The following is a 115,074-nucleotide window of genomic DNA, read 5'->3' on the forward strand; positions in this document are numbered from 1 at the left end:
TGAACTCGATGTGCCGATGGATAAAGTTCAGGCGGCTGAGGAAGAATACGAGCGGCTGTGCGCGGAAGCAAAAGAAGCTGGTGCGCGCCGTAAACCGCAGCGCCCGGACGCCCCGACTGCCGCTGAGATTACAGAAGTAGACGACGACGTTCCTGTAGTAGAGGTAGTGGAAAAGCTTAAGGAGCTTTTGTCCAGCGGGGAAGACGTTATTCGCCTGGTGCAGGGAAACCCCTTGTCATGTGACCGAACCCTGGAAGAAATTTCTGCGGTCAAGCAGGCCGGACTGGAGTTCCACGTGGTTCCCGGCATGTCCTTGCCGGCGACCGTTCCTGCTTTTGCGGGTATCGCTCTGGGCTCTTCTTATACAGAAACCGATGTAACTGGGGAAGACGTAGATTGGGAACAGCTTGCTGCAGCACCTCAGCCGCTGGTTTTGCAGGCAACTAAAGAGGATCTGCCTACAATAGCCGCAGAGTTAAAATCTCGTGGGATAGAGGCATCGACCCCGGTGACGGTGACAGCTCGCGGGACAACACGCTTGCAAAGAAGTTTTGATATTAGTTTGGGCGCCCTGCACAAGTTGGACGGGGACCTCGCCGGAACCCTCGTGGTTACTTTAGGCAAAGCAGCGGATGAACGTACCAAGTATTCTTGGTGGGAGAACCGTTCGCTCTTTGGTTGGAGAGTGCTGGTCCCCCGTGCAAAAGAACAAGCCGGATCAATGAGTGCATTGTTGGCTGCTCAGGGGGCAATCCCGCAAGAAGTTCCCACAATCTCTGTGGAGCCGCCACGTAATCCTGCGCAAATGGAGAAGGCCGTTAAAGGGATCGTGGAAGGCCGCTACCAATGGGTGATTTTTACCAGCGTCAACGCAGTGAAATCCGTGAGAGAGAAAATCGGTTCCTTCGGACTCGATGCTCGTGCCTTTGCTGGCGTGCGCATTGGAGCGGTAGGAACAAAAACTGCTAAGGCCATCCGTGAGCTTGGAATCACGCCGGAGTTGCTCCCTCCGAGAAATCGGCAAAACGCTGCAGGTTTAGTGTCAGTGTTCCCGGAGTATGTGGAAGACCTTGATCCAGTCGGACGGGTCCTCTTGCCCCGGGCGGATATTGCAACGGACGTCCTGGTGGAAGGCTTAGAAGGCCTTGGCTGGGAGGTCGACGATGTGGTGGCGTATCGCACGGTACGGGCCGCCCCGCCGAGTGCAGAAGTGCGCGACATGATTAAAAGTGGCGGTTTTGACGCTGTGTGCTTTACCTCTGCATCCACGGTAAAAAATCTGGTGGGCATTGCTGGGAAACCACATCAGCGCACAATCATTGCATGCATTGGTCCGATGGCGGCGGCAGCGGCAAAAGAATTAGGCCTGCGGGTGGACGTGATCCCCGAGGTAGCGGATGTTCCTCACTTGATTAATGGTCTTGCTACCCACGTGGCACAACTGCGCGCAGCTGGCCAGCTGCCGCCTCCTAGGAAGAAGCGGCGCGCCCGAAAAAATCGCGAGTAACGTTGTTACGGCGTTAGCCCCAACAATCTGGAAGAAGGCATTATTTATGAGCAACGCAGATCTCCACCTTATTCGTCGCCCACGCAGGCTCCGAAGTACGCCAGTTATGCGCGAATTAGTGGCAGAGACGACGCTTCGTCCCGCCGACCTGATTCTTCCTATGTTTGTCGCAGACGGGATAGCTGAGCCACGCGAAATTTCTTCTATGCCCGGCGTATACCAGCACACTATTCCCTCCTTAATCGAGGCCGTTAGAGAAGCTATTTCCGTAGGGATTAAGTGCATTGACCTCTTCGGAGTGCCTCTCGACGCCGACAAGGACGCACAGGGTTCTCAATCTTGGGCACCAGACGGAATCCTCAACCGTGGCATTAGAGCGTTACGCCAAGAGTTTGGCAATGATGTGATCATCATGGCAGACACGTGTCTTGATGAGTTCACAGATCATGGGCACTGCGGCGTACTCGACACTGATCGCTTCGGCGAGGCAGTTGTGGATAACGATGCCACTATCCCGTTGTATCAAAAGATGGCGGTGGCGCAAGCGGAGGCAGGCGCGCACATGGTAAGCCCCTCCGGCATGATGGATGGGCAGATTTTGGCAATCCGCGACGCCCTCGATGCTCATGGCTTCCAAGACGTAGCCATTATGGCGTATTCCGCTAAGTATGCTTCGGCCTTCTACGGCCCATTCCGTGACGCAGTGGGTTCTTCTTTGGACGGCGACCGTAGAACATACCAGCAGGATCCGGCTAATTGTAGGGAATCACTGATGGAAGTCGACCTAGATATTGAGGAGGGCGCGGACTTTGTTATGGTCAAACCAGCCATGCCTTACCTCGATGTCCTAGCAGAGGTAGCCTCAACATCGTCCGTGCCTGTCGCCGCGTATCAGGTATCAGGCGAATATGCCATGTTGCATGCGGCTGCCCGTAATAACTGGCTCGATCTGGAACGTGTGATGATGGAATCGTTGATTTCTATCAAACGCGCTGGGGCAGACCAGATTCTTACTTACTTTGCCGTCGACGCGGCGAAAAAACTACAGCACTAGGGAAACAATGACCAACCACCAACAGCGACTCGAGCGATCACCATCTCAACAGACCACTCCCAACGCTAAGCGGGAGCGTCCCGACGCGATTCGCTGGGCGGTGCGCGCGTGGATTTTTGCCATCTGTGTGGAGGTAGTCCACCAGATCATCAATATCATTGTTGGTTTTGCCAACAAGCCAGAGTTGATCTCTAGGCTCAAAGACTCGATGAAGGATGAGAATCTTTCTCCAGAGATCATGAACGTGGCAGCAAGCTTGAGTATTGTTCTGGCAGGACTTTTCGCCTTTATCATGCTGGGAATTATTGCGTGGTTGGCTGCGCTTCTTTATAAAAGCAACAAATCCGCGACCCTAGCGCGCCGCATTCTTACATATTTTTCTATTTATTTTGGCGTGCGGTTGGTGACAGTCTTTCTGCTGACGCCAAGCTCGCCGTCTGTCCCCGTCGCAGTGTATGCCGTTGACGGTTGCATCCAGATCGGTATGGGCGTTGCTGCCATCGTCGCGCTCATTTTTAAGATGCGGCCCGAAAGCCTGATTTGGACTGGCGAGTGGGAGACATCGAGGGGGAAGAATGGGCGCGCCTAGCGGTAGTCGAGACTCTCAAGAGGGCGGTGTTCCTGCACGTCCTCTGGGAACTCAGGAAGGGCTTGCCGACGCCATTGAAAAGGCGAAGCGGGCTGCTGCACAGGCTGGCATTAACACAGGAGCTTTCCACGCAATCGATCCGGAAGAAGTCGCTGCTGCTGCTATCCACGCAGGGAAGACCTCTTTTGCGTTTGAGTTAAAGGGACTGACCAGCGCTTCCTCAGTCGCGGAAGTGGAGGAGGCCCTAGGAGAGTTGGAAGGGGTGGAAGCAAAAATTGTTTACCCTTCCTCGATGGCCTGGGTGAGCGCAAGTCGCACTATTGACCCGATGATGTTTGTGGATGTATTCCAGAGATTCGGTATTAGCGCAACACTTACTGACTCGTCGTTGCGGCGTCGGCTTGCCTGGTCCGACGTTGAGGAAGGGCGGTATAAGCGTTCGCGACGCCGCGATCGTAGGGTCAGCCGCTTTGGCTCGCGCGTGGATGAGGAGGAACGTCGCTTTGAGCTAGCTCGCAGGGCAGGCTTCTTGGAACGCCGCGAGGATGTCTCGCGTAAAGAGCCCAGCACTGCTGTTCTCTTCACCGCCCGCTCGCTGATGACCAAAACGCGTCTATTTACCAGCGCGCTTTTTACAATTCCTGTCGTAGCCATCAGCTACTCCAGAGACCTCCAGTTTGATGGCTGGCAGTGGGTTTTGGCTGTGCTTTCTATCCCCGTCGTGTTTTATGGCGCGTGGCCTTTTCACAGGGCGACGCTGGGCGGAGCTCGCCGTGGTATGTCGGCGTTGGATAGTGCCTCGTCGGTAGCAATCCTGTTGGCCTGGCTGTGGTCGTTGAGCATGGTGTTATTTACCGCTGTGGGCGACCCAGGGTATCGGGCGCGGCCAAAGTGGGTAGCGATCGACCCTACGATTTTTGAGTCTGGCGCGCTCTTTTTCGACGTAGCCTGCGGAATGACTCTGATCCTTCTTGCAGGAAAACTCGCTGCCCGAAGAGCTCGCAGCAGTCTCCAAGATGATCTTCTTAAATACAAGCCCAATCCCGCTTCTACGGTCACGGTGGTGTCTAAAAAACGGAAGTCGGGAGCTGTAGGAAAAGAAGATAAGGCGATCCAAAAACTGAACGTGGGGGATGACGTCATCGTTCCTGCTGGGGAGCTTGTTCCTGTCGACGGCATAGTGGTCGGCGGCGGAGGAACCCTGGACGGTACGGCTTTGGGCATCGGCTCATTTGACGTAAAAGTAAACGATCGGGTCTACGCAGGGTGTATCAACGGCAGTAAAAACCTGAAGGTGCGTGTATTGCAGACTGGGCATAGGACCTGGTTGGCTGCCATAAATCGGTGGGTGGTAGACGCTAATGTGCACCAGAATCGTTCGGATGCCATAGCCACCAAAGCAGCCTCGATGCTTGTTCCAGTGTCCTTTGTTATTGCGGCTACGGATTTTGCACTGTGGGCCTTGATCACCAATAACCTGAACCAGGCGTTTGCTACGGGTCTTGCAGTGCTAGGGTGCGTGGCCCCGGCAGCGCTGGCAACCTCTGCATCGCTGGCTATGCGGCAGGGCATCGAAGGCGCTGCCCGCCGTGGAACGCTCATTAAATCGGGCGAAACTCTGCGCAACGTTGACGAGGTAGATACGGTTATTTTCAATCGCGTGGGCGCTATTTCACGCCCTGAGATGTCTGTAGAAACAGTTACTGCGGACCGTGGGGAAAATCCTGATCTGGTGCTTCGGGTTGCTGGCGCATTAGCCATGGAAAGTGGGCATCCGGTATCCCGCGCTCTGGTGCGCGCGGCACGGGAAGCTCGAGATGCTTCTACCGATGATTCAATTCCTGGTTGGATTGAAGTCAGCCACTCGGAGGTGGACGAGGAAGGAAGCTTCCGCGGACACGTGGAGTTGCCCGTAGTCAATAGCGATGGCGAGGAAGAATTGCGGAGCGTGGAAGCCGTATTATGGCGTCCGCGTAACCTTTCTGACCTGCATGGTCGTTTGGCCGCCGCCGCGGTTTCTGGCAGTAGTCCGTTGGTTGTGCGTTGGAAAAACAAAGATCGTGGTGTGATCACGCTGTACAACGGCGCCAAAGACGATGCCGTGGATGCCGTGGATGCGCTTGAGGCGATGGGGTTGGAAACGATGATGCTTAGCCGGGATACGTACCCGGTGGCGCGTCGATACGGCGATATGGTCGGAGTATCCCATGTGTTGGCTGGCGTGCAGCCTGGGCGGAAACCTCAGACAGTTCGATCTGTGCGCTCTCATGGGGCGAATATCGCTATGGTCGGCGATGAATCGGTGGAGGAATGTTATCGGGTTGCCAACGTTGGCATTATGATTAGCGCGATGTCGGGGCCCCAGGGGGCGCTTGCGCTTGAGCACCCCGCAGCAGACGTGGTCATGCTCAAACCAGATGTGGCGCCTATCCCTCGCTTGTTCCATTTTGCACGTCGCCTGAATCGTAGGATTCGGGGAAACCTGATCTTTGCGTGGACGTATAATCTGCTGGCTATTGTGGCGGCGGTAGCGGGAGTACTGCATCCTATGATCGCTCCTCTTCTGATGTTAGGGTCGAGCGTGATCATCGAGGTTCGCTCTCATTGGCTGCGTAGCATGTAGGTAGCCGAAGGCTACTGCCGACGCTGGATAATGGAACGATAGAACCCCATCAATCAAATGGTTGATGGGGTTCTCGCCTAAAATAGGGTCGGCTTGCTTTCTTTTGGCCGTTTTGTTGTGCATTATTAGTGGCATGTCACAACCTTTCAACGCGCCAATTCTTGACGCTATTCAGGGAAAAACTCCCACGCGTCGTCCCGTATGGTTTATGCGCCAAGCCGGCCGCTCGCTACCTGAATATCGCAAGGTGCGGGAGGGTATTGGCATGCTGGACAGCTGTTTTATGCCAGAACTTCTTGCGGAAATTACTCTGCAGCCGGTGCGGCGACATGACGTAGACGCTGCGATCCTATTCTCAGACATTGTGGTGCCGCTTAAAGCCGCCGGGGTAAAAGTGGAAATCATTCCTGGCCGTGGTCCTGTTATGGACCGTGCGATCCAAAGTCGTGCTGACGTGGATGCCTTGCCGATCCTTGAAGAGGACGTCCTTCAGGTAGCCCGAGGCATCGAGATTATCCGAGATGAGCTGACGGAACAGCAAACCCTGATTGGTTTTGCAGGCGCACCCTTTACACTGGCGAGCTACCTTGTCGAGGGCGGCCCCAGTAAGAACCATGAAAAGACTAAGTCCATGATGCATGGGGACCCAGAAACCTGGCATGCCCTTATGCAGCGTCTGGTTCCTACCATCGTGCGTTTCCTACGCACCCAGATCGATGCAGGCGTTCAGGCCATGCAGTTTTTCGACTCCTGGGCGGGATTCCTCACGGAGCGCGATTACCGTAATCACGTGCTTCCGTATTCCACTCAGATTTTGGAAGAGGTAGCGGATGTGCCGCGCATCCACTTCGGGGTAAGCACTGGTGAACTGCTCGCTACGATGAGCGAAGCTGGCTCTGAGGTAATGGGTGTGGATTGGCGTGTTCCCCTGGACGCTGCTGCCGAGCGCATTCACGCGCGTTCCGGGGCCAAGGTGCTGCAAGGAAACCTCGATCCGGCGTTGCTTTTTGCGGGAGACGACGTACTAAAAGCTGAGATTGAGCGTATCTGCATGGAAGCCGATCGCGCCATCGCCGCAGGGCATGCCACAGGGCATATATTTAATCTCGGACACGGAGTATTGCCGCACACGGATCCTGAAGCAATCACTCGTGCGGTGGAACTCATTCATCGTTTTTAAAAAGACTCGCTCGGTGTCTCTTTCACTCAATCCCTAACGAATGTAAGTTTCAAGGAAGGTTCTCCACGTGCGCATTGCCATCATCGGTGCCGGTTTAGCGGGGCTAACGGCTGCTTATGAGATTCATAAACTCGCCCCTCACGCGGACGTAGAGGTGTTCGAGGCGACAGATCGAATTGGCGGCAAACTGTTCACGGTTCCGTTTGCCTCCGGTCCTACTGATATGGGCGCAGAAGCATATTTAGTTTTTCGGGAAGATACCACTGAATTTTTCAAAGAGCTAGGACTCGAGGAGAGTTTGCGTTCTCCCTCGGGGTTGCCTTCTTTGCTATACCAGGGAGGCAGCCTTCATAGCATGCCTTCCAACACGATCATGGGTATCCCCGGCACAAGTGAGGACCTAGGTAACCTGGTCAGCGAGGAAACTCGCAAACGCATTGACTCGGAAATAAACGCGGAGTCTATTGAGTGGCCTCAAGAAATAAGCCTGGGTGCACTCCTGCGGGAACGCTTGGGTGATGATGTTGTAGATCATGTGGTGTCGACGCTGCAAGGTGGCGTTTATTCTTCTACCTCGGATGATCTCAGCGTGCGCGCTACGGTACCGCAGCTAGCGCGGGCCTTAGACAAGCTCAAAGAAGAGGGAAAGCCCGTAACCATCACGGGTGCTGTTCAACGGCTTTTGTCTGAGCGAGAGGAACGTAACAAAAAACGGGGATATACCCCGAGCGTTTTTGCGTCTTTCGCAGGCGGTTATGCGGAGATGTATGAGGCTCTTGCTGAGCGTAGCGAGGCAAAGATCCACATCGATGCCTTTATTACCGCAGTGGATAAAAAGCCTGAGGGTTTTGTGCTCAAGGGTGCTGAAGGGGTCTTTGATAAAGTCCTGTTGACGGTGCCGGCGCCCACGGCGGCTCTGCTGCTTAAGAACCTTGTTCCGGAGGCTGCACAACAGCTTAAAACTATCAAGCTAGCGAGCTCTGCCGTGGTAGGAATGAAGTTTGATAATTCCGCGGGACTCCCCGATAACTCTGGGATTCTTGTTGCCACTAATGCCCAAGATGTGAGGGCAAAAGCATTCACCTTCTCCTCTAAGAAGTGGCCTCACCTGGGGGAACGTGGCGGTGCTTTAGTGCGGGCCTCTTTCGGTAGGTTTGGTGAGGACGCTATCGCGCGCGCAGACGAAGACGAGCTTGTCGACGCAGCCCTCGACGACCTACAGACCATTACGGGATTCGACGGACGTGCTGCTGGATTATCGGAGATCTTTGTCCAGCGATGGTTCGGCGGGTTGCCAGTGTATGGTCCTGGGCACTTGGACACGGTTGCAGCAATCAAGAAAGCACTGGCTCAGGTCGAGGGCATCGATGCTACTGGTGCGTGGGCCGATGGCGTCGGCGTTCCCGCAGTGATCGATGCTGCGAAAGCAGCGGCCAAACGAGCACTTGCCTAAAATGGTTTAGCTGTCTCGGCGTGTCAGCATCACGGAGAAATCCTCATCGCCATGCCCGGCCTGCTGTTGTTCTTCCAATGACTTTAGTGCTGAGGCGACTGCGGGAAGCGGTTGGTCCGCGGTGTTCAGCATCAGGCGAGCATCCTTTGCTATCGCATCTGCTGTGAAGTCTCCAGGTGCGGTGGGACGCTCGCCCACAACAAAGGGATGCTTCATCCCGGCGATAAAGGCCAGGCCGGTGGACCTAAGCATGGTGAGGGTTTCCTCCGGGGACAAACCGCTGGAGTCTCCGAGGAGCAGCGCCTCCTTAAGCCCCTGGGCGCTTACTGCAAGGGCGAGATTAGCCAGCAATTTTCCTACGGCAGCTTTAGGGGCGGCGTCGACAAGCACAAGTCTTTCAGGATCTGCCCATGGGGCGACGAGCGCAGCAGCGGTATTGCGGTACTGCTCATCGGTGCCGCCCACATAAACTCCCAAAGAGCCGGCGCGAGCTGGGCCGAGGGTACCCACCACGGGGGCTGCGACATAGCTAGGCACTGCATGAGCAAACTCAATGCAGTCTTCCGGGCTGACGGTAGTCGTATCAATCCACAGCACCCCATCCGGGATAAGGCGAGGGGTAATAACTACGTCTCGCACTGTATCGGGGCCAAAAAGCGATGTCACAACGATATCGGCAGCAGCGACCGCTTCCTCGGGGGAAGAAGCGAGCGTGGCACCTGCTGCCACCAAGCGCTCTGCTTTGCTTGGGGTGCGATTCCAGACCACGAGTTCGTGTTCTTTGAGCAGATGGAGTGCTAACTCTGTGCCCATTCGACCGGTTCCAAGAAATGCAATAGTCATGGCGCCATGATAGAGAAGGCGTGAAGGCTTTGCAGTGTGTAGAGAAAAGAGTGGCTCTAAAGTTTGTGAGCTAGTTACGTAATAGGATGGTACGCATGACTGTTATCCCGACTTCCTCTAACGTTCAGCGTTCCCGTGAGCTTTTCGATCAAGCATGCAAAGTAACCCCAGGTGGTGTGAACTCACCGGTGCGCGCTTTTGGATCCGTGGGCGGTCAGGCGCGTTTTATCGCGTCGGCGCAGGGCTCCAAGCTTTATGACGTAGACGGCAATGAATACGTGGACCTAGTGTGCTCTTGGGGGCCGATGCTTTTGGGGCACGCCCACCCTGAAATCGTTGAAGCAGTGCAGAAGGCAGCGGAGAAGGGGCTATCTTTTGGCGCTCCTACTGAGGCTGAAGTGCGCATAGCTAACATGATCGTTGAGCGTACCTCTGTGGAGGAGGTTCGCATGGTCAACTCGGGCACAGAGGCGACCATGTCTGCAGTTCGGCTGGCTCGGGGGTTCACTGGCCGCCCCAAGATTATTAAATTCGACGGGTGCTATCACGGACACGTTGATGCGCTGCTGGCATCCGCAGGATCCGGGGTAGCTACGTTCGCATTGCCGGATTCTCCAGGCGTGACGGGTGCTTCCGCCGCGGATACCATCGTGGTGCCGTATAACGACATCGAGGCGGTCGCGCAGGCTTTTGCAGAGAATGATGGGCAAATCGCCTGCATCATTGCAGAGGCCGCGGCAGGAAACATGGGCACGGTTGCCCCACGCAATGATTTTAATGCCAAGCTCAAAGAGTTGGCACATGCTCATGGCGCATTGCTCATCTTGGATGAGGTGATGACGGGCTTCCGTACCTCCTACAACGGTTGGTTTGGCGTAGACCATGTGGCCGGAGACCTGACCACCTTTGGCAAGGTCATCTCGGGTGGTCTCCCAGCCGCGGCTTTTGGTGGACGTGCGGACATTATGAAGTACCTGGCCCCTGAGGGGCCGGTCTATCAGGCGGGGACTCTCTCAGGTAATCCGGTGGCTGTGGCCGCCGGCATGAAATCTCTTGAGCTTGCTACCCCTGAGGTCTATGACATAGTGCGTGCTAATGCTGATCGCCTGGCCGAGTTGCTGAGCAGCGCGCTAGAGCGTGAAGGGGTAGCTCACCATATTCAGAGGGCCGCTACGATGCTATCCATCCGCTTTGCAGAGGGCGAAGGCCACAACTTTGATCAGATGAAGTCGGCTGAGACATTCCGATTTTCTCCTTTCTTCCACGCTCTCATGGATAATGGCATCTATGCGCCGGCGAGTGTGTTTGAGACCTGGTTTGTGTCTGCGGCGCTTAGCGACGAAGATTTCGAGAAGATCGAGAACGCCCTACGCCCAGCGGCTCAGGCTGCAGCTGCCGCAAACAAGTACTGAGAGGCCACATGAGTACCACCATCGTTCACCTCATCCGGCACGGAGAAGTCTTTAATCCAGAGCGCATTCTGTATGGGCGCATCCCTGATTACCACCTCTCCTCACGCGGGCACAGCATGGCTGCTCGGACAGCTAGCTCCTTTGCCGGACACGACGTATCCGTTCTGATGTCCTCTCCTTTGGAGCGCGCGCAGGAGACAGCAGCGCCTTTTGCGGAGAAGCTAGGACTTGAAGTGCGTCTCGACGACCGTCTTCTGGAGTCCGGCAACCGTTTTGAAGGCCTGCGCGTCAAAGGCTTGAGGTCTCAATTGTGGAACCCCGTGAGGTGGCCGCTCATGGCCAACCCGCTGCTGCCCAGTTGGGGGGAGCACTATGTGGATCAACGCGATCGCATGATGGCAGTAGTAGAAGATGCTCGGCGCGCCGCTGAGGGACACGAGGCGATCTTGGTGAGTCATCAATTGCCTATTGTGTGCGTGCAACGGCATGTTCAAGGAAAACCTCTGGCGCATAATCCGGCGGCTCGACAGTGTAACTTGGCTAGCGTCAGCTCGCTGGTGTTTGAAGGCGACCAGCTCGTTGACTATATTTACACGGAACCAGCACAGGAGATCTAAGAGTGAAGAGAACTCTCGCTGCGACGATGATATCGAGCCTGCTTGTGCTTAGTGCGTGCAGCTCTGAGGACACTGCAGGAACGGACGCAGTGGCTATCGGTGGGACGTTCCAATTCCATTCACCAGGTGGGCAAACGGAGATTTTCTATGAGGAAGCAGACCGAGCTCCTGTTAAGAACATCTCTGGCGAGTCTTTGTCCTCGGACGCAAAGATCAGCCTTGATGATTACAAAGATCAGGTTGTTGTTTTGAACGCATGGGGTCAGTGGTGCGCGCCTTGCCGCAGCGAGTCCGATGACTTGCAAACCGTGCAGGAGTACCTGGAAAAGGAGCAGCGCGGTACAGTGCTGGGGATCAACGTGCGTGATTATTCCAAGCAGATTGCCCAAGATTTTGTCAAAGATAACGGGTTAACCTATCCCAGTCTGTATGATCCACCATTTAAATCTGCTGCACAGCTCGGAGGGGTCCCCGCTGCCGTGGTTCCTACGACTATTATCCTGGACAAGCAGCACCGTCCAGCAGCGGTTTTCCTAAGAGAAATTACCGCTAAGGACGTTATTGACGTGGTTGAAAGAATTGTATGACTGACGTTTTAGCTAGTGGTATTGGCGAGCAGATCGCAGACGTTGCGGCCACAGGGCCACTACTGCTTGGCCTAGCGGCCGCAGCGCTTGCCGGTTTAGCCTCTTTTGCCAGCCCTTGTGTGATTCCATTGGTTCCGGGGTATATGTCTTACCTGGCGGGAGTAGTAGGCGCAGAGATGGAGCTCGGTGAACAAGGCCCGCAAGTAGCAAAGAAGGGGCGTTGGCGGGTAACCGGGGCGGCCCTACTGTTTGTTCTTGGGTTTACCGTGATTTTTACCCTGGCCACGGCAACCGTTTTTGGTGCCATTAGCGCCCTCACTCTCAACGCGGAAACCTTGATGCGTATCGGCGGGGTGGTCACGCTGCTCATGGGCGTGGTGTTTTTAGGCTGGGTGCCCTTCTTGCAAGAAGATAAACGAATGGCCCCTAAACGCTGGTCTACCTGGTTGGGTGCGCCGCTGCTCGGAGGAGTTTTTGCCCTGGGGTGGACTCCCTGCTTAGGGCCTACCCTAGCAGCTATTATTTCTATTTCTGCTGGTACAGAAGGAACAACCGCAGCTAGGGGAGTGGCCCTCATCCTGGCGTACTGCGTGGGATTGGGATTTCCCTTTGTGGCGGTTGCACTGGGTTCTGCGCGGGCAATGCATGGCATAGGGGTGCTGCGGCGGCACTCTCGTACTATCCAGATCGTGGGTGGTGTGGCATTGATCGCAGTCGGCACGGCGTTAGTCTCTGGAACGTGGGGGATATTTATTAACTGGGTGCGTCAGTGGACCGTCGAGTATGGTGCAACTTTTATTTAGAAAGAGCATGTGAATGAGTAAGCGGACGAGGAAGCTGCTGAGCTACCCATTAAAGGCATGGCACTGGCTCACGAGCATGCGCACGGCGTTGGCCCTGCTATTTCTTCTAGCATTAGCCTCCATCCCAGGCGCATTGTTGCCGCAGCGTTCCCTTAACCAGTCAAAGGTTACGGAGTACATCGCTAATAATGGCCGGACTGCTGAAATTTATGACAAACTGCAGCTTTTCGACGTCTTTAGCTCTACCTGGTTCACTGCGATCTTTGCCCTGCTGTTCCTTTCACTCATCGGATGTATCATCCCGCGCTCGTGGGATCACTACAAGGCCATGAAGACACCCCCGGTTCGGGCTCCAAAAAATCTGAGCCGGTTGCCGCTGCACGGCGAGGGCAGTGTGGAAAAACCGCTGAGCCAGGTAGAAGAAGACATACGAGCGCAACTCAAAGGGTGGAAGCTGGCAGAGTACACCCCAGAGGAAGACCGAGCCGGGATGCGGTCGTTTTCCGCTGAGCGGGGGTATCTGCGAGAATTTTTCAACTTAACATTCCACCTTGGTCTGGTGGGTATGTTGGTTGCGATTGCAATGGGCAAGCTGTTCTTCTACGAGGGACAGGTGATCATCGTTGCCAGCGACGATAAGACAAAAAGCACGGAGTTCTGCAACACTGCGACGGCAAACTACGATTCCTTCCGGGCCGGCTCGCTTTTCGACGGCACTGGCTTAAACCCTTTTTGTTTTATCGCACACAACTTTTCTGCTGATTATCTTCCCAATGGGCAGGCGAAGATGTTTAGCTCTTTGGTCTCCTACGCAGCGGGAGAAAAGATCTTTAATGATACCGAGACGTGGCAGCAATACACCCTTAAAGTCAATCATCCCCTGCGCATTGCCGGCGACCGCGTTTATCTGCAAGGACACGGCTACGCACCGACCTTTAGCGTCACGTGGCCCAACGGGGAAAAGAGAACCCAGACCGTTCAGTGGCAGCCGACTGACCTTATGAACTTCCTCTCGGACGGTGTGGTTCGTTTTGACCCGCCGGCCGGAATGTACAAAGACGCCTTTGAGAAGCGTCAAAACCAGCTGGCCATTCAAGGCTTGTTTGCGCCGACTGCCTCCTGGGAAGGCGAAAACAAAGCCTTGCTGACTTCCCGGTATCCAGCTATGACCAACCCCGCGGTAGCCATTGACATCTATCGGGGAGACAACGGCTTGGATTCCGGCAGAGGACAAAACCTCTTTAGCTTGGACAGTGCCCTGACCCACTCTGGTCAGCTGCAGAAGCTGGAACGCGTTAACCTGAGCGTTGGGCAGTCCGTGACCCTGGATAACGGAACAGTGGTCTCGTTTGACGGTGCCGAACAATTTGCTAACTATCAGATCAGCCATGATCCCGCACAGCTCTGGGTGCTCTTTTTCACCGTCATAGCGCTGTGCTCTCTCGCCGGTTCATTATTGATCCGACGCCGACGGATCTGGGTGCGCGTGCGCCCTGTTTCCAGCACCGTTACCTGTGTAGAGACCGCAGGACTCGCCCGAACTGACCGCGCCGGGTGGGGAAGGGAATACGAGCGGATTCATCGACGCATCCTTGGGCTTCCCGATCCCGACGAGGACTAGAAATCATGAGGCTGTGGGCCAGATTCCGTAGATGAGATAGTCATCGAGCCACTGATATAGGTGGCCCGTTTCTGAGCATCCCGCGGAACGCAGTGCCGCGAGGTGGTAGGTGCTATCTACTTTTACCGTGGCAGACTTGTTGGCCCAGCGCTGATGCCATAGATCTGCTTCTTTCTCCCAGCCTGGCATTTGGAAGGCTGCATCCCACCAGGCCTCCCACGTAAAAACTCCCGAGGAAACTGTGCGGGCGCGGAAGTCCTCCCGGATTGTTTCAGAAAGAGAGGCTAAGACTGGATTGTGGTGGGCGTCGTAAAGCAAATGGTCGGCATTCATAAAGATCGCACCGGGTTTAACCACCCGAGTGAGGTCCTGATAGAGCTGAGATAACTGGTCGGGTGCGAACCAGTGCAAAGCGGTGGCACTGATAACGGCATCAAAGTTTGTAGCGGGGAGTTGTTCTACCCAAGCGGAGTCGGTGAGGTTGGCGTCGACAAAGCGGAGACGCTCACCGAATTGGTTTGTTTCTGCCCCTAGCCGTAGCAATACCGGGTCCCGGTCCACACCAACGACCGTGGCGTTAGGTAACTCCTGAAGGATCTCTGTGCCGAGGCTGCCTGGGCCACATGCAAGATCGAGCACAGAGATGGGAGCATCCCCATACCGTGCTTTAAGGACCTCGATGAGCGTGCGGGTCCTGAGCGCTCGATGTTCTATGAAAGCCGTCTGCTGTTCATGCCAAGCCATAAGCAGTTCTTGGGGTGTCATTGCGTCTGTCCTTTCGGCGCTAGGAAGCACGAGAAGATAGTGGTGAAAAAAGAAATTGGGGAGATCCTCTGTGCTGAAGGATCTGCGCGTGGAGTCCGAAGACCTCAGCAAACATCTCTGCGTTAAAAACGTGATCAGGCTTGCCTTGAGCTACGACCATGCCATGGTTAAGAACGATGACCTCGGTGCAAAAACGTGCTGCGAGGTTGAGATCATGGAGTACAACCACAGACGTTGATCTGAGGGTGGTGACAAGTTCCATGATGGCAAATTGATGCGCGAGGTCGAGATGATTGGTGGGTTCGTCGAGAAGCACATGGTCAGCTTGTTGCGCGATGGCGCGAGCTATGAGCACACGCTGTCTCTCGCCGCCGGAAAGCTCTGAGATCAACCGGCTACCAAATCCAGAGAGCCCTACTTGTTCCAACGCCGACGCCACAATCATGTGATTGTGTGCGTTGGAGTAGGACAATAACGTGCTTTGCGCCAACCGCCCCAAGCCCACGCAATCGGAAACGCGTAGAGGTAGGGAAGAATCGCGTTCCTGCGCTACCACCGCAACCTTTTGCGCGATCCGGCGCGGGGTGAGTGAAGACAAATCTTCAGTATCTATTTCTATTCGCCCGCTCTGAGGCGATAAGGACTTGTAAAGGGCGCGCAACAGGGTGGTTTTTCCACTCCCGTTTGGTCCCACGATGCCGATCGTGTGCCCACCCTGTGCACTCAGATTTACCCCCTGAAGTATGGGGGTGCCTTGGAAAGTGATGTTGAGGTCGGTAGCCGTAATCATACAATGCTATTTGATTAGATTGTGCAGGTAGGACGCGCCTTCTACAGACAGCGTGGTGGGAGGATCTGTCAGGATGAAAGGCATGTGTGCAACGTGATTATTCTGGACAGCCTTGAGATCTTTCGCTCCCGGGAAATTTAAGAAAGTCTTCATGGCAGCGTCGGAGTCTGAGGATTCAGAGAGCAGGACAATCCGATCAGGGTTCTTAGCCAGTATCTCTTCCATAGAGGAATCAAAGACTCGCTCTGGGTTGTCTGCGTAGACGTTCTTGAGTCCATTGGCCTCCAAAATAGGTTGCACCATCGAAGTGTTGCCATAGGCATAAAACTCATCCGAACCGGGGGTGATATAGAGCATGACGGCAGACGTATCCCCTTGGGTGCTGCCTTGCTGCTTGAGCTTGTCTTGGACGGACTTCTTAAGCTCTTCCCCTTTGCCTTTCACATCAAAGATCGTGGCAAGCTTGTCTATCTCATTGTTCACTAAGCCCCAATCGGCTTTTTTAGCGGAGGCATTGGGACAGAACGCGTCTGGAGAATATAAGGGGATTCCAGCGTCCTTTAATGCTTGTCGGTCTGCCCCTGTGTCAAAGCCGATAACAAGGTCAGGCTTGAGCTCAAGAATGGCTTCCGTGGAAACCTTTGCGCCGCCGGTGTCTAATTCGCCGGCTGCGATAGTGGGAATGTTTGCTATTGCCTTCTCTAGACTCGGACTAATGCCTTCTACCCGCTTGGCGCCAGCTTTTGCCACGACTTTGTCTATCACGTCAAGGTCGTGGAGGATCGAAATGTCTGTTTCTGACATGACCAGGACTTTCTCGGGGGCCTTGTTAAAGCTCAGTGTTTCATCACAACTAGCCACTTGTATTTTGGCTTCCGATGCAGCGGTCTTATCGTGAGCGGCCTGTTTATCCGCCGCGCTTTCGCCGCAGGCAGTGAGTGCTAAGGCCGCAACGGACACTAGGGCTAAATATTGAGCAGTTGTCTTCTTCATAAGGTCTCCTCGTAGGAATTGAATAGGAATTGGATCAGGACAGGGAAGCTATACGTTTGTAGTTCGTCGAATAAGGATTGCTAGAACCGGTGCGCCAATCAGGCCGGTGAGCACTCCGATAGGAAGCTCTTGCGGGCTAATCAGCACCCGCGCCAAGGCATCTGCAAGTACAAGAAATAACGCAGAGGCCAAAGCGGTATTGATTACCAACATGCGGTGACTATAACCAGAGACTATGCGCATTATGTGGGGGACAATAAGACCAACAAAACCGATACCGCCGGAGCTACTCACGGCTATTGCCACGGCGGCAGATACCACGATGAGAACGAGTAACCGAGTAATTTCAGGGGGCACGCCTACAGCCCGTGCGGTCTCATCGCCACTGGCCAGAGCATCCAAGAGCGGTCCGATTATGGCCATAAGCAGAGTCAAAAAGATGGCGACAATAATTGTTGCAACCACCGCTTGCCAGCGCGCTCGGCCTAGGGAACCCAACATCCAGAACATCACTGCTTGGTTTGTCTCCGGAGAGCCGTTGGTAAAGATGATGAAGTTGGTAAAAGCCTGTGCGCCAAATCCGATTGCTAATCCAGAAAGTATGAGCTTGAGTGGGGATGAGCTGCGACCTGCAATGATTAGAACAGCACATGTAGCAATGACAGAACCGGCAAAGGCAAAGAATCCCATGGCCCACGCGGAGCTTAAACCGAGGATAATCAAGGAAAACGCCGCGCCGGTGGAAGCCCCAGAGCTTACTCCCAGGACGTAGGGCTCCGCTAAAGAATTCCGGATTACGGCCTGGAAGACTACTCCAGAGACGCCCAATATTGCGCCGACTGCAAGTCCCAGTAGCACTCGCGGAAAACGGTTGTGCCAGATAATCGCATCGGTGGCTCTATCCCAGCTGATATCGACGGGTACATGCGGGATGTGGCTTAAAATGACGCCAAACACATGGGAAGGCGCGACTCCCGCAGCTCCGATGCATACGCTTAATGCCGGGATAAAAAGCACCATGATACTGAGCACCAGCGTGGTTATCGTGGTGCGCTGCCCTGTGTATTGCACTGTGAGTTGGTGCCCCTGACTGATAAACAAATTGAAAATGATTTCCAATATTAGATTAGTGGGCCTGAGCGTTCATTGAAAAATAACTGGTGCAGGCATGAGTCGGCACAAGTATGTACTAAGGAAAACTGGTGTAGAAGAAGAGTGCAAAGGTTAACGTCTTTTGGGGTTAAAACTCCTAAGACAAAAGGAACATGTGCTGGTGTGGTAGACATCAAATTTTTTGCGGGTATTCTGTTCCGAGATCACTAACTCTGATTAGAGGTACCATGAACGTCAACCCGAATCTTGCGTCGCTATCCGATATGGCATTTGCGTCGAGCTTCGTCATCTATTTTATTGCTCTTGTACTCTCGATTGTCTTTTATATGAAAACGAGAACGTTCATTGACCTGGAACGGGAAAGAGTCAATGAACGGGCGCTCGTGACCGTGGGGAGCGAATCCGATAGTACCGAGGGGATGGGCACCGAGCTGGATTCTGCGGATGATCAAATCTCTAAGGTGGGAGCATCTGCAGAAAAGTTTGCTGGTATGACCCAGATGATCGTGTGGTTGGGCGTTGTTGTTCACGCCGCCTCTGTGATCTTGCGCGGTCTATCCGCTTCGCGGTTCCCCTTTGGCAATCTTTATGAATATGTCTTGGTGATCAGCTGTTTCGCGGTAGCGATTGCGGCGTTCTTCTTGCAACGGCGAGAAATGCGCGTGTTGTGGCCATGGGTTCTCACCCCTATCTTGGCTCTGCTCTTTTTTGGTGGGACCAAGCTCTATGCTGATTCCGCTCCGGTAGTACCTGCTTTGCAGTCGTTCTGGTTCCCGATCCATGTATCTACAGTGTCTATAGGCGCTTCTATCGGCATGATCTCTGGCGTTGCTTCCGTGCTTTATCTGCTGCGTTTATACCAGGAGCAAGGCAAGGAAAAGGGCGTGCTAGGGGCACTGGCCAAGCCGTTGCCCTCTGCAAAGCTTCTCGACGCCATCGCGTATCGCACAGCGATTATCACTGTGCCGGTCTTTGGTCTAGGCATTATTTTAGGAGCAATTTGGGCAGAAAGTGCGTGGGGGCGCTTCTGGGGATGGGATCCTAAAGAGACCGTGGCTTTTGCTACTTGGATCCTTTATGCGGCTTATCTGCACGCACGTGCTACCTCAGGATGGCGGGACTCCCGGGCTGCGTGGATCAATATTGTAGCGCTTTGCACCATGGTATTTAATCTCTTTTTTATTAATATGGTGGTCTCCGGTTTGCACTCATATGCGGGTCTGAACTAATCAAACATGAGCCCGAGAGTTCCTTTTCCTATATTGATCGGGGCATGAAAAAGACGCTGTGCTTTTATTCCAAGGGGAATCTAAGCACAGCGTTGTCATAACAACTGCGTATTACGCTAAAGCGCGATGTTAGGCGCTTGGGGTCCCATCGTCTTGCGACTTCTCCCGATCACCATGGGAAGTATCTTCTGTGGCTTCGCGCTTCTTTTGCTCAGCTGCTTTGCGCTTGGCTTCCTCCGCGGCGCGACGCTTTTTAAATTGATCTCTTTCCAAACGCCACAAGAATTCTTCATCGTCATCTGGGCCTTTGATACGAGGAGGCTCGGGGATGGCGCTCTTCTGCCAAGTTTTAGGGCCAAACGCCTTCCACACCAACACGATGGCTGCGATAAGCAGGAGAAGAAGAATAAGACGGCCCACGGAAGATCCTTTCAAAAAGATGAATTTATGGGATTATGTGACTGTGAGCCTAGATTACCCCGAAAGAAGAACTGTTGAGTAGGGTGCTGAATGTGAGCGAAACTGCAATGTCAGAGAATTCTCGTCCGATCGTCGATCCGCAGGTAAGAACTGCTGCCCGGAAAGCCGTCATCGTGTACGGTATCGCACGATGCGCACTTTTTATCGTGCTGACCGCCATCATTCAGGGGATTGCGGTAGCCATCGGCGCCCCAGTGCCAATCCTTATTTCAGCCACGCTGGCATTAATCCTGGCCATGCCTCTATCCATGTTTGTGTTTAAAGGGATCAGGGTTCAAGCTACTCAGGCCGTAGCGTTATGGAGTGCACAACGCAAGGCCGAGAAGGATTGGGTTAAAAGCGAATTATCCAGCCGCTAATGCTATGGCAGTTGCTACGGCCCATACCGCCATGGACTTTCCAGTAGCGCCGAGTACCGGGATAAGATCCTGAGCGTGGCGTCCTTTCACCACAGGTTGTGCTGCTTTTATCACAAGCGGAAGGGCGATAATGCCGATGCCAGCCCAGGGTGAAACTGCAAAGAACGCAAGGGAAACCGCAAACGGTATGGCTACGAGGACGCAATACAAGCGGCGGGTTGCGGTATCGCCAAGAATAACCGCAAGGGTAGTTTTCCCTGCGGCAGAATCGGTGGGAATATCGCGGAGGTTATTTACAAGGTTTACCCCGGCGGACATTGCTCCTACCGCTACGGCACAACCGAAACCAACCCACGTGACTCTGCCGAGCTGAGTGAACTGAGTTCCTAGTACTGCAACAAGGCCAAAGAATACAAAGACTGAGACTTCGCCGAGTCCACGGTACCCATAGGGATTTTTCCCGCCGGTATAAAACCAGGCCCCGAGGATGCAAAGAGCGCCCACGGCAATAAGCCACCATGCGCTTGCTAAACACAAGGCGATGCCGGCGATCGCTGCTACTCCGAAAGCTAGAAAAGCAGCTCGTTTAACGTCCTCCGGTTGCGCCAATCCAGATCCCGTTAGCCGTAGTGGGCCAGTGCGGTCATCATCTGTACCGCGGATTCCATCTGAATAATCGTTTGCGTAGTTCACTCCTACGATGAGTGCCCATGCGACAACGAGCGCCAACAGGGCCCGCCACCAGCTAAAACCATGGGCTTGGGCTGCGGCGCCAGAACCGATGATGACGGGGGCAAAGGCATTGGCCCACGTGTGAGGACGGGCGCCTTCTTTCCAATCGGCAAAAGTAGCTTTTGACATGCTGTCTATTGTCTCACTGTTGTGTGAAAAGGGCGGTGACACCCCTACGATCAATTTTTCCGGGGCCGATAAGTGGCAGAGATTCCACTCGACGGATGTCCTTGGGCAACTGCCAACGAGGGAGATCATCAAGCGCGGAAATGATAGTTGTAGGATGTGCATTGCCCTCATAAGCTGCGACAATAATGTGGCCGAATCGCCTGTCGGGTAGCCCCACTACGCAAGCCGCCGTGACTCCAGGGACATCGCAAAGTTTGCGCTCCAAAACTTCGGGGTGAATCTTTAAGCCACCAGAGTCGATAACGTTATCGAGCCTGCCTACAACTTCAAGTATTCCGTCATTGAGGATGCCCGCGTCGGAGGTAATAAACCAGCCGGGTTGAGAAAACGCATGGTGATCGGGGATATTACGGTATCCCTGCGCTATCATAGGGCCGCCAAGGTGAATGCGCTCGTTGATAACGCGTATCGTCGCGCCAGGCACCGGGCGGCCGTTATATACGCAGCCTCCGGATGTCTCTGAGGCGCCGTAAGTGGTCACCACGTTGATGCCGAGTTCTTTGGCCGCGCGGCGGTCGTCGGCACGCAAAGGAGCGCCGCCCACCAGGATCGCCGTGAAGACTCGAAGAGCCTCGATGCCCACCAAAGTATCCATTGCTTTAAGCAATTGCAGGGGCGTCAATGATGTGTAAACCCGTTCGCCTTCGACGCTTGCTGCGGCAGCGGCAAAAGCAGCCACGTTAAAGCCGCGTGAAACATCGACAACAATGGGATCATAACCAGCAATGATCGAGCGAACCAGTATCTGCATTCCCGCGATGTGATGAGCCGGCATAGCCAGCAGCCACTGGGCCTCGCCACCGAGAAACTGGTGCGTAGCGTCTGCAGAAGACACAAGGTTGCCCGCGGTGAGCATAGCGCCTTTGGGGATCCCGGTGGAGCCGGAAGTACTCATGACCAGAGCAATATCTGGATCGATGGGGTGACCCACGCGTTGGGTTCTGCGCAGTAGTTCGGCCCGATCTTTATCGTCGGACGGAAGGGGGAGGAAGCTACGCTGCCCCACGATGGCCTGTTCCAAGCGGTCGAGGATGCTGGCAGGATTATGCGTGGGGACAACGAGGGGCTCAAGTACATGCACAATTAAAGTTTAGTGCTAATAGTCATGAGGTCTGGAGTCCCTGTCTCGGATTGAGACGTTGCTTAGTAGTAATAAGGAAAGTCATTCCAATCAGGAGCGCGTTTTTGCAGGAAGGCTTCTTTGCCTTCCACCGCTTCATCCGTCATATATGCCAGGCGAGTGGCTTCACCGGCAAAAACTTGCTGCCCCATGAGGCCGTCGTCGGTGAGGTTAAAAGCAAACTTGAGCATGCGTTGGGCGGTAGGGGACTTGCCGTTGATTTCGCGGGCCATCTGAATGGCCTCGTCCTCTAGATTCTTGTGATCTGCAACGATATTTACAGCACCCATGCGTTGCATCGTCTCGGCGTCGTATGTACGCCCAAGGAAAAAGATTTCACGAGCAAATTTCTGCCCTACCATTTTTGCTAGATATGCGGAACCATAGCCGGCATCAAAGGATCCCACATCGGCATCGGTCTGCTTGAATCGAGCCTCCTGGCGGGAAGCGATTGTCATGTCACACACAACGTGTAAAGAGTGCCCGCCACCTGCGGCCCAGCCGTTGACTACCGCTATAACCACTTTGGGCATGGTGCGGATGAGTCGTTGTACCTCAAGAATGTGCAGCCTGCCACCTTCGACCTTTTCCCTGGCAGTGTCCACTGTTGATTCGTCTGCGGTGGCGTCGTCGTGAGCGTGCTCAGTGGCGTACCTATATCCGGAACGTCCGCGGATACGTTGATCGCCGCCGGAACAGAAGGCCCAGCCACCATCTTTTTCGCTCGGCCCATTTCCGGTAAGCAGTACGGTGCCCACATCGGGTGTGCGGCGAGCGTGGTCGAGTGCGCGATAGAGCTCGTCGACAGTGTGGGGTCGGAAAGCATTACGGACTTCAGGGCGGTCAAAAGCTATGCGCACAATTCCGTTTTCTCGTCCTTCACCTACGTGACGGTGGTACGTGATATCAGTAAGATCCTGGAACCCCGCGACGGTCTCCCACTGGGAAGCATCAAAAGGATTATCGGTACTGTATGTTTTCTGCTCATCCATAATTAAAGAATCTAGTCTTTCAACCTGAGCCCCTTCCAAGAACTGCCTTTCTGAGGCGTATGCTGCCAGCTTCTTTGCTGGCTGCGACTTGGTAGTGCGATGCGATTGGACAGGGGCGAGGTCAAGGTAGGTTAACCGATAAATAAGAACGCAAACAGTGTGTTGAGAACTGTTGCAACAACCATGGGAACAAGGGTGCGTTTGACCAGTCGAATCGGGTTGACTTTGATGGCGCCGGCGACGATAAGCACTGCCGCGTTGACCGGAGAGATCTGGCGCATCAGATTAGACGTGCCCCAGATTGCAGTGAGCATTTGCGGTGCGTGGATGGAAGACTGTGTCGCTAAAGAGGGGACTACCTCGGAGAACGCAAAATAGGGGGCAGTTCCGGAGCCGGTGAGAGTGGCCATGGCGGCGGTAGCGACCACAAAAATGAGAACGATGAGTATGGCTGCGCCGGAAGAACCTTCGGCTGCTTGGATGAGCATGTCGATCACGCCCATCTGGGTAATACCTTCGACTAAAACGGCAGCGGCTACGAGTAGGGAGACTACGCCTGCTGCGCCTTCACCCATGCCTTTGAAAAAACTTGCTACCGAGTCGATGGCGCCCGTGATTGTGCGTTTACGCAAGGATTCGATGATGAGCGCAACAAAAAGAGATACCACGGTAACAGGTAGGATTCCGGCTTCAAAGGGGAGCACACTAAGGCGCTTTAAAAGGGCTGAAACGACGATCAAAAGAAGGGGCATGAGCGGGAGGACCGCGTAAATAGCCGGGTAGCCCAGACGCGCGCTCAAGGGCGTCTCTGGTAGCTGCATCGGAGTCGCTTATTTCTCGGTTTTCTGCGTTGTGCTGCGTTCCCTCGTGGGCATGGCGCGTATCGACGATATCGCAATGGCGTTGCCACCACATGTGTACAAAAGCGGTGATTATCAACGCCGGCACGGTTGCCCATGCGACATGGCCGTAGACAAATTCTGTGACGGTCATGCCGGTAAGGTCAGCACCTTGAATGAGCCCCGCCTCTAGCGGGGTAGGGATGATCGTGGAAGACGTGACCACGATGGCTCCTACTGTCAAAGGGGTGAGTCCGGCGGCTATGAGCGCGGGTAGGAGCGTTGCCACGAGGAGTAGTGAGAGCGCGGAAGCTGAGGGAATAACCAGTGACAAAAGGTTTCCTATTAAAAATCCCACTGGGACGAGCCAATATGATCCCTTAAAACGGCGTAATGGTGTGGAAAGTATCACCACGGTTTTGGCATCGGCACCAATATGGCGCATATAGGAAACAAAACCAAAAAGCACCATAATGGCCATGCCGATTCCAGAGAAACGACTCTTAAAAAGAGCTTCTACCACGAGTAGTTGGTCATAGAGCGCGTTCCCGGAAGAAGTGATGTCCGTGGAACGGAATTCTGCCCGGCCTGTGAGGGCGGCAATCATGAGGAGCAGAACGCCTACAAAGAAAATGGCTGCGGCAGCGTGGACCTTTTTGACTATGAGATAAACCACTGCGGCGACAGCCAGAAGGGCGATGAGGATGTAAAGCATACGAGAGTCCTTTTAAAGGGATATCTGGTTATAACCAATCCCCATTTACGTTAGCAGGATTGGTCACATTTCAGATTAAAAGTGACTTTTTTCATTGATTAGACTGTGGTTAATGGTCCGATGGCCTAATATCGATCGACTTGGGTGTCCGTTGTCTTTTGCTGTGTCCCGCTGTGTTCTGTTCGCCTGTTGGGGTGGCGTGCGAGCTCAATGCGTCCGTATGGTGCAATCTTGAATATTCAACAAAGCAAACATTTTTATTCTTAATGATGAAGACTGGCGATAGGGCGGTAACCTAGCTGTATGACACAAGCGAAACCCCTATCAGCGTGGGGCGCCACAATAGATGAGGTACTTGAGCGCGCCCACGTGGTTGCACTTCCTATGAGGGTGCCTTTCCGTGGCGTGACCACGCGTGAAGCCCTTCTGTTCCGAGGTCCGGTCGGCTGGGGAGAGTTTGCACCCTTTTCGGACTATAGCCCTGAAGAATCCGCCTATTGGCTTTCTTCGGGTCTGGAAATGGCTTATCAGGGCCCACCGAAGGCTATGCGTGACTGCGTAGAGGTCAACGGCACCATCCCGGCAGTGATTCCAGAGCAGGTGCCTGAAGTGATGGCGCATTTTGATGGATGCCGGACTTTCAAAGTAAAAGTTGCGGAGAAAGGTCATTCACTTTCGGATGATGTTGCTCGTGTGAATGCTGTTCGGGAGGCCATGCCCTCGGCAATAATACGCGTTGACGCGAACCGTGGTTGGTCTGTCGAACAAGCCTTTTGCGCCGCCAAGCAGTTGAGCCCTCTGGACTATATGGAGCAGCCTTGCGCAACGGTTGCGGAACTTATTGAGCTGCGCCAGCGTCTTATACGGGCCGGTTTGTTTGTTCGAGTTGCCGCGGATGAGGCGATACGCAGAGCAGAAGATCCTTATGAGGTGGCGCGTGCACAAGCGGCAGACGTCGCAGTGGTAAAAGCGGCCCCCCTAGGAGGACCACGAAAATTGTTGCAGATCGCCGAGTTTATGCGTGCGCGTGGTCTAGACATAACAGTGGCCAGTGCTCTAGACACAGGCGTGGGGATGAATGCCGGGCTGGCAGCAGTCGCGGCTTTGCCTAAACACACTGATGATGAAGACTTTGACGTGCCCCCGGCAGCGGCAGGGCTGGCTACACAGCGGCTTTTTGTGGAGGACATCACTGCACCACGTCAGATCGTCGACGGGCAGCTGGCTGTGGAAATGCTCTCCCCGGACCCCGATCGGCTCTCGGAATTTAGTGTTAAAGATAGTCGCCGCGATGCGTGGTTGCAGCGGCTACAGGAGGCGTGGGAATTCCTAGAGCGTTAAGCGAAAGGCCCCGGTGCCTGCCCCACTGCCCTCAGCGGAGCGGAAACGCTTAAAATATGGGACATGATTTCATCGCCCCAGCTTGCCCGCGCCGTCGCTGCTAAACTCGCCCACTATCTCACTGATGTGGTGATCTGCCCTGGCTCGCGTAATTCTCCGCTCTCCTTGGAGCTGCTTGCTCGGGATGATATTCGAGTGCATACGCGTATCGACGAGCGCAGCGCAGCATTTTTAGCGTTAGGCATGGGGCGGGCATCTGGAAGACACGTGGGAGTTGTTACGACCTCTGGAACAGCGGTGGCTAGCTGCCTGCCCGCGATGGTGGAGGCCTATCACTCTCACGCACCATTAGCCATGATTTCGGCGGATCGTCCAGCGCACTTGCACGGGACGGGGGCAAATCAGACGATCAACCAGACGGGAATCTTTGGAGTGGTTCCTACCACTTCTGTGGCTGCGCTTGCAGACGTAGAGCTGATCGATGCGGCCTTTAAGAGGGGACAGGTTCACATCAATGTGGAGCTGGATACGCCTTTGGTAGAAGATTGTCTACCGGCACCAACTACTAAGGGAGCGAAAAAAGCACCGATAAAAGGTGATTTCACAGATCATGGGGAGGTTGAAATAGATCTCAGCCGTCCTACCCTTGTGATCACCGGTGATGAGGCATGGGATGTTCCTGGGCTGGAAGACGTTCCTACGATTGCAGAGCCGAGTGCCCCAGCCCCGTACCATCCCGTGCACCCCTTGGCGACCAGCATATTCGCGCATGAACAGGTCTCAGCCGAAGGCTATGTGGTAAATACCAAACCAGAGCAGGTAATTGTGGTGGGGCATCCAACGCTGCATCGTAGCGTTTTTGACCTGATCGCCGATCCAGCAATCGAGGTAACCGTATTAACGCGCACCGATACAATTACCGACCCCACCCACAGCGCGCAAAAAGTTGCAACCCGGATAAAAACTACAGGGCGCCCCTCAGAACAATGGCTCAAAATCTGTGAAGCCGCCTCCGAACTGGCTGCAGAGGCCGTTCGCGACGTACTCGCTCAGGACTTTCGATTCAGCGGTCTGCATGTTGCCGCAGCAGTGGCGGACACGCTTGCTACCGGTGACACCTTAGTACTTGGTGCATCTAATCCGGTTCGGGATGCCTCCTTTGTAGGTCTGCCTTTTTCCGCAGTGGATACCTACACACCTCGTGGCACAGCGGGCATCGACGGTACCGTGTCCCAAGCCATCGGCGTGGCTTTGACCGTTCAAGCTCGAAACCCTGAAGAAATTCGCGCTGCTCGCACCGTGGCGCTCATGGGAGACGTCACATTCCTTCATGACGTAGGCGGGCTCTTTACCGGCCCAGATTCACCGCAACCGGAAAACCTAACAATCGTAGTGGCCAATGACTCCGGCGGCGGAATATTTGAGACTCTGGAAGTGGGAAGCCCTCAGTTGCGGGGCAGTTTTGAACGCGCCTTTGGCACTCCCCATGAGATAGATATTGAAAGTATTGCCGCCGCGTATGGTGTGGAATACCAGCTTGCAACTGACATGCAAGGACTAATTGAAAAGCTTATCGACGCCACCGACACCGCAGGATTTACCCTCATTGAGGCTCGGACTACGCGCGCTGACCGCCGAGCCATGCACGAGGCGCTGGTTAAGAAGGTGAACATGTGAGTCGGCTGCCACACTATCCGCCGGCGAGCATCAGGAGGCGCTTGCACCAAGCCATACTGGCACTTTTTGTCGCGGCCACGGTCGGTTGCATCAGCATGGTGATAGGTCCTGCTCTTAATGACCGCGAGATATCAAAGGCGCCGGGTCGCACGCTGGCTAAAGTCATTGATGTGGGTACCTTCCGCTCCACAGTGGAATATCAGGATGAGGAAGGGGTCTATCATTCTCCACGCGGAGGCTTGCTTTATCCCACAGGGCTGGGCAAAGGACAGCGCGTCTGGGTCACCTATGCCAAAAGCAATCCAGACCTGGTAAAGGTGCAGGGGAGGGGATGGACGCTCGCACTTATCCCGGCGCTGAGCACCTGGGTGGTGTCCTTTATGATAACGATGACCCTGTGGTGGGTTGTCACCCTGTGGTACAGAAAACATGCGAATAGCGATAATCGCTGAATCCTTTCTCCCCGCTGTCAATGGGGTAACCAACTCAGTGCTGCGCGTACTCGAGCACACGCAGCGATGTGGGCATGAAGCCATGGTGATCGCGCCGGGTGCACGAGATGGCGAAGAAGAAATCCGTTCCTATTGTGGAGCGAGTATTTATCGAGTGCCGACTGTGATGGTGCCGCTCATCAATTCCCTCCCCATCGGAATTCCTTTAGGTCTTCGGGAACTGTTGCAAGCTTTTAGGCCCGATGTAGTGCATCTCGCATCACCTTATGCATTGGCTGCCCGCGGCGCCTTTGTTGCGAGAAATCTAGGACTGCCCTGTGTAGCGGTCTTTCAGACAGACATTGCGGGCTTTAGCCACAGGTACCACCTGCGGTGCTTGGAACGCACTAGTTGGGCTTGGACACGGGCTTTTCACAATGCAGCTACCCTTACCCTTACCCTCGCCCCTTCTCGGTCGGCGGCGGCAGCCTTGAATGTGCATGGCATAGAACGGGTTAAGCCCTGGGGGCGTGGAGTAGATCTGGAGTTGTTTCATCCAGATCGTAGGGACGAAAAGCTTGCGCGCAACTGGGGCGCGGATAATCGCATTGTGGTGGGATATGTGGGCAGACTAGCTGCGGAAAAAGGTGTGCATAGACTCGTCGATCTAGCGTGCGACAACAACATTCAACTGGTGATCGTAGGCGATGGGCCAGAGCGTAAGAACTTAGAAAAACAGCTTCCATGCGCGATTTTTACTGGAGGGCTCACGGGCCTTGACTTGGCTAGGGCCTATGCCAGCTTCGACGTGTTTGTGCATCCTGGCGAGTTTGAGACTTTTTGCCAGACAATTCAGGAGGCCAAAGCCTCTGGTATCCCGGTTATTTCTGTGGCGGAAGGCGGGCCGAGAGATTTGATAGATAACAGATCGGGTGTGTTGTTACCGCTTATCCATGACTCACTGGTGGGACTATCACAATCCGTCTATGAGGTCTTTGAAAATCGCGAAGATTTGAGCAAAACTGCACGCCAGAGCGTGGAAGATAAGTCGTGGGCCCGAGTTTGTGATCAACTTTTCCGCTATTACCAAGAAGCGATGATTACACTGGATAACCGTGGCTAAGGCATCTTTGGAAAAGAACCCCTTCGACGTGGCAAAAATGTTCGATGGTGTGGGAAAGAATTATGACATCACGAACACCGTGCTGAGCTTTGGGCAAGATCGCAAGTGGCGTGAGAAGACCCGCGAACGCTTAAATCTTCAGCCCGGTGAAAGGGTTCTGGATCTAGCAGCCGGTACCGCAGTATCTACGGTAGAACTAGGAAAATCCGGGGCATGGGTTGTGGCCTGCGATTTTTCTCAGGGAATGCTCGCCGCGGGGAAAGAACGAGACGTTCCCAAGGTAGTGGGGGACGGGATGCAGCTGCCTTTTGCTGATAATTCCTTTGACGCGGTCACTATCTCCTATGGCCTGCGTAACGTCCATGATTTCCAGGCGGCTCTCCGCGAGATGGCGCGGGTGACCAAACCTGGTGGCCGGCTTACTATAGCGGAGTTCTCCACTCCTAACGTCCCCGGCTTTAAAACTATCTACAAAGAGTATTTGACCAGGCTCTTGCCGCTGATAGCTAAAGCGGTGGGGACAAACCCAGAGGCTTATGAATACCTCGCTGAGTCGATCCGCGCTTGGCCAGAACGAGAAGAGCTGGCTCGTGCTATTAATAACAACGGCTGGTCTGATGCCGGTTGGCAGAATCTCTCTCTTGGGATTGTTGCGCTGCATTCTGCTGTGAAGCCTGAACATAACGGCTAAAAGTAAAAGTCAAGGCCTCCCTGCTTAGGCATAAATGCAGCGGGGAGGCCCTGACAATGCGCATCTAGGCTATGCCTGATTATGAGCTAGCTCGGCTTACTGTCTCACGGATAAACTCGGCGGATTTGTGTATTTGCTCTAGCTCCCAGTCGTTGAGCGTTGGGGGCATCTTGCGGAGCGCTCCAGCATTACCAATGAGGGTAGGCACGGACATGGATACGTCGTGAAGCCCATATTCGCCGTCGAGTGGGGTACAGATGGGATGGACGGCGTGCTCGTTAAGCAGCACGCATTTAGCCAACTCATTAGCCGATCGAGCCACTCCCGCATTGGTCCAGCCCTTAGCCAAGAGAACATCATAGGCTGCCTTGATCACGCGTTCTTGGATCTCCGGCGCAGTGGGAAGAGGACTGCCTCGCCATGCAGAAAGCTCATCCCAGCTGAGTCCTTGAACGTTGACCCGAGAGAGGATCGGCACAGATGTGGAGCCATGCTCGCCCATCATGTAGCCAGTGACCGATTTGGGGTCAATGCCAAGTTCAGTGCCTATGATCCAACGCATGCGTGCAGAATCTAGCATCGTTCCAGTCCCAAAGATTTTTTCAGTGGGATAATCAAATTCTGTGGAGGCGATGTGCACCATAGCATCGAGCGGGTTGGTGATAAAGATAACCACGGCATTCTTAGTATGTGCTGCGATATTCCCCATGACATCGCGAATTACCGCGCCGCTGATCTCCGCGAGTTCTGCCCGGTCGGGCATGCGCTCCGGATCGTCTGGGTCCGGAAGGATCGAGCCGCCTGCGGCGACAATAATCACGTCAGCATCGGCGCAATCGGAATAGTCGCCTGGGTGACAGTATGTGTATGCAGTGCCGGGGACACCTGTGGACTGAGCTTGATCTATGGCCTCACCCTTGGACACACCCGGTTTGATATCAATCGTGGCTATCTCTGAGTAGAGCCCTGAATCCATTGCGTAGCTAAGAACGTAGGAGCCAACATGCCCCACGCCAACAACAACTAATTTCGAGGTATGCATACTTTCTCAGTTTAGAAGGCCTCAGGGCGGACCTCCACCGGAAAAAGCATGGTTAACGCCACATTGCAGTAAAGCTACGCATGTGCAGAGAGTGATCTTATGACCACAAGGGGCTATCGCGGCGCCAGCGGCTCACGCCGGTTCCTGCAAAGCGCCAGAGCCGCGCAACAAGATCTCGATCGGAGTCCGAGACAAGGTTGCCCATGAGCCGTGCGGCCGCTGGCATAATGACGGTGCCTAGCGGCTTGCGCAGAGCAAGCGGACCTGCGATGGGCAGCAGCCGTGGGTAGGTGAGTAATCTTGCGGCAGTACGGGCGAGCAAGAATGCCTCCCCATATGTGGAGCGCAACAGCTCAGGCCATGCATGAGAGAGATCCGCATCAGTGCCCATAAGGCTAACTGCCAGCGCCGCAGTCTCCATGCCATAATCAATCCCCTCGCCGTTGAGAGGGTTCACGCAGGCTGCTGCGTCTCCAATAAGCATCCAGTTGGGGCCAGCAACATTGCTTACGGCGCCTCCCATGGGCAACAAAGCGGAGGTGACGCGCTGCGGAACCCCAAAACCCCATTCGTCGCTTTGCTGTTGGGCGTAGCTTTGAAGAAGTTTTTTGGTGTTAACCTTTGCTGGTCGCGCGTCCGTGGATAGGGCGCCGCATCCGACATTCGCGGTGCCGTTTCCTAATGGAAATATCCACCCGTATCCGGGTTGTGCGGTGCCGGTATCGTCGCGAAGTTCCAAGTGGGAATGCATCCATGGGTCATCACCCCTGGGGGTCTCGCAATAAGATCGTGCCGCAATCCCGTACACCTCGCCGCGGTGCCACTGTCTGCCCAAGAGTTTTCCAAAGGTGGAACGCACACCGTCTGCAACGATGACAAAAGCGGGAGCAACTACGCGCCCGTCGTCCAAAGTGACAGTGCGGATGCGTCCGGCCTTGGGAAACTCGCTCGTGGGCTGGGAGCTAGCGGGGGAGGCTTCTACAGAAACCGCAGTGACTCCTTGCCATACCTGCACGTTACTGTGCTGCTGAGCCGTGTTTAAAAGCAGCTCATCAAACTCTGAGCGCGGCATGGCAGAACTGATTGTCCCAAAGGGAGACTGCGGCCACGGGGCAGTGACTGATCCCCCGAAGCCATGCAATTTAAGGCCTTTGGAGGCATAGCGAGAGGTGACATCAATCCCAATTTTTTCTAATTGGTGCACTGCTCGGGGCGTGAGACCATCGCCGCAGGTTTTGTCGCGGGGGAAAGTGGCGGCGTCGATAAGCAAAACCGTTGAACCGCGCTGTGCGGCATTAATGGCTGCCGTGGAGCCGGCAGGGCCAGCACCTACCACGAGCACGTCTACAGAAAAAACGGAATTATTCACGCGCACTATTGTGACAGCTATGCGCCTTCCTTCACACCCCGGGGTGTGTAAGCCTGGCAGTTTCGACTACGGTTAGGGGGTTAGTTGTAGAAAGCTAAGTGCGGTTGTCCATCCCGATGTGGGGTGGCTGCTGCCATGACCTTGTAAAGGCAGTTTTGGAATGAGCAACGGTGCCGAAGGATTAAGCACGTCCACCGGTACGCGAGTTGACCTCGGTAACCCCGCCCTCAACGAGGATATTTCCGCCGGCATGACTCGTGTCGAGGAACTACTCCAAAAGGAGCTCTGCGTCGGCGAAGACTTTATCGTGGAGAAGGTCAAGCACCTCGCGAACGCCGGTGGAAAACGTTTCCGGCCCATGTTCGCCCTTTTGGCATCTCAATACGGGGATCATCCCGTGTCTGAGGACGTGATCAAAGCTGCCGTAGTCGTTGAAATGACGCACTTGGCCACCCTCTACCACGATGACGTGATGGATGAAGCTGCTAAACGACGCGGCGTGGAAAGCGCCAACGCGCGTTGGAACAATTCCGTAGCCATTCTGGCCGGCGATATTCTACTGGCCCACGTCTCTCGACTCATGGCTGATTTGGGCACTGATACGGTACGTCACTTCTCCGAAACCTTCGGCGATTTGGTTACTGGCCAAATGCGAGAAACCATCGGTGTGGGGGAAGGCGACCCGATCGAGCATTATATGGCTGTGATCCGGGAAAAGACGGGGGTGCTGATCGCTTCCGCTGGCTACCTAGGCGCGCTGCATTCCGGGGCGACTGCCGATCATATTGAGGCACTCCGGGCATACGGTGCAGCAATCGGTATGGTCTTCCAAATAGTCGACGACATCATAGATATTTTCTCGGATTCTGAAGACTCGGGTAAGACCCCGGGGACCGATCTGCGTGAGGGCGTGTTCACGCTTCCGGTTCTTTATGCACTGCGTGAGCAGACACCAATAGGCGAGGAGCTTCGTGCAACGCTTACAGGGCCAGTGACGGATGACACGACCGTTGCTCGGGTGCTTGACTTGCTGACCCAGTCCACGGGGCGAGACCGGGCGCTTGCAGATGTTCACCACTACCTCAACGAGGCAGAGGCTCAGCTGGAGCTTTTGCCCCAGAATGCAACAACAGAAGCACTGCGCAACCTTGCTCGTTTTACCGTGCAGCGCGTGGGGTAAAGGGCAGGTCAGGGTAGTGATTTGCCTTTGCCTACTAGATTCGTAGTACAGTATGTAGCGCACCATGAACATGGAGCACGCCAGGTTGCCCGAGCGGCCAAAGGGAGCGGACTGTAAATCCGTCGGCATTGCCTACAGAAGTTCGAATCTTCTACCTGGCACCAACTAAGCCCCAGCAGTAAAATGCTGGGGCTTTTTGGCGTCTTTAGCCTTACTTGGGGTGGGGCGTTGTGGCGTGCAAGGGTGCCATGGGGGGCTGGGTGATTTGGCAGCGAAGGGGGGTGCGGTCGAAGGTCCTTCTTGGAGGATTTCTTTAAAAGGAAGACTGTACGTGTTTTAGATGTGTGTTTTCGGCTCTTAAAAGTGTCATGAACTGGTGATTTGTATTAATGGCTATGATCGGGTTAATCTTTGTGAGGCTTCAACGGAGCGGCCCAGAGAAATCTGGTTCACAACAAGAGGCTGCGCCCCCTTAGCTCAGTCGGCAGAGCGTTTCCATGGTAAGGAAAAGGTCGACAGTTCGATTCTGTCAGGGGGCTCTGTTCTTTTATCTGGCATTGTTCAGGTGGGAGATTGGGGCGGTGTAGCTCAGTGGTAGAGCAAGCGACTCATAATCGCTGTGTCGCGAGTTCAATTCTCGCCATCGCTACTAGGGAATATGCTGAATGGCTATGCACTGGGATGCTTTCCGGTGCTTTTTCCATAGGAATTCCCTTTTGTTGGGTGGTCTAGTAAGGTTGCCCATGTTGCTTTCGAGTGATCGAAAACAACCGCCTAGGGGCGTAGTTCAATTGGTAGAGCAACGGTCTCCAAAACCGTAGGTTGCAGGTTCGAGTCCTGTCGCCCCTGCAAAAGAAACCGGCAGATGCTAAACATCTGCCGGTTTTGCTGTTAAAGTGTGTGATTTCTTCGATGTTGAAAGATGTTATTGAGCTTAATTCCTAGCCTTAAAGAAGTCTGATATAGTCGTCACGATAACCGGGGACAGGTAGTATGCCTATCCTCAAAACGGAGTTCTTTGACCTGAGCTTGTGTTGTGGCTGTGTGGCTTGCTTGCTGCGCTGTTAGCTTTGCAGGCGGGTACCAAGGTACGGTAACGGTAAAAGATGCTCTGGAAGCGACGGTGTGTAAGAGCGTCGTACAATCGGCATCGTAGACAACAACGAGGAGAGCTGTGACTGAACAACAGCCTGAGAAGGTGGGCGCTGCATCGCGTCCTACCGGTAAACGCCAGCTCGCTGGTGTGAACACCACCTCCACTTCTTCTTATGAGGCTAAGAAGGTCGCACCTGCGGGAGACAGTGAGGGCAAGAAGAACAACAAGGTTGTTGCCTTTGTGCCTGAAGTTGCCTCGGAGATGAAGAAGGTCATTTGGCCTACTGCTAAGCAGATGATCAACTACACACTTATCGTCTTCGCATTCCTTATTCTCATGACTGCACTTGTTGCAGGCGTAGATTTTGTTGCGGGGCTGGGAGTTGAGAAGGTCCTTACCCGCTAGGTAGGATGAGCGTAAAGCTAAAAACATCCCGTCGGATCCCCTGGATCGGCGGGATAATTTATTGCACGTCTCGGGGTACCATGAATTCCGAACGTCAACACTTCAGGAGAAAAGACACATGAGCGACGAGAACAATAGCGGTTCATTTGCCGAGGCTTTTGATGACGCCGTAGAGGCGACCATCGCCGCGGAGACGGAAGCAGCAGAGGCTGGGGTCGAGTTGGATGAGGCAGTCGAGCAGCCTGTCCAGGAAGTAGACGCGGAGGCAGCACTTGCCGGAGCTGTTGAAGATGGCGATGCCGAATATAAGGCGCGTCTGCGTAAGTACACGCGTGAGCTGAAGAAGTTGCCGGGTTCTTGGTATATCATCCAGTGCTATTCCGGCTATGAGAACAAAGTGAAGACCAACCTGGACATGCGTGCGCAGACTCTTGAGGTTGAGGATTCTATCTTTGACGTTGTGGTCCCGATCGAGCAGGCTGTTGAGCTTCGCGACGGCAAACGTAAGCTGGTTAAGCGCAAGCTTCTTCCTGGCTATGTCCTTGTTCGTATGGATATTAATGACCGCTCTTGGTCGGTTGTTCGCGATACCCCTGGTGTGACCAGCTTTGTGGGTAACGAGGGCAACGCAACCCCGGTGAAGCATCGCGATGTGGCTAAGTTCCTCATGCCGCAGGAATCTGTGGCTGGTGACGGCGGCGAGAGCAATGCTGTTAACGCTGAGGGCGAGAAGGTCGTGGCTATGCCGGGCGCATCCAGCAAGCCTAAGGTTGAGGTTGATTTCCAGGTTGGCGAGGCCGTTACGATTCTTTCCGGCGCGCTTGCTTCAGTTTCCGCCACGATCTCTGCTATTGACACCGAGAACAATAAGCTGCAGGCACTGGTGTCTATCTTTGGCCGTGAAACTCCGGTTGAGCTCAACTTTGATCAGGTGGAAAAAGTTAGCTAATGAGTTTGGCTCTTGTCAGATAGGATGAGGGCCAACGCGCCCAGGTGGCGCTCGAACTTTTCTCCCTTTCCCCGCTATTTTGCCGTTATGTTTTGGCAGGTAGCGGGGTTTGCTGTAGCATGGTAAAACGCGTGTTTTTGCGCAAAGAAACGTACATTCCCGGTGGCCGGGTTACGGGCTGAGCAGCAACTATAGTGTTGTTGCGGAGGCTTGGGGCTCGGCATCCGGACGGCAGTAGTGGTTCCTATAACCATCGAATTGCCACTACTACTGTTAACAAGGAAGCAGGTAAACGATGGCTCCGAAGAAGAAGGTCACCGGCCTTATTAAGCTGCAGATCCAGGCTGGCCAGGCTAACCCGGCTCCGCCAGTTGGTCCGGCTCTTGGTGCTCATGGCGTGAACATCATGGAGTTCTGCAAGGCTTACAATGCTGCAACGGAGAACCAGCGCGGCAGCGTTGTTCCTGTTGAGATCACCGTTTATGAAGATCGCTCTTTCGAGTTCAAGCTGAAGACCCCGCCAGCAGCTAAGTTGCTGCTCAAGGCTGCTGGTCTGCAGAAGGGCTCCGGCGTCCCGCACACCCAGAAGGTGGGCAAGGTCACCATGGAGCAGGTCCGCGAGATCGCTCAGACCAAGCTGGAAGACCTCAACGCTAACGACATCGATAACGCTGCTCGCATCATCGCTGGTACTGCCCGTTCCATGGGCATCGTTGTTGAGGACTAATTCCTCAGTTATTCCGTGGTAGGGCCGGCTCCGGCCCGCATACCACACATCCTCATCTAGAAATTCAAAGGATTTACAATGGGCAACAAAAAATCTAAGGCATACCGCGCCGCCGCTGAGAAGATCGACAAGGGTCGTCTCTACACCCCGCTGAAGGCTGCTGAGCTGGTCAAGGAGACTTCCTCCAAGAACTACGACGCAACCATCGACGTTGCTATCCGTCTCGGCGTTGATCCTCGCAAGGCTGATCAGCTGGTTCGCGGCACCGTTTCCCTTCCTAACGGAACCGGTAAGACTGTTCGTGTTGCTGTTTTCGCTGAGGGCGAGAAGGCTACCGAGGCTGAGGCAGCAGGCGCAGACATCGTGGGTACCACCGAGCTGATCGAGCAGATCACCGCTGGCACCATCAACTTCGATGTTGCGATCGCAACCCCAGACCAGATGGCTAAAGTAGGACGCGTTGCTCGCGTTCTCGGCCCCCGTGGTCTGATGCCTAACCCTAAGACCGGTACCGTTACCACTGACGTTGCCAAGGCAATCGCCGATGTCAAGGGCGGAAAGATCTCCTTCCGTGTGGATAAGGCTGCTAACCTGCACGCTGTTATTGGTAAGGCTTCCTTTGACGCTAAAGCTCTCGCTGAGAACTATGGCGCACTGCTCGATGAGATCAACCGCATCAAGCCTTCCTCTTCTAAGGGCATTTACGTTAAGAAGGTCACCCTTGCATCGACCTCCGGCCCTGGTGTTCCTGTTGACACCTCCATCCAGAAGAACTACACCGCTGAGTAAAATCTCGTAGTGTAGGTGCTTTAAGCACGGAATACCTCCTACCCCCACACAACGGGTAGGAGGTATTTTTTGTGGTTTCTATAGGCGGTTAGGTGTATAACCGTCACCATGAATTCCTTTGTCCCGCTTAACCAAGAAACCCTTGCGCATTTGCGCTCGCAGCTGCTTGATGATCTCGCTGCTACCCGAGCTCGCAATGCGGTTACCTCCGTGGGGATTGATGACGCCGCACTTAATAGAGAGGCTGTGGTCAAGCTCGATCACACTGTAGAACACAAGCTTGACTCACTGGCGGTGACCGACCAAAAGCGCTCGGGACGGTGCTGGTTATTTGCTGCATTGAATGTGCATCGCCATGCAATAGCAAAAAAGCTTAATCTGGAAAATTTTAATTTTTCGTACTCGTATGTGCAGTACTTTGACAAGTTGGAACGCTCTCGGTTCTTTTTAACGGAAATACGAGCACGAAGAGACCAGGATATTGATCACAGGGTGATTGCACAGCTGCTACGTTTCGCGGCTGAGGATGGGGGATGGTACGGCTATGTTGGAAATCTGGTGCATAAATATGGTGTGGTTCCGGATTATGCCATGCCAGAAGTCGAGTCTGCGGGAAATACCAGGGAACTGAATCGGGCATTGTCACATGTCTTGCGTCGCGGGGCATGCCGAATACGGGATGCCGAGAGTGACACGGAAGCTGACGCCATCGTGGATGCCACGCTTAGGGATGCTCAGCGTGTGATCACTGTGCATTTGGGGGCGCCGCCGACTGAGTTTATGTGGCAATACCGCACTAAAGACGACACTTTTGTCAGGGAAGGTATGTTTACGCCACGTGAGTTTGCAGAAAAGTATTTGCCAGATTTTAACAACACGGTAGTGCTTGCTGAGGACCCGCGGAGTGACAAGCCAAAGAACACCCGTTTCCTGGTGGAATTGTGCACCAACGTTGTTGGCGCACAAGAGCATAACTACGTCAATATGGATATGAGCGTGCTTAAAGATGCCGTGGCCGCAAGCATTGAAGCGGGGGAGCCTGTGTGGTTTGCATGTGACGTGAATCGGCAGTTTAACCGCAAACTAGGAGTATGGGATCCCTCGATCCTTGACCTGGCCGGAGTGTATGGCGTGGCGCTCGATTCTACAAAAGAGGAGCGTTTCATTTCTGGAGAATCTCAGCCGACTCATGCGATGGTACTCAGTGGCTTTGACCGTAATAGTGACGGTTCCATACGTGCTTGGCGGGTGGAAAATTCCTGGGGTTCCCAACTGAATGACCAAAAAACAGAGCTCGTGGGCGCAGGCTACGCCACCATGTCGGACGAGTGGTTTGAGGATAACGTTTTCTATGTTGCTATAAAACGTGATTTTGTTCCGGAGAAACTACATAAAGTTTTGGACACGGAGCCTGTCCGACTTCCGGCTTATGACCTGATGTTTTAGACACCGATACCGCATAAGGCTTAAGGAACTTAAAGACTCATGACTGAACTAACTATGAACTCGGTGTCTGCGATAAACACCGAATTGCTCAAAGACCCGACTCTGCGATTAGCCCGCAATGCCGTTGCAGTGAGCTCAGCTACTAAGGTTGCGCTTAACCGTGAGGCGGTGCGCTCTCTAGACACTTCTGTGTCCACCAAAGTGGATTCCTGGACCGTAGCTAATCAAAAGAAATCCGGTCGCTGCTGGATCTTCGCGGGGTTGAATTCTTTGCGTGGTGCGATCATGAAGGAAACCGCCATCAAAGACTTTGAGTTATCCCAGACATATATCCATTTTTGGGACAAAGTAGAAAAAGCAAACTACTTTCTCTGCGCGATGGATGAGCTGCGGGACCGGGATCTGACGGATAGGACCGTAGAAAAGCTATTGCACGACCCGATTGATGATGGTGGTCAGTGGAATATGTTTGTTGCCTTGGTTCAAAAATATGGTGTGGTTCCGCAATACGCTATGCCCGAGACGTTCTCCAGCAGTAATACCTACGCCATGAACCGAGATTTAGCTTCTGTTTTGCGTCGAGGAGCCCTCCGCATAAGAGACGGCGTTCCGGGTGCCCGCGAAGAAGCATTAGAAAGCGCTTTTAAGGTAATTACTACGCATCTTGGTGTCCCCCCTGAGACATTCCAATGGCAGTACCGCACCAAAGACGATGATTTTGTACGTGAGGGGACATTGACTCCCCTGGACTTTGCACAACGTTATCTTCCTGATGATCTCGGCGATTATGTTTGTGTGGTCAACGACCCACGTAACGCGTTCGGCGAACTCTATACGGTGGAGTACCTAGGTAATGTTGTCGGGGCACCTCCGGTGACGTACGTCAATGCCCCAATAGAGGTATTGCGAGATGCTGTCCGAGATTCGCTTATCGACGCCACCCCGGTGTGGTTTGGCTGCGATACCGAGGTGCAAGCATATTCAGATGCTGGGCTGTGGGACGCCCACCTGTTTGATTATGAGGGTCTATATGGCGTGAATTTTGATATGTCGAAGACCCAAAGACTCTTGACCGGTGATTCTTTGATGACTCACGCGATGGTGTTTACTGGTATGGACCTTGCAGAAGACGGCACAACCGTGAATCGTTGGCGAGTAGAGAACTCTTGGGGAACAGAAAAGGCCGATAAAGGTTTCTGGACAATGAGTGACTCCTGGTTTGAAGAGTATGTTTTTGAAGTCGCGGTGCCGGCCTCGCGGCTTCCAGAGGAATACCGCCAGGCATTAACTAAGACCCCTCACGTGCTCCCGGCGTGGGATCCGATGGGCGCCCTGGCATAAACAACGAGCTGGTATAAAAATAGCGCTCTGAACAGGGAGAGAGTGATAACGCGGAATGATGTGGGTCTTGAGGCTGTTGAATGGCTTCAAGACCTTATTTATTAATCGCAGAAAGGTGCTTCGCCATGACTTCACTTTTTACTTCTGCTCAAGCGGGAGCTTTAAACCTCCGCAACCGGATCACGATGGCGGCATTAACGAGGCTCCGCGCGGGTGAAGACGGTGTCCCTGGCGCGCTGCACGCTGAATACTATGCGCAGAGGGCGTCGGCAGGCTTGATTGTTACGGAGGGAACGTATCCGACACTTCGTGGCCGTGGTTTTAGCGGACAACCGGGCATTGCCAATAGTGCGCAGCAGGAGGGATGGCGCAAGGTCGCTGAGGCGGTTCATACGGCAGGCGGGAGCGTAGTTATGCAAGTGATGCATGCTGGGCGTATGAGCCATGAGTCGATGAATGGCGGCGTGTTGCCCGAGGCCCCCAGCGCAGTTGCCTCGGGAACGCAGATGCGTACTCCTGCTGGAAAAATTGATCTTCCCGTTCCTCATGCCCTTGAGGCAGAGGAACTTGAACGAGTGAAGCAGGAGTTCGTGGCAGCTAGCCGTCGTGCCGTCGATGCTGGTCTTGATGGCGTGGAACTGCATGGCGCAAACGGTTATCTGTTGCACGAATTTTTAAGTCCTTCCTCTAATGTGCGTACGGACGAGTTTGGCGGCACGCCCGAAAACCGGGCCAGGTTTGTGATTCAGGTTGTTCAAGCAGTAGCTGAGGAAATCGGTGCACACCGGGTAGGCCTGCGTATTTCACCGGAGCACAATATTCAAGGTGTGTTGGAGACTGATCGTGAGGAGACCTTGGCCAAGTATCGGGTGCTTCTCAATGAAATCCGCAGCTTAGAACTCGCGTATCTCTCCATACTCCACGCGGATTACCGCAGCGACTTTGTTCATCAGCTTGCGGAGGCCTTTGGTGGATTTGTGATACTTAATTCCGGATTCAGTACTTATACCGAGTACGCAGAAGCCGTGGGCATCGTTGAGTCGGGATACGCCGACGCAGTGGCCGTGGGGCGTGAGCTCATTGCTAATCCTGACCTAGTGCGCAGGTGGCAAGAAGGCATAGAGCTTAATGTCCCTGATCCCGATACCTTTTATGTGGGAGGACCTAAAGGCTATACGGATTACTCTTTTGCAGAGTAAAAGCTGAGCTAAAGACCAGGATGCACGAGGCGGAAAGTCGCGTGAGGCATTTCGATTTGCTAAAAGTCACGTTGTGCATTAGCGTTATCGCTCGAAGTTTGAATGAGTCGAATTCGGCTCGTACTCAAGTTTCACCGAAGACCGTCGGTCAGCCTTAGGCTCGAAGGATTCCAAGAGATTGGAACGGCCCACGCAGGAGACACTTAGAGTTCACACTCCTTTCGGAGTATGTGCGCCCCTGTGCTCTTGCACGGGGCTTTTTTATTGGCTAGCGCTGGTGAAAGCCTCGGCGGATCAGATACCCAAGAGATACAAGAGGAAGGAGGCGAAGTAATGGCAAACCCGAAGAACGTATCGTCGCTTGCAGAGCTCAAAGAGCGCTTTGCAGATACCGACTCCATCGTTATCACCGAATACCGCGGACTGACCGTTGCTCAGATTACTGAGCTGCGTCGTTCGCTCGGTGCGGATGTCCAGTACTCCGTCGCCAAGAACACCCTGCTGAAGCTGGCTGCTAAAGAAGCTGGCGTCGAGGGCCTTGATGATCTCCTCTCCGGCCCAACCGCTATCGCCTTTATTAAGGGCGAGGCTGTTGATGCCGCTAAGGCGATGAAGAAGTTCGCTTCTAACAACAAGGCATTCGTAGTCAAGGGTGGCTACATGGATGGCGATGCTCTGAACGCTGATCAGGTCAACGCTATCGCCGAGCTGGACAACCGCGAGACCACTCTTGCGAAGCTGGCAGGCGCCATGAAGGGCAACTTGGCAAAGGCCGCTGGCCTGTTCAACGCTCCTGCTTCTCAGGTCGCACGCCTCGGCGCTGCGCTTCAGGAGAAGAAGGAAGCTTAGGTCGCCGAATCCGGTACTTAAGCAAAAACCACATACTTTTGGGCTGGTGCACAGCCCGCAATCGAAAGGACTACCACTATGGCTAAGCTCACCAAGGACGAGCTCATTGAGGCTTTCAAAGAGATGACCCTGATCGAGCTCTCTGAGTTCGTCAAGGAATTCGAAGAGGTCTTCGAAGTTACCGCTGCTGCTCCTGTTGCAGTTGCTGCTCCGGTCGCTGCTGGCGCTGAGGCTGCTGCTGAAGAGAAGACCGAGTTCGACGTTGTTCTCGAGGACGCTGGCGCTAAGAAGATCGGCGTGATCAAGGCTGTTCGCGAGATCGTTTCCGGCCTGGGCCTGAAGGAAGCTAAGGAGCTCGTTGAGTCTGCTCCTAAGGCAATCATCGAGGCTGCATCCAAGGATGACGCTGAGGCTGCTAAGGCTAAGCTCGAAGAGGCTGGCGCAAAGGTTACCCTCAAGTAATCTTTCGATTACTACAAACATCACTCCCACGGGAATAAGCAGGATGCTTTCCCGGTGGGAGTTTTGTCTTTATATGTTCTTTTTTGATTTTTAAGCGGTTCTGTCCTGCCAAAATACGGTAGGGATCCTGTAAGCGTATGTGGCAACACCGGAGATGCGATGTAAAGCTGGCACCGGGTGGATCTGGTTCCTCGCGGAAATTAAAAGGAGGGGAGAAAAAGGGGGCGTTTGCTTATTGCAAATGAACGCAATTCCCATTATGATTAGGTCGTTCGGCTGAACCTTATAGCTGAGATACAGAACTAAAAAATGCCATATAAGTAAAGGAATTCCGTGTTCACTCGCCCTCTTCGCTCCTCACGTACTTCACGGATCGCGGCTGCTAGTGCGGTTGTTCTTGTTGGGTTGTCTGCCAGCTTTGTGCCGACGGCGTGGGCGGAGGATCTAGAGCTGGATTCCGGGCATATAGACGTTTTTAACGTAACAGCCGATGGGGGAAACCTTAAACTTGATCTTAAGGAAGACGTAACAGGTTCTCATGTGTTGCGTGATCCTGATTCTGTAACGCTGCGGGTAAAAGAAGAAGCATGGACGGATAAGACGGCACAGGTCCCTGAGGTCGGAACTTCAGGCTATTATCTTCCGCAGACTCAGGATCCAAATCTTATCTGGCCGGGCTGGGATACCAATGGTGTCCGCTCGGGTGGTTTCGGCGAGGTAGACATCAATTTTGTTAAAGTCTCTGGCCCCGGGCAGATCTATGCTTTTCAAACAGGTTCTTTTGGCGGCAATACTCCGATCTTGGCTAATAACGGCTTTGAAGTTAGAAGCGGTGAGATGATCACCCAGCAGGAACCCGCGCATGTGCATACCAACTGGGTTTTTACCGCACCCGGTACCTATACCATGTGCGTACAAGCAACTGCAGATGGTGCATCGAGTAATGTGGCGCGTTATGTGTGGAGCGTGGGCAACGGAGGTCCCAACACGGTAGCAAGCTGCGATGGTGAAGGAGAAGCTGTAGCGGTGGCTGCCCGTAGCGGTAACGATGATAGGAAGAACCGATCATCCAGCACCTCTTCGAGCCGTTCCACCTCTAGAGCCACCACATCCTCAAAGCCTACTTCTTCTAAACCTGCGCCGGCGGCTGCTCCAGCAAAGCGTAATTCTTTGCCGGAGACAGGTCCTTCCTATATGACTGCTGCTTTCTTAGTCTTGGGCGTTGGTTTGGCGGTATTCGGCGCCGGAACAGTTCGTTTGGTTAAGGCGATAACCCGCAATAAATAGCTCTGATCATGTATTCAAAGACAATACTCAGCGCCTATCAAAGGTCGGTGGGTGCTGGAGCATTGGTTGCTTGTGCTTTCCTCGTCGCTGCATGCGGAACAGACACCAGGGATCTTCCTAGCCGTGTCGACGGCATTACGGACGTCGTTGCATCTACGCAGATCGTTGCAGATATTGCGCGCAATGTGGCAGGAGACCGCGCTCGTGTAACAGCCCTCATGCCACGAGGTGCAGACCCTCACACCTATGAGCCTTCTCTGAGAGACGTCCGCAACGTAGCTAACGCGGATGTTATCTTTACCAACGGGCTGCTTCTTGAGCAACAATCTGTACTACGAGCCATCGACAATGCCGTGGTGGCACCTGCTAAGGTGGTTGCGCTTGGAGAACAGTCCACCAAACATGGTGCACATTTACTGCAGTTAGTAGAAGACGTCACCTTGGATTCTGTATGGCTGGGCATGCGCGTAGAGGGCACCGGAGCACAGCTAGGAGCAAACTCTCATAGTGAGATAAATATTCATGTTACGGGCGTGCGCGGGATAGACGGCTCGGAGGCCCCGGGGGACGCTGCTGCGTATCTGACCACGGCTTTTGGCAAGCCGGAAGTGTACTTTAATTCGCGCGATGGCTTCCACCCTGAGCGTGGATATGACGGCGATACCATTACGTTGCCCGCTGCTGCGCATACCCATGTGAGTTGGGCCTTTAGTAAACCCGGTGTGTATGTCATTGATATTGAGGCGGAATTAGTTACTGAACGTGGCGCTCGACCTATTCCGGTAGGCGCAAGCTCAATCACCATGGCAGTAGGAGTACGCGGTGAAAGTGCGCTCCCTGGTACCTCGGCCACAGTGATCAACCAAGGCCATCAGGATGTCTCGATTAACCTAAATAGCAAAAAAATCGAGATTCAGGGAGATTCTGCCAACGGCAAGGACATAGCAACCGTCTACGATTCGGCTTCGACAGTTATAGAAGTCCCCAATAATACGCTGCAGAAAATCCCCGCAGGATCTCAGTTCCGTTTCCTAGGAACGCCGGGGGACGAGGTATATGTACTGCCTCAAGCTGTGCTGGGCAAACACGTGCATGGGGAAGTTGACCCACACTTGTGGCATGATGTGGATAACGTCATCGCGTTTGTAAAAACGATAAGGGACGAGCTTATTTCAGCGGATCCGCAAGGTGCCCGGGAATACACAACAAATGCAGATGCGTATATTGACCAGCTAGGTAAGGTGCACCAGGAAGTAAGAGATGCGATTGCCGCCATCCCGGAGGAGCATCGCCACTTGGTGACCACCCATGATGGATACTCCTACTTAGCGCATGCCTATGGGATAGACGTAGCGGGATTTGTTACTCCCAATCCGGGAGTGGAGCCTTCTGCCCGCGACCTCATAGCCTTGACCAATACCCTGAAAAATCTTCATGTGCCAGCGGTCTTCTTAGAGCCGCAGTTGGCTGTTGCTTCCACGGATTTATTGGAAACTGCTAAGCGCCTCAATATCCGAGTCTGTCCCATCCGAGGAGATTCTTTTGATGAAGACGTGACTACCTATGTGGATCTCATGCGGGCAAATGCGGCGAGTCTGCAGCAATGCCTGGGGGATCGTCGAGATACGTCTTAAACATTAAGCACCAGAAAAACTCATCACATCCTTTATTAAAGCGAGCGCCTTATGTTTTCTGAGGCATCGATCATCAATCGGAGCAAAACCAGTGTCTACCAATCTTAAATTTAGGATCCCAGTTGCCTGCCTTAGCAAGGCACGCGTCGGAGTGCTTGCAACAAGTATGGTGATTGCATCGAGCATTGCGGTGCCGGCTGCTCATATTGCATTCCCGGCCGCTGCTTTGGCTCAGACGCAGGATGACCCATCCTTAGAACAGACAGTGACGGATTCCGAGGATGTAGTGCCGCTTGGCACCCAAAAAGTGTTCGATCATGGGCACGCCGATCTAGGACCTGTAGTGGATTCAGACTCCGGAGAAACTCGGTTTCTGGTGCGAGATGACTCAGAGTTTCCACCAAAGTGGCGTCATTTATCAGACACCATTTTTCTTGTGGATGACAGCGCCAAGCAGACTTTGCCCGAGGAAGCGCAATCCTTTGACTTTACTGGTGCACAACCTGGCTCTCAGGTGTGGGTAATTCCACAGAGCGAGGTACATGGGGTCCCTTGGCTGGGATGGAATACCCAAAATCCCACGCTGACCAAGTCCGCTGACCGTGGTATCACGTTGGAATTTGCCGGACACGAGGGGGATGGACAATTCTCTTTGTTCCTGCAAAATGGTGGTTTTGCAGAGCCTCAGGTGCTGTGGACCTCAGCAAAAAAGGAGTCTCAGCCGATGTGGGTGGATTTGAATACCCACACGCACGCTAACTGGGTGTTTACGCAACCAGGCGTGCACAAGGTGGCAGTACGAGCGCTCATTCCGCTTCTCGACGGCACCACCAAAGAGTTCACCGAGGTGCTCACCTTTGCAGTAGGCAAGGACGCCTTGGAAGAAGCGAAGTCTGCACAGTGGGAAGGTGAGTACCTCCCGAGCTCAACAAAGGGCGAGGAGAAGGGGGCGTCGGCAAGCTCTACGGCGAAGGGCGCGCCCGCCTCGGAAAAATCAAGTTCCGTGGCCGTATGGATCTTTGTTGCGATGATTCTTATAGCTCTGGGATTCGTGGTCGCTGGGCTCCGTATGCGGGCGTCAGCAAAGAAGCGTAAAGAAACAGCTGCACAGAATGGGCAACGATGAGTAAAGCCGCATCCGTCATTGAAGTGCGTGGTCTAGGCGTGAGCCTGGGAGGCCGCACAGTAATGAAGGACATAAATTTTGATGTGCGAGCCGGCGAGTTTATAGGGCTGATTGGCCCTAACGGTGCCGGAAAGACCACCATGATGCGTGCGATCTTGGGGCTTATCCCCACAGATTCTGGACGCGTAACCATATCGGGTGTCCAGGGGCGCGGCGTGCGTAACCATGCGGGTTATGTTCCGCAGCGTCATGAGTTTGCTTGGGATTATCCCATTGATGTGCACGGTCTGGTAATGAATGGTCGTACTGGATTGATCGGTTGGTTTAAACGTGCTGGTCAAAAGGACTTTGATGCTGTGCACCGTGCGTTGGACATGGTGGGAATGGCGCATTTGTCAGACAGGCCGATAGGAGAGCTCTCTGGGGGCCAGAAACAACGGGTTCTTATCGCTCGCGCGCTTTCTATCGCCCCCAAGGTTCTTTTCCTTGACGAGCCCTTTACTGGTTTGGACATGCCCTCTGCAGAGTCTCTATTAGAGCTATTCCATCGTCTGGCCCAGGAAGGCACCGCCATTGTGATGAGCACTCACAACTTGGTTGAAGCGATAAGTTCCTGTGATCGCATTCTCCTTTTCAACGGCCAGATCGTGGCGGACGCAGCCCCAGAGGATTTGGAACGGCCGCAACCCTGGATTGAGACGTTTAGCGTGAGCGAACACTCGCCTTTGCTCGTATCTGTTGGCGCTTTACGTCGCGAGGATGCGCGTAGCGCCCAGAAAGGAATGCCCGCACCATGATTTCGCTCGTGGAGTTCTTTTCTGACTTAAGCAATCCCGCCCTGGCCTTCTTGCCTAAGGCCTTGTTGATCTCAGTGATCAGTTCCATCGTGTGCGGAGTAGTGGGCACTCATGTGGTTTTACGGGGCATGGCCTTTGTAGGAGACGCCGTGGCTCATGCGGTCTTTCCGGGCATCGCAATCGCCTTTGTTTTGCAGGGCTCGGTGCTGCTGGGCGGCGCAGTCGCCGGAGCCGTAGTAGCCCTACTCATCGCGATGTTCTCCCAGCGGCGACGCGTAAAAGAAGACACGGTTATTGGTATCTTCTTTGCCGCGGCTTTTGCCTCGGGTGTGGTTTTTATTTCTCAAGTTGATGGCTACACGGCATCACTAACCAGTTTTCTCTTCGGTTCTATAACTGGCGTGTCCACGGAGGACATTATTCTTACCGCAGTCGTTGGGCTGGTTGTAATAGTGCTGTTAGCCCTTCTTGCACCGCAGTTTACCGCAGTCACTTTGGACCGAGAGACCGCACGCGCAATGAATCTGCCCACGATGCTTCTCGACGTTCTCTTGTACGTGGCGGTCACCGCTGCTGTGGTTATTTCGGTCCAGACTATTGGAAATATCTTGGTGCTTGCATTGCTGGTCACTCCCGCAGCGACAGCTCGAATGCTGACAGATAAATTTAGCGTCATGTCTGCGATTGCAGCAGGGGTGGGCACGTGTTCGTCCCTGGTTGGCGTCTATCTTTCCTGGGCCTTAGACCTTCCTACAGGGGCAACCATCGTGCTTGTGGCCACAGCCTTTTTCCTTCTCTCGTGGTGTCTTTCACCCCGCCGCGGATTATTCAAACGCCGCATCTCGGCAGACAACTCACAAGGAGCCGTTTTCTCATGAGGAAACAACGTATCACTACTCGTATTGGACGTCCATTGGTTGGTGTCGGCCTAGCTGCGGCTCTGTGTGGCCTGCAAAATCCTTTGGGCTTGGCGCAAGAAGCAGCAGATCCGGAACCTACCGCGGCGTTGGAAAGCAACTCAGAGACAGATAAAAACATTGCTCATGACTTTGAATCCATAAGGAAAAAAATCAATAGCTTTACGCTACCCATTGGTAGCGTTGCGCCTTCTGATAAAGAGCCCACGCTAAAGCCATCTGAAAGCACTGAAGATCTACCCGAAGAACCTGAAACTTTAGAGGGCGGTTCGGAGGAAGAATCTGAGCTTCTTCCTGAGACGTTGGAGAAAAAGCTTATAAAAGAGGGGAAAAAGCTTGAGGCGTCAGACAGAGATAACAGCAAGCTGAATGATCAAGAGGTTCGTTCCCTGTGGGAAAAACTTATCCAGAAGACCAAAGCTCCGCAGAAGGTTCTTCGTAAAGGCGACATGAGCATTACGATTCCGGGGCAAAAGACTGGAGAGAAACACGACGCTCAAAACGTGGCTTCCTTGGTAGTGGCAAAGGAAGAGAAGGACGTTTTAACTACAAATACTGAGGTCCCTCAAACATATGCCTCGGGTGAAGCTTTGCTCGCCATTGGTGATGCAGCGCGAGTTCCAGGTGCTTTGCTGGGGTTGAAGGAAAAGAAAGACTTAGCCCCTGTTTGGTATCTACCACAGGAAAAAGACGCTAATCCAGATGCGCCTTCCGTGGGATTTAACTTTGAACAAGTTTCGGCTACTAAGAAAATCACGGTATCTCTCACGGATTATCATGGGCCAGGGCGCATGGTGACTGCAGAAATGGGCGAGGAGAAAGCGGAGACCGCTTTTGACTCTCAAGATCTTGAACAAGCATGGGAATATGAAGGCGGGGCTTCTTACCGTCAAGCATTCGCCTTTACAGAACCAGGTGCGTACACAGCAACGTTTAAATTCTTGGTGGAAGACCAGGAATCTCAAGGTAAAACTGCATCCCAGGAGTATAGTTTTAACACCACATTCTTGGTAGGTTCCGTGAAAGAAGAAAAAGTAACTCCGCTCAAGGAGATCGTAGAAAAGTCTGTTAATAAAAAGCCTTTGAAAGAAAAAACTAAGGAAACAGACGCTACAGAAACTGAGCGGAAAACTAACAAAGACAATAAAAAGGAACAGTCTAAGGCGCCGGGTTCTCAAGAACCACAGACTTCTGTTCCAAAAACGCCGGAGACGGATGTTCCCCAGAAAACTCCGGAGAAAGACCCAGAGAACGTAGAACCGGAAACCAAGCACCCCGAGTCCAAAGAGCCACGCGCGGAAGAGCATGCGCCGTCTGTACCTTCCCCGATCGTTCCGGTTGACCTAAAGGGTTTGGCCAAAGAAATCCGTGAGCTCGATCGAGAACTAAATGCTATGTCTCGACAGACTGACTCGCTCTTCAAAGCGATTAACGCTAATGAGCCAGAGCGGAAACAAGAGCAGCGCAGACCGGCCTCCAACGCCTCAGGGCGCACTGAAACCGGAGGCAGTGAGCAGGGATCAGGAAACCAGAATGCTCCTGCGCCAGTCCGTTCTTCTAGCGGCGGGAGCTCCGGTCGCGGTAGTAATGCAGCAAAGCCAAATAAACCGCGTAACAGTGCAGCTTCGGGCAGCTCTTCTGCTAAATCCTCGGATAAAAACAAAGAATCTTCTAAAGATAAGAAGAAATCTGCTAAAAAATCCACGGAAAAGAAAGCATCAGCAAAGTCTGCAAAGAAAACAACAGAGGGCAAAACGGATGAGGCTCAAGGGGCCAGCAATGAGAAGATTGCTGCAACAGGGGAGTCTATGAGAAAACGTGGTTGGTGGACTGGTTTTCTCTTTGGCCTAGGTGCTATGGCTATGCTCGGTGGAGTGGTGTTCTTTACTCAAGCCAGGAACATAGCAAAGCGGAAATAGCTTGGCATTAGCCTCGAGAGCGCCCATAGATTTATAGGACTGGTAAACACTGCGTGGAGACCCCGCTCAGACTGAGATTGAAGAAAGAAGGTAACATCACCGTCATGCTTCCTCGGTCACGGATCCTCGCAGTGTTGGGCCTAGGGCTTGGGCTTGCCTTTATCATGTGGGGGGTGCTGGCTCCTCGCTTCTTAATAAGCGACGCCCGATTGCCTCTTAATCTCTCTCACACCACGCTTACTTTGCGGGATGAAAAAGCTACTACTCGCGTTGTCGGCAAGGATCTTGTGGTGCAAGCTCCGGTAACACGTCAATTTCACATGGAGATATTGCCTCCGAGCGATAATGTGAACGCCACGGTTCGAATCGGTGTGACCGATATGCGGGAAAGTTTACAAAAAGATCTTGACCGTCTTATTAACGCCACCATATGGTCTTATTCAATTGATCGGCTCAGTGGCGCCGCAACATCTCAGGCCACAGTGGCGGACCAGCTAGCTAGCCCTACGCGCAGCGTAGACATTGACGGGCAGTGGCTAAAATTTCCCACCAACGCAGAAAAAACCACCTATGAGGTTTTTGATGTCACCCTGCGTAAGACCCTCCCCGCGGTTTTTGCAGAGGAAGCTACTAAAGAAGGGCGTACGCTATACCGTTACCGCCAGGAGATTCAGCCTACCAATGTTGCACAGCTCTATCAGTCGGTGTTTAACACTACAACCTTAGGCAATGGGGAAGATGCCGCTCCCGGTTATCTCTTTCACTCTGGCACTAGAGACTGGTGGGTGGATCAAAAAACCGGCCTGATAGTTGACGTGGAAGAAAAAATCGATGATTATTTCGGTGACGCAGAAGGCGCGAAGCACGAGGATGTTCTTACCTTTAATGGAAAAATAAGTGAAGAACAGGTGTCTGAACTTTTGCACCAGGCATCTAGCGTGTCGGACGGCAAGATTGTTCGAGTTATTAATTATGTTGTGCTTGCGGTCGGAGTGATTCTGACTATTGTTGGAGCCGTTGGCGCTTTTGGGCCTCGTAAGCGATGAGGCACTAATATGGCACCCCCTTTACAATGGGGAAAGTATGGTATAGGCTGTTTCGTTGCGCTGGAGTATGTATCTGGCTAGTTCGACGACCTTGATCAGTCCGGTTGAAAAAACCGATTTGACAAGGTCATTCCGTGCTATCTAGGTGCATTATCTCCTCAGCAGACCGATTGCTCAATTACCAGCGGTTATGGTGGTCAATATTGCGGGGCCACCGCCGCGTGAGGTGCTGGAAGGACCCATCTTGGCAGTCTCCCGCCAGACCAAGTCAGTGGCCGACATCCCCGGGGCTCCCGAACGTTTTTCGTTCGCCAAAATTACGGAACCTATTGAGGTCCCGGGACTTCTTGATATTCAGCTAGATTCCTTCGCATGGCTCATTGGTACGCCCGAGTGGCGTGCTCGTCAGCAGGAGGAGCTAGGTGAAAGCGTCCGCATAACCAGCGGACTGGAAGAAATCTTGGAGGAGCTATCTCCGATTCAGGATTATTCCGGAAACATGTCATTGTCTCTCTCGGAGCCCCGCTTCGAGGACATGAAGAACACTATCGATGAGTGTAAAGACAAAGACATTAACTATTCTGCGCCGCTTTATGTGACTGCAGAATTTATCAATAATGAAACTCAGGAGATCAAGTCCCAGACTGTCTTCATCGGCGATTTCCCGATGATGACCGACAAGGGAACCTTCATCGTTAACGGCACTGAGCGTGTCGTGGTCTCCCAGCTTGTTCGTTCGCCTGGCGTTTACTTTGACCAGACGATTGATAAGTCCACCGAGCGTCCGCTGCACTCTGTGAAGGTGATCCCTTCTCGCGGTGCGTGGTTGGAATTTGACGTGGATAAGCGCGACACCGTTGGTGTCCGTATTGACCGCAAACGTCGCCAGCCGGTGACCGTTCTGCTCAAGGCTCTTGGTTGGACCACTGAGCAGATCACGGAGCGCTTTGGTTTCTCCGAAATTATGATGTCCACGCTTGAGTCGGACGGTGTAGCTAACACCGATGAGGCTCTGCTGGAGATCTACCGCAAACAGCGTCCGGGTGAGCAGCCGACTCGTGACCTCGCGCAGTCGCTGCTGGATAACGCCTTCTTCCGCGCGAAGCGTTACGACCTTGCCAAGGTTGGACGCTACAAAGTGAACCGCAAACTCGGTCTCGGTGGGGACAACGAGGGTCTGATGACTCTCACTGAGCAGGACATCGCAACCACTCTCGAGTACCTCGTGCGTCTCCACGCTGGTGAGAGCACTATGGTTGCACCCAATGGTGATGTTATCCCTGTGGATACGGATGACATTGACCACTTTGGTAACCGTCGTCTCCGTACAGTCGGAGAACTGATTCAGAACCAAGTCCGCGTGGGCCTGTCCCGCATGGAGCGCGTGGTTCGTGAGCGCATGACTACCCAGGACGCAGAGTCTATTACTCCTACCTCCTTGATCAACGTGCGCCCGGTTTCTGCTGCCATCCGCGAGTTCTTTGGTACCTCCCAGCTCTCGCAGTTCATGGATCAGAACAACTCCTTGTCTGGCCTCACACACAAGCGCCGTCTCTCTGCTCTGGGCCCAGGCGGCCTGTCGCGTGAGCGCGCTGGCATTGAGGTTCGAGACGTTCACGCTTCTCACTATGGTCGTATGTGCCCGATTGAGACTCCCGAAGGTCCGAACATTGGTTTGATCGGTTCCTTGGCTTCCTATGCTCGGGTAAACTCTTTCGGCTTCATCGAGACCCCCTACCGCAAGGTGGAAAACGGTGTTCTCACCGATCAGATCGATTACCTCACCGCAGATGAGGAAGATCGTTTTGTGGTTGGTCAGGCTCACGTCGAGGTAGACGCACAGGGCAAGATCACCGCAGATAGCGTTACTGTTCGTGTGAAAAATGGTGACATCCAGGTCGTGGCACCGGAAAGCGTTGATTACCTAGACGTTTCCCCACGCCAGATGGTCTCTGTGGCTACCGCCATGATTCCGTTCCTTGAGCACGACGACGCTAACCGTGCCCTCATGGGCGCGAACATGCAGCGTCAGGCTGTGCCGCTGGTTCGTTCAGAAGCCCCGTTTGTGGGAACCGGCATGGAGCGTCGTGCTGCTTATGACGCCGGCGACCTCATTATCAACAAAAAGGCTGGCGCTGTAGAGAACGTCTCCGCTGATTTCATCACCGTGATGGCTGATGACGGCACCCGTGAGACCTACATGCTGCGCAAGTTTGAGCGCACCAACCAGGGCACCTGCTACAACCAGATCCCATTGGTGAACTTGGGCGACCGCGTTGAGGCCGGACAGGTTCTCGCAGATGGCCCCGGTACTCACAACGGTGAGATGTCGCTCGGCCGCAACCTTCTTGTTGCGTTCATGCCATGGGAAGGCCACAACTACGAGGACGCTATCATCCTCAACCAGCGTGTTGTGGAAGAGGACATTCTTACTTCGATCCACATCGAGGAACACGAGATTGATGCCCGAGACACCAAACTTGGTGCGGAGGAGATCACTCGTGAGATTCCCAATGTGTCCGAGGATGTGCTCAAGGATCTCGATGAGCGCGGCATCGTTCGCATCGGTGCTGATGTCCGCGACGGCGATATCTTGGTGGGTAAGGTCACTCCTAAGGGTGAGACCGAGCTGACCCCTGAAGAGCGCCTGCTGCGTGCAATCTTTGGTGAGAAGGCACGTGAGGTTCGCGATACCTCTATGAAGGTGCCTCACGGTGAGACCGGTAAGGTCATCGGCGTTCGTCGTTTCTCCCGTGAAGACGATGATGATCTCGCGCCTGGTGTTAATGAGATGATTCGTGTCTATGTTGCCCAGAAGCGCAAGATCCAGGACGGCGATAAGCTTGCTGGTCGCCACGGTAACAAGGGTGTTGTTGGCAAGATCCTTCCGCAGGAAGACATGCCATTCATGCCCGACGGTACCCCGGTTGACATCATCCTGAACACGCACGGTGTGCCTCGTCGTATGAACATCGGCCAGGTGCTGGAAGTCCACCTTGGTTGGTTGGCTGCTGCCGGTTGGAAGATCGACCCCGAAGACCCCGCTAACGCCGAGCTGCTTAAGACGCTTCCTGAGGATCTGTACGACGTTCCTGCTGGTTCGCTTACCGCAACACCAGTGTTCGACGGTGCTACCAACGAGGAAGTTGCAGGCCTCCTAACCAATTCTCGTCCAAACCGCGACGGCGATGTCATGGTGGACGCAAACGGCAAGGCACAGCTTTTCGACGGTCGTTCCGGCGAGCCTTTCCCATACCCAGTGTCTGTCGGCTACATGTACATGCTGAAGCTGCACCACTTGGTTGATGAGAAGATCCACGCACGTTCTACCGGCCCTTACTCCATGATCACTCAGCAGCCGTTGGGTGGTAAGGCTCAGTTCGGTGGACAGCGCTTCGGCGAAATGGAGGTGTGGGCAATGCAGGCTTATGGCGCTGCCTACACGCTTCAGGAGCTTCTGACCATCAAGTCTGATGACGTAGTCGGACGTGTGAAGGTCTACGAGGCAATCGTTAAGGGCGAGAACATTCCAGATCCGGGTATCCCTGAGTCCTTCAAGGTACTCCTCAAGGAGCTTCAATCGCTGTGCTTGAACGTGGAAGTTCTTTCTGCAGACGGCACTCCGATGGAGCTGTCCGGTTCGGATGACGACGAGTTCGACCAGGCCGGTGCCTCACTGGGCATCAACCTGTCTCGCGACGAGCGTTCCGACGCCGACATCGCCTAATACATCAGGTCTGCATGGCAGCTAAAGCTGCTAAGCAGGCGGAATTTAAAGCATCATCATTTTTTGAAACGATCCCCTGGGAGAACCGGGGGGAAAGGGAGTTACGTGATCGACGTCAACTTCTTCGACGAGCTCCGCATCGGCCTGGCTACTGCCGACGACATTCGTCGTTGGTCCAAAGGCGAGGTCAAAAAGCCGGAGACCATCAACTACCGCACCCTGAAGCCGGAGAAGGACGGCCTCTTCTGCGAGCGAATTTTCGGCCCAACCCGCGACTGGGAGTGCGCTTGCGGTAAGTACAAGCGTGTCCGTTACAAGGGCATCATCTGTGAGCGCTGTGGCGTTGAGGTGACCAAGTCCAAGGTTCGCCGTGAACGCATGGGCCACATCGAACTGGCTGCGCCCGTCACCCACATTTGGTACTTCAAGGGTGTCCCGTCTCGTCTCGGTTACCTTTTGGACCTGGCTCCAAAGGATCTCGAGCGCATCATTTACTTCGCAGCCAACATCATCACTGGTGTTGACGAGGAAGCTCGCCACAGCGACCAGACCACTCTTGAGGCAGAAATGCTTTTGGAGAAGAAAGACGTTGAGGCTGACGCAGAGTCTGAGATCGCAGAGCGCGCTCAGAAGCTGGAAGAGGACCTTGCCGAGCTGGAAGCCGCAGGCGCTAAGGCCGATGCCCGCAACAAGGTGCAAAAGGCTGCAGATAAAGAGATGCAGCACATCCGCGAGCGGGCTGAGCGCGAGATCGATCGTCTTGAGGAGATCTGGCAGACCTTTATCAAGCTTGCTCCTAAGCAGATGATCATTGATGAGACCATCTATGAAGAGCTCGTGGATCGTTACGAGGATTACTTCACCGGTGGTATGGGCGCGGAGGCCATCCAAACCCTTATCCGCAACTTTGACCTCGATGCTGAGGCAGAGGAACTGCGCGAGATCATCAACAATGGCAAAGGCCAGAAGAAGATGCGTGCCCTCAAGCGACTCAAGGTTGTTGCTGCATTCCAGCGCTCGGGCAATGACCCAGCTGGTATGGTGCTCGACTGCATCCCGGTGATCCCACCGGAGCTGCGTCCGATGGTTCAGCTCGATGGTGGCCGTTTTGCTACCTCCGACCTGAACGATCTCTACCGTCGCGTGATTAACCGCAACAACCGCCTCAAGCGCATGATCGACCTCGGTGCTCCCGAGATCATCGTGAACAACGAGAAGCGTATGTTGCAGGAGTCCGTCGACGCGCTCTTTGATAATGGTCGCCGTGGTCGTCCGGTCACCGGTCCTGGCAACCGTCCGCTGAAGTCCTTGAGCGATTTGCTTAAGGGCAAGCAGGGTCGTTTCCGTCAGAACTTGCTGGGTAAGCGTGTCGACTACTCTGGTCGTTCCGTTATTATCGTCGGTCCACAGCTGAAGCTGCATGAGTGCGGTCTTCCAAAGCTCATGGCTCTTGAGCTCTTCAAGCCGTTTGTTATGAAGCGCCTTGTGGAAAACGATTACGCGCAGAACATCAAGTCGGCTAAGCGCATGGTTGAGCGTCAGCGCCCTGAGGTGTGGGACGTTCTAGAAGAGGCAATTTCTGAGCATCCTGTGATGCTTAACCGTGCACCTACCCTGCACCGCCTAGGCATCCAGGCCTTCGAGCCTAAGCTCGTTGAGGGTAAAGCTATCCAGCTGCACCCACTCGCGTGTGAGGCCTTCAACGCTGACTTCGACGGTGACCAGATGGCTGTGCACTTGCCGCTATCTGCTGAAGCACAGGCCGAGGCGCGCATCCTCATGCTTGCCTCCAACAACATTCTCTCCCCGGCATCCGGTAAGCCACTTGCCATGCCGCGTCTGGACATGGTGACTGGTCTTTATTACCTCACCATGGACAAGACTGAGGGTGAAATTGGTGGTCAGGGTGCATACCAGCCTGCTACTGAGGATGGTCCAGCAACGGGTGTGTACTCCTCCTACGCTGAGGCACTTATGGCTCGCGACCGTGGCGTTCTTGGCCTGCAGGCCAAGATCCGGGTACGCATTAGCCATCTGCGTCCGCCGGTAGAGGTTGAGGCAGAGCAGTTCCCAGAGGGTTGGGAGCAGGGACAAACCTGGTTGGCTGATACCACTCTTGGCCGCATCATGTTCAACGAGCTCTTGCCGTGGAACTACCCGTACCTTGAGGGCGTTATGGTCCGTAAGGGTGGAGGATCGAACAAGATTCTCTTGGGCGACGTGATTAATGATCTCGCTGCGACCTATCCAATGATTACTGTTGCTCAGACGATGGACAAGATGAAGGACGCCGGTTTCTACTGGGCAACCCGAAGCGGCGTGACCATCACTATGTCTGACGTGCTCGTTCTTCCTAATAAGGAAGAAATTCTTGACCGCTATGAGGCCGAGGCTGCAAAGATCGAGCGGAAGTACTGGGAGCAGGGTGCTCTGACAGAGCGCGAGCGCTACGACCGTCTGGTCGAGCTTTGGAAGGAGGCTACCGACGAGGTCGGTAATGCCGTCGAGAAGCTCTATCCGGATGACAACCCGATTCCTATGATCGTGAAGTCCGGTGCTGCCGGTAACATGCGTCAGATCTGGACGCTGGCTGGCATGAAGGGCATGGTTGTGAACTCAAAGGGTGATTACATCACCCGACCGATTAAGACCTCCTTCCGTGAAGGCCTGTCGGTTCTTGAGTACTTCAACAACTCTCACGGTTCGCGTAAGGGCCTCGCCGATACCGCTCTGCGTACCGCCGACTCGGGTTACCTCACTCGTCGTCTGGTGGACGTTGCGCAGGATGTTATCGTCCGCGAGGATGACTGCGGCACCAAGCAGGGCATTCGTGTCCCAGTGGCCGTTGAGGTTAAGGATGCTCAGGGCAACGTCACCGGTTACACCGGACACAGCCTCATCGAGACCTCTGTTGCTGGCCGCGTGGCTTCCGTTGACATCAAGGATTCCGAGGGCAACGTTCTGGTACCAGCTGGTGAAAACCTCACCGATCAGCTCATCGAGAAGCTCATCGCCGCAGGCGTTGCCGAGGTCAAGGTTCGCTCCGTGCTTACCTGCCAGACCCCGACCGGTGTGTGCGCTAAGTGCTATGGCAAGTCCATGGCTACCGGCAAGCTCGTTGATATCGGAGAGGCAGTGGGCATCGTCGCTGCTCAGTCCATTGGTGAGCCCGGTACCCAGCTGACAATGCGTACGTTCCACCAGGGTGGCGTCGGTGGTGACATCACCGGTGGTCTTCCTCGTGTCCAGGAGCTCTTCGAGGCTCGTGTTCCTAAGAATCGCGCTCCGATTGCTTCTGTGGCAGGTACCGTACACCTTGAGGATGAAGGTAACTTCTACACCCTCACCATCAACCCAGACGATGGGTCAGATGTTGTGGTCTACGAGAAGCTCTCCAAGCGTCAGGGTCTTGCTACCGTGCGGGTTCCTATGGAATCCAACCCGGGCGCCATGATCGAGCGCACCTTGTCAGAAGGCGACCACGTGAACGTGGGCGACCGTCTGCTACGCGGACCTGCTGATCCGCACGACGTGCTTGAGGTTCTTGGCCGCCGTGGTGTTGAGCAGCACCTCGTGGACGAGGTTCAGGACGTGTACCGCGCACAGGGTGTGGCTATCCACGATAAGCACATCGAGATCATCATTCGTCAGATGCTGCGCCGCGGCACCGTCATCGAGTCCGGCGCGACAGAGTTCCTTCCGGGTACTCTCGTTGACCTTTCGGAGGCCAAGGCCGCTAACGCTGAGGCTATTGCTGCTGGTGGACATCCCGCTGAGCTCCGTTCGGAGATCATGGGTATCACCAAGGCGTCGTTGGCTACCGAGTCGTGGCTGTCCGCTGCGTCCTTCCAGGAGACCACACGCGTGCTTACCGACGCCGCCATTAACAAGCGGTCCGATAAGCTGATCGGCCTCAAGGAGAACGTGATCATCGGTAAGCTGATCCCGGCGGGTACCGGTATTTCCCGTTACCGCAACATCTCCGTCAAACCGACTGAGGCAGCTCGCAATGCGGCTTACTCAATCCCAACGTATGGAGATTCCATCTATGGCGATGACAGCTACGGTGAATTCACCGGCGCTTCCGTGCCACTGGATGAGGCCTACGATCTCTAAACGGTCCTAGCCTGATAAAAGCTCCCCAGAAGTTGGTCTAAGAAATTAGATCTGACTACTGGGGAGCTTTTGCTATGCGGGGGGGCTCTGGATAAGTTGGGATACTCATACTGTGGACGGATGCATACAACTACTCAGTTGTTATAGCTTTTGTTTATCATGAAATATTTTTCTGCACTCACACGGCGCATAGGTGCGCACGGATGGATCTGGGATCATGGATTCTGGCTGCAGCTCATAACTCAGATTCTTGTAGGAGGGTTCCTCTTCCTCATGGCTGTGCAGAACATGATGAGACCAGAGGGCCCTCATAGCGCGCTGGTCTATCACTCAGTAGTTTTTATTTTATTGTGGATTGGCGGGGGTGCGCTTTTCATAGGACTGCTTGTTCAGCGAGCTCGCAAGATCCTGGGCCTGGGGATTGTGATAGCTGCATTGCTACTTCTTGCCTTGGGTCCTCCGTTGGTGGCCCCTTTGGGCTATGTGGTCGTCTGCTATCAGTCTTGGTTTATTTCTGCCTATATTCAGCGGCATAGATGGGCGTGGGGAATAGCGCTTGTCTTTGGCAGCGCTATAGGCCTGACTTTGATTCCTCTGAGCAACGCGCTGCGGGGGAAAGCATTTCTTACCAGTCACGCGGTGAAAGAACCGAATTTTTGGGTTGGGGGAGCCGGGGTTCTAATTATTATCATCATCTCTATTTCTCTGTGGTGGCAGATAGGACTTAACACCAAGCGCAAGAATCAGGCGCTGGAGGAGCTGCGCGCTAAAGCTGAGCTGGCGGCGTTAGCAGAAAGAAATCGCATTGCGCGCGAGATGCACGACATTGTGGCACATTCTTTGACCGTAGTAATCGCGCAGGCAGACGGTGGGCGATACGCGGGGAAGAAAGACCCCATGATTGCTATTGAGGCACTAGAAACTATTTCCTCGGTAGGGCGCGACGCGCTATCACAAATGCGGGGTTTGCTTACTGTGTTGAGAGAGGCCACGGGTGAGAAAGACGAAAGAGAAATCAATGCGACGCCTGGTTTTGCTGAAATAGGCAGGCTTATAGATGAGGCCTGCTCCGCCGGTTTGCAAGTAAATTTTTCAGTGTATGGCGAGCCAGTAGCAGTAGATGAGTCACGTGGGCTGACGGTTTTCCGCGTTATCCAAGAGTCTCTGACCAATGTGCTCAAACACGCAGGAAAAACGGTGGTTGATGTTACTTTGGATTGGGGAGTACCCAAAGACAAAACTTTGCATATTTCAGTGGATAATGCGCACGGCGAGGCCTTGGTGAACTACAAGTCCGATTCTGTTGGACGCGGTTTATCAGGTATCAAAGAGCGTGCTTTGTTGCATGGTGGGAAGGCAACGTGGGGTGCGTCGTTAAGCAATGCCGGCGGCTGGCGCGTGAATGTTGAAATTCCGTTGTAGAGGTTAAGGGAAAATGATTAACGTAGGGCTTGTCGACGACCAGCAGCTGGTGCGAGCCGGATTTAATATGGTGCTTAGCTCGCAAGATGATATTCAGATTGCATGGGAAGCAAACAACGGGGCAGAAGCGTTGGAACGCATAGAAGTAGAACCTGTTGACGTTGTGTTAATGGATGTGCAGATGCCTATCATGGACGGCATATCTGCCACTAAAGAGCTGGTAACACGAGGCCTCATGGGGCCTAACGACGAGCCGCTTCGAGTGATTATCCTGACCACCTTTGATAGCGAAAATTACGTGATGGAAGCTGTGGAAAATGGAGCGTCAGGCTTCTTGCTTAAAGATACCGCACCGGAAGAGCTCATTGAGGCGGTCAGATCGGTGGGCGAACAAAGCGCGGTGATTAGCCCGGCGGCTACCGCCAAATTATTTCGGCGAATACGATCTGGGCAGACGGATAAGAAGCCCGATGGTCTTAAACATATAAATGAGGACCTCATTGAGCCGCTGACACCGCGTGAGTTAGAAATTCTTGAGTTGATTGCGATGGGTAAATCCAATGCAGAGATTGCCGCGGAACTCTTTATCTCTTTGCCAACAGTAAAGACGCACGTGGGAAGGGTTCTTACCAAAACTGGTTCGCGTGATCGAGTCCACGCGGTGTTGTTTGCTTTTAAACGCGGAGTGGTTACCCAAGATGCGCTTTTAGATAATTGATCTATGGTGAAGCATAGTAAGTAATTCTTCCTCCAATGATTCCGAATTCTCGCTATAAATTAGTGTTCGAACTTCACCGTAAATGAAGTGTCTTTCGAGGTGAGAAAGATATTGTACTCTATGAACTCATTGAATTATATTGCACACAATTTTTTCATTGTGCACAATATGTTTTGATCTCCTAAAGAAGTTGAATAAAAGAGTTTCTGTGATTCCGTATGCGTTTTATCCCTATCTGGGGAGATTTCTTTCTAAGCGGATAGGGCTAGAAATTGAGAAATTTTGGCAACGCATTTACATAGTGTGGCTCGTCCTTATTTCCCGCATCATGATGTTAGGAAAAGCTGTGCTATTAGGGGAGGAAGAACAATATTGTGCGCAATAGAATCGTGAGTAATAAGGGGGATTGCGCTTGTGTGTAGTCATACCTAGGGGTGACATAAAAGATCGGCCCCTGGCAGGATTACACAAGTGAATAATTAAAGAATCATGGAAAGCATGATTACAGTTCGACACCTGAGTAAGAAATACGGGTCCAAGACGGCTATTGCTGATTTGAGTTTCACGGTTCCTGATGGGACCGTGACTGGATTCTTAGGACCGAATGGCTCCGGTAAATCAACAACGATGCGGTGCATACTTGGCTTGGATAGGCCTACGCACGGCGATGTTGAGTTTTCCACTGATACGTATACGGGAACGTTTGCCAACGTAAATGATAAGCCAAAAATGGCTGGTGCAATTCTTGATTCTAGTTGGTTTAATCCAGCTAGATCAGGCCGTAATCACCTCCGGGTGCTCGCGCGAGGCGCGGGTATCTCCGATAACAGAGTGGAAGAATGCCTGGACATCGTGGGGTTGCAAGAAGCAGCTAAAGGGAAAATCGGTGGTTATTCCCTAGGGATGAAACAGCGTATTGGTGTTGCCGCTGCCCTGTTGGGGGGACCCACAGCACCTTATCCTCGATGAGCCTGTCAACGGTCTTGACCCGGAGGGCGTGAGCTGGATGCGGAATACTATCCGCAGTCTGGCGCGTGAGGGGAGAAGCGTCTTGGTTTTTTCCCACTTACTTTCGGAGATGCAGCTGACGGCGGATCGATTGGTTGTGATCGGTCGAGGACACATGATCGGTGAGTATTCTCTGGAAGAATTTCTGGCGGATGGCACCCGGGTGCAGGTAGAAACGCCGCATGCTGTTGAGCTTGCCGCGAAACTGCAGAGCCAGGGGTTTGAGATTGTAGATCTACAAGAAGCCGCGGGATTTAGCGTCAACGTAGATAAAGACGCAGACGAGCAGGCGGTGCGCACGACGGTAGCCATGACTGCTTTGGCAGCTCAGCTTCCGGTTCTTGGTCTAAGCACCATTCAGGACAACCTAGAGCAAAGGTTCCTCGCAGCTACCGCAGAGGTACAGGAATATCGCACCAAACAGGCCGTGGATAGTGCTGTGGGAGACACAGCTTTGAGCGCTACCCAGTAACAGTTTTTACTCATAGAAATGAAGGGATCAATAACCACATGATAAATGCTTTGCGCTCAGAAATAACCAAATTATTAACGTTACGCAGCACCTGGGTATGGGCGATTCTCCTTACCGGCTCACTCTACGGCCCCGTCGTGCTCATAGGCCTGTTTAGCGGCGAGGTTTCAGACTATGACTGGGGATTTGCCCTTCCCGGCGCGATGATCTTTGTAATGCTGGCTGTATCTTTTAGCGCTTCAGCCATGGCGGGGGAGTTCAATGATCGGATGCACGCCCAAGCCTTCTTAACTCAACCACGGCGCAGCCTGTGGTTTAATGCACGAACACTCGTGATATCAGGCTTTCTTCTGATCAACTACCTAGTGGGAGTGGGGCTTATCTACCTGGTTTTTCTTGTCTTTCCTAAGATCACATTGGTAAATGAAAAAACCGTGTTGATCCTGGTGGATGGCGTGTTATTCCTGGTATTTAGCTTTATCGCGATAGGCGTAGCTGCTCTGACTCGTAACCGAGTTGCTGCCATGGCAGTACCACTTGCCTGGTTCTTAGCCATCGAGCGCCTGATCACCGTAGCTGCATCACAGATCGCTGCATTTATGCCATTATGGCTAGTAACTCCTGGAGAGCGCGTCAGTCAGCTAGCCAAGTATGGAAAAGACAACGCTGAGTTTTCCTCCATTGGGTGGGACTTTATGGATGTACAACCGTTGGGCTACAACATAGGCATTATCGTGGCCTGGACCGTTGTGTCACTACTCCTAGGGCTATGGGTCAACGCGAAAAGAGACGTCCGCTAGCAGGACTGATAAAAGCCAGCAGCGCTAACAGCAAGCGTATGACGGTGCAGTCTGCACAGTTAACCGATAAAGTCAGGGGGCGGACTTGCCAGGTTGGAAGAAAGGCTGCACCCTCTAATATATGAATATTGGGCAGTCACACACGGGACCAGCCAAGGGCACTGCCGTTGGCGCTTTTGTGATTGCAGCTCTTGGGGTGCTGCTGCTTACGGAGTCAATAACCGGGGGCATTAACAACTACCTTCAACCGGCCTTTCGCCCTTGGACCTTATTGAGCGGTGTGCTGTTGATAGGACTTGGCTGCTGGAGCATATATAGCGCACGCCGGTATCCGTGTTCGCATTCTCCCATGCACACTACTTCCTGGCTGCTGTTGATCCCAGTGATACTCGTAGCGCTTTGCGCACCGACTGCGCTGGGGGCGGCGTCGTTACGCTATACCGCGGAAAGTACCAGTGCGACAGTACGGAGAAACTCTTTAGATGATCTAGCAATGGAACCATTGCGTGGCTATGGCACAAACGAGATCACTCTAGAGGAGCTCACGGCGCGGTTTTTGCGTTCAGATAATACGTCGATGCTTGCTAAGACTGTGTCTGTGGCGGGGTTTGCTTCGCGCTCGATAGACGGCACATGGCGGCTTAGCCGATATAAGATTTTTTGTTGTGCCGCAGATGCGATGGCTTATACCGCATCATTGGCGGGGGCAACAGAACTCGTAGAAGACGAGTGGTATGAGATCACCGCCGAGGTCATAGCTCCGCCAGAAGGCTTTAACCCCCAGTTCCCTGTACTTAAAGTGGACCGCGCTACACAAATCCCGCAGCCGGAGCAGCCTTACTTATGAGGAAGGGACTTGGCCAGTACGGAGCGGTTGCAGCTCTTTTGATTCTTATCGCATTGTTCATCTTTGGGCCGTTGATTCAACTGCATGGCATAGCAGAGGCATGGGCGCAGATAAGCATTGCGATCATATTGCAAGCGATTCCTTTTCTTATCCTCGGGGTGATCATTTCAGGATTCATCGAGGTATTTGTTCCTGAGGCAGCTTTTCGACGCCTACCACGATCCCAACACCTCGCCGTTCCCACAGCGGCCGCCTCCGGGATGCTGCTCCCAGCCTGTGAATGCGCATCAGTGCCGATCACCCAGTCTCTTATCCGCAGAGGAGTACCCCCTGCTGCGGCTCTCGCCTTCCTCCTTGCCAGTCCCGCGATTAATCCGGTAGTGCTGGTATCCACTGCGGTTGCTTTTGGCGGAGACACTCGTATGATGCTTGCCAGATTTGTGGCTTCCCTTAGCGCAGCGGTGTTAGTGGGGTGGATATGGATTAGCGGGCGTGCGGAGCTATCTTCTGGAGAATCCCGCTCACACGAGCATCAGCATCATGCGCCCTCCGCATGGGAACGATTGAGAGAATCTTTTCTCCACGACCTCCTCAACGCTGGAGGCTACCTTGTCCTGGGAGCCTTGCTCGCAGGGATGCTTAAGCTCTTTATCCCCAGGGATTGGTTTCTCGTTCTTGGTGATAAGCCCGTGCTTGCCTGTCTAGCTATGGCGGTATTGGCTGTGCTCCTTGCCTTATGTTCCGAGGCGGATGCGTTTATCGCGGCTTCTTTCACCATGATGCCACCCACAGCCCAGCTCGTATTTTTAGTAGTTGGGCCGATGGTGGACGTCAAACTTATGGCGATGCAACGCGGCGCATGGGGTAATGGTTTTATTGCGCGTTTTGTCCCGCTTACCTTTGCGGTCGCGTTACTTACAGCGATAGGAGTCGGCGCGCTGTTCTTTGGTGATATTTAAAAGCAGCAATCAGGTGTCCACGGACTTCCATCAGCAGCCCGTGCATGTTGAATGACGAGCTCCACGGATGAATCCATGCTGCGATTCTTAACCACAGAACGTAGCTCGTCGATGTTTTGCTCAATGACAGAGCCCTCCCACAGAGTGGTCCGGAGTGTCACATCAATCTCGGATTCTTGCAGAATCCGCAGCGAGTCCCAGACAGCGGTTGCTACCCGAGGAGAGCAGCCCGTGACCTCACGCATATGCCTGGGTAGTGCCTTGATATCTAGTCCAACCCAGTCTGGAGTTGTAGCAGGGTCTCGTAGCAGTTCCGCAATGCGGCTTGGGGCATAACCACAGGTGTGTATCCCCACGGGAAAACCGATGTTATGAATAGCCGCAATAGCATCTCCTAGACCACGGACTGCGGTGGGCTCGCCGCCTGAGATGACGGCGGCGTCGATAAGCCCATGCCTAGAGCTCAAGAGGGAGAGAAACTCCGCAAGCGAGTGCGCGCCGGGTGTGAAGGCCTGTAACTGCGAATTATGGCAATACACACACCGTAGGGGGCAGCCCTGTGTAAAGGCCGCCGCCACCAGCTTTCCTGGCCAGTCAGTTGCAGAGAAAGGAATGATCCCCGCAATTGGCAGCTCGGCAGCTGTTTGATTAAGCAAGCGTTTCTGCAAAGTAGGTGCGCTCATGGAACTCGCCCTTCTTTCCAGTATTAAAACTCTGAACCGGGCGGAAGTAGCCCATTACTCGGGTCCACATCTCAGTGTGTTCGCCGCAGTCGGGGCATTCTGGATGCTCACCAGAGATATAGCCGTGAGTGGGGCAGATAGAAAATGTCGGAGTGATAGTGACGTATGGAAGCCGGAAGTTTTCCAAGGAGCGCCGGACGAGTTTTGCACACGCCTCACCGTCGCTCATCGCCGCGCCCATATAAAGGTGGAGCACGGTTCCGCCGGTGTATTTAGATTGCAGATCTTCCTGGAGCGCAAGGGCCTCAAAGGGGTCTGGGGTATGAGACACTGGTAGCTGGGAGGAATTGGTGTAATAAGGCTCTTCCTCCGTGCCTGCGTGAAGGATTCCGGGATAACGCTTAATATCCTCCTTAGCCAGTCGGTAAGTGGCGCCCTCGGCGGGAGTGGCTTCAAGGTTGAACAGGTGGCCTGTGCGTTCTTGGGCTTTAACCAATAAATCGTTGATGTGATCAAGTAGGCGAGCTACCTGTGCGTGGCCCTGGGGGTCGGTGAGATCGTAGGCATCATGGGTGAAATTACGAATCATCTCATTGCATCCATTAACGCCGATAGTGGAGAAATGATTGTCCAAGCTGGGGAGCCATCGCGAGCTGTAGGGATAGAGACCTGCATCCATTTGTTTTGCCACAAAAGCCCGACGGCGCTCGAGGGTTTCTATGCCCAGCTGAACGAGCTTATCCACGTTCGCCAGAAGGCCTTCCTCATCATCGGCATGGAGGTATCCTAAGCGAGCGCAGTTGAGGGTGACCACACCAATGGAACCGGTCAGCTCTGCTGAACCAAATAGCCCATTGCCTCGCTTGAGCAACTCGCGGAGATCGAGCTGCAGGCGGCAGCACATGGAACGGATCATGCCGGGATCAAGGTCGGAGTTAATAAAGTTCTGGAAATAGGGCAGCCCATACTTCGCAGTCATGGTGAAAAGAGCCTTAGAATTCGACGAATCCCAGTCGAAGTCCTTGGTGATGTTATACGTGGGGATCGGGAAGGTGAAGGGGCGGCCGTCCGCATCTCCTGCGCTCATGACCTCAATGAATGCGCGGTTGATGATGTCCATCTCTGACTGCAGATCGCCATAGGTAAAAGGCTGTGGCTCCTCGCCGATAAAAGGAACCTGATCTTGCAGATCCTCGGGGCAGGTCCAGTCGAAAGTGAGATTGGTAAACGGTGTCTGCGTTCCCCAGCGTGAGGGTACATTGAGGTTGAAAATGAACTCTTGCATCTGCTGGACAACGTCGTTATAGCTGAGGTTATCTAGTCGAACAAAGGGCGCCATGTATGTGTCAAAAGAACTGAATGCTTGGGCCCCGGCCCATTCGTTTTGCAAGGTCCCAAGGAAATTGACTATTTGCCCGCACGCGGAGGAGAAGTGCTTTGGGGGATGGGAAGAGATTGTGCCTGAGACTCCGTTGAAACCTTGTTCTAGGAGTTGGCGCAAAGACCACCCTGCGCAATATCCGGAAAGCATATCCAGATCGTGAATATGGATGGTGCCATCGCGATGGGCTTGTCCGGCCTCTGGGCTGAAAACGTTATCCAGCCAGTAGTTGGCGGTGATCTTTCCCGCAGAATTGAGGATCATTCCGCCTAGGGAATAATCCTGGTTGGCGTTGGCGTTGACGCGCCAATCCGATCGGTCGAGGTATTCCTCAATAGTAGAGCGGGAGTTAACGTGGGATTCGGTCATAGGAAATAACATAGGCGGAATTATCCCCATGTAACTACAGTATATAGTTGTTGAATTGTCGCCAATTACTATATGTAGTGGTATTGCCGTAGCTTGCCTTGCGGAAACGTTAGTGCATCTTGTGTGGGTGATATTTGTCGTCTAATTCATTTCTATCACGTAACTGTGATTTGAATTGCCTTACTATGTGCGATGGTGTCGGCTTTAATGGCGTGGAGTGACACTCTTGATGCTGTTGCGAGTAATCTCGGCGACTGCAATAAAAAATGATGAAGGAATGAATATGTCTTACAACTCTTATGTGGCAGTCGAGGACTGGATTCTTGACGACCTTCGTATCAAAGACGATGACCTGGTAGAGGCTCTATATATGGGAGACCATGGAGAGCTTTTCGACGTGGCTGCTGCATGGATGGATGTGCAAGAGTTTCTGCATTCGGAGGGGCTGAGCACTGCGGCGGTTGATGGAGAAGAAATTATTGTGGGGGACCCGATGGTGGGGATTGTTGCCCCTCAGCGAGTAGAAAAAGTGCTTTCGGACCTCTCTTCGGTGGATGATGCTGCGGTGCGGGAAGCCGGCCTGGGGGAGGCTATCCGTTCCTTCACTGATTTTTACGAGGGCGCTCGTTCTTCCGGGTTGGGGGTTGTGGTTTTAGCAGGGGAGTAGGCTTACTCGGAGTTCGGGGGATTTGGTCGTCCAGATGGTAAAAATGTCATTTTTGAGAACGCTGGAAAGTTTTTAGGGCTCTTGTTGGTGGGTAGGGGGGCTAGCGTTCTCAAAAACGATAATCGCTGTTGAAGCTGCTGTGGCTTGCTTGTGAGATTTGGATGCTGTAGGTTGTGTGCTAGTCCCACGTGTTTGATGGTGGGAGCCTGACGTTTTGCCTGGTTGGTGCTGGCATGTGATCTTTTGAGGGATTACGTACTCGCCCACAGTGGATTGAAGCGTTGTGGTAAATGCGGAAGCGGCCCCGGAAAAGAGCCCCTTTTTTGGTTTGTCTAGGGTCTTTTAGGCCCTGTTCCGCACTAGCCAGGCACATGAAGCGATAACTTCTTCGAGGTTTTCAGCTTCGAAGAAAAGTACCGATTGAGAAAGACGGCTATGCCTACTATTCAGCAGCTGGTCCGCAAGGGCCGCCACGATAAGACTGCAAAGGTTTCCACTGCAGCCCTCAAGGGCTCCCCGCAGCGTCGTGGCGTGTGCACTCGTGTGTACACCACCACTCCTAAGAAGCCGAACTCCGCTTTGCGTAAGGTTGCCCGTGTGCGCCTTACCTCGGGTATTGAGGTTTCCGCTTACATCCCAGGTGAGGGCCACAACCTCCAGGAGCACTCCATGGTGCTCGTGCGTGGTGGTCGTGTGAAGGACCTTCCTGGTGTTCGTTACAAGATCATCCGTGGCGCACTGGATACCCAGGGCGTGAAGGATCGTAAGCAGGCTCGCTCCCGTTACGGCGCAAAGAAGGAGAAGTAATCAATGCGTAAGAATGCAGCTCCCAAGCGTCCTATCGTTAAAGACCCAGTTTTCGGCTCTGAGGTTGTTACTCAGCTGGTAAACAAGGTTCTGTTGGACGGTAAAAAGTCCACCGCTGAGCGTATCGTTTACGGCGCACTAGACATCTGCAAGGAAAAGACCGGTACTGATCCGGTTCTTACCCTCGAGAAGGCTCTTGGCAACATCAAGCCTGATCTTGAGGTTCGCTCCCGCCGCGTCGGTGGCGCTACCTACCAGGTTCCTGTTGAGGTTCGCCCGGGCCGTGCAAACACCCTGGCTCTGCGTTGGTTGGTTACCTTCACCCGCCAGCGTCGCGAGAACACCATGATCGAGCGCCTGGCTAATGAGATTCTCGATGCAGCGAACGGCCTCGGTGCTTCCGTGAAGCGTCGCGAGGACACCCACAAGATGGCTGAGGCCAACCGCGCCTTCGCTCACTACCGCTGGTAATTCGTATGCGTATTGTGACCCGACTGGGATGGCTCAGAGTTTTCACCCTCGTTGCGCAAGTGTAAAACCACGGCGACAAGGAGATGTGAGAAGCTACGCGCCGCCAGTTGGGTCACTTTTCCATAGGAAAGATCTCGTAAACTTTCACGTTTTGTTGGAACTCGGCTGAGAATTCAACGAGTTTTTGGCAGAATAAACACGAACTATCCGTGCAGTGAGTGCGTCTTCCTTGAGCGTTTAACGCGCTAGAGTAAAAGACCACTCCGGCTACATAAGTTAGGGACAACTGTGGCACAAGAAGTGCTTAAGGACTTGAACAAGGTCCGCAACATCGGCATCATGGCCCACATTGACGCCGGTAAGACCACCACCACCGAGCGCATCCTCTTCTACACCGGCATCAACCGTAAGGTCGGCGAGACCCACGACGGTGCTTCCACCACCGACTGGATGGAGCAGGAGAAGGAACGCGGCATCACCATTACCTCGGCTGCTGTTACCTGTTTCTGGAACGGCAACCAGGTCAACATCATTGACACCCCAGGCCACGTGGACTTCACCGTTGAGGTTGAGCGCTCCCTTCGCGTTCTTGACGGCGCAGTTGCAGTGTTCGACGGTAAAGAAGGCGTTGAGCCGCAGTCCGAGCAGGTGTGGCGTCAGGCTGCTAAGTATGACGTTCCCCGTATCTGCTTTGTGAACAAGATGGACAAGCTCGGTGCGGACTTCTACTTCACCGTTCAGACCATCATCGACCGTCTCGGTGCTAAGCCATTGGTCATGCAGCTGCCTATCGGCGCTGAGGATGACTTTGATGGTATTGTTGACCTTCTTGAGATGAAGGCCATCACGTGGCGCGGCAAGGTCGAGACCGGCGCTGAGCCAGTCATCGAGGAAATTCCAGCTGACTTGGCTGATAAAGCTGCTGAGTACCGTGAGAAGCTCGTTGAGACCGTTGCTGAGTCCGATGAGGCTCTCATGGAGAAGTACTTCGGTGGCGAGGAGCTCACCATCGAGGAGCTTAAGGCTGGTATTCGTAAGCTGACCGTTAACTCTGAGGTTTACCCAGTTCTTTGCGGTACCGCTTACCGTAACAAGGGCGTTCAGCCACTGCTCGACGCTGTTATTGATTACCTCCCAACCCCATTGGACATCGGAGAAGTTCACGGCCACAAGGTCGGCGACGAGTCTGTGGACTTGGTTCGTAAGCCTTCAGTCGACGAGCCTTTCTCTGCTCTTGCGTTCAAGATTGCAGCTCACCCGTTCTTTGGCAAGCTCACCTTCGTCCGCGTTTACTCCGGCATCGTTGAGCCTGGCGCTCAGGTTGCAAACTCCACCAAGGGTAAGAACGAGCGCATCGGTAAGCTGTTCCAGATGCACGCCAACAAGGAGAACCCTGTTGACGAGGCACGCGCTGGTAACATCTACGCGTTCATCGGCCTGAAGGACACCACTACTGGTGACACCCTCTGCGATAAGAACAACCAGATCATCCTCGAGTCCATGGACTTCCCGGATCCTGTGATCAAGGTTTCCATCGAGCCAAAGACCAAGTCTGACCAGGAGAAGCTCGGTACCGCTATTCAGAAGCTTTCTGAAGAAGACCCGACCTTCACCGTTGAGCTCGATGAAGAGTCCGGCCAGACCGTTATCGGCGGCATGGGCGAGCTTCACCTCGACGTTCTCGTTGACCGTATGAAGCGCGAATTCAAGGTCGAAGCTAACGTTGGTAACCCGCAGGTTGCATACCGCGAGACCATCCGCAAGCCCGTCGAGAAGCTTGAATACACCCACAAGAAGCAGACTGGTGGTTCTGGTCAGTTTGCTAAGGTCATCATCGGTATTGAGCCTTACGCTCCTGAGCAGGAGACCTTGGAAGAGGGCGAGTCCGCAATCTACAAGTTCGAGAACGCTGTTACCGGTGGTCGTATCCCGAAGGAATACATTCCTTCCGTGGACGCAGGTATCCAGGATGCAATGCAGTATGGTTACCTCGCTGGCTTCCCGCTGGTAAATATCAAGGCAACGCTTATCGACGGCGCATACCACGAGGTTGACTCCTCTGAAATGGCCTTCAAGCTTGCTGGTTCTCAGGCTCTGAAAGAGGCTGTGGCAAAGGCAAAGCCAGTTCTCCTTGAGCCTTTGATGGCTGTTGAGGTTATTACTCCTGAGGAGTACATGGGCGACGTTATCGGCGATATCAACTCTCGCCGTGGCCAGGTCTCCGCTATGGACGACCGCGCTGGCGCCAAGGTAGTCAAGGCAAAGGTTCCGCTGTCTGAGATGTTCGGTTACGTCGGTGACCTGCGTTCTCGTACTCAGGGCCGTGCTAACTACACCATGATCTTCGATTCCTACGCAGAGGTTCCGACCAACGTAGCAACCGAGATCGTTGCTGAGCGCAACGGCACTGCCTAAGCGTTAAGCCTTCTCGTACTATGCCTTTTTCCTTCCTGTGCTGGTGAAGGAAAAGGGCGGTACGAAAAGGGGTAGCGGCTCGTTGAGTGTTTCAGCCTATGGAATGCTGAGCCGGCCGTTACCCTGTAAGATCCATCTGGATCCTTCGGTGGTTTGATAAAAACACCGTGTGACCCTAGGATCATGTAACTGGCACATTAGTAAATAGCTGTACTGCCAGACTGCCGAATTAGCGGTCAGAATGTACAGCAACTGTCAACTCGTGGCTGCGAAATCGTAGCCACCACGAAGTCCAGGAGGACACACAGTGGCAAAGGCTAAGTTCGAGCGTACTAAGCCGCACGTTAACATCGGTACCATCGGTCACGTCGACCACGGCAAGACCACCACTACCGCTGCTATCACCAAGGTTCTGGCTGACGCATACCCGGATCTCAACGAGGCTTTCGCCTTCGACGCCATTGACAAGGCACCGGAGGAGAAAGAGCGTGGCATCACGATCAACATCTCCCACGTTGAGTACCAGACCGAGAAGCGCCACTACGCACACGTGGATGCTCCGGGTCACGCCGACTACATCAAGAACATGATCACCGGCGCTGCTCAGATGGACGGCGCAATCCTCGTGGTTGCTGCTACCGACGGCCCAATGCCTCAGACCCGTGAGCACGTTCTGCTCGCTCGCCAGGTTGGCGTTCCTTACATCCTTGTTGCTCTTAACAAGTGCGACATGGTTGACGATGAGGAAATCATCGAGCTCGTCGAGATGGAGATCCGTGAGCTGCTCGCTGAGCAGGATTACGATGAAGAGGCTCCTATCATCCACATCTCCGCTCTGAAGGCTCTTGAGGGCGACGAGGAGTGGACCAAGTCCATCCTCGAGCTCATGCAGGCTTGCGATGATTCCATCCCGGATCCAGAGCGCGAGACCGACAAGCCATTCCTCATGCCTATCGAGGACATCTTCACCATCACCGGTCGTGGCACCGTTGTTACCGGCCGTGTTGAGCGTGGCCAGCTGAACGTCAACGAGGACGTTGAGATCATCGGTATCAAGGAAAAGTCCACCCAGACCACCGTTACCGGTATCGAGATGTTCCGTAAGCTTCTCGACTACACCGAGGCTGGCGACAACTGTGGTCTCCTCCTCCGTGGTATCAAGCGCGAAGACGTTGAGCGCGGTCAGGTTGTTGTTAAGCCAGGCGCTTACACTCCTCACACCGAGTTCGAGGGCTCTGTCTACGTCCTTTCCAAGGACGAGGGCGGCCGCCACACCCCGTTCTTCGACAACTACCGTCCTCAGTTCTACTTCCGCACCACCGACGTTACCGGTGTTGTGAAGCTTCCTGAGGGCACCGAGATGGTTATGCCTGGCGACAACGTCGACATGTCCGTCACCCTGATCCAGCCTGTCGCTATGGACGAGGGCCTGCGCTTCGCTATCCGCGAGGGCTCCCGCACCGTTGGCGCTGGCCGCGTCACCAAGATCATCAAGTAATGATCTTTTAGCAGTTCGCTGCTAGGCTTTTAAAAATCCGCTTTGGTCAATGTACCAGGGCGGATTTTTTGTGTTATGGGATAAGATCGGTAGCCATGATGGATCGCCCCCACATGGATAGAATGCTTGATGCCGTCCGAGAAGTGTGGGAAGGGCAGCCGGATTTGGATTTTGCTGCGCTCATGGGCATGTTGAACGCCCATGGTCTCACGTGGGGAATTTCAGATAGTGATGCCCTGGATATATGTATGATGATTTCCACTACCTATCCGGGAGCGCTCTCCAAAGTCGCCGGGCAACACAGTGTGCTGCTTGCCAACGGCACCACCGCGGTGCTCACTTCCGAGCAGGTTGTGCTGCTTCGCGGTTGGCAGCAACCTATCTGGTGGAACTATGAGTCCCTTGTCCAAGCACAGGTGGGGTTACCTCTAGTGCTAAAGGATCGTGAAGGCATCGAACACCGGCTGGATATGATTCATCGTATTGAGAAGACCATGGTGGTGGAAGGCATGGATACCCGCGTGATTGAGCTTGTCGACGCCTCCGTGATCCTACAAAGGGGACACCATGCTCGCCATTTTGTGCGCAGGCGTCGTGATCTGGTGACTAAGGACTATCAGGTTCCGCGGGCTTGGGTGCCGGGGGAAGGAAAACCAGCAAGGTTACTCACTAGAGAACAAAACATAGTGGAGTTGCCTGCTATAGCAACGATTATCCTTGGCTGAGGAAGTCGGTGCTTTTACTTATGCTCTGAGTACTCGAGGCATGATCCTTGAGCCCACTGTAGAGTTCTTTGTTTTCAGGGAAAGAACTCCAGTGACTCTTGATCTTTCGCGGGGCGTCGTTGGGGTAAACCGACTCTGTTCTTAATCCTCAACTTTAGCCATATGTACGCGATATTCCGTACGAATGGGAGTTTCTGGTAAGGCTACTGCAACGTCCTGGTCTAGCTGTTGAAGGGACTGTTGAATGCTCAGCGCATGTGGCACTGACTCTAATAAGATATCGAGGATAATGACTGTTTCCTGCCCACGGCTTTCCACATGTCCGTGGGCGGAAATGACGGGTTCGAGCTCTTCTAAGTCCTCGGCTGCTAGTTCTGCTATGTGATCTATATTGACGCTAATTTTCCCATTGTTTTGAGTGACGCGAGAAATATGATTGCGGCGCAGATTGGCAACTACTATCCATATGCCGCTGATTAGGAAAAAAATCGCAGCGAAAAACAAAGCGACATCGAACCAACGTTGCTGAGAAGCTTGGTGCCATTGAGGAAATTCGGCGAGATCAGCGAGCTGTTGCGCCCACAGAAGATCAAATTTTAGGGCAATAGTCCATACCGCTAGAGCGCCGAGAAGAACACCGACGAGGATGCAGAGGAGACGGTCAAAACTGGCTGTAGAGCGTTTCATATTAACCTTCACCTCTTACTACAACTTTGAGCTTGGGATGTGTTTGCAGTTTGAGGGCGATGGGCTCAACGACAGAACGAATGCGTTCTTCATACTTTTTGACCTCGTCGAGGTGTTGAGAATCGATGGATGCCACCACCCTAATAGAGCGGGCGGAACTATTCACTGTGGTGCGTGCCTGAGTAACTCCAGGGATTTGTTTAGCGTTCAGCGTGGCTAGGCGAGCGATATCAAGGGGGCGCATATAACAAGTGACACCGTCGATAAAAGCCACGTGGGTCCGAGGCCTAGGCTTGAAAGCAATAGCTATCAAAATTAGAGCGAGGATCGCCGTTGCTACGCCAGCAGCTAACATCCAGGGTTGGTAGGTGACTGCAGAAATGAAACGCAGTATTGGATCTACCCAGGCATGACGATGGTTACCTTCAGTGCGTACCCACCAGAGTTCCCGTGCGGCGACAAAACCGATGCCTATAGCCGCCAACCCAATGAGAATCGCGGCAAGGCGGGCGGCAGGACGCCCTTTGATAGCAGTGGGGCTGGGGCTATCCATGACTCCTCCTTGGCTCGATTCTTCGGATAGCTATTGGCTTAAGTGGTCGCGGAGGCGCGGTAACGATCGGCATAAGCACTTGGTGATCGGGAACCTGGGGATGTGTTACCTCTGGTGGCTGTATCTCATGAGTAGCCGCGAAGCGTGTGCCATGATTAAGGGCCGTGACCACAACATTCACGGGAACATCGTGAATACCTGCGTAAGCGGAAAACCATGTGGAAATCGCAGCAGCCACATTTTCCGCCACACCCGTTACTGGGCTGGGCCACGTTACTGCTATAAAGGCTTCTACTGTGGGCGGTGAGTGGAGGTCATCGCGGCGGACGTCGATACGCGGAAGCGAGCGACCGGCACGACGGGAAACGCGGACTGTGCCAGGGACTGAGTGAACTGCTGCTTTAGCCAGTTTGGTGAGCGCCCGATCCGTAATAGTCACCGGAGGGGGCGTCATTATCCGCGACCTCCGCGTCGGACGTTCTCAATGAGGTCGTGAAAGATCTTGTAAAGATTTATTTTTCCGTCACAATGCGCGCCAATAAGAGCACCTATACCTCCAGCAACTGCCAATATGAGGAGCAGGAATACATGGCCGGATAAGATCGCAAAGGCCACCAGAACACCGAGGATTGCGCCGAGAAGGGTTTTATTCTGAAACATTAAAGCTCCTTATAGCTGGGTTAGCTTTACGACGTCGCTGACGACCACATCAATCGAAGCCGCGTCGCAGAGTCCAGAATCCGTTACGGCAGCGACGATTGATTGAGCAAGATCGGTGAGACTATATCCGTAATAAGCGGCAACATTAACCTCAAGGGTCTGATGGCCTTGGGCATCGTCTAATCGGAGTCCGATGACTTTGTGCCGCGGATAGAGCAGTGCGACTTCACCAAAACGTCCGCCGCGGAGTTCCGCAACACCATCAATCCCAAGAATTTTTTCTGCTAAGGCTTGCGCAGATTCATATGAGGGGAGATTGGGAAGCCCCGATGGTCGCGGGGTTGACACTATGAAAGCTCCTTAGTGGACGCGGGTATGGGTAGGCGAATCGTTGGCTTCGCCTTCGTCTTCATCGAAATCCAGGTGGACATCATGAACGGTGACATTGACTTCGGTGACCTCAAGACCGGTCATTCTTTCAATGGCGTTGATAATGTTTTGCCGAATTGCTTGGGCCAGCTGATGGATAGCGACCCCGTATTCAGCAACGATAGCCACGTCTACGGCCGCTTGCCGCTCTCCAACTTCCACCTCAACGCCCTGCTGAAGATTAGTGCGGGACCCAGGAATGGAATCGCGAAGTGCTCCGACTACGCGTGCGGTATTGCCTCCGACGGCGTGGACTCCTGACACTTCTCTGGTAGCTAGACCGGCAATCTTTGCCACCACGGTGTTTTCAATAACGGTTCTGCCATGAGTGGTCTCCAACGTTGTAGGAGAACCAGCAGTTGAGGTATCTGCTGCTGGAGTATTCTGTGCATCGGACATGAGAGGATCCTCCTTGTATGTGGCGGCGTGGTAAGCACGCAGCCCGTTTTCTAGCCCCTGAAGTTATGGATTCCATACTAAAAGGGTTTTTCTTAAAAGGGGAGGGGACGAGTCCTCTATGTGGATAACAATGTGAACACTTTTTGCCATAGTGCTGTGACGCGCCGCAGGAGGGCGTTGAAAAGCTAAAAATCTTTACTTGTGATGAATAACACATTAAAAGTGTGGATAAAGTTCCGAGAAAGGTTGTGCTGGATGGCTATTGATGTTTGAATACAAAGGTTGCTTTGACACAGTAAATGCAAGACTGCTGCATGAATAAATGTGGAAGTTTTGGATTACTGCTGGTGAGGCAAACATGACACCTTTAAGGTGAACCTCTGAGCGGAAACGCGAATGAGGGAATCGGAAGGATCCTTGAGAGATTTGAGTGCAATGCACGTTTTTCTTGAGGGCCGGAGTGAAGGGGCATGGCAAATAAACAGCGGCAGTACGTAAGGGCCACGCTTATCGTGAGATATTTAGGTCCCTTCCGGCTTGACATACGGGTCTTGTACCCCGTCAGGTGCTATGGCGTGTGTTTGTGTCCACGCCCGCTAGCTCCACCAAGTCGTTATAGACAGTCAAGTAAGAACTGGCGTTGCGCCCAGGCCCTAAGGTCCGGACAACGTTATAGAGATATTAAGAGCGATTCCCACCAATCCCTAGGATGTGGGACAAGCGAGGAAGAGGATAAGCGTGGCGGGACAAAAGATCCGCATTCGGCTGAAGGCCTACGATCACGAGGCGATTGATGCGTCTGCACGCAAAATCGTCGAGACCGTGACCCGTACGGGTGCACGCGTCGTCGGCCCGGTGCCGTTGCCCACCGAAAAGAACGTATACGCCGTTATTCGTTCTCCCCATAAGTACAAGGATTCTCGCGAGCACTTCGAGATGCGCACTCACAAGCGCCTGATCGACATCCTCGACCCGACGCCGAAGACGGTTGACGCTCTTATGCGCATCGACCTTCCGGCCAGCGTCGACGTGAATATTCAGTGATCGACGAAATTTTTGGCAGCGGAGAATAACTTATGAGTGAAACTGAGATCAAGGGCATTCTGGGCACCAAGCTCGGCATGACCCAGATCTTTGACGAGGACAACCGAGTAATCCCGGTTACCGTCGTTGAAGCTGGGCCATGTGTGGTCACCCAGATTCGCACCATCGAAACCGATGGCTACAACGCCATCCAGATCGCCTACGGCGACATCGACCCTCGCAAGGCAAACAAGCCTGCAACTGGTCATTTCAAGAAAGCTGGCGTTACCCCCCGCCGTCACGTTGCAGAGATCCGTATGAACGACGTTTCTGCATACGAGCTCGGCCAGGACGTTACCGTTGAAATCTTCGAAGGCATCACCTTTGTTGACGTCACCGGAACGACCAAGGGTAAGGGCTACGCAGGTGCTATGAAGCGCCACGGCTTTGCAGGTCAGGGCGCTGCCCACGGTAACCAGGCTGCACACCGCCGCGTCGGTGGCATCGGCGCCTGCGCTACCCCAGGTCGCGTTTTCAAGGGCACCCGCATGGCAGGCCGCATGGGTAATGATCGCGTCACCACCCAGAACCTGAAGGTTCAGAAGATTGATGCAGATGCCAACCTGATTCTGATCAAGGGCGCTATCCCTGGCAACCGTGGTGGCATCGTTACCGTTAAGACTGCAGTGAAGGGCGGTGCACACGCATGACCAACCTAAAGTTGGACGTCCTCACCGCTGAGGGCAAGACCGACGGTCAAGTCGAGCTGCCAGCAGAGATCTTCGATCGTGAAGCTTCTGTGGCACTTATGCACCAGGTTGTCAACGCACAGCTTGCTGCAAAGCGTCAGGGTACTCACTCGACCAAGACCCGCGCTGAGGTCTCCGGTGGCGGACGCAAGCCGTTCCGTCAGAAGGGTACCGGCCGCGCTCGTCAGGGCTCGATCCGTGCTCCTCACTTCACCGGTGGCGGCATCTCGCACGGCCCTAAGCCGCGCGATTACAGCCAGCGCACCCCGAAGAAGATGATCAAGGCTGCTCTCTACGGTGCACTGTCGGATCGCGCTCGTCACGAGCGTATCCACGTGATCACTGAGCTGGTTCCTGGTCAGACTCCTTCCACCAAGTCCGCACGCGCTTTCGTAGAGCGCATCACTGATCGTCGCAACGTTCTTCTCGTTGTCGGTCGTGAGGACACCACCGCACAGAAGAGTGCTCGTAACCTGCCCGGCGTTCACATCTTGTTCGCTGATCAGCTGAACACCTATGACGTCCTCAAGTCTGATGACGTTGTGTTCTCTGTCGAGGCTTTGAACACCTTCATCAACCGCGTCACCGGCGCGGCTCAGGAGGAGAAGTAATGGCTAAGATCGCAGACCCCCGTGACATCATTCTCGCCCCGGTCGTCTCCGAGAAGTCTTATGGCTTGATGGAACAGAACACCTATGTGTTCTTCGTTTCTCCTAGCGCCAACAAGACCGAGATCAAGATCGCAATCGAGCAGATCTTCGGCGTCAAGGTTGCTTCCGTTAACACCGCTAACCGTGAGGGCAAGCGCAAGCGCACTCGCTCCGGCTACGGCGTACGCAAGGCAACCAAGCGCGCTTACGTGACGCTTCGAGAGGGCAGCGACGCAATCGACATCTTCGGCGGCTCCGCCGCTTAAGGTTCGAGGTAAGGACAAATTATGGCTATTCGTAAGTACAAGCCGACAACCCCGGGTCGCCGCCAGAGCTCTGTTTCCATGTTCGAGGAGATCACTCGTTCAACTCCGGAAAAATCTCTGGTTCGCCCGCTCCCTAAGAAGGGCGGCCGTAACGTTCACGGCCACATCACCGTTCGCCACAAGGGCGGTGGACACAAGCGCCAGTACCGCGTCATCGACTTCCGTCGTAATGACAAAGACGGCATTCCCGCAAAGGTCGCTCACATTGAGTACGACCCGAACCGTACCGCTAACATCGCACTTCTGCACTACGTAGATGGCGAGAAGCGCTACATCATCGCTCCTAAGGGCATGAAGCAGGGCCAGATGATCGAGTCTGGTGCTGCTGCAGACATCAAGGTTGGTAACAACCTTCCGCTGCGTAACATCCCTGCTGGTACCACCATTCACTGCGTCGAGTTGAAGCCGGGCGCAGGCGCTAAGCTGGCTCGTTCCGCTGGTGCCTCCATCCAGCTCCTCGGTAAAGCTGGTAAGTACGCAGTTCTGCGTATGCCGTCTTCGGAAATCCGCCGCGTGGATATCCGTTGCCGTGCAACCGTGGGCGAGGTCGGCAACGCTGACCAAATCAACATCCGCTGGGGTAAAGCCGGCCGTATGCGCTGGAAGGGCGTTCGCCCGACCGTCCGTGGTGTCGTTATGAACCCGGTCGATCACCCACACGGTGGTGGTGAGGGTAAGACCTCCGGTGGTCGTCACCCTGTTTCCCCATGGGGAAAGAAAGAGGGACGCACCCGCAACCCCAACCGTTACAGCAACAACATGATCGTGTCGCGTCGTCGCACGAACAAGAGCAAGAAGCGCTAAGAGGAGGAAAACTTAGATGCCACGCAGCCTTAAGAAGGGCCCGTTCGTCGATGAGCACCTCCTCGCAAAGGTCGATGCTCAGAACGAAAAGGGCACCAAGCAGGTCATCAAGACCTGGTCCCGCCGTTCCACCATTCTCCCGGACTTCATTGGTCACACTTTCGCCGTCCACGACGGCCGCAAGCACGTGCCAGTGTTCGTGGACGACTCTATGGTCGGCCACAAGCTCGGTGAGTTTGCACCCACCAAGACCTTCAAGGGTCACATCAAGGACGATAAGAAGGGACGTCGATAAGCGATGAGTGAATCTGTCACCTCCGCACGCGCTACCGCGCGCTTCGTCCGTGTTTCTCCTATGAAGGCACGTCGTGTGATCGATCTGGTCCGCGGCAAGTCCATCGAGGAAGCACTCGCAATCCTGAAGTACGCTCCACAGGCTGCTTCTGAGCCGGTTGCAAAGGTCGTTGCTTCTGCAGCCGCTAACGCTGAGAACAACTTCGGTCTAGATCGTCGCTCCCTGGTCATCTCTGAGGCTTTTGCCGACGAGGGTCCGACCATGCGTCGTTTCAGCCCCCGCGCTCAGGGTTGTGCTTTCCAGATCCGCAAGCGCACCAGCCACATCACCGTGGTTGTTGAGAGCCAGAAGGAAGGGGCCAAGTAGTGGGCCAGAAAATCCATCCTCACGGCCTACGTTTGGGCATCACTTCCGAGTGGAAGTCCCACTGGTACGCCGACAGGAACTACTCCGAGTATGTTGCTGAGGACATCCGTGTCCGCGAGTACTTGGTTAAGACCTTGGACCGTGCAGGTATCGCCGATATCGTTATCGAGCGCACCCGCGATCGCGTCCGCGTCGATATTCACACCGCTCGTCCGGGCATCGTGATTGGTCGTCGTGGTTCTGAGGCAGACCGTCTGCGCAAAGAGCTGGAGAAGCTCACTGGCAAGCAGGTCGCCCTCAACATCCTTGAGGTCAAGAACATTGATGCAAACGCTCAGTTGGTGGCTCAGTCCATCGCAGAGCAGCTGACCAACCGCGTGGCATTCCGTCGCGCAATGCGCAAGGCTATCCAGTCTGCAATGCGCCAGCCACAGGTCAAGGGCATCAAGGTTGTTTGTTCCGGTCGTCTCGGCGGTGCCGAGATGTCCCGCACCGAGCGCTACCATGAGGGTCGCGTTCCGCTGCACACCCTCCGCGCCGAGATCGATTACGGCACCTACGAGGCACACACCACTTTCGGCCGCATTGGCGTGAAGGTGTGGATCTACAAGGGTGATGTTGTCGGTGGTCGTCGTGAGAGCGAGATCAATGCACCCGCAGAGCGTCGCCGCCGTGGTGACCGCAACGCACGCCCGCGTCGCGGTGGCCAGCGTCGTAACCGCGCTGAGCAGAAGCAGGAGGGCTAAGAATGCTTATCCCTAAGCGCGTCAAATACCGTCGCCAGCACCGTCCGACTCGTAGTGGCGTGTCCAAGGGCGGTAACCGCATCACTTTCGGTGACTACGGCATCCAGGCTCTTGAGCCTGCCTACATCACCAACCGTCAGATCGAGTCTGCACGTATCGCCATTAACCGCCACGTCAAGCGTGGTGGCAAGGTGTGGATCAACATCTTCCCGGATCGTCCTCTGACCCAGAAGCCGCTCGGCGTTCGTATGGGTTCCGGTAAGGGCCCCGTGGAGAAGTGGATCGCTAACGTCAAGCCGGGTCGTATCCTCTTCGAGATGAGCTTCCCGAATGAAGAGGTAGCTCTTGAGGCTCTGCGCCGTGCAGGCCAGAAGCTTCCTTGCAAAGTTCGTATCGTTAAGAAGGAGGACCAGTTCTAATGGCTAACGGTACCCCCGCACACGAGCTTCGCGAGCTGAACGCCGAGGAGCTGAAGACCCGTCTGACCGAGGCTAAGGAAGAGCTGTTCAACCTGCGCTTCCAGGCTGCTACCGGCCAGTTGACCAACAACCGCCGCCTTCGCACGGTAAAGCGCGACATCGCCCGCATCTACACCGTTATTCGCGAGCGTGAGCTGGGCCTGTCCGAGGTTCCGGGAGCTGAGGCTTAAACATGAGTGAGGCAAACGTGAACAAGAAGGAAAAGGGCGCACGCAAGGTTCGCACCGGCTACGTGGTTTCTGACAAGATGCAGAAGACCATCGTCGTTGAGCTTGAGGACCGCAAGCAGCACGCCAAGTACGGCAAGACCATTCGTACTAACTCGAAGGTCAAGGCACACGATGAGGACAGCATCGCCGGCGTCGGCGACCTCGTCCGCATCGAGGAGACTCGTCCGCTGTCCAAGGACAAGCACTTCCGTCTCGTTGAGATCATCGAGAAGGCTAAGTAGTCTTTGACAGTGAATTAGTTCCTAGCTAATTACAAAAACGCGGTTTGTATCTTGAGAAATTGAGATACAAACCGCGTTTTCTTATGCGCTGTTCTGGGAGAACAGACCGGATCAGAGTGAACTAGTGGAGATATTCAGAACTGCGATCCGGTTTGTACTTTTATTCGGAAGCCCAACCGATGTTTTCTACAGGCACGTTTGCAAAAGCATAGGCGCCGTAGTTAGCAAGCCCCTTCTTCACCGCTACGATGTTAACGCCGTTGAATTGGGGAATTACTCCGTATCGGGCGAGAGCCTCTACTTCTAATTCGTTTGCACGTTTGTTTTGCTCATCACGAGTAGGAAGTGCCTGGAGCTCACGAATCTTAGCATCGAGTTCAGGGGTTCCAGCGTGAGAACGATTGAGCTGGGAATCAGAGAGATACGTCTGGCCGAAGTACGTAACACCAAAGGGATCGCTTGCGGTGAAACCGATGGGGAAGATGTCGTAGTCATCACTAGATACGAGTTTGGAGAAGTCAGAAGACGGATGGGTCTCGATCTTCAGGTCAATACCGATGTCTTTGAGCATCTTCTGGCTTGCTTTAGCAATAGACGTGGTCTGCTCGTCTTCACCAACTAAAACATATCGAAGCGATAGCGGCTTGCCGTCCTTCTCCCGGATGCCGTCAGGGCCCTCAGCCCAACCGGACTCATCAAGAAGAGCCTTAGCCTTGCCAGCGTCAAAGGTAGCTACCTTGGAGAAGTTGTCTTGATAGTTCTTCTGGAAGGGGAAGTTGATCAAAGATCCGGGGGGATCCTCGGTGTAAGGAACACCTTGGAACCATATTGAGGACAAAAGCTTACGGTCTAGGCCGCGTGATACTGCCTCGCGCACCTTGATATCTTGCAAAACATCGGACTTGGCGTTGAGCACCAACAGTGCATTCTTAGGCAAGCGACCAGTGCGAAGCTCGATACCCTGCATATCCTTGACGGCAGCGTAGCGGTCTTTCGACGGGACGGCTGTGGCGTCAATCTCGCCGTTTTTAAAGGCGTTGACAGCAGCAGCGGTGTCCATCTGACGGAAGATACGCTTATCTAGTTTTGGCGTATCGCCCCACCATTTTTCGTTAGGAACAAATGTGGCTTCGCCCCGGTTGAAATCAATGGATTCCACTTTATAGGGACCCGCGCCCCATTCAGGATGCACTTTCTTTACATAGTCATTGTAATTATGAGGGTCATTCAACGCTGGGTGAGCGATGATGCCAAAGAGTCCCTGCCACCAAGGGTAGGTGCTCTCGAATTCTACGACAGCTTGTTTATCATTAGCTCCCTTAGTCACCGAGGCGATGTTTTCATACCCGTCGGTAGAGGAAGGGGAAAAAGCGGGATTCTTGCCGTTATTGATCTTCCAGGTGGTCTCAAAGGCATGCCAGTCTATGGGTGTTCCATCATTGAATACAGCTTTGTCATTGATGGTATAGACAATCTTGGTTTTGGAGCCCGAAGACTCTTCCTTGGCGTCTGTCACATAGTTCTTGTTAAAGGATGACTCGCCCTCAGCAGTGGACTCGATAATTGATGGGTTGTACCATTCCCACAGCATGGTGGTGTAACGCGTGGAGTCTGCATGGTGGCGATTTTGCTGCTCGGAGATTTCACCAATAGCAGTGGTAAATGTGCCTCCCTGCTTAACCTTGTCGCGATCCAAAGGGTTGTAATCAGCGACGCTGATGCTATCGGCATTCTGCGCATTCTTAGAGGTGGAGGAATCGCCACCGCATCCTGCAAGCAACAATGCACTTGCAGCAAACACAGCGGCTAATTTCCCGCTGGGGCTTCTTAGTTTCATGGACATGCCTTTCTACCTAAGTTAAGAGGATTAATTGAGAGGGGTACCCGCAAAGTGGCAAGCGTGGAGATGATCTGGATTGTCTGAGTTGTCTAGGCTGCGTACCTCCGGTTCTTCGGTGCGGCATCGTCGCTGGTGGGCGTCGCCAAGCGTGACGTAGAGCGGGCAACGTCCCCGAAACGCACAACCCGTGATTTCCTCTGTGGGGGAAGGCTGTGAGTCGGTAAGGATGATCCGTCTTCGATTACGCTCGGCGATGGGATCTGCGAGGGGAATCGCCGAGAGCAACGCCTTTGTATATGGGTGCTGGGGGTTATCAAAGAGGGAATCTGTATCGCCTTGCTCTACAAAACGCCCCAGGTACATCACGGCGGCACGGTCTGAGATATGCCGAATAACGGAGAGATCGTGAGCCACAAAAAGATAGCTGATACCCAGGCGCGCTTTGAGCTCATCAAGGAGATTCAGCATTCCGGCCTGGACAGAGACGTCCAGGGCAGACACAGGCTCATCAAGAACAATCAACTTGGGATTGGCCGCAAGCGCACGGGCAAGAGATATACGCTGGCGTTGTCCACCGGAAAAATGGCCAGGGAACCTATCAATATGAATATGAGCAGGGTTTAGCCCGACTAACTGGATGAGCTCGCGGATACGCTCATTTTTATCGCCATCCCAGCCCAAGGAATCCAGAGGCTCCCGGAGAATCTCTGCGACAGTGAGGCGCGGATCAAGAGCCCCCATGGGGTCTTGGAAAACAATTTGAATGTCTTTTCTTAGAAGACGCCGTTGACGCTTGGAGATGCCTGCGACGTCTTTCTCACCTAATTGGATTTGAGTCGGCGCTTGCGGGGCTAGATCCATGATCTCCAGCAAGGTGGTGGTTTTCCCGCATCCGGATTCGCCGACGATAGCAAAGCACTCGCCTTCTTTGATATCAAAAGTTAAACCGTTAACGGCCCGCACTTCTCCCACAGTTCGTTTAAGCAGGGCGCCTTTGACCAAAGGAAATGTTTTAGTCAGGTCAGAGACGCTGAGAACGCAGGAGCGCTTTTCCCGAGGAATCCGCATGAGAGCACCCTCGTGAACGGGCGGCGTGGGGAAAATCGGAGCGCCGTTAAGTTCTCCATGGCTGATCTCAGTAGAACGGATGCATGCCGCCTGGTGCTTATCATTGATGGATAAGAGCCCGGGCTCAGTTTTAAGGCATTCGGCTGTAGCTATAGGGCAGCGGGGAGCGAAGGAGCATTCGTCGGGAAGATTAACCACGATAGGAGGGCTGCCCTCAATAGTGGTGAGGGAGACTTTCTCACGTTTGCGCACGGAGGGAATAGAACCAAGCAAGCCGACGGTATAAGGCATTTTGGGCTCACTGAAGAGCTCATGAACGCCGGCGTATTCTACAGGGCGTCCTGCATACATAACCATGACGTTGTCTGCGGTACCAGCGACAACACCCATGTCATGAGTAATCATGATGGTCGCGGCGTTAGTTTCCTTTTGCGCCATTTTGATCAGATCGAGGATCTGGGCCTGGATTGTCACATCGAGAGCAGTGGTGGGCTCATCGGCGATAAGCACTGACGGATTGTTGGCAATAGCTATGGCTATCACCACACGTTGGCGCATGCCACCGGAAAATTCGTGGGGAAAAGCAAGAGCACGACGCTTGGGATCTGGTATGCCGACGAGGTCTAGAAGCTCGATAGCCGTATCCCAGGCTTTGGCCTTGGTGATTTTTTGGTGGCATCGGAGAGCTTCGACGATCTGAGATCCCACGTTGAACACGGGGGTCAACGCCGAGAGCGGGTCCTGGAAGATCATTCCTATTTCTTTGCCGCGTATTTTGGACATGGCGTCGTCGGAAAGCCCGATGAGCTCACGGTTATGCAGTTGAGCGGAACCCGTGAATGTGGCGTAATCAGGAAGTAATCCCATGACCGCCATAGAGGCCACGGATTTTCCAGAGCCCGATTCCCCTACTATGCCAAGTGTCTGACCGGGATAAAGATTAAAAGAGACACCGCGAACTGCGTTGACGTTTCCGGCTTCTGAGGGGAAAGTGACGTTGAGGTTCTGGACGCTAAGGACAGGGTTAGTCATGATTTAAGCCTTTCCAACTGCTGCGGAATTGGGATCGAGCGCGTCGCGGAGACCGTCGGCGATAAAAGCCATGGAGACGGTAAGGAGAGTGAGCACGGCAGCAGGGAAATAGAATTCCCAGGGTGAGGACAATAATGAATTTGCGCCGGTAGATAGCAAGGTACCAAGGGAAACGTCGGGGATCTTGACGCCAAGTCCCAGGAAGGACAAACCGGTCTCGCTCATGACCGCGCTTACCACTCCCAGCGTGGCATTAATAACAAGAAGCGAACCAATGTTGGGGATAAGGTGGCGGCGAATGATAGTGAAGTTGGAAACCCCCATGTAACGAGCCGCTTTGATATATTCCCGTTCTCTTAAAGAGAGCGCCATAGACCAGATCACTCGGGCGTAGTACATCCATCCGAATACAATCAAAACCACGATGAGCAGTTTCCAGTCGCCACCAGAGCCGGAGACGATGAGGGCAATGATAAGGAAGGAAGGGATCACTAGGAGGAAGTGAATAATCCCTAAGATCGCACGCTCAGGGCGGCCGCCGAGTAATGCTGCAGTGGAACCGACAAATGCGGAGATGAGGGTGGTTGCCAAGGAGACGGTGATGGCAATGGTGAGCGAACGCCCCAGACCGTGAACCACCATGGCAAAAAGGTCATTCCCGGAAGAGCTCGTGCCAAACCAATGCTCGGGAGAAGGCGGGCTGCTCAATGCTAAAAAGTCTGGATCATCAAAGCTCCACTGAGCTACCAAAGAACCGAAAACTGCAAGTAGGAAAAGCAGAAAAAGGATTATTGACCCTATTACTGCCATCTTGTTGCGTAGGAAACGGCGCAGATAGAGGCGGTATTTCCTCATCGGATTTTTTCCGGTGACATGCGCTGTCTCAATACCCTGCTGAGCATTGAGTATTTCTGATTCTGTGACGCTAGAGGTATTGGTTTGCGTCAGCGGAGAGCTGGAAACCGTAAGATCTGCGGTAGGTAGAACGTTGGGGGAGAGGTCTTCGTGTCGATCCTCACCGTTGTTGCGATATTCCTTGCGCATGTTAGCTCACCCGGACTCGTGGATCGAGAATGACAACAAAGATATCTGCGAGCACTGCACCTATGGCTGTCATAAGAGCACCAAAGGCAGCGACTGCGACAACTCCGTGGATGTCATTCTTATTAATGGTGGAGACAAAATATTGCCCCATGCCCTGCCAACCGAAGATCGTTTCGGTCATAATCGCACCGGTAAAAATTCCGGGTATAGAGAACGCAACGGTGGTAGCTACAGGAATGATGGACGTACGCAGAGCGTGTCGACGCACAGCCTGTGCCCTGGTTAGCCCCTTTGCGCGGGCGGTACGCACATAATCGGCATCGATATTGTCGAGCAATATTGAGCGTTGGAGGAAATGGTAGCTCGCGTAAGAGATGATTATGAGCGAGACGGTAGGCAGGATGAGGTGCTGCGCGTAGTCGATGAGTTTAGGAATAAAACCCTCAACCCCTACGGACGATGAACCTGTGACAAAGAAGAGGTTGGTGCCTAGGGCTTGGTTAGTTTTAATAGCAATCCATACAACCACTATCGATGCCACTATAACGTGAATGTTCATGGCCAGAATGGAGATGAACTGGAATACTCGATCGTCTGCTTTGTATTGGCGGGAGGCCGTGAACACGCCGATTCCCACGCCGAGCAGCACGGAAATGATTGTGGCGAGGAGTAGCAGCTGGGCAGAAACCCAAATTCGGTAGGAGATCTGAGAGTTTATGGGATCGCCTAGCGGTGAAGATCCCCAGTCCCAGTGCAAGACCACATTGGAAAGCCAGTGCCACCAGCGCTCAAATATCGATTCTTTGTCATTGAGATTGAGCGGAGTCAGTATTGCGTCGATACGTGATTCCGGAACAGGGGGCCGTCGACCTGCATAGTTTGAACGTGGATCGAGGAAAAAAGACGCGAGGAAGTATGTAAGGTTCACCGCGAGAAAAATCATGGCCAACCAGCCAAGCGTTTTCTTAACTAAAAACTTGATCATAGTACGGGCTGCCTGTCGTGATTTTATGTATCAGCGTTGGGTGAAGCCTCAACTGTCAACAGTAAAGGGGATCACTAAACACTTTTAACGTGAGTCAGTTCATATTAATTATGAAAATTAGCAGAGTTGAGCGTGTTTTTGTGTGATTTTTTCAAGAAAGCTGAAATTAATTATTTCCATGGCCCTCTTTCCTGCTTCTTTTCTTCTTTGTTCTTTAGCCTTGGTAAACACTTTAAACCGATAGGGATTTTTAGTCTGGAAAAATTCCTCCATTTGCATTTATTGCATCTATTCCTGTTGGTCAACAGGCCGTTTGTGAAAAATTTTCAGAATGAAAAGTGTCCACATTTTCCCTATTTGGGGGTGGTTTATGGGGCCTGGGGTGACCCAAGTTGCTGGCGTGTGGGCGGGTGAGGATGCGGTGTGGGAGTGCTCTTTTGGAATGTTGTGAATTGGCGCGGGCACAGAAGGGTTTTAAAGGTCCCCCTTGAAAAAGGGAATCTTGACGTAAAGCTTGCTGGAGTTCCTGCCCTTGTGCTTAAATGTTCAGGTTGCCTATATAGGTCGGTTGATCGCGCACTAGTTTCCGAGTGCTACAGCCGAGACCCCTCGACCATTTATGGTTCGTTGAACATGTATAGGTAGTTGTACATAGACCGCGTGCGTCAGTTCGGAAATCTGCCGCACAAACATCCAGGTCAGGAGACCCATAGTGATTCAGCAGGAATCGCGTCTGCGGGTTGCCGATAACACTGGTGCACGAGAGATTCTGTGCATCCGCGTTCTTGGCGGCTCCACCCGACGCTTTGCTGGCATTGGCGACGTTATTGTCGCAACTGTCAAAGAGGCAACCCCCGGCGGCAACGTTAAGGCTGGCGAGGTTGTTAAGGCTGTTATCGTTCGCGCAAAGAAGGAGACCCGTCGTGCAGACGGCTCTTACATTCGCTTTGATGAGAACGCTGCCGTTTTGATCAAGAATGACAACGAGCCCAAGGGTACCCGTATCTTCGGCCCCGTTGCTCGTGAGCTGCGCGACAAGCGCTTCATGAAGATCGTTTCTCTTGCTCCGGAGGTGATCTAAGAATGAAGGTCCATAAGGGCGATATGGTTCTGGTGATCTCCGGCCCCGATAAGGGTGCTAAGGGCAAGGTCATTCAGGCTTTCCCGCAGACCGAAAAGGTCCTCGTTGAGGGTGTTAACCGTGTGAAGAAGCACGTTGCCAACTCTGCTCCAGAGCGCGGCGCTGAGTCTGGCGGAATTGTCACCCAGGAAGCTCCGATCCACGTCTCTAACGTCATGGTTCTGGACTCCGACGGTAACCCGACTCGCATCGGCTACCGCTTCGATGAGAACGGCAAGAAGGTCCGTATCTCGCGTCGTAACGGGAAGGACATCTAATCATGAGCGAGAACTACACCCCGCGTCTGAAGACCCGCTACCGCGAAGAAATCCGCACCGCGCTGAATGAAGAGTTCTCCTACGAGAACGTCATGCAGATCCCTGGTGTGACCAAGGTTGTTGTCAACATGGGTGTTGGCGACGCTGCGCGTGATTCTAAGCTGATCAACGGTGCGCTTGAGGATCTGACCCTTATCACTGGTCAGAAGCCTGAACTGCGTCGTGCAAAGAAGTCCATCGCTAACTTCAAGCTCCGTGAGGGCATGCCTATTGGTGCACGCGTTACCCTTCGTGGTGACCGCATGTGGGAGTTCCTGGATCGTCTGCTGACTGTCGCGCTGCCTCGTATTCGCGACTTCCGTGGTCTTTCTGACCAGCAGTTCGACGGACACGGTAACTACACCTTCGGCCTCGCAGAGCAGACCATGTTCTACGAAATCGACGTGGACAAGGTTGACCGTCCTCGTGGTATGGACATTACCGTTGTTACCACTGCAACCAACAATGAGGAAGGCCGTGCGCTTTTGCGTGAACTCGGCTTCCCTTTCAAGAAGGCTGAGAACTAAGAGTTCTTCTCCTGATTGGCTATAGCTATATAAATGGTTTAAAGCTAAGAAACAAAGTCACCCACTGGGAATCAGTGGGTGACTTTGTTTTTGTGTCTTTTGGCGCTTTTAGGCCTCTCTTTTTGGGATTTATTGGCAGGAAATTTCTTAAAAATTGTCTGCTTAGGGGGTGGGGAGGGAACGAAAAGCAGTAATCGGACATTTTTGTTTTCTTCCGAAAAGATTGAAAAGTGTGAATTGGGTCGGAGTAGCACACCTTCTATGGTGATAAAGATCCCATTCTTTGGGCGGTCTATCGAATTATAGAAAAAAATACACACCAGTTTGTAATGTGGGGTTAATGGTGTCCGTTTTGTTGAGCTGCACAAATGGGGGATATGTCACACATTACCTAGTGATCAATTGTTTTTTAAAAATCAAGGGTCCACAAGGGAGATATTAATTACATAAAAATAGCCGCTTAATATTTTTAACCTGCGTGCTTACGTGGTTATTGTCCAGGTGTAACACCAAAGACAGAAGGATGTTAATGGTAACTGGCGTCACACGTTGACGTTGGCCCTGTTCTTGTTGTCCCAATGTTTATTCTGAGCCTCCGGCATGATGAGGCGGGGAATATACAGGGGCGGATAAGAGTGACAAGGACTTCCTGAATTCTTTGGTTTGGAATTCGCGAGAATTTTTGGAGAACCCATGTCGCAGACAATTTCCGTGCCAGCAAACTCAGGCTCGGCCGATTCATCATCGTCAGACTCGTCGCCGTCTCACTCGACATCGGCACCGAAGTGGCGTAAAAGTGACACCGTTTGGGCCCTGAGCCTTTTCGGAACCGCCATCGGTGCCGGTGTCCTTTTCCTACCTATCAATGCGGGTATTGGCGGTATCATCCCGCTGATCGTCATGACGATCGTTGCCTTCCCTATGACGTACTGGGCTCACCGTGGCTTGACGCGCTTCGTTCTTTCTTCTTCTAGAGGAGGCGGAGACCTCACGGACGCAGTCGAGGAGCATTTTGGTCGGAAGGCAGGCGCCTTTATGACCATTCTTTACTTCCTCTCCGTGTACCCGATTCTCCTTGTGTACTCGGTGACCATCACCAACACTGTTAACTCATTCCTGGAGCATCAGCTCGGAGTGACTCCCTGGCCGCGCTGGCTCATGTCCCTCATCCTTGTCGGCGGTTTGATCTTTGTGGTGAGCCTTGGGCGTGACGTGATCGTCAAGGCTATGAGTGTGCTGGTCTTCCCATTCATCGGCATTTTGGTTTTGTTGTCCCTGTATCTGGTGCCTAAGTGGAACACCTCGCTGTTTGAGACTTTCTCCTTGGAGTCCGCTTCTGCTGCTACCGGCCACAGCATCTGGGTTACCTTGCTGCTTTTGGTCCCTGTTATGGTGTTCTCCTTTAACCACTCGCCGATTATTTCCTCCTTTGCCGTGGAAAAGCGCGAAGAGTATGGCATTTATGCTGATGAGAAGACCGGTAAGGTCCTCAGGGTTGCTCAGATTCTCATGGTCTGCGTGGTTATGTTCTTTGTCTTCTCCTGTGCACTGAGCCTTTCTCCGCAGAACCTAGCCGAGGCAAAGTCCCAGAACATCACCATCCTGTCTTACTTGGCCAACCACTTTGATAACCCCGTCATCCAGTGGGCTGCTCCTGTGATCGCCATGATCGCTGTGGCTAAGTCCTTCTTGGGCCATTACCTTGGTGCTGCAGAAGGCTTCCAGGGCCTGATCTCTAAGAAAGGCGCAGAGGCTCCAGCCGGCGCTAAGGGGGATCGCAAGCTCGCCTTGATCACGCTGTCCTTCATACTGGTTACCGCATGGCTCGTCGGTTGGCTAAACCCATCCATTCTCGGAATGATTGAGACTCTCTGTGGTCCTACTATCGCCATCCTTCTCTTCCTGATGCCGATGTATGCCATCCACAAGGTGCCTGCTCTGCAGAAGTACCGTGGGCGTCTCTCGAACTACTTCATCTTCTTCATGGGTCTTGTTGCCTTTGGCACGATCTTCTACAACATCGTTCAAGCAATCTAAAACACCCCATAGTTTCCCGCGATAACCTCGCACTGTTCCTTAGGAGCAAGAATGTTTATCAGTAGTTTCGATATGTTCAAGATCGGCATCGGTCCTTCGAGCTCACACACGCTCGGCCCGATGAAGGCAGGAAAGGCCTTTGCCGATGAACTCGAGACACGAGGGCTTCTCGACGCCACCGTCCGCGTACAAGCAGACGTTTATGGTTCTTTGTCCCTCACCGGTGTCGGACACGCAACCGATAAAGCCATCATCATGGGTCTTGCTGGTTTTGAACCAGAATCCGTGGACATTGATGCGATGCCAAGTTTCTTGGAGGAAGTAGCTTCTCTTCAGCGCCTGCCGTTGTCCGGCGGGAAGAAACTGGTGAATTTCCCGCGTGGGAAGGACATCGTTTTCCATAACACCTGCCTACAGCTGCATGAGAATGGCATGACCATTACTGCGTTTTCAGAAGAAGAAGTGCTTCTGCATAAGACGTATTTCTCTATCGGCGGTGGATTCATCGTAGATGAGGAGCACTTCGGGGTAGTCGATGAGGATACTTCTTCTGTTCCGTTTGCTTACCGCAGCGCAGAAGAGTTTCTCACGATGTGTGATATCGAGGGACTTAGTATTCCGGAGTTAGAGTGGCGCAATGAAACAGCTGCGGCTTCAGAAGAAGAGGTGCGTGCTCACCTAGCCAAGGCCTGGAATGTCATGCGTACTGGCATCGAACGCGGATCGAGCGCCGAGGGGATCCTCCCCGGTGAGCTACGAGTGCCGCGTCGTGCGAAGGCCTTGCGGACTCGCTTGGAAAACACAAGCGAGAACGAACCATTGCGCATGATGAGCTGGCTTAACATGTTCGCCCTGGCGGTAAACGAGGAAAATGCTGCCGGTGGTCGCGTAGTTACGTCCCCCACAAATGGTGCTTGTGGCGTTCTCCCCGCTGTCCTGTCTTATTGGGATAAGCTGGTAAAACCGGTGGATGAGAAGATGTACACCGATTATTTCCTTACCTGCAAGGTAGTGGGGGCTCTCTATAAGATGAACGCGTCTATTTCTGGTGCCGAGGTCGGTTGCCAGGGAGAAGTAGGCGTCGCTTGTTCGATGGCTGCAGCTGGTATCGCGCAACTTATGGGCGGAACACCTCAGCAAGTCTTTATCGCGGCTGAGATTGCGATGGAACACAACTTAGGTCTTACCTGTGACCCAGTATGCGGACAGGTGCAGGTTCCCTGCATCGAGCGCAATGCTGTGGCCGCCGTGGAAGCTGTCAATGCTGCAAACATGGCTTTACAGCGGGAGTCAAATCCGACGGTGTCTCTAGACCAGATCATCGCAACGATGTATCAGACTGGCAAAGACATGGACTCCAAGTACCGCGAGACCTCCCTTGGAGGTCTGGCTAAAGTTGTACTTCCTAAATTGATGCCGTGTAGCTAACTTTCTCTTTTGCCTTCCAGAATGTTTGGGGAGGCAGATAAGAGGACCTTACTAAGCACCTTTGCGTGGGAAAATTATTGTGACGCTAGTTTTTCTCACTCGTACCTACGCAAAGGTGCTTTTTGTATTCGCATATTTTACTTTTAAAACAGCGCGGCAGCTGGAAAAGAACTGTCGCACTGGTTAGCAAGAAAGAAGGTAAGACCGCATGACTCAAATTTTCTCTCGGCGTCGCTTTCTCGGAGCTACGGCTCTAGCTGCAACTGGTGGCATCGGCGTGCTTACTGCGTGTGCGCAGGAAGAGGCTAAACCTAAGTTGGGTAAGGAGGAAGCCACCAAAGACGTAGACTATTCAGCAATTTCTGGGCACTTAGTTGTCTTGTCAACAGGCGGCACCATCGCCAGCACCAATGTTGACGGCGCCTTGGTCCCCACGGTAAGCGGCGAAGATCTTGTAGCCCCTGTTTATAAGAAGTTTTCTAAAGATAAACTCACAATTGAAGTACGCCAGGTGAGCCAGCTGGATTCTTCTGCCATGACGCTGAAGGACACGGATAATATTATCCGCGAGGTACTCAAGACCGTGAAGGAAGACAAGGTCACAGGCGTAATAGTCACTCACGGTACCGATTCGATGGAAGAGTCGGCTATCGCAGTGGATACCTTCCTGAGCGGCGACAAACCTGTGGTCTTTACCGGTTCCATGCTGCCTTTCGACGACCCCCACACAGACGGGCCGGACAATCTGACTCTGGCTGTCACTGCAGCAACAGACTCTAAGAACCAAGGGAAAGGCGCTTTTATTGCTTTTGGCGGAACTCTGATCCGGGCACGGGGTGCATACAAATCTCATACTTCTGAAAACGATGGCTTCCGTACTAACGCCAGCGAGGATTTGGTTCGGCCTAAGGCTCTAGATTTTAAGCCCCTAGAGTCGCATAGAGTGGATATTATTGCGGCCTATCCAGGTGCGCCCCGGGAGCTTATCGACGCCGCCATCTCTACAGGTGCAGAAGCACTAGTCATTGAGGGCATGGGTGCAGGAAACGTCGGCGGCGATATTGCAGAAGGAATCGTGGCTGCCGCAGAGAAAAATATCCCCGTAGTCATGACTACGCGTGTGGACGCCGGGCTTGTTGAAGGAACCTATGGCGGCGCAGGTGGCGGAGCTACTCTTGCCCAAAAAGGCGTGATTGGATCGAATTATTTGCGGGCAGGGCAATCTCGGATTGTACTTGCAGCGGCTTTGGCCACAGGCGCTGATCCCAAAACGTTATTCAGCTAGACCTCGCGGGCTGGAGAAGAAAGAAAGATAAGCGTCGGCTGGGAATGACCAGCCGACTATAAAGAACAACATTAAGACTTTTTCTGCTTAATTAAAGCTTCATGCTGTGAAAGTAATACGACGATGACGTCAATGCCAGAGGCTAAAAGGAATATATTCTGAGTGTGAGGCAGTAGAGGGGGATAGTCTCTACACAGTGTTGCTTTAAAACGAAAACAAGATTTATTGTTAACAATCTTATAATGATGTGCAGAATAGAAGTAGAAAAATATTCTTGACCAGAGATACGTTAATTTTCTACTGAATTACCAGGGTGTTTTGTACACGTTAAGTGCTGCACTCTCTATGTCTCTGTTTATAAGATTCATATATTGGTAGGGGTGAAGTGTCGTGATGGCATGCGTCGCCGTGGTAGCGCCCTGGCAGAGACATCCAAAGTTGCGCTATGCCGTATAAGGAGAAATCTTGTCCAAGACAAAATGCAGGCTGCTAGGAGTACTCTCCTCTGCAACTTTTATACTTTCTTTGGTCACGCCAGTAAATGCACAGCCAGTGCTTCAGGTCCCTTCGGATTCAAGCGTGGGGGCATCGTTGGCGTCGCCAAGCGTCTTACATCCAGGTGCTCCAATCCCGCAACCGTTTGGTCCGGCGGATTATATTGGGTATATCTCCGATATTAGCTCTTACAGCGGTGGAATCTATTACGACGTGGTATCTAATTTTGAGGATTTGCGCCAAAATCATCCAAAGGCGATGGAAGAAAATTCAGCAACGTCGATCCGCATTAATAATGAAGCTACGGCAGAAAGTGTAGCTCGGGCTCAGCGTGATGCTCTAACTGAACATGACGGTGTGCTCGTGGCTTTTTCGGATGCTTTAGGTCCCAGGCTTGGAGAACATTTGCGGACTGCGCTTGCAGAGAACAGGCTACCTAAGCTGCAAATGCTTCTAGGTGGCTGGACAGCTCGCGCTGGAGGTTTAGCAAGCTCTACATTCGTGGAAAAGAATATTTTCCGTAATCCACGTCCATACATTGCTCATGCTGGTTCAATTCGCCAATATCGAGTTTCCCATCATGATCTCTATCCGACGTCAGGTTCTTTCCCGTCGGGGCATACGAATCAAGCAACATGGACGACTGCGCTATGGGCATATATGTTGCCTGAATTCTCGGCTCAGATATTGGATAGGGGATCAGAGGCAGGGTTTAATCGTGTGGTACTCGGTGTTCACTATCCGTTAGATGTGATTGGTGGGAGAATGACGGGGAACGCTGCAGCGGCAGATCGCCTCAACGATCCAAAAATGCGAATAGCGTTGGATGCTGCTGCAGCAGAATTACGTGCGGAACTGGAATGGCGTTGTGGGAAGAGCTTGCTTGAATGTGCCACTGATACAAGATCAAAGGAGCAAGCGGTACAAAAATACACAGAGCGTATGACGTACGGAATGAAGACTCGCGTTTATTCCTCAGAAGCGCCAATGGTGGTTCCTCAAGCGGCTCCCGTGCTATTGGCATCTGCTTTCCCAAGTTTGACCTGGGGGCAGCGAGCGGAGGTATTGCGTCAAACCGCGTTCGAGGCTGGCTACCCATTAGATGATCAAAGTACTCGCGGATCCTGGCAGCGGATTAATTTGGCGCGTGCTATGGCTGCAAGCGTAACGGTGGGGGCGAACGGTGTAGTAAGCGTGAATTAGCTAGTCGAACAGGGGAACCGAAAAATATTTGTAAAAAGTTGGCAAGAAGGAAGACATAGGGTACATTGTCCACTTGGATTCGTGCGCCCTTTTAGCGGCGTAGTCGAGACCATTGTACAAATTATCAAACCTACTTTGTTGTAGGCCCCTCGCCTTATGCGACCGTGTGGACATGTGGCAGCGAGCGCCTCAAGCTACTGAGCTTGGGGAGCGTAAGTGGCCCGAGAGCACGCGGTAACGCACATTTAAAGGTGGGTAGGAACCGCAACGAGAAAGGCGTTAGGTCACTTCTATGACCATGACCGATCCAATCGCCGACATGCTGTCGCGCGTGCGCAACGCAAACCACGCGCGCCACGACGTTGTGTCGATGCCTTCTTCCAAGCTCAAGGCAAATATTGCTGAGATTTTGAAGCAAGAAGGTTACATCGCTGACTACAAGGTTGAAGAAGTAAAGGTTGGCAAGACCCTTACCCTAAACCTGAAGTACGGCCCAAACCGTCAGCGCTCCATCGAGGGTGTTCGTCGCGTTTCCAAGCCAGGTCTGCGCGTGTACGCAAAGTCCACCAACTTGCCTAAGGTCCTAGGCGGCCTGGGCGTGGCTATTATCTCCACGTCTCAGGGTCTGCTGACTGATCGTCAGGCTACCGAGAAGGGTGTAGGCGGAGAAGTTCTCGCCTACGTCTGGTAAGGGAGGAGACGAAAACATGTCACGTGTAGGTAAGGCACCTATCGCTATTCCGTCCGGCGTGGAAACAAAGATTGACGGCCAGCTTGTTGAGGTTAAAGGCCCTAAGGGAACCCTGAGCTTCGAGCTTCCAGAACCAATCCGTGCTTCCATTGAAGACGGACAGATCTCCGTGGTTCGCCCGGATGATCACCGCAAGAACCGTTCGCTGCACGGTTTGTCTCGTTCCCTGGTTAACAACATGGTTGTTGGCGTGAGCGAGGGCTACACCATCAAGATGGAAATCTTCGGTGTTGGCTACCGTGTTGCTCTTAAGGGCCAGAACCTCGAGTTCTCCCTTGGTTACTCCCACCCGGTCCTTATTGAGGCTCCGGAAGGCATCACGTTCGCTGTTGACGGCAACACCAAGTTGTCTGTCTCCGGTATCGACAAGCAAAAGGTCGGACAGATCGCCGCCATCATCCGTCGCCTTCGTAAGGATGATCCTTACAAGGGCAAGGGTATTCGTTATGAGGGCGAGCAGATCCGTCGCAAGGTCGGAAAGACGGGTAAGTAAGCAATGAGCAACAACGAGAACAACAACGGCAAGCGTCTGCCTGTGGGCAAGGACATTTCCACCCGCCGTCGCATCGCTCGCGCGCGCCGTCACAACCGCATCCGCAAGAACCTGTGTGGTACCGCCGAGACCCCACGTCTCGTCGTCCACCGCACCTCTCGCCACATGCACGTTCAGGTCATCGACGACTTCGCTGGCCACACTTTGGCTGCTGCCTCCACCTTGGAAGCGGAAGTTCGTGCAATCGAGGGTGACAAGAAGGCCAAGGGCGCAAAGGTCGGTCAGCTGATCGCCGAGCGCGCTAAGGCTGCTGGCATTGAGTCGATCGTTTTCGACCGCGCTGGCTACAAGTACCACGGCCGTGTTGCTGCACTGGCCGACGCAGCTCGTGAAGGTGGTCTGAAGTTCTAATGACCGCTATCTCCATGAACATCAACGGAAGGATTGCGTAATGCCGGGACGTGAACGGCGTGACGGCGGACGCTCCGCCGACGACAACCAGAAGAAGAACGATCGCCGTGGCGGACGCCGCGATGATCGTCGTAACCAGCAGCAGGACGAGCGCTCTCAGTACATTGAGCGCGTTGTGACCATCAACCGCGTCTCCAAGGTTGTGAAGGGTGGTCGTCGCTTCAGCTTCACCGCCCTCGTGATCGTTGGCGACGGCAAAGGCATGGTCGGCGTTGGCTACGGCAAGGCCAAGGAAGTTCCAGCTGCAATCCAAAAGGGTGCTGAGGAAGCTCGCAAGAACTTCTTCCGCGTTCCAATGGTTGCCGGCACCATCACTCACCCAGTCCAGGGTGAGGCAGCGGCAGGCATCGTTATGATGCGTCCGGCTGCACCTGGTACCGGTGTTATCGCCGGTGGCGCAGCTCGCCCAGTGCTTGAGTGCGCTGGCGTTCAGGACATCCTTTGCAAGTCTCTTGGCACCGACAACGCCATCAACGTAGTTCACGCTACCGTTGCCGGCCTGAAGCAGCTCAACCGCCCTGAAGAGGTCGCTGCTCGTCGTGGCAAGACCATGGAAGAAGTTGCTCCGGCTCGTATGCTGCGTGCACGCGCAGGACAGGAGGCGTAACTATGGCCCTGAAGATTACTCAGCATAAGGGTCTGGTTGGTGCAAACCCGAAGCAGCGCAAGAACATGGCTGCTCTTGGTCTTAAGCGCATCAACCACTCCGTCGTACACGAGGACACCCCCGCAGTGCGCGGCATGATCAATGTGGTCCGCCACATGGTGTCTGTCGAAGAAGTGGCAGGGGAGTAAAACATGAGCGAACCAATTAAGCTCCACGATCTGCGTCCTGCAAAGGGCGCAAACAAGCCAAAGACCCGCGTTGGCCGCGGTGAGGCTTCCAAGGGTAAGACCGCTGGTCGCGGTACCAAGGGCACCAAGGCTCGTAAGCAGGTTTCTGCTGCTTTCGAGGGTGGCCAGATGCCGATCCACATGCGTCTGCCAAAACTCAAGGGCTTCAAGAACCCTTCCAAGGTTTACTACCAGGTTGTCAATGTTGCTGACCTGGAGAAGGCCTTCCCTAACGGTGGCGAGATCGCAGCTGCAGATATCGCAGCTGCAGGTCTTGTTCGCGCGAAGCAGCCTGTTAAGGTTCTTGGCGAAGGCGAGATCAGCGTTAAGCTGACCGTTTCCGGCGTCAAGTTCTCTAAGTCTGCTAAGGAAAAGATCGAAGCCGCTGGCGGCTCGATCGCTGAGGCTTAAATCAGTTAAGTAACTGATTAGTTCTCACTAAAGCCGTACCTACTCCGCTTTTGCGGTGGTAGGTACGGCTTTTTCTTATTCCAATTTCTACTTTTAAAGTATGCATATATTAAAAATTGACCAAAAACTTATTCGGTATTAATATGAAAAAAGCCTAACGCACTGGGGATTTTTATAACCGATCCCTATCGTGCGTCTTTTCTCAACTCTCAAAAGGAGATCCCTCATGCAAAAAATCAAAGTTTCACTTATCGCCGGTGCGGTGTGCTGCCTTACCTTGGGCGGCTCGGTGGCGGGAGCCTCGCAAATCCTGCTCACTGAAGATGGTGGACGAGAAACTAATGTGCGTGAGAGTGTGGAGAAGCTGGGCGACACCTGGAGCTGCAAGCGGGAATGGGATGTTACCGATAGGGGAGGGTCGTACCCTGTGGTCTTCCAACGCCCCTGCACGGTCTCGCTGCTGGGGAGTGCCTATGAGAAGCTGCAGTCCAGCGATAAGCAAGAAACTCGGGGATTGCGGGCTGATTTGAGGGAGGCCTCAGCGGAGAGGGATTACTATAAAAAGCTGAGCAAGGATCAGTGGGATCTGATTGAAAAGCTGGCTAAGAATGATGATACATATAAAGCAGAGGTAGAAAAGCTAAAGCCGCGGCTTTCCGGTCCAAGCCAAACGGGGCGTTAATCCATTTCCCTAGATGTGTAAAGCATCTAGGGTTTTCTTATTTTTCGGGGCCTTTTTGGGTGATAGCCAGTCCCAGTGGTTAAGATCTCACCCCCTCCGATCTTGGTTATTACCTGTTCCGTTTGGGTGGTCTTTTTGGGGGTTTCTTGCCCGTTGAAAAAGGTAAGAGGTCCGACCAATCGCCAGCTAGAAGCTACTTTATTCACACTTTTTCTCTTATCGATTTTTCCTCAAAAAGGGGCAATGGTGGCTAATTGGTGCTGGTGGGGCTTGCAAAAGGGGTAGATCGACTGCAAGTATGGGGGTCTGTGAGTTAGTGCATAAACTTTCGAGTTACTCGGAAGTGTCACAGGAGGTTAAGCTAATTGCTTGACAGGTGATTACCACTTTAAAAATGTCTTATTCGGGCATGAGGAAAAGCGGTAGTTGTTCCCAACTTATCCCCCTAATCTCTAAAGGCGGTGAAGTGGATGAAGATCCACGCAAAGAAAGCCCTCAGCGTATTGGCCATCTCAACCCTCGTTCTTGCCGGTTGCTCTAGCGATAAGGACTCTAAGGGTGCGAATGGTTCGGGTGACTCTAAAGGCGGCAAGATCACTCTGAGCGTCTGGAGCTCGCAGGAAGATCAGGACGGCTCAGACGGATGGTTGCAGTCCGTTGAAAAGAAGTTTGAAGAAGCCCATCCGGACTATGACATCACCTGGAAGAACTCGGTGGTTGGTGCAGATCAAGCTGCAACGACCGTAAACCAGGATCCTTCGGCCGCGGCTGATGTTTATGTCTACGCTAATGACCGCTTGGGATCGCTCTTGGATTCAGGTTCTGTGGGGGAGCTTTCCGACGCCAGCATGAAGCAGCTCAGTGAGCAAGCAGAAGACACCATTGCCGCTAGCGTTAAGGGACAGGATGGCAAGGCTTATGGCCTGCCGATTGAGCCGAATACGTGGTTCATGTACTACAACAAAGCAAAACTGAACCAGGAAGACATTAAGTCTTTTGACACCATGCTGTCTAAGGCTAAGGTTTCTTTCCCTATGTCTAACTCCTGGTACTATCCAGCGTTTTATGCTGGTGCTGGCGCCTCTTTCTTTGGCAAAGATGGCTTGGATGAGAAGGCCGGCATCAAGCTGGGGGACAAAGCTGGTGAAGTAACCAAATACCTGACAAGCGTGGTAAAGAACCCCAACTTTGTCAACGACTCTGAAGGATCCGGCATCGGTGGTTTGGCCAACGGCTCCGTGGACGTTGTTTTCTCCGGTTCTTGGGATGCCAAGAACATCAAGAAGGCTCTAGGCGATAACTACGGTGTTGCTAGCCTCCCGACCTTCAAGCTTGATGGCCAGGATGTTCAGATGAAGGCTTTCTCCGGTTCAAAGGCAATTGCGTATAACCCAAATACTAAGAACCCCAAGGCCGCTTCTGAGTTTGCAGCATTCCTAGCTTCCACAGAGTCTCAGAAGTCGCACTTTGATAAGAACGGCGTTATCCCAGCAGACAAGTCACTGGCAAAAGACGCTGCTATCGCCGCTGATCCTGTGGCAGTTGCGCTGTTTGAGACTGTCTCCAATGCTTCGATTCTGCAGCCAACCCTGAAGCCAATGACTGACTTCTGGGATCCTGCAACCACTTTTGGTAAGGCCTTGGTCAACGGCGAGGTTAACTCCGAGAATGCGGTAGCTAAGACCGATGCTTGGACCTCTAGCTTTAGCAAAAAGTAATCCCTGAGTATGAGTATGTGGGGCCCAGTCTGAGTACTGGGCTTCACGTGTGCATAAGCAGTTTTTCACAACACATTTTTAAAAGCCACAGGAAGGGGAGTGCGGACTCATGAAAGCTGGAGTCCACCGCAGTGGCGTGCTGACTAAATCGAAGTCGAAGACACAAAAACGCAATGATGAACCGAGCCTTTATTCGTTGTCTCGTGCGTGGGCCAACGGAGATAACGTCACTAAAGCATCATTTGTTGTCTTTGGCCTTGGCAACCTAGTACGCAAACAATTTCTCAAGGGGATAGTGCTCCTTGCCATAGAGATAGTTGCTATTGCGCTGTTCTGCGATAAGGGCATCAAGGCGCTTCAAGAGTTGCCAGGACTAGGTACTGGTGAACAAGGCCGCGTCAAAGTAGACGGATTCTGGGTTTATAAGAACAGTGAACCGTCGGTTGTCTTGTTGCTAGAAGGCGTGGCTACGATCTTCCTCATTATCGTCTTCCTATGGCTGGCCACGATCGCGCTGCGTAGCGCATACAAGGCACAGACCTTCGTGGAAAAGCAGGGGCGTGCGCGTACTCTGAAAGAAGATCTGCACGCGTTAACTGATGAAGACGCACCGATTACCCTGATGTCGCTTCCCACTGCTGGCATTTTAATCTTCACGGTTCTGCCGCTGATTTTTATGATCAGCATGGCATTTACCAGCTATGATTCTCGGAATGTCCAGAAGTTTGACTGGGTAGGTCTAGAGAACTTTGGCAAAGTGTTCTCTAACACTGGTGGTGAAGTTAACCTGCAGATTTTTATCGGCGTGCTCACCTGGACCCTCGTATGGGCATTCTTTGCCACATTCCTTAATTACTTCCTGGGCATGTTCTTGGCCATGATTATTCAGCGCAAGACTACCCGGGGAAAGACATTCTGGCGTGCGATTTTCTCCCTATCTGTGGCTGTCCCCCAGTTTGTTACTCTCCTCGTGTTGCGCAGCATGCTGCAGCCAGAGGGCATCGTGAACCGTTTGTTGCTCAATTGGGGCTGGATTGACAGCAGTCTGCCGTTCTTTACAGACGCAACGTGGGCGCGAGTGACCGTGATCATTGTCAACCTCTGGATTGGTATTCCGTACACAATCATGCAGGTCACAGGAATTCTGCAGAATATTCCGGGCGAGCTCTATGAGGCTGCACGTCTCGACGGCGCCAGCTGGTGGCAGACTTACCGCAACGTGACCCTGCCGTACATGTTCTTTGTGATGACTCCGTATTTGATCACCACGTTTACCGCTAACGTGAACAACTTCAATGTGATCTACATGCTCTCTAGAGGCGACCCCACCCCAATCGGCGCCTCGGCTGGTAAGACAGATCTTCTAATCACCTGGTTGTACAAACTCACGGTTGACCGTGGTGATTACAACGTGGGTGCGGTGATTGGTATTTTGACCTTCATCGTTCTTTCCACCGTGGCACTTATTACGTACCGCCGAAGCGGCTCTTATCGCAACGAGGAAGGATTCCAGTGATGAGCACCAAACAAGTAGGGATCCGCGGAAGCCAGCGTCGCACGCGACAGCTTGTAGACTTCTTCGTTCACCTCTTTCTTACCGTCCTGGCAATCATTTGGGTGATTCCCATCGTCTGGGTCGTGGCAGAAAGCTTTAACAAGAACACAGCTCCGTACACGAACACCTTTTTGCCCACCGAGTACAGCGTGGACAACTACGTTCAGCTCTTTACCGATCACTCGGTGTTGAACTTTCCCAAGATGTTTGTGAACACTCTCATCATTGCTTGCTTTACGTGCGCAATCAGCATTGTCTTTGTGCTCTTTGTCTCCTACTCGCTGAGCCGCCTGCGCTTCCGGTTCCGCAAGGTTTATATGAACACCGCGCTGATTTTGGGCATGTTTCCCGGCATCATGTCAGTGGTGGCCATCTATTTTATTCTTAAAGCGATCGGCCTTACCCAAGACTGGACCACTACATTTGCGTTGATCATCGTGTATTCCGCTGGAACTGGCATGGGCTTTTATGTGATGAAGGGATTCATGGACACCATTCCAATTTCATTGGATGAGGCGGCGCTTCTCGACGGCTGCACCCGGTGGCAGGTCTTTACCAAGATTATTCTTCCGATCTCCAAGCCGATGATCGTGTATCAAGCGATTGTGGGATTCTTGACCCCTTGGCTGGACTTTGTGCTGGCAAAGGCGATTGCTCGAACGCAGGAAAACTACACGGTTTCTCTAGGCCTATGGAAGATGCTGGAGAAAGAATATATCTACGACTGGTTTGCACGCTTTGCCGCAGGTGCCGTGTGCATCTCTATCCCGATCACAATTTTGTTCATAGTGATGCAGCGTTACTATCAAGAGTCGATGGCCGGTTCTGTTAAGGGATAGTAAAGCTAGTAGCTTATACGCCAAATGCCCTCGTGTTGGTTATGCACCAATAAAACACGAGGGCATCCCGCTGTGATGAGCACCGTCAATAGACACCCCAAGAATTGTTTGGAAACAGGAGTGAGGAAATAAATGAATGTTCAGCTACGCCAGCGGGGATTGAACGCTCATAAGCTGGCTGGCTTAGCAGGGTTTTTCATCCTTGCGTCCTCGCTGGGGTCTCTCATGGTCCGCCCCACGGATACTGGGTATGTGGACGCCGGCTTGGGTTTACTGACTGTAGGAATCGTGATGGAGGTAATCTCTTGGTGCGCGATTCCGCTCGTCGCTTGGCTTTACACATGGGCGATCAAACGAGGAATAAATCGATGGCGCCTTGCCGCATGGACATTCGTTATTGCGGCGGTTAGCGAGGTTCCGTATGACCTAGCTTTGGATCGTCGGGCGTGGAGTACTGAGTCTCAAAACCCCGCGTGGGTGCTCCTAGTAGCTCTGGTAGTGCTGGCGGCTATAGACATCACTGCGCAGTTGTCTACCGCCTTGAGGTGGGCTGTGATGCTGGGGGTCACTCTTGCCGCAGTATTTTGGATTGTGGCGCTTTCCCTGGGCACCCGTCTTGGAATTCTCCCCATGGGGATTGCTTTGCTCGGATTTGTCATAATTTTTTATCTCTTTTGGGGTGCCGAGAATCGCATGATGTATTCCGCTGGTGCCTTTGGCGCCGCGATGTTTATTTCGCCGGCGTTAGGGACGGTGTTTTTGCATTATCGTCAGCCGCTGCTTGATCAGGAAGGCACTCTGCCTGCAGCGTGGGTCCCGTGGGCGTATCCTGTGATCCTCCTATTCACGGGACTTATTGCCACCGTGCTGCTATAAAAGCCGAACCATCGCCTACGCCCTGGCTGAGAATGTGAATAGTTTCTCACTCTCCTCAAATAAAGAAGAGATGCTCTAACATCGATCTGTTACGTTCGCGCGAACCGATGCCTCCTTCACCGGGGAGTAGCGCGGACTCATCTCGTTTTTTAGGAAAGGCCGTGCACGTTGACCGCGCCCGTATCGCTCACAAATAAAGTCTCCTCAGCAGTGGCAAAGAAGGTTGTCCTCTTTGAAACTGATTTCTGGCGGTATTCTGTCCGCTGCATTTTCGCTGGTGTTTACCTAACACTGGGAACCGCTTTCGCCGTTACCCTTGGACAAAAGCTTGATCATGTTGTTCACGGTGTGGGATACCCGATTTTCGGATTGATGTTCTTTGTCGGCTTGTACACCATAGTTTTGCTTAATGCCGAGCTGGCCACGAGCAACATGATGTATCTGGGGTTCGGAGTTGTGCATAAGAAACTGTCTTTGCCCAAGGCCACCCAAATACTTCTTGTGTGTACCTTTTTCAATCTTGTGGGCGCTGTACTCGTAGCCTTCCTGCTGAGCAGAGCGGTTGTTTTTTCCCATGTAGATGCAGAGAGCTTGGTTTCTACTATCACAGAAACTAAATTGGGCAAGTCATCTTTGGGACTCCTCGTCGAAGGAATTCTGGCTAACGTGGCAGTCAACATGGGCATCATCGGGGTGGCCATGGTGAAGGAGTTTTCCGGCAAGTTTCTTACCTTGGTGGTTACCATCAGCATGTTTACCGTGATGGGCCTTGAACACGTTATTGCAAACTTCAGCCTTGTTTCTTTAGTCGGTTTTAGCGCCGAGTCACTTCCATCCCATTTTGATGCTGCGCATATTGCTCGCAACTGGGCGATCGTTTTTATCGGTAATCTCATCGGCGGTGGCGTATGCATGGGAGCCGCCTACGCGTGGCTTAACCGGGGGAATGAAAAATACCGCGACTAAAAAGCTTATCGACGCCCCCCTTAATCCTCTGACAGCTCATCGTGGGGGTCCTGGTCCAACATCCGTTCCTCATCTGGCCGATGAGGCAGGATGGTCTTCGCGTAGTCTACTGCCGCGCTATTCAGTGGTATCTCGTGTCCAGCTTGCTCTGAGAGATACCACTGGTGTTCGAGAACCTCATGGAATATCTGTGCAGGCTGTAGTCGTGCCGAATATTCCTTAGGGATAGCCGCAAGCGTGGGCTCAAAAATATGGGTCAGCCACTCATGCGCGATAGTGCTCATCGGCCTGTGGCTATCGGAATGGATCGCTCGGTAGGTCTCAATGGCATTGAGAATGCGCCGGGCTTGATTTTCTTGTACATCTAGGCCCGTGAGCCGCATGAGCGCGCGGTGATGGTGTCCGGCGTCGACCACCCTAGGCCTAATATGCACGGATTGTCCCTCATCGGAGCTAGTGAGCTTGAGTTCCCCCACATCAAAGCCCAAGGCATTGAGCTTGTCGATGCGCTGCTGCACTTTCCAATGTTCGTCTGGCTAATGGTTTGCTCGGCAGTTAATTCCTCCCACAACAGCGAGTACTTTTCTACGATGCGGTTGCCTATTTCTATAGCGTCTACGTCAGGGGAAAGGAGCTTGCCGCTTTGCAGATCCATGAGCTCGCCGATGATGTTCACCCGAGCAATGTCTACGTCGTAAAGCCTGCGTTGATCGCTGAGCTTAGGCTGCAGCTCGCCGGTTTCGGCGTCCACAAGGTACCCCGAAAAAGAGTCCGCGTCTCTGCGAAACAACGTATTGGACAAGCTGACGTCGCCCCAGAAGAAATTCAGCAGATGCAGGCGGACTAAGAGAACCGCGAGGGAGTGGATAAGCCTGGTGGCTGTTTCTGAGCGCATGGACTGGGAAAAAACCGCGCGGTAAGGCAAGGAAAACTTTAGATGTTCCGTGACCAGCGCCGCTGTGAGGGGTTCCCCGGTGGCGTCGACACGCCCGGTAATCACCGCAAGGGGGCGTACTGACGGCGCCCCTAAGCGATTAAGATCCCGCAGCGTTTTGTATTCGTGATAGGCAACTTTTTGCCCGATCTCTTTAATCGCGAAAACCCGGCCGTCAATTCCCACAAAACGCACCACATGGCGCGAAATTCCTCGTGGGAGCGACGCCAAATATTCTTCAGGCCAATCTTCTAGCGGAAGAGACCACGGAAGCTGCAGTAACGCCGGGGCAATCGTACCGTTGGTTATCTGCATAAAAGGGGTGGCGGGCATGATGACTCTTTCACAAAGGTCGCGAGGAAACGAGGGGCACAGACAAAGGCTGGTTGCACGAAAGCCCACGCGGGGAAGTTCCCGTGTGGGCAGCGGCAATAAAAATGAGACGTGCTTATTCTGGCAATCGCATGCCAGTGGACTTGGAGAAGTTATGCTGAGCGCCCTCACGGATACGGACATGGATGATGGAACCGATGGGGGGTGCAGCGTGTGGGGCGGTGCGAATGATGATCTCATCGGTGGACTCGTCATCGGGGTTAGCGTCAGTTCCAGAGCCTAGGGATCCGCCGCCCTCAAGCTTGCCGTACATGTAGGCATCCGAACCGAGCTCCTCGACCATGTGCAGCTTTACCGGAATGGTATTTGGCTCGTTTTCAGAAACAACCTCAAGCGCCTCCGGACGGAAACCGATAGTAATCTTGCCATTATCAGAAGGCGTAATGGCCGCACGAGTAGCAGGGCTCAGTGGAACCCGTGCCTTGCCCAAAACCGCATGATCACCCTCGACTGTGAAGGTGCCCAAGTTCATTGCTGGAGAACCAATAAAACCAGCTACAAACTCGTTAGCAGGGAAATCGTAAAGCTCACGAGGCGTACCCACCTGCTGCAGCACGCCAAACTTAAGCACCGCAATACGATCGCCCATCGTCAGGGCCTCTGTCTGATCATGGGTCACGTATAAAGTGGTGACGCCAAGTTCGCGCTGAAGCGCAGCGATTTGGGTTCGGGTCTGCACACGAAGCTTTGCATCTAGGTTGGAGAGCGGCTCATCCATAAGGAAGACCTCGGGCTTGCGGACAATGGCGCGTCCCATAGCCACGCGTTGACGCTGACCGCCGGATAGCGCCTTAGGCTTGCGGTCGAGATATTCGGTGAGATCAAGAGTACGAGCAGCCTCTTCAACGCGGCGGTTGATTTCTTCCTTTGGCTTCTTATCAATCTTGAGCGCAAAGCCCATGTTCTCACGGACAGTCATATGGGGATACAACGCATAGTTCTGGAAAACCATGGCGATGTCACGATCGCGTGGAGGGATATCAGTGACATCGCGGTTCCCGATGGAGACGCGGCCAGAATTGACCTCCTCAAGCCCCGCCAGCATGCGTAAGGTCGTAGATTTGCCGCAGCCTGAAGGCCCCACGAGGACTAGGAACTCGCCGTCTTCAATATGAAGGTCAAATTCATCCACGGCTGGTTTGTTCGCGCCGGGATAAACGCGGGATGCTTTTTCAAAAGTCACTGATGCCATAGTGAGGCAACTCCATTTCTTTATCGGCAGGTACGTGCCGAACGGTCCGTAGTAAAGAATCACGTGGAAGCAGGCGAGGGTTTAAAAATCGCTCGCATACTAACTATGCGCAGCAACGTGGCATAGACATGGTTATTGTACGGGGAAACGCGTGATGTGGGGTTAAAACGAAAAAAGTTGAGATGTATGACTCATCTACTGCAGGAAAGATTTGAGAGATAGGTCGGTGAGGTCGGGGGATATAAGGGACATATAGTCAGCGGAAAAGGGCAGGATGGAGATTGTCTTGCTTGGCTTAATTTGTACGCAGCGGCTTTCTTGGTGACTTAGGGGGACCTAAAACTAAAAATAACCTTAACTGTGTAGTTGGTGGGGTGCGGTGGTAGAGTAAAGCGGTCAATCATGTCCAACCTCAACTTTTGATGGAATGTGAGCTTGTGCAAGAGGGCCTGGCAGGAATAAAGAGAGAGAAGCCCATAGTGGGGGAATCTCCTAAAAGGGCAGTTGAAGTTATATTTTCTGCGCTTGATTTTTTTCTGCGAGTTGCCTTTTTGAACAAAGATTGCATTGTTCAACGGTTAGAGAGAACGAGTTTTATTTAAACCTTCCATCCCTTGAGAGATGAAGACGGAAGCGTGATCAGTGTTGAGCTGATGTATCGTTGCGGCTTTATTGCGGGGGTATGTGAAGCCAGGAGGCTAAGTGTCCGCCATTTTTCAGGCATTCCGGGACGCGGATCTGCGCAAGAAGATTTTGATCACCCTTGCGTTGATCGTTCTTTACCGGATTGGTGCGCAAATCCCGTCACCCGGAGTAGATTATGCGTCTATTAGTGGGCGTCTTCGTGAGCTGACCTCAGACTCCTCAAGCGTCTACTCGCTCATCAATCTGTTCTCAGGTGGTGCGCTGCTGCAGCTGTCGATTTTTGCGATCGGCGTTATGCCGTACATTACGGCCTCGATTATCGTGCAGCTACTCACCGTGGTGATTCCTCGTTTTGAAGAGCTGAAGAAGGAGGGGCAGTCTGGTCAGGCGAAGATGGATCAGTACACTCGCTACCTCACTTTGGGCTTAGCTTTGCTGCAGTCTTCCGGCATTGTTGCTTTGGCGGACCGTAAACAGCTTTTGGGTGCGGGTGTGCAGGTGCTTATGCCTAATGCAGGCCTGTGGACTCTCATCATGCTGGTACTGGTTATGTCTGCCGGCGCGATGCTTGTTATGTGGCTGGGTGAGATTATCACTGAGCGCGGTGTGGGCAATGGTATGTCTTTGCTTATCTTCGCTGGTATCGCGACTCGTCTTCCGTCCGACGGTGCAAATATTTTGAATTCTTCCGGCGGCGTGGTCTTTGCCGTTGTGCTGGTAGCCGTGATCATTCTTGTGGTCGGCGTTGTGTTTGTGGAGCAGGGCCAGCGCCGTATCCCCGTGCAGTACGCCAAACGCATGGTGGGGCGTCGTCAGTATGGTGGCTCTTCTACCTACCTGCCTTTGAAGGTAAACCAGGCCGGCGTGATCCCCGTGATCTTTGCGTCTTCACTTATTTACATGCCCGTGCTGATTACTCAGATCATCAATTCCGGTTCTCACGAGGTTTCTGATAACTGGTGGCAGCGCAACGTCATTCAGTATCTGCAGACTCCGTCTTCATGGCAGTACATCGTGCTGTACTTTGTCTTGATCATTTTCTTCTCCTATTTCTACGTGTCGGTTCAATATGATCCGAATGAGCAAGCGGAGAACATGAAGAAGTACGGTGGATTTATTCCGGGAATTCGACCTGGTCGGCCTACTGCTGAGTACCTAGGCTTTGTGATGAACCGCCTGCTGTTCGTGGGTGCACTCTACCTTGGTATCATTGCTGTTCTTCCTAACATCGCCCTCGATTTGGGGGTAGGTGCAAGTTCTGCGGGCTCCACACCGTTTGGTGGCACGGCTATTCTGATTATGGTCTCGGTTGCACTGACTACGGTTAAGCAGATCGAATCTCAGCTTCTACAAAGTAACTACGAAGGACTCCTCAAATAATGCGTCTTGTACTCCTTGGACCCCCCGGTGCCGGCAAGGGCACTCAGGCTGCGATCCTCTCCGAAAAGCTTGGTATCCCGCACATTTCCACGGGTGACTTGTTCCGGGCCAATATTGGTGAGGGAACCCCGCTGGGGATCGAAGCCAAGCAGTACATCGACAACGGCAAACTTGTTCCCACCGACGTCACCGCGCGCATGGTGAAGTCTCGTTTGGAAGAGGAAGACGCCAAGGATGGCTTCCTCCTCGATGGTTTCCCTCGCACCGTGGAGCAGGCAGAAATCCTTGAGGGTTTCTTGGAAGAGTTTGGCACCACGTTGGACGGTGTTATCAACTACCAAGTTTCTGAGGACGTTGTTGTAGAGCGTATGTTGGCCCGCGGCCGTGCAGATGACAACGAAAGTACGATTCGTACTCGTTTGCAGGTGTACCGCGAGGAGACTGCGCCATTGATTGATCACTACGGTGAGCAGATTATTGCTATTACTGCTGAAGGCACCGTGGAAGACATTAATTCTCGGACCCTTGAGGCCCTAGGAAAATAAAACCTGATTGACTGCGAGCCGAGCCTGACGCGTGACTATACACCCGGTGTATAGCGTTTGTCAGTGCTCGGTTTTTGCTTTTTTAACTCGTAGAGACACTCGTTTGCTGCGGCTGTCGCAGCAAAGAATCGCCCTGATAAGGGGACTGAAAGGATGTGATGATGGGTTTTCGATCCAAACGCAAAGTAATTCCAGCTAAAACCCCTGCCGAACTTGATGCGATGCAAGCTGCAGGCGAGATTGTGGGTAAGGCTCTGCAGGCTGTTAAAGCTGCAGCAGGACCAGGAGTAAGCACTCTGGAGCTCGACGCGGGACGATTCGATCCTGTGGCGCTATCCCCACGTTTAAGGGCTATGAAGGCTTTCCTGGATCAATCTGCGCCTCAGTGAATGAAGTGATAGTTCACGGAATCCCAAATGCAGAGACCGTTTTAAGGGAAGGCGACCTGGTCTCTATTGATTGCGGAGCTACCTTTGAGGGCTGGGTAGGGGATTCTGCTTGGACTTTTGGGATAGGCAAGCTTGCTGCTGATGTAGAAGCGCTTAACCAGGCCACCGAGTGGGTGCTTATGGAGGGGATGAAGGCGATGATCCCTGGAAATAGGCTTACCGACGTCTCCCACGCACTAGAAAAAGCAACGCGTCAAGCGGAAAAACGCTTTGGTGTAAAGCTGGGGATCGTGGACGGCTATGGCGGTCACGGCATTGGACGAACCATGCATGAGGAGCCCTACCTGGCTAACGAGGGTAAACCGGGTAGGGGGCCGATGATTCAAGAAGGATCAGTCCTGGCTATTGAACCCATGTTGACGCTGGGGTCCGTGGATTCTTTTGTTCTGGAAGACGAGTGGACTGTAGTTACGGATGACGACTCATGGTCTTCCCATTGGGAGCACACTGTGGCGGCCACAAGCGAGGGCCCCCGAATTCTTACCCCCCGTAAGTAGTTACATATTTTTTAACTTAAAGTGGCCTGACGTTCTGCACTTGGTGCTCTGTTGGGTCATTTTTTGTATATTTTTGCTGGCTGCAGGGTATTTCTTCTGTTATAAATACTTTATTATTTTGTAACTTTGACGTGATCTTAAAAGCATTACCCCCATCAGTGGAGAAAAGCACATTTGGAGGAAAGCTTCCAAGCCCGCCTGTGTGGTTGCTAATCTTCTAGATAACACCATTTGCATGTTCCGTCATCGATTAATTTTTAATGTGACGCATGGCCCCCAGTTTCTTCCAAGTCTGTGGGACACCTGCCGATATAAGAGGTCGGACGTCTGATGTGTTGGCTGTCTCATTTTTGCATGTTTCATCCATCTCAACGAAGGGAGTTTCCAATGACGGATTCACACCGCCGTGGAACTCGCAAAGCGCTGGTAACACTCACAGCAGCGCTGGCGCTCACCACTCAAGGCCTTACGGCTCCTGCGACTCTTGCTGAAGAGGGTTCGACCATCGTACCTGCGCCCATTGATAATAATGGGCTTTTCGACGCTGCCCCGCCCGCGCCCGTAGCGCGTGGTGCAGTGGGGGAGGGTAAGCTTCCCGACCCTGTAACCAGCGAATTTTTTGATTCGAAGGTTATCAGAGACGTAGACCCGGCAGGGCAGCGGTGCTTCCGTATTCCGGCTATCGCTACGGCAGTAGACGGAACTCTTTTGGTGGCTTTTGATAACCGCTATGGACCAGATGCGCAGAGCAGGACCTGGTGTAGGGATGCGCCTTACGAGAACACGAAACGTAATTCGCGTGAAAAGCAGACGGATATTGAGATTTATCGCTCTCATGATTCCGGTAAATCCTTTGAGGAGGGCGACTTCATTGCCAAGGGGACCGAGGATCCGCGGGATCTTTCCTATACCGATCCCTCAATCGTTGTAGACCATGAAACAGGGAAGATATTTGCAGTCTTTGTGCGGGGTTATGACTACCGCTTCTTTGATGCGACTGCAGGTGTAAATAGAGGTTCCGTTGAAGATCCAATACAGAAAAGGTCGGTTCAGGATACCGTCATAATTGAATCGAACGACAACGGTCAAACCTGGGGAAACATGAAGCTTCTCAGCGAGTTGACGGAGAAAATTAAAGTCCGGCACAAGCCTGGGCAAGAGCTTGCGGGTCGTGGAAGATTTGCGACTTCTGGTAACGGAATCCAATTAAAGTACGGGGAAAATGCGGGACGGTTACTTTTCCCAATGTCGGTGCACTACAGCCCAAATGGTGCTGGGGCTGTAGCAAACGTAGCGCTTTATTCCGATGACCATGGGGCGACCTGGAATGTTGGACAAGGCGTCGGGGGCGAGGGAGAGACGAACGGGGATGAGAATAAGCTAGTGGAGCTTTCCGATGGTCGAATCATGATGAATTCGAAGAGTACGGGAAGTAATCCTAGTAATCCGAGAGGCGCAGAGCGTTGGAGGTCTTATTCAGAGGATCAGGGAGAAACCTGGAGTAAGCCTGAACCGGTAATCGTTGCGCCACCTCAGCACCCATTGCAAAGAAATACTGGTATCAATGTTTCTCTGATTAAGGCATACCCTAGTGCCCCGGAAGGCAGTGCTGCCGCGCGGGTGCTCTTGTACTCTGCTCCGATTGATACCCGAATTAAAGGAGAATACGGGCAAGACGGGCGTAGCAATGGTTGGGTCATGGCCTCCTGTGATGACGGTAGGTCGTGGACGCACGGGCGTCAGATCGAAGCTGGCCGTTTTCAGTACTCGGTCATGACTCCTATGGCTGACGGCAATATTGGCATGGTGTATGAATCTGGCGATAAGGAAAGGGGAATGACCCTCAAGTTTGCCAAGTTCAACATGGCTTGGCTGGGAGCCGATTGCTTGAGCAACAAAGCCTTGGGTATTA

Annotated in this window: 106 protein-coding genes, 4 tRNA genes and 4 pseudogenes (2 of these 114 cut by a window edge); 88 read left to right on the forward strand and 26 right to left on the reverse strand. The window is 53.3% G+C overall.

Annotation, left to right across the window (positions count from 1 at the left end):
- The 6 genes from CpATCC19410_RS01415 to CpATCC19410_RS01440 all read left to right on the forward strand — a co-directional run.
- On the forward strand, nt 1-1,507 hold the 3' portion of the coding sequence (locus CpATCC19410_RS01415; RefSeq protein ID WP_013241131.1) for a bifunctional uroporphyrinogen-III C-methyltransferase/uroporphyrinogen-III synthase. Its footprint begins 182 nt before the window's first position; 1,507 of the gene's 1,689 nt are visible here — the last part of the coding sequence; its start codon lies off the left edge, out of view; its stop codon occupies nt 1,505-1,507.
- Between the two features lie 46 nt (nt 1,508-1,553).
- Complete coding sequence (hemB, locus tag CpATCC19410_RS01420; RefSeq protein WP_014400964.1) at nt 1,554-2,561, forward strand: porphobilinogen synthase; 1,008 nt, start codon at nt 1,554-1,556, stop codon at nt 2,559-2,561.
- A 7-nt stretch (nt 2,562-2,568) separates the two neighbouring features.
- Complete coding sequence (locus CpATCC19410_RS01425) at nt 2,569-3,150, forward strand: hypothetical protein (RefSeq protein WP_013241133.1); 582 nt, start codon at nt 2,569-2,571, stop codon at nt 3,148-3,150.
- Nucleotides 3,137-5,773, forward strand: coding sequence for a heavy metal translocating P-type ATPase (locus CpATCC19410_RS01430; RefSeq protein ID WP_014300440.1), 2,637 nt, complete (start codon nt 3,137-3,139; stop codon nt 5,771-5,773). The genes CpATCC19410_RS01425 and CpATCC19410_RS01430 overlap by 14 nt, the downstream gene beginning before the upstream one ends.
- Before the next feature lie 133 nt (nt 5,774-5,906).
- A complete protein-coding gene (gene hemE / locus CpATCC19410_RS01435) occupies nt 5,907-6,953 on the forward strand; it encodes a uroporphyrinogen decarboxylase (RefSeq protein WP_014300441.1) in 1,047 nt (348 codons plus the stop codon).
- A gap of 67 nt (nt 6,954-7,020) precedes the next feature.
- Nucleotides 7,021-8,406 (forward strand): protoporphyrinogen oxidase, encoded by a 1,386-nt coding sequence (locus CpATCC19410_RS01440; protein ID WP_013241136.1) that lies wholly within the window; start codon nt 7,021-7,023, stop codon nt 8,404-8,406.
- 6 nt (nt 8,407-8,412) lie between these two features.
- Here the strand turns inward: CpATCC19410_RS01440 and CpATCC19410_RS01445 are convergent, their stop codons facing one another.
- Nucleotides 8,413-9,249 carry an NAD(P)-dependent oxidoreductase gene (locus CpATCC19410_RS01445; RefSeq protein ID WP_013241137.1) on the reverse strand — a complete coding sequence of 279 codons (837 nt, stop codon included), beginning with the start codon at nt 9,247-9,249 and terminating at the stop codon, nt 8,413-8,415.
- A gap of 86 nt (nt 9,250-9,335) precedes the next feature.
- On the opposite strand from CpATCC19410_RS01445, the gene hemL reads away from it, so the two are divergent.
- Genes hemL through CpATCC19410_RS01470 form a run of 5 tightly spaced genes read left to right on the forward strand, consistent with a single transcriptional unit; the run spans nt 9,336 to nt 14,289 of the window.
- Nucleotides 9,336-10,661 carry a glutamate-1-semialdehyde 2,1-aminomutase gene (hemL, locus tag CpATCC19410_RS01450; protein WP_014522105.1) on the forward strand — a complete coding sequence of 442 codons (1,326 nt, stop codon included), beginning with the start codon at nt 9,336-9,338 and terminating at the stop codon, nt 10,659-10,661.
- An 8-nt stretch (nt 10,662-10,669) separates the two neighbouring features.
- Nucleotides 10,670-11,278, forward strand: a complete 609-nt coding sequence (locus tag CpATCC19410_RS01455; RefSeq protein WP_013241139.1) for a histidine phosphatase family protein — start codon at nt 10,670-10,672, stop codon at nt 11,276-11,278.
- Between the two features lie 2 nt (nt 11,279-11,280).
- Complete coding sequence (locus CpATCC19410_RS01460) at nt 11,281-11,865, forward strand: TlpA disulfide reductase family protein (protein WP_013241140.1); 585 nt, start codon at nt 11,281-11,283, stop codon at nt 11,863-11,865.
- Nucleotides 11,862-12,668, forward strand: coding sequence for a cytochrome c biogenesis CcdA family protein (locus tag CpATCC19410_RS01465; protein ID WP_013241141.1), 807 nt, complete (start codon nt 11,862-11,864; stop codon nt 12,666-12,668). The genes CpATCC19410_RS01460 and CpATCC19410_RS01465 overlap by 4 nt, the downstream gene beginning before the upstream one ends.
- Nucleotides 12,669-12,681: 13 nt before the next feature.
- Nucleotides 12,682-14,289, forward strand: coding sequence for a cytochrome c biogenesis protein ResB (locus CpATCC19410_RS01470; RefSeq protein WP_014522675.1), 1,608 nt, complete (start codon nt 12,682-12,684; stop codon nt 14,287-14,289).
- A 3-nt stretch (nt 14,290-14,292) separates the two neighbouring features.
- Here the strand turns inward: CpATCC19410_RS01470 and CpATCC19410_RS01475 are convergent, their stop codons facing one another.
- The 4 genes from CpATCC19410_RS01475 to CpATCC19410_RS01490 are packed head-to-tail and all read right to left on the reverse strand — an operon-like array spanning nt 14,293 to nt 17,938.
- Nucleotides 14,293-15,054 carry a class I SAM-dependent methyltransferase gene (locus CpATCC19410_RS01475; protein ID WP_013241143.1) on the reverse strand — a complete coding sequence of 254 codons (762 nt, stop codon included), beginning with the start codon at nt 15,052-15,054 and terminating at the stop codon, nt 14,293-14,295.
- Between the two features lie 19 nt (nt 15,055-15,073).
- Nucleotides 15,074-15,844: an ABC transporter ATP-binding protein gene (locus tag CpATCC19410_RS01480; RefSeq protein ID WP_013241144.1), complete on the reverse strand. Its 771-nt coding sequence runs from the start codon at nt 15,842-15,844 to the stop codon at nt 15,074-15,076.
- A gap of 6 nt (nt 15,845-15,850) precedes the next feature.
- Nucleotides 15,851-16,837 (reverse strand): ABC transporter substrate-binding protein, encoded by a 987-nt coding sequence (locus tag CpATCC19410_RS01485; RefSeq protein WP_013241145.1) that lies wholly within the window; start codon nt 16,835-16,837, stop codon nt 15,851-15,853.
- A gap of 48 nt (nt 16,838-16,885) precedes the next feature.
- Nucleotides 16,886-17,938, reverse strand: coding sequence for a FecCD family ABC transporter permease (locus tag CpATCC19410_RS01490; RefSeq protein WP_014400967.1), 1,053 nt, complete (start codon nt 17,936-17,938; stop codon nt 16,886-16,888).
- Nucleotides 17,939-18,177: 239 nt separating this feature from the next.
- Here CpATCC19410_RS01490 and ccsB point away from each other — a divergent pair, with 239 nt between their 5' ends.
- On the forward strand, nt 18,178-19,179 hold the full coding sequence (ccsB, locus tag CpATCC19410_RS01495) for a c-type cytochrome biogenesis protein CcsB (protein WP_013241147.1): 1,002 nt from the start codon (nt 18,178-18,180) through the stop codon (nt 19,177-19,179).
- Nucleotides 19,180-19,308: 129 nt separating this feature from the next.
- Here ccsB and CpATCC19410_RS01500 read toward each other — a convergent pair whose 3' ends face one another.
- Nucleotides 19,309-19,599 (reverse strand): hypothetical protein, encoded by a 291-nt coding sequence (locus CpATCC19410_RS01500; protein ID WP_014300446.1) that lies wholly within the window; start codon nt 19,597-19,599, stop codon nt 19,309-19,311.
- A 107-nt stretch (nt 19,600-19,706) separates the two neighbouring features.
- Between CpATCC19410_RS01500 and CpATCC19410_RS01505 the strand changes: the two genes are divergently transcribed.
- Nucleotides 19,707-20,018: a DUF4229 domain-containing protein gene (locus CpATCC19410_RS01505; protein ID WP_014300447.1), complete on the forward strand. Its 312-nt coding sequence runs from the start codon at nt 19,707-19,709 to the stop codon at nt 20,016-20,018.
- On the opposite strand, the gene CpATCC19410_RS01510 is transcribed toward CpATCC19410_RS01505, so the two are convergent.
- From CpATCC19410_RS01510 to dcuC, 4 genes and pseudogenes are all read right to left on the reverse strand, one after another.
- The gene (locus CpATCC19410_RS01510) at nt 20,004-20,879 is read right to left on the reverse strand and encodes a 1,4-dihydroxy-2-naphthoate polyprenyltransferase (protein ID WP_013241150.1); all 876 of its coding nucleotides are present in this window, start codon (nt 20,877-20,879) and stop codon (nt 20,004-20,006) included. The two genes, CpATCC19410_RS01505 and CpATCC19410_RS01510, sit on opposite strands and share 15 nt — an antisense overlap.
- Before the next feature lie 13 nt (nt 20,880-20,892).
- Nucleotides 20,893-22,020 (reverse strand): o-succinylbenzoate--CoA ligase, encoded by a 1,128-nt coding sequence (gene menE, locus CpATCC19410_RS01515; RefSeq protein ID WP_013241151.1) that lies wholly within the window; start codon nt 22,018-22,020, stop codon nt 20,893-20,895.
- A 62-nt stretch (nt 22,021-22,082) separates the two neighbouring features.
- A complete protein-coding gene (locus tag CpATCC19410_RS01520; RefSeq protein ID WP_013241152.1) occupies nt 22,083-23,051 on the reverse strand; it encodes a 1,4-dihydroxy-2-naphthoyl-CoA synthase in 969 nt (322 codons plus the stop codon).
- Between the two features lie 131 nt (nt 23,052-23,182).
- A pseudogene (gene dcuC, locus CpATCC19410_RS01525) lies at nt 23,183-24,605 on the reverse strand (C4-dicarboxylate transporter DcuC).
- A gap of 303 nt (nt 24,606-24,908) precedes the next feature.
- Here dcuC and CpATCC19410_RS01530 point away from each other — a divergent pair.
- The 5 genes from CpATCC19410_RS01530 to CpATCC19410_RS01550 all read left to right on the forward strand — a co-directional run bounded on the left by CpATCC19410_RS01530 (nt 24,909) and on the right by CpATCC19410_RS01550 (nt 29,868).
- Nucleotides 24,909-25,946, forward strand: coding sequence for an o-succinylbenzoate synthase (locus tag CpATCC19410_RS01530; RefSeq protein ID WP_014400969.1), 1,038 nt, complete (start codon nt 24,909-24,911; stop codon nt 25,944-25,946).
- A gap of 63 nt (nt 25,947-26,009) precedes the next feature.
- Complete coding sequence (menD, locus tag CpATCC19410_RS01535; protein WP_013241155.1) at nt 26,010-27,623, forward strand: 2-succinyl-5-enolpyruvyl-6-hydroxy-3-cyclohexene-1-carboxylic-acid synthase; 1,614 nt, start codon at nt 26,010-26,012, stop codon at nt 27,621-27,623.
- Entirely contained in the window at nt 27,620-28,075 is a 456-nt protein-coding gene (locus CpATCC19410_RS01540) for a DUF3592 domain-containing protein (protein ID WP_013241156.1), read from the forward strand. The genes menD and CpATCC19410_RS01540 overlap by 4 nt, the downstream gene beginning before the upstream one ends.
- Nucleotides 28,053-29,177, forward strand: a complete 1,125-nt coding sequence (locus CpATCC19410_RS01545) for a glycosyltransferase family 4 protein (protein WP_044026276.1) — start codon at nt 28,053-28,055, stop codon at nt 29,175-29,177. The genes CpATCC19410_RS01540 and CpATCC19410_RS01545 overlap by 23 nt, the downstream gene beginning before the upstream one ends.
- Complete coding sequence (locus CpATCC19410_RS01550; RefSeq protein WP_013241158.1) at nt 29,170-29,868, forward strand: demethylmenaquinone methyltransferase; 699 nt, start codon at nt 29,170-29,172, stop codon at nt 29,866-29,868. Before CpATCC19410_RS01545 ends, CpATCC19410_RS01550 begins: the two co-directional genes overlap by 8 nt.
- A gap of 79 nt (nt 29,869-29,947) precedes the next feature.
- Here CpATCC19410_RS01550 and CpATCC19410_RS01555 read toward each other — a convergent pair whose 3' ends face one another.
- Together CpATCC19410_RS01555 and CpATCC19410_RS01560 are read right to left on the reverse strand one after the other, a co-directional pair.
- Nucleotides 29,948-30,910, reverse strand: coding sequence for a lactate/malate family dehydrogenase (locus tag CpATCC19410_RS01555; RefSeq protein ID WP_013241159.1), 963 nt, complete (start codon nt 30,908-30,910; stop codon nt 29,948-29,950).
- A gap of 97 nt (nt 30,911-31,007) precedes the next feature.
- Nucleotides 31,008-32,285 carry a geranylgeranyl reductase family protein gene (locus CpATCC19410_RS01560; protein WP_013241160.1) on the reverse strand — a complete coding sequence of 426 codons (1,278 nt, stop codon included), beginning with the start codon at nt 32,283-32,285 and terminating at the stop codon, nt 31,008-31,010.
- 154 nt (nt 32,286-32,439) lie between these two features.
- Between CpATCC19410_RS01560 and CpATCC19410_RS01565 the strand changes: the two genes are divergently transcribed.
- The 29 genes and pseudogenes from CpATCC19410_RS01565 to CpATCC19410_RS01710 all read left to right on the forward strand — a co-directional run bounded on the left by CpATCC19410_RS01565 (nt 32,440) and on the right by CpATCC19410_RS01710 (nt 65,517).
- On the forward strand, nt 32,440-33,459 hold the full coding sequence (locus tag CpATCC19410_RS01565) for a polyprenyl synthetase family protein (protein WP_013241161.1): 1,020 nt from the start codon (nt 32,440-32,442) through the stop codon (nt 33,457-33,459).
- Between the two features lie 79 nt (nt 33,460-33,538).
- Nucleotides 33,539-33,623, forward strand: a tRNA-Tyr gene (locus CpATCC19410_RS01570).
- Nucleotides 33,624-33,925: 302 nt separating this feature from the next.
- A tRNA-Thr gene (locus CpATCC19410_RS01575) sits at nt 33,926-33,998 on the forward strand.
- A 38-nt stretch (nt 33,999-34,036) separates the two neighbouring features.
- Nucleotides 34,037-34,108, forward strand: a tRNA-Met gene (locus CpATCC19410_RS01580).
- 127 nt (nt 34,109-34,235) lie between these two features.
- Nucleotides 34,236-34,308 (forward strand) — tRNA-Trp (locus CpATCC19410_RS01585).
- 325 nt (nt 34,309-34,633) lie between these two features.
- Complete coding sequence (secE, locus tag CpATCC19410_RS01590) at nt 34,634-34,960, forward strand: preprotein translocase subunit SecE (RefSeq protein ID WP_013241162.1); 327 nt, start codon at nt 34,634-34,636, stop codon at nt 34,958-34,960.
- A 118-nt stretch (nt 34,961-35,078) separates the two neighbouring features.
- Entirely contained in the window at nt 35,079-35,909 is an 831-nt protein-coding gene (nusG, locus tag CpATCC19410_RS01595; RefSeq protein ID WP_013241163.1) for a transcription termination/antitermination protein NusG, read from the forward strand.
- A 295-nt stretch (nt 35,910-36,204) separates the two neighbouring features.
- On the forward strand, nt 36,205-36,636 hold the full coding sequence (rplK, locus tag CpATCC19410_RS01600; RefSeq protein ID WP_013241164.1) for a 50S ribosomal protein L11: 432 nt from the start codon (nt 36,205-36,207) through the stop codon (nt 36,634-36,636).
- A gap of 78 nt (nt 36,637-36,714) precedes the next feature.
- Complete coding sequence (gene rplA, locus CpATCC19410_RS01605; RefSeq protein ID WP_013241165.1) at nt 36,715-37,425, forward strand: 50S ribosomal protein L1; 711 nt, start codon at nt 36,715-36,717, stop codon at nt 37,423-37,425.
- A gap of 108 nt (nt 37,426-37,533) precedes the next feature.
- Nucleotides 37,534-38,871 (forward strand): C1 family peptidase, encoded by a 1,338-nt coding sequence (locus CpATCC19410_RS01610; RefSeq protein ID WP_064792958.1) that lies wholly within the window; start codon nt 37,534-37,536, stop codon nt 38,869-38,871.
- Nucleotides 38,872-38,910: 39 nt separating this feature from the next.
- On the forward strand, nt 38,911-40,212 hold the full coding sequence (locus CpATCC19410_RS01615; RefSeq protein ID WP_013241168.1) for a C1 family peptidase: 1,302 nt from the start codon (nt 38,911-38,913) through the stop codon (nt 40,210-40,212).
- Nucleotides 40,213-40,337: 125 nt separating this feature from the next.
- Nucleotides 40,338-41,411 carry an alkene reductase gene (locus CpATCC19410_RS01620; protein WP_014522341.1) on the forward strand — a complete coding sequence of 358 codons (1,074 nt, stop codon included), beginning with the start codon at nt 40,338-40,340 and terminating at the stop codon, nt 41,409-41,411.
- Nucleotides 41,412-41,744: 333 nt separating this feature from the next.
- Nucleotides 41,745-42,260 (forward strand): 50S ribosomal protein L10, encoded by a 516-nt coding sequence (gene rplJ / locus CpATCC19410_RS01625; RefSeq protein ID WP_014300452.1) that lies wholly within the window; start codon nt 41,745-41,747, stop codon nt 42,258-42,260.
- A 78-nt stretch (nt 42,261-42,338) separates the two neighbouring features.
- Nucleotides 42,339-42,722 (forward strand): 50S ribosomal protein L7/L12, encoded by a 384-nt coding sequence (gene rplL / locus CpATCC19410_RS01630; protein ID WP_014400973.1) that lies wholly within the window; start codon nt 42,339-42,341, stop codon nt 42,720-42,722.
- 333 nt (nt 42,723-43,055) lie between these two features.
- The gene (locus CpATCC19410_RS01635; protein ID WP_013241172.1) at nt 43,056-44,009 is read left to right on the forward strand and encodes a choice-of-anchor M domain-containing protein; all 954 of its coding nucleotides are present in this window, start codon (nt 43,056-43,058) and stop codon (nt 44,007-44,009) included.
- A gap of 8 nt (nt 44,010-44,017) precedes the next feature.
- On the forward strand, nt 44,018-45,643 hold the full coding sequence (locus CpATCC19410_RS01640) for an anchored repeat ABC transporter, substrate-binding protein (protein WP_013241173.1): 1,626 nt from the start codon (nt 44,018-44,020) through the stop codon (nt 45,641-45,643).
- 91 nt (nt 45,644-45,734) lie between these two features.
- On the forward strand, nt 45,735-46,769 hold the full coding sequence (locus CpATCC19410_RS01645; protein ID WP_013241174.1) for a choice-of-anchor M domain-containing protein: 1,035 nt from the start codon (nt 45,735-45,737) through the stop codon (nt 46,767-46,769).
- Nucleotides 46,766-47,566, forward strand: a complete 801-nt coding sequence (locus tag CpATCC19410_RS01650) for an anchored repeat-type ABC transporter ATP-binding subunit (RefSeq protein WP_014300454.1) — start codon at nt 46,766-46,768, stop codon at nt 47,564-47,566. The genes CpATCC19410_RS01645 and CpATCC19410_RS01650 overlap by 4 nt, the downstream gene beginning before the upstream one ends.
- Complete coding sequence (locus CpATCC19410_RS01655; protein WP_013241176.1) at nt 47,563-48,444, forward strand: anchored repeat-type ABC transporter permease subunit; 882 nt, start codon at nt 47,563-47,565, stop codon at nt 48,442-48,444. The genes CpATCC19410_RS01650 and CpATCC19410_RS01655 overlap by 4 nt, the downstream gene beginning before the upstream one ends.
- The gene (locus CpATCC19410_RS01660) at nt 48,441-50,402 is read left to right on the forward strand and encodes a hypothetical protein (RefSeq protein ID WP_013241177.1); all 1,962 of its coding nucleotides are present in this window, start codon (nt 48,441-48,443) and stop codon (nt 50,400-50,402) included. Before CpATCC19410_RS01655 ends, CpATCC19410_RS01660 begins: the two co-directional genes overlap by 4 nt.
- Nucleotides 50,403-50,506: 104 nt before the next feature.
- The gene (pgfA, locus tag CpATCC19410_RS01665; RefSeq protein ID WP_013241178.1) at nt 50,507-51,448 is read left to right on the forward strand and encodes a cell envelope lipid trafficking protein PgfA; all 942 of its coding nucleotides are present in this window, start codon (nt 50,507-50,509) and stop codon (nt 51,446-51,448) included.
- Between the two features lie 226 nt (nt 51,449-51,674).
- The gene (gene rpoB, locus CpATCC19410_RS01670; protein ID WP_014558578.1) at nt 51,675-55,175 is read left to right on the forward strand and encodes a DNA-directed RNA polymerase subunit beta; all 3,501 of its coding nucleotides are present in this window, start codon (nt 51,675-51,677) and stop codon (nt 55,173-55,175) included.
- A 105-nt stretch (nt 55,176-55,280) separates the two neighbouring features.
- A complete protein-coding gene (locus tag CpATCC19410_RS01675; RefSeq protein ID WP_038615790.1) occupies nt 55,281-59,291 on the forward strand; it encodes a DNA-directed RNA polymerase subunit beta' in 4,011 nt (1,336 codons plus the stop codon).
- A gap of 159 nt (nt 59,292-59,450) precedes the next feature.
- A complete protein-coding gene (locus CpATCC19410_RS01680) occupies nt 59,451-60,713 on the forward strand; it encodes a sensor histidine kinase (RefSeq protein ID WP_014300457.1) in 1,263 nt (420 codons plus the stop codon).
- A 13-nt stretch (nt 60,714-60,726) separates the two neighbouring features.
- Entirely contained in the window at nt 60,727-61,431 is a 705-nt protein-coding gene (locus CpATCC19410_RS01685; RefSeq protein ID WP_014400978.1) for a response regulator, read from the forward strand.
- Nucleotides 61,432-61,920: 489 nt separating this feature from the next.
- A pseudogene (locus CpATCC19410_RS01695) lies at nt 61,921-62,911 on the forward strand (ABC transporter ATP-binding protein).
- A gap of 38 nt (nt 62,912-62,949) precedes the next feature.
- Complete coding sequence (locus CpATCC19410_RS01700; protein ID WP_013241185.1) at nt 62,950-63,711, forward strand: ABC transporter permease; 762 nt, start codon at nt 62,950-62,952, stop codon at nt 63,709-63,711.
- A gap of 121 nt (nt 63,712-63,832) precedes the next feature.
- A complete protein-coding gene (locus CpATCC19410_RS01705) occupies nt 63,833-64,558 on the forward strand; it encodes a TIGR03943 family putative permease subunit (RefSeq protein ID WP_014400979.1) in 726 nt (241 codons plus the stop codon).
- Nucleotides 64,555-65,517, forward strand: coding sequence for a permease (locus CpATCC19410_RS01710; protein WP_014400980.1), 963 nt, complete (start codon nt 64,555-64,557; stop codon nt 65,515-65,517). The genes CpATCC19410_RS01705 and CpATCC19410_RS01710 overlap by 4 nt, the downstream gene beginning before the upstream one ends.
- Here CpATCC19410_RS01710 and CpATCC19410_RS01715 read toward each other — a convergent pair.
- Both CpATCC19410_RS01715 and CpATCC19410_RS01720 read right to left on the reverse strand, forming a co-directional pair.
- Nucleotides 65,514-66,200, reverse strand: coding sequence for an anaerobic ribonucleoside-triphosphate reductase activating protein (locus CpATCC19410_RS01715; RefSeq protein ID WP_038615785.1), 687 nt, complete (start codon nt 66,198-66,200; stop codon nt 65,514-65,516). The two genes, CpATCC19410_RS01710 and CpATCC19410_RS01715, sit on opposite strands and share 4 nt — an antisense overlap.
- Nucleotides 66,166-67,962: a ribonucleoside triphosphate reductase gene (locus CpATCC19410_RS01720; protein ID WP_013241189.1), complete on the reverse strand. Its 1,797-nt coding sequence runs from the start codon at nt 67,960-67,962 to the stop codon at nt 66,166-66,168. Before CpATCC19410_RS01720 ends, CpATCC19410_RS01715 begins: the two co-directional genes overlap by 35 nt.
- Nucleotides 67,963-68,233: 271 nt before the next feature.
- Here CpATCC19410_RS01720 and CpATCC19410_RS01725 point away from each other — a divergent pair, with 271 nt between their 5' ends.
- From CpATCC19410_RS01725 to CpATCC19410_RS10790, 7 genes are all read left to right on the forward strand, one after another.
- Nucleotides 68,234-68,617, forward strand: a complete 384-nt coding sequence (locus CpATCC19410_RS01725; RefSeq protein WP_014300461.1) for a hypothetical protein — start codon at nt 68,234-68,236, stop codon at nt 68,615-68,617.
- 435 nt (nt 68,618-69,052) lie between these two features.
- A complete protein-coding gene (rpsL, locus tag CpATCC19410_RS01730; protein ID WP_013241191.1) occupies nt 69,053-69,424 on the forward strand; it encodes a 30S ribosomal protein S12 in 372 nt (123 codons plus the stop codon).
- Between the two features lie 3 nt (nt 69,425-69,427).
- Nucleotides 69,428-69,895, forward strand: coding sequence for a 30S ribosomal protein S7 (rpsG, locus tag CpATCC19410_RS01735; RefSeq protein ID WP_013241192.1), 468 nt, complete (start codon nt 69,428-69,430; stop codon nt 69,893-69,895).
- A gap of 288 nt (nt 69,896-70,183) precedes the next feature.
- Complete coding sequence (fusA, locus tag CpATCC19410_RS01740; protein ID WP_013241193.1) at nt 70,184-72,310, forward strand: elongation factor G; 2,127 nt, start codon at nt 70,184-70,186, stop codon at nt 72,308-72,310.
- Between the two features lie 307 nt (nt 72,311-72,617).
- Nucleotides 72,618-73,808, forward strand: a complete 1,191-nt coding sequence (tuf, locus tag CpATCC19410_RS01745; RefSeq protein ID WP_013241194.1) for an elongation factor Tu — start codon at nt 72,618-72,620, stop codon at nt 73,806-73,808.
- Between the two features lie 95 nt (nt 73,809-73,903).
- Nucleotides 73,904-74,533 (forward strand): hypothetical protein, encoded by a 630-nt coding sequence (locus CpATCC19410_RS01750; RefSeq protein WP_014522346.1) that lies wholly within the window; start codon nt 73,904-73,906, stop codon nt 74,531-74,533.
- Nucleotides 74,526-74,678 (forward strand): hypothetical protein, encoded by a 153-nt coding sequence (locus tag CpATCC19410_RS10790; RefSeq protein ID WP_013241196.1) that lies wholly within the window; start codon nt 74,526-74,528, stop codon nt 74,676-74,678. The genes CpATCC19410_RS01750 and CpATCC19410_RS10790 overlap by 8 nt, the downstream gene beginning before the upstream one ends.
- On the opposite strand, the gene CpATCC19410_RS01755 is transcribed toward CpATCC19410_RS10790, so the two are convergent.
- The 6 genes from CpATCC19410_RS01755 to CpATCC19410_RS01780 are packed head-to-tail and all read right to left on the reverse strand — an operon-like array spanning nt 74,675 to nt 77,261.
- Complete coding sequence (locus tag CpATCC19410_RS01755) at nt 74,675-75,220, reverse strand: Asp23/Gls24 family envelope stress response protein (protein WP_014300463.1); 546 nt, start codon at nt 75,218-75,220, stop codon at nt 74,675-74,677. The two genes, CpATCC19410_RS10790 and CpATCC19410_RS01755, sit on opposite strands and share 4 nt — an antisense overlap.
- Before the next feature lies 1 nt (nt 75,221).
- Nucleotides 75,222-75,773 (reverse strand): DUF6286 domain-containing protein, encoded by a 552-nt coding sequence (locus CpATCC19410_RS01760; protein WP_013241198.1) that lies wholly within the window; start codon nt 75,771-75,773, stop codon nt 75,222-75,224.
- Nucleotides 75,766-76,227, reverse strand: coding sequence for an Asp23/Gls24 family envelope stress response protein (locus CpATCC19410_RS01765; RefSeq protein ID WP_013241199.1), 462 nt, complete (start codon nt 76,225-76,227; stop codon nt 75,766-75,768). Before CpATCC19410_RS01765 ends, CpATCC19410_RS01760 begins: the two co-directional genes overlap by 8 nt.
- Nucleotides 76,227-76,433 carry a hypothetical protein gene (locus CpATCC19410_RS01770; RefSeq protein WP_013241200.1) on the reverse strand — a complete coding sequence of 69 codons (207 nt, stop codon included), beginning with the start codon at nt 76,431-76,433 and terminating at the stop codon, nt 76,227-76,229. The genes CpATCC19410_RS01765 and CpATCC19410_RS01770 overlap by 1 nt, the downstream gene beginning before the upstream one ends.
- A 9-nt stretch (nt 76,434-76,442) precedes the next feature.
- On the reverse strand, nt 76,443-76,781 hold the full coding sequence (locus CpATCC19410_RS01775; RefSeq protein WP_013241201.1) for an Asp23/Gls24 family envelope stress response protein: 339 nt from the start codon (nt 76,779-76,781) through the stop codon (nt 76,443-76,445).
- A gap of 12 nt (nt 76,782-76,793) precedes the next feature.
- On the reverse strand, nt 76,794-77,261 hold the full coding sequence (locus CpATCC19410_RS01780; RefSeq protein WP_013241202.1) for an Asp23/Gls24 family envelope stress response protein: 468 nt from the start codon (nt 77,259-77,261) through the stop codon (nt 76,794-76,796).
- A gap of 738 nt (nt 77,262-77,999) precedes the next feature.
- Between CpATCC19410_RS01780 and rpsJ the strand changes: the two genes are divergently transcribed.
- From rpsJ to rpsQ, 11 genes are read left to right on the forward strand one after another with little or no spacing between them, the layout of a single operon-like run.
- Nucleotides 78,000-78,305, forward strand: coding sequence for a 30S ribosomal protein S10 (gene rpsJ, locus CpATCC19410_RS01790; RefSeq protein ID WP_003854291.1), 306 nt, complete (start codon nt 78,000-78,002; stop codon nt 78,303-78,305).
- A gap of 32 nt (nt 78,306-78,337) precedes the next feature.
- The gene (gene rplC / locus CpATCC19410_RS01795; protein WP_013241203.1) at nt 78,338-78,994 is read left to right on the forward strand and encodes a 50S ribosomal protein L3; all 657 of its coding nucleotides are present in this window, start codon (nt 78,338-78,340) and stop codon (nt 78,992-78,994) included.
- The gene (gene rplD, locus CpATCC19410_RS01800) at nt 78,991-79,644 is read left to right on the forward strand and encodes a 50S ribosomal protein L4 (protein ID WP_013241204.1); all 654 of its coding nucleotides are present in this window, start codon (nt 78,991-78,993) and stop codon (nt 79,642-79,644) included. The genes rplC and rplD overlap by 4 nt, the downstream gene beginning before the upstream one ends.
- Nucleotides 79,644-79,949, forward strand: a complete 306-nt coding sequence (gene rplW, locus CpATCC19410_RS01805; RefSeq protein ID WP_013241205.1) for a 50S ribosomal protein L23 — start codon at nt 79,644-79,646, stop codon at nt 79,947-79,949. The genes rplD and rplW overlap by 1 nt, the downstream gene beginning before the upstream one ends.
- 21 nt (nt 79,950-79,970) lie before the next feature.
- Nucleotides 79,971-80,813 (forward strand): 50S ribosomal protein L2, encoded by an 843-nt coding sequence (rplB, locus tag CpATCC19410_RS01810; RefSeq protein ID WP_013241206.1) that lies wholly within the window; start codon nt 79,971-79,973, stop codon nt 80,811-80,813.
- Nucleotides 80,814-80,829: 16 nt separating this feature from the next.
- On the forward strand, nt 80,830-81,108 hold the full coding sequence (rpsS, locus tag CpATCC19410_RS01815; RefSeq protein WP_013241207.1) for a 30S ribosomal protein S19: 279 nt from the start codon (nt 80,830-80,832) through the stop codon (nt 81,106-81,108).
- 3 nt (nt 81,109-81,111) lie between these two features.
- Entirely contained in the window at nt 81,112-81,474 is a 363-nt protein-coding gene (gene rplV, locus CpATCC19410_RS01820) for a 50S ribosomal protein L22 (protein ID WP_013241208.1), read from the forward strand.
- The gene (gene rpsC, locus CpATCC19410_RS01825) at nt 81,474-82,220 is read left to right on the forward strand and encodes a 30S ribosomal protein S3 (protein ID WP_013241209.1); all 747 of its coding nucleotides are present in this window, start codon (nt 81,474-81,476) and stop codon (nt 82,218-82,220) included. The genes rplV and rpsC overlap by 1 nt, the downstream gene beginning before the upstream one ends.
- 2 nt (nt 82,221-82,222) lie before the next feature.
- Complete coding sequence (gene rplP / locus CpATCC19410_RS01830) at nt 82,223-82,639, forward strand: 50S ribosomal protein L16 (RefSeq protein ID WP_013241210.1); 417 nt, start codon at nt 82,223-82,225, stop codon at nt 82,637-82,639.
- On the forward strand, nt 82,639-82,869 hold the full coding sequence (rpmC, locus tag CpATCC19410_RS01835; protein ID WP_004566751.1) for a 50S ribosomal protein L29: 231 nt from the start codon (nt 82,639-82,641) through the stop codon (nt 82,867-82,869). The genes rplP and rpmC overlap by 1 nt, the downstream gene beginning before the upstream one ends.
- Before the next feature lie 2 nt (nt 82,870-82,871).
- Nucleotides 82,872-83,150 (forward strand): 30S ribosomal protein S17, encoded by a 279-nt coding sequence (gene rpsQ / locus CpATCC19410_RS01840; protein WP_013241211.1) that lies wholly within the window; start codon nt 82,872-82,874, stop codon nt 83,148-83,150.
- 160 nt (nt 83,151-83,310) lie between these two features.
- Here rpsQ and CpATCC19410_RS01845 read toward each other — a convergent pair whose 3' ends face one another.
- The 4 genes from CpATCC19410_RS01845 to CpATCC19410_RS01860 are packed head-to-tail and all read right to left on the reverse strand — an operon-like array spanning nt 83,311 to nt 89,119.
- Nucleotides 83,311-84,987: an ABC transporter family substrate-binding protein gene (locus CpATCC19410_RS01845; RefSeq protein ID WP_014300464.1), complete on the reverse strand. Its 1,677-nt coding sequence runs from the start codon at nt 84,985-84,987 to the stop codon at nt 83,311-83,313.
- A 30-nt stretch (nt 84,988-85,017) separates the two neighbouring features.
- Nucleotides 85,018-87,090 (reverse strand): dipeptide ABC transporter ATP-binding protein, encoded by a 2,073-nt coding sequence (locus CpATCC19410_RS01850; RefSeq protein ID WP_013241213.1) that lies wholly within the window; start codon nt 87,088-87,090, stop codon nt 85,018-85,020.
- Between the two features lie 3 nt (nt 87,091-87,093).
- Nucleotides 87,094-88,134 (reverse strand): ABC transporter permease, encoded by a 1,041-nt coding sequence (locus tag CpATCC19410_RS01855; protein WP_013241214.1) that lies wholly within the window; start codon nt 88,132-88,134, stop codon nt 87,094-87,096.
- Between the two features lies 1 nt (nt 88,135).
- Nucleotides 88,136-89,119 carry an ABC transporter permease gene (locus tag CpATCC19410_RS01860; protein WP_014522347.1) on the reverse strand — a complete coding sequence of 328 codons (984 nt, stop codon included), beginning with the start codon at nt 89,117-89,119 and terminating at the stop codon, nt 88,136-88,138.
- A gap of 712 nt (nt 89,120-89,831) precedes the next feature.
- On the opposite strand from CpATCC19410_RS01860, the gene rplN reads away from it, so the two are divergent.
- The 19 genes from rplN (at nt 89,832) to CpATCC19410_RS01960 (ending at nt 107,127) form a co-directional block, all read left to right on the forward strand.
- Nucleotides 89,832-90,200 carry a 50S ribosomal protein L14 gene (rplN, locus tag CpATCC19410_RS01865; RefSeq protein WP_013241217.1) on the forward strand — a complete coding sequence of 123 codons (369 nt, stop codon included), beginning with the start codon at nt 89,832-89,834 and terminating at the stop codon, nt 90,198-90,200.
- Between the two features lie 2 nt (nt 90,201-90,202).
- Nucleotides 90,203-90,517 carry a 50S ribosomal protein L24 gene (gene rplX / locus CpATCC19410_RS01870; protein WP_013241218.1) on the forward strand — a complete coding sequence of 105 codons (315 nt, stop codon included), beginning with the start codon at nt 90,203-90,205 and terminating at the stop codon, nt 90,515-90,517.
- Between the two features lie 2 nt (nt 90,518-90,519).
- Nucleotides 90,520-91,083 carry a 50S ribosomal protein L5 gene (rplE, locus tag CpATCC19410_RS01875; protein WP_013241219.1) on the forward strand — a complete coding sequence of 188 codons (564 nt, stop codon included), beginning with the start codon at nt 90,520-90,522 and terminating at the stop codon, nt 91,081-91,083.
- A 693-nt stretch (nt 91,084-91,776) separates the two neighbouring features.
- On the forward strand, nt 91,777-93,120 hold the full coding sequence (locus tag CpATCC19410_RS01880; RefSeq protein WP_013241220.1) for an amino acid permease: 1,344 nt from the start codon (nt 91,777-91,779) through the stop codon (nt 93,118-93,120).
- 51 nt (nt 93,121-93,171) lie between these two features.
- Entirely contained in the window at nt 93,172-94,548 is a 1,377-nt protein-coding gene (locus tag CpATCC19410_RS01885; RefSeq protein ID WP_014400987.1) for an L-serine ammonia-lyase, read from the forward strand.
- 208 nt (nt 94,549-94,756) lie between these two features.
- The gene (locus tag CpATCC19410_RS01890; protein WP_013241223.1) at nt 94,757-95,833 is read left to right on the forward strand and encodes an asparaginase; all 1,077 of its coding nucleotides are present in this window, start codon (nt 94,757-94,759) and stop codon (nt 95,831-95,833) included.
- A 465-nt stretch (nt 95,834-96,298) separates the two neighbouring features.
- Nucleotides 96,299-97,531, forward strand: coding sequence for an acid phosphatase (locus tag CpATCC19410_RS01895; RefSeq protein ID WP_014400988.1), 1,233 nt, complete (start codon nt 96,299-96,301; stop codon nt 97,529-97,531).
- A 292-nt stretch (nt 97,532-97,823) separates the two neighbouring features.
- Nucleotides 97,824-98,222 carry a 30S ribosomal protein S8 gene (gene rpsH / locus CpATCC19410_RS01900; protein ID WP_013241225.1) on the forward strand — a complete coding sequence of 133 codons (399 nt, stop codon included), beginning with the start codon at nt 97,824-97,826 and terminating at the stop codon, nt 98,220-98,222.
- A gap of 16 nt (nt 98,223-98,238) precedes the next feature.
- Nucleotides 98,239-98,775 (forward strand): 50S ribosomal protein L6, encoded by a 537-nt coding sequence (rplF, locus tag CpATCC19410_RS01905; protein WP_013241226.1) that lies wholly within the window; start codon nt 98,239-98,241, stop codon nt 98,773-98,775.
- A 3-nt stretch (nt 98,776-98,778) separates the two neighbouring features.
- Nucleotides 98,779-99,186 (forward strand): 50S ribosomal protein L18, encoded by a 408-nt coding sequence (rplR, locus tag CpATCC19410_RS01910; protein WP_013241227.1) that lies wholly within the window; start codon nt 98,779-98,781, stop codon nt 99,184-99,186.
- Between the two features lie 40 nt (nt 99,187-99,226).
- On the forward strand, nt 99,227-99,853 hold the full coding sequence (rpsE, locus tag CpATCC19410_RS01915) for a 30S ribosomal protein S5 (protein WP_014400989.1): 627 nt from the start codon (nt 99,227-99,229) through the stop codon (nt 99,851-99,853).
- Nucleotides 99,854-99,855: 2 nt separating this feature from the next.
- Complete coding sequence (gene rpmD / locus CpATCC19410_RS01920) at nt 99,856-100,041, forward strand: 50S ribosomal protein L30 (protein WP_013241229.1); 186 nt, start codon at nt 99,856-99,858, stop codon at nt 100,039-100,041.
- A 3-nt stretch (nt 100,042-100,044) separates the two neighbouring features.
- The gene (gene rplO, locus CpATCC19410_RS01925; protein ID WP_013241230.1) at nt 100,045-100,491 is read left to right on the forward strand and encodes a 50S ribosomal protein L15; all 447 of its coding nucleotides are present in this window, start codon (nt 100,045-100,047) and stop codon (nt 100,489-100,491) included.
- 226 nt (nt 100,492-100,717) lie between these two features.
- Nucleotides 100,718-101,173 carry a hypothetical protein gene (locus CpATCC19410_RS01930; protein WP_013241231.1) on the forward strand — a complete coding sequence of 152 codons (456 nt, stop codon included), beginning with the start codon at nt 100,718-100,720 and terminating at the stop codon, nt 101,171-101,173.
- A 470-nt stretch (nt 101,174-101,643) separates the two neighbouring features.
- Entirely contained in the window at nt 101,644-102,891 is a 1,248-nt protein-coding gene (locus CpATCC19410_RS01940; protein ID WP_013241232.1) for an extracellular solute-binding protein, read from the forward strand.
- Between the two features lie 109 nt (nt 102,892-103,000).
- Nucleotides 103,001-104,407: a carbohydrate ABC transporter permease gene (locus tag CpATCC19410_RS01945; RefSeq protein ID WP_014366511.1), complete on the forward strand. Its 1,407-nt coding sequence runs from the start codon at nt 103,001-103,003 to the stop codon at nt 104,405-104,407.
- On the forward strand, nt 104,407-105,285 hold the full coding sequence (locus tag CpATCC19410_RS01950; RefSeq protein ID WP_013241234.1) for a sugar ABC transporter permease: 879 nt from the start codon (nt 104,407-104,409) through the stop codon (nt 105,283-105,285). Before CpATCC19410_RS01945 ends, CpATCC19410_RS01950 begins: the two co-directional genes overlap by 1 nt.
- Nucleotides 105,286-105,417: 132 nt before the next feature.
- Complete coding sequence (locus CpATCC19410_RS01955; protein WP_013241235.1) at nt 105,418-106,161, forward strand: hypothetical protein; 744 nt, start codon at nt 105,418-105,420, stop codon at nt 106,159-106,161.
- Nucleotides 106,162-106,371: 210 nt separating this feature from the next.
- Nucleotides 106,372-107,127 (forward strand): formate/nitrite transporter family protein, encoded by a 756-nt coding sequence (locus CpATCC19410_RS01960; RefSeq protein WP_013241236.1) that lies wholly within the window; start codon nt 106,372-106,374, stop codon nt 107,125-107,127.
- Nucleotides 107,128-107,147: 20 nt separating this feature from the next.
- On the opposite strand, the pseudogene CpATCC19410_RS01965 reads toward CpATCC19410_RS01960, so the two are convergent.
- Both CpATCC19410_RS01965 and CpATCC19410_RS01970 read right to left on the reverse strand, forming a co-directional pair.
- Nucleotides 107,148-108,394, reverse strand: a pseudogene (locus CpATCC19410_RS01965) (DUF4032 domain-containing protein).
- A gap of 115 nt (nt 108,395-108,509) precedes the next feature.
- The gene (locus tag CpATCC19410_RS01970; RefSeq protein ID WP_013241238.1) at nt 108,510-109,646 is read right to left on the reverse strand and encodes an ABC transporter ATP-binding protein; all 1,137 of its coding nucleotides are present in this window, start codon (nt 109,644-109,646) and stop codon (nt 108,510-108,512) included.
- A gap of 702 nt (nt 109,647-110,348) precedes the next feature.
- Here CpATCC19410_RS01970 and secY point away from each other — a divergent pair.
- The 4 genes and pseudogenes from secY to CpATCC19410_RS01990 all read left to right on the forward strand — a co-directional run.
- Nucleotides 110,349-111,671, forward strand: a complete 1,323-nt coding sequence (secY, locus tag CpATCC19410_RS01975) for a preprotein translocase subunit SecY (RefSeq protein ID WP_013241239.1) — start codon at nt 110,349-110,351, stop codon at nt 111,669-111,671.
- Entirely contained in the window at nt 111,671-112,216 is a 546-nt protein-coding gene (locus CpATCC19410_RS01980; protein ID WP_013241240.1) for an adenylate kinase, read from the forward strand. The genes secY and CpATCC19410_RS01980 overlap by 1 nt, the downstream gene beginning before the upstream one ends.
- Nucleotides 112,217-112,377: 161 nt before the next feature.
- Nucleotides 112,378-113,162 (forward strand): annotated as a pseudogene (gene map / locus CpATCC19410_RS01985) (type I methionyl aminopeptidase).
- 387 nt (nt 113,163-113,549) lie between these two features.
- Nucleotides 113,550-115,074, forward strand: partial view of a sialidase family protein gene (locus CpATCC19410_RS01990; RefSeq protein ID WP_013241243.1) — the 5' portion only. 560 nt of this gene lie beyond the right edge of the window; only the first 1,525 of its 2,085 coding nucleotides appear in the window; the start codon lies at nt 113,550-113,552; its stop codon lies beyond the right edge, outside the window.

Source organism: Corynebacterium pseudotuberculosis (assembly GCF_002155265.1).
Classification (GTDB): Bacteria; Actinomycetota; Actinomycetes; order Mycobacteriales; family Mycobacteriaceae; genus Corynebacterium; species Corynebacterium pseudotuberculosis.

Coding starts and splice junctions, on each gene's coding strand:
- rplD (WP_013241204.1), top strand. CDS start 78,991: ATGACCAACCTAAAGTTGGACGTCCTCACCGCTGAGGGCAAGACCGAC.
- rplR (WP_013241227.1), top strand. CDS start 98,779: ATGAGCAACAACGAGAACAACAACGGCAAGCGTCTGCCTGTGGGCAAG.
- CpATCC19410_RS01650 (WP_014300454.1), top strand. CDS start 46,766: ATGAGTAAAGCCGCATCCGTCATTGAAGTGCGTGGTCTAGGCGTGAGC.
- CpATCC19410_RS01700 (WP_013241185.1), top strand. CDS start 62,950: ATGATAAATGCTTTGCGCTCAGAAATAACCAAATTATTAACGTTACGC.
- CpATCC19410_RS01945 (WP_014366511.1), top strand. CDS start 103,001: ATGAAAGCTGGAGTCCACCGCAGTGGCGTGCTGACTAAATCGAAGTCG.
- rplF (WP_013241226.1), top strand. CDS start 98,239: ATGTCACGTGTAGGTAAGGCACCTATCGCTATTCCGTCCGGCGTGGAA.
- CpATCC19410_RS01760 (WP_013241198.1), bottom strand. CDS start 75,773: ATGGATAGCCCCAGCCCCACTGCTATCAAAGGGCGTCCTGCCGCCCGC.
- CpATCC19410_RS01930 (WP_013241231.1), top strand. CDS start 100,718: ATGCAAAAAATCAAAGTTTCACTTATCGCCGGTGCGGTGTGCTGCCTT.
- CpATCC19410_RS01725 (WP_014300461.1), top strand. CDS start 68,234: ATGTCTTACAACTCTTATGTGGCAGTCGAGGACTGGATTCTTGACGAC.
- pgfA (WP_013241178.1), top strand. CDS start 50,507: ATGCTTCCTCGGTCACGGATCCTCGCAGTGTTGGGCCTAGGGCTTGGG.
- hemE (WP_014300441.1), top strand. CDS start 5,907: ATGTCACAACCTTTCAACGCGCCAATTCTTGACGCTATTCAGGGAAAA.
- rpmC (WP_004566751.1), top strand. CDS start 82,639: ATGGCTAACGGTACCCCCGCACACGAGCTTCGCGAGCTGAACGCCGAG.
- CpATCC19410_RS01455 (WP_013241139.1), top strand. CDS start 10,670: ATGAGTACCACCATCGTTCACCTCATCCGGCACGGAGAAGTCTTTAAT.
- rpsH (WP_013241225.1), top strand. CDS start 97,824: ATGACCATGACCGATCCAATCGCCGACATGCTGTCGCGCGTGCGCAAC.
- CpATCC19410_RS01710 (WP_014400980.1), top strand. CDS start 64,555: ATGAGGAAGGGACTTGGCCAGTACGGAGCGGTTGCAGCTCTTTTGATT.
- CpATCC19410_RS01510 (WP_013241150.1), bottom strand. CDS start 20,879: ATGTCAAAAGCTACTTTTGCCGATTGGAAAGAAGGCGCCCGTCCTCAC.
- nusG (WP_013241163.1), top strand. CDS start 35,079: ATGAGCGACGAGAACAATAGCGGTTCATTTGCCGAGGCTTTTGATGAC.
- rplW (WP_013241205.1), top strand. CDS start 79,644: ATGGCTAAGATCGCAGACCCCCGTGACATCATTCTCGCCCCGGTCGTC.
- CpATCC19410_RS01715 (WP_038615785.1), bottom strand. CDS start 66,200: ATGAGCGCACCTACTTTGCAGAAACGCTTGCTTAATCAAACAGCTGCC.
- CpATCC19410_RS01530 (WP_014400969.1), top strand. CDS start 24,909: ATGACACAAGCGAAACCCCTATCAGCGTGGGGCGCCACAATAGATGAG.
- CpATCC19410_RS01475 (WP_013241143.1), bottom strand. CDS start 15,054: ATGACACCCCAAGAACTGCTTATGGCTTGGCATGAACAGCAGACGGCT.
- rpsG (WP_013241192.1), top strand. CDS start 69,428: ATGCGTAAGAATGCAGCTCCCAAGCGTCCTATCGTTAAAGACCCAGTT.
- CpATCC19410_RS01705 (WP_014400979.1), top strand. CDS start 63,833: ATGAATATTGGGCAGTCACACACGGGACCAGCCAAGGGCACTGCCGTT.
- CpATCC19410_RS01545 (WP_044026276.1), top strand. CDS start 28,053: ATGCGAATAGCGATAATCGCTGAATCCTTTCTCCCCGCTGTCAATGGG.
- CpATCC19410_RS01955 (WP_013241235.1), top strand. CDS start 105,418: ATGAATGTTCAGCTACGCCAGCGGGGATTGAACGCTCATAAGCTGGCT.
- CpATCC19410_RS01555 (WP_013241159.1), bottom strand. CDS start 30,910: ATGCATACCTCGAAATTAGTTGTTGTTGGCGTGGGGCATGTTGGCTCC.
- CpATCC19410_RS01755 (WP_014300463.1), bottom strand. CDS start 75,220: ATGAAACGCTCTACAGCCAGTTTTGACCGTCTCCTCTGCATCCTCGTC.
- CpATCC19410_RS01620 (WP_014522341.1), top strand. CDS start 40,338: ATGACTTCACTTTTTACTTCTGCTCAAGCGGGAGCTTTAAACCTCCGC.
- rpsS (WP_013241207.1), top strand. CDS start 80,830: ATGCCACGCAGCCTTAAGAAGGGCCCGTTCGTCGATGAGCACCTCCTC.
- CpATCC19410_RS01720 (WP_013241189.1), bottom strand. CDS start 67,962: ATGTTATTTCCTATGACCGAATCCCACGTTAACTCCCGCTCTACTATT.
- rpsQ (WP_013241211.1), top strand. CDS start 82,872: ATGAGTGAGGCAAACGTGAACAAGAAGGAAAAGGGCGCACGCAAGGTT.
- ccsB (WP_013241147.1), top strand. CDS start 18,178: ATGAACGTCAACCCGAATCTTGCGTCGCTATCCGATATGGCATTTGCG.
- CpATCC19410_RS01890 (WP_013241223.1), top strand. CDS start 94,757: ATGACTCAAATTTTCTCTCGGCGTCGCTTTCTCGGAGCTACGGCTCTA.
- CpATCC19410_RS01970 (WP_013241238.1), bottom strand. CDS start 109,646: ATGGCATCAGTGACTTTTGAAAAAGCATCCCGCGTTTATCCCGGCGCG.
- CpATCC19410_RS01850 (WP_013241213.1), bottom strand. CDS start 87,090: ATGACTAACCCTGTCCTTAGCGTCCAGAACCTCAACGTCACTTTCCCC.
- CpATCC19410_RS01685 (WP_014400978.1), top strand. CDS start 60,727: ATGATTAACGTAGGGCTTGTCGACGACCAGCAGCTGGTGCGAGCCGGA.
- CpATCC19410_RS01520 (WP_013241152.1), bottom strand. CDS start 23,051: ATGGATGAGCAGAAAACATACAGTACCGATAATCCTTTTGATGCTTCC.
- rplJ (WP_014300452.1), top strand. CDS start 41,745: ATGGCAAACCCGAAGAACGTATCGTCGCTTGCAGAGCTCAAAGAGCGC.
- CpATCC19410_RS01680 (WP_014300457.1), top strand. CDS start 59,451: ATGAAATATTTTTCTGCACTCACACGGCGCATAGGTGCGCACGGATGG.
- rplA (WP_013241165.1), top strand. CDS start 36,715: ATGGGCAACAAAAAATCTAAGGCATACCGCGCCGCCGCTGAGAAGATC.
- rplO (WP_013241230.1), top strand. CDS start 100,045: ATGAGCGAACCAATTAAGCTCCACGATCTGCGTCCTGCAAAGGGCGCA.
- CpATCC19410_RS01640 (WP_013241173.1), top strand. CDS start 44,018: ATGTATTCAAAGACAATACTCAGCGCCTATCAAAGGTCGGTGGGTGCT.
- rplP (WP_013241210.1), top strand. CDS start 82,223: ATGCTTATCCCTAAGCGCGTCAAATACCGTCGCCAGCACCGTCCGACT.
- CpATCC19410_RS01470 (WP_014522675.1), top strand. CDS start 12,682: ATGAGTAAGCGGACGAGGAAGCTGCTGAGCTACCCATTAAAGGCATGG.
- CpATCC19410_RS01505 (WP_014300447.1), top strand. CDS start 19,707: ATGTCAGAGAATTCTCGTCCGATCGTCGATCCGCAGGTAAGAACTGCT.
- rplB (WP_013241206.1), top strand. CDS start 79,971: ATGGCTATTCGTAAGTACAAGCCGACAACCCCGGGTCGCCGCCAGAGC.
- CpATCC19410_RS01855 (WP_013241214.1), bottom strand. CDS start 88,134: ATGCGCAAGGAATATCGCAACAACGGTGAGGATCGACACGAAGACCTC.
- CpATCC19410_RS01780 (WP_013241202.1), bottom strand. CDS start 77,261: ATGTCCGATGCACAGAATACTCCAGCAGCAGATACCTCAACTGCTGGT.
- rplV (WP_013241208.1), top strand. CDS start 81,112: ATGAGTGAATCTGTCACCTCCGCACGCGCTACCGCGCGCTTCGTCCGT.
- CpATCC19410_RS01485 (WP_013241145.1), bottom strand. CDS start 16,837: ATGAAGAAGACAACTGCTCAATATTTAGCCCTAGTGTCCGTTGCGGCC.
- rplK (WP_013241164.1), top strand. CDS start 36,205: ATGGCTCCGAAGAAGAAGGTCACCGGCCTTATTAAGCTGCAGATCCAG.
- CpATCC19410_RS01655 (WP_013241176.1), top strand. CDS start 47,563: ATGATTTCGCTCGTGGAGTTCTTTTCTGACTTAAGCAATCCCGCCCTG.
- CpATCC19410_RS01765 (WP_013241199.1), bottom strand. CDS start 76,227: ATGACGCCCCCTCCGGTGACTATTACGGATCGGGCGCTCACCAAACTG.
- CpATCC19410_RS01445 (WP_013241137.1), bottom strand. CDS start 9,249: ATGACTATTGCATTTCTTGGAACCGGTCGAATGGGCACAGAGTTAGCA.
- CpATCC19410_RS01950 (WP_013241234.1), top strand. CDS start 104,407: ATGAGCACCAAACAAGTAGGGATCCGCGGAAGCCAGCGTCGCACGCGA.
- CpATCC19410_RS01465 (WP_013241141.1), top strand. CDS start 11,862: ATGACTGACGTTTTAGCTAGTGGTATTGGCGAGCAGATCGCAGACGTT.
- CpATCC19410_RS01880 (WP_013241220.1), top strand. CDS start 91,777: ATGTCGCAGACAATTTCCGTGCCAGCAAACTCAGGCTCGGCCGATTCA.
- rpsE (WP_014400989.1), top strand. CDS start 99,227: ATGCCGGGACGTGAACGGCGTGACGGCGGACGCTCCGCCGACGACAAC.
- CpATCC19410_RS01660 (WP_013241177.1), top strand. CDS start 48,441: ATGAGGAAACAACGTATCACTACTCGTATTGGACGTCCATTGGTTGGT.
- CpATCC19410_RS01750 (WP_014522346.1), top strand. CDS start 73,904: ATGATGGATCGCCCCCACATGGATAGAATGCTTGATGCCGTCCGAGAA.
- CpATCC19410_RS01845 (WP_014300464.1), bottom strand. CDS start 84,987: ATGAAACTAAGAAGCCCCAGCGGGAAATTAGCCGCTGTGTTTGCTGCA.
- hemL (WP_014522105.1), top strand. CDS start 9,336: ATGGTACGCATGACTGTTATCCCGACTTCCTCTAACGTTCAGCGTTCC.
- CpATCC19410_RS01480 (WP_013241144.1), bottom strand. CDS start 15,844: ATGATTACGGCTACCGACCTCAACATCACTTTCCAAGGCACCCCCATA.
- rplE (WP_013241219.1), top strand. CDS start 90,520: ATGAGCGAGAACTACACCCCGCGTCTGAAGACCCGCTACCGCGAAGAA.
- CpATCC19410_RS01860 (WP_014522347.1), bottom strand. CDS start 89,119: ATGATCAAGTTTTTAGTTAAGAAAACGCTTGGCTGGTTGGCCATGATT.
- CpATCC19410_RS01565 (WP_013241161.1), top strand. CDS start 32,440: ATGAGCAACGGTGCCGAAGGATTAAGCACGTCCACCGGTACGCGAGTT.
- CpATCC19410_RS01770 (WP_013241200.1), bottom strand. CDS start 76,433: ATGTTTCAGAATAAAACCCTTCTCGGCGCAATCCTCGGTGTTCTGGTG.
- rpmD (WP_013241229.1), top strand. CDS start 99,856: ATGGCCCTGAAGATTACTCAGCATAAGGGTCTGGTTGGTGCAAACCCG.
- CpATCC19410_RS01430 (WP_014300440.1), top strand. CDS start 3,137: ATGGGCGCGCCTAGCGGTAGTCGAGACTCTCAAGAGGGCGGTGTTCCT.
- rplC (WP_013241203.1), top strand. CDS start 78,338: ATGAGTGAAACTGAGATCAAGGGCATTCTGGGCACCAAGCTCGGCATG.
- CpATCC19410_RS01610 (WP_064792958.1), top strand. CDS start 37,534: ATGAATTCCTTTGTCCCGCTTAACCAAGAAACCCTTGCGCATTTGCGC.
- hemB (WP_014400964.1), top strand. CDS start 1,554: ATGAGCAACGCAGATCTCCACCTTATTCGTCGCCCACGCAGGCTCCGA.
- CpATCC19410_RS01940 (WP_013241232.1), top strand. CDS start 101,644: ATGAAGATCCACGCAAAGAAAGCCCTCAGCGTATTGGCCATCTCAACC.
- CpATCC19410_RS01425 (WP_013241133.1), top strand. CDS start 2,569: ATGACCAACCACCAACAGCGACTCGAGCGATCACCATCTCAACAGACC.
- rplL (WP_014400973.1), top strand. CDS start 42,339: ATGGCTAAGCTCACCAAGGACGAGCTCATTGAGGCTTTCAAAGAGATG.
- CpATCC19410_RS01980 (WP_013241240.1), top strand. CDS start 111,671: ATGCGTCTTGTACTCCTTGGACCCCCCGGTGCCGGCAAGGGCACTCAG.
- rpsL (WP_013241191.1), top strand. CDS start 69,053: ATGCCTACTATTCAGCAGCTGGTCCGCAAGGGCCGCCACGATAAGACT.
- menD (WP_013241155.1), top strand. CDS start 26,010: ATGATTTCATCGCCCCAGCTTGCCCGCGCCGTCGCTGCTAAACTCGCC.
- rplX (WP_013241218.1), top strand. CDS start 90,203: ATGAAGGTCCATAAGGGCGATATGGTTCTGGTGATCTCCGGCCCCGAT.
- CpATCC19410_RS01885 (WP_014400987.1), top strand. CDS start 93,172: ATGTTTATCAGTAGTTTCGATATGTTCAAGATCGGCATCGGTCCTTCG.
- CpATCC19410_RS01615 (WP_013241168.1), top strand. CDS start 38,911: ATGACTGAACTAACTATGAACTCGGTGTCTGCGATAAACACCGAATTG.